At 64.9% G+C, this 115,343-nt stretch carries 103 protein-coding genes and 2 pseudogenes (2 of these 105 only partly in view); 51 read left to right on the top strand and 54 right to left on the bottom strand.

From position 1 onward, the window contains the following. Positions 1-800, top strand: the 3' portion of a protein-coding gene (locus ACX12F_RS28965; RefSeq protein WP_459367654.1) for an SPFH domain-containing protein. The gene continues 121 nt to the left of window position 1, outside the view; 800 of the gene's 921 nt are visible here — the last part of the coding sequence; its start codon lies off the left edge, out of view; it ends in the stop codon at positions 798-800. A gap of 71 nt (positions 801-871) precedes the next feature. Here ACX12F_RS28965 and ACX12F_RS28960 read toward each other — a convergent pair whose 3' ends face one another. From ACX12F_RS28960 to ACX12F_RS28945, 4 genes are all read right to left on the bottom strand, one after another. Beyond that, entirely contained in the window at positions 872-1,846 is a 975-nt protein-coding gene (locus ACX12F_RS28960) for an Abi-alpha family protein (protein ID WP_459367653.1), read from the bottom strand. Next, a complete protein-coding gene (locus tag ACX12F_RS28955; protein ID WP_459367652.1) occupies positions 1,843-3,195 on the bottom strand; it encodes a DUF445 domain-containing protein in 1,353 nt (450 codons plus the stop codon). Before ACX12F_RS28955 ends, ACX12F_RS28960 begins: the two co-directional genes overlap by 4 nt. 188 nt (positions 3,196-3,383) lie before the next feature. Next, complete coding sequence (locus ACX12F_RS28950) at positions 3,384-4,649, bottom strand: hypothetical protein (protein ID WP_459367651.1); 1,266 nt, start codon at positions 4,647-4,649, stop codon at positions 3,384-3,386. Between the two features lie 609 nt (positions 4,650-5,258). Then, positions 5,259-6,122 (bottom strand): arylamine N-acetyltransferase family protein, encoded by an 864-nt coding sequence (locus ACX12F_RS28945; RefSeq protein WP_459367650.1) that lies wholly within the window; start codon positions 6,120-6,122, stop codon positions 5,259-5,261. A 239-nt stretch (positions 6,123-6,361) separates the two neighbouring features. On the opposite strand from ACX12F_RS28945, the gene ACX12F_RS28940 reads away from it, so the two are divergent. Together ACX12F_RS28940 and ACX12F_RS28935 are read left to right on the top strand one after the other, a co-directional pair. Then, positions 6,362-6,766, top strand: a complete 405-nt coding sequence (locus ACX12F_RS28940; RefSeq protein WP_459367649.1) for a hypothetical protein — start codon at positions 6,362-6,364, stop codon at positions 6,764-6,766. A 138-nt stretch (positions 6,767-6,904) separates the two neighbouring features. Continuing rightward, entirely contained in the window at positions 6,905-7,417 is a 513-nt protein-coding gene (locus ACX12F_RS28935; protein ID WP_459367648.1) for a lipoprotein LppJ family protein, read from the top strand. Between the two features lie 158 nt (positions 7,418-7,575). On the opposite strand, the gene ACX12F_RS28930 is transcribed toward ACX12F_RS28935, so the two are convergent. Next, on the bottom strand, positions 7,576-8,817 hold the full coding sequence (locus ACX12F_RS28930; protein ID WP_459366463.1) for an IS256 family transposase: 1,242 nt from the start codon (positions 8,815-8,817) through the stop codon (positions 7,576-7,578). Between the two features lie 877 nt (positions 8,818-9,694). Between ACX12F_RS28930 and ACX12F_RS28925 the strand changes: the two genes are divergently transcribed. Next, entirely contained in the window at positions 9,695-10,219 is a 525-nt protein-coding gene (locus tag ACX12F_RS28925; RefSeq protein ID WP_459367647.1) for an LpqN/LpqT family lipoprotein, read from the top strand. Between the two features lie 51 nt (positions 10,220-10,270). Beyond that, positions 10,271-11,541, top strand: a protein-coding gene (locus tag ACX12F_RS28920; RefSeq protein WP_459367093.1) for an IS3 family transposase whose coding sequence is annotated in 2 segments (ribosomal slippage) — positions 10,271-10,544 and positions 10,544-11,541 — 1,272 coding nt in all. Because the reading frame shifts where the segments join, the coding sequence is not laid out codon by codon here. Between the two features lie 108 nt (positions 11,542-11,649). On the opposite strand, the gene ACX12F_RS28915 is transcribed toward ACX12F_RS28920, so the two are convergent. Together ACX12F_RS28915 and ACX12F_RS28910 are read right to left on the bottom strand one after the other, a co-directional pair. Beyond that, positions 11,650-12,711 carry an alpha/beta fold hydrolase gene (locus ACX12F_RS28915; protein WP_459367646.1) on the bottom strand — a complete coding sequence of 354 codons (1,062 nt, stop codon included), beginning with the start codon at positions 12,709-12,711 and terminating at the stop codon, positions 11,650-11,652. Continuing rightward, positions 12,708-14,339 (bottom strand): flavin-containing monooxygenase, encoded by a 1,632-nt coding sequence (locus ACX12F_RS28910; protein ID WP_459367645.1) that lies wholly within the window; start codon positions 14,337-14,339, stop codon positions 12,708-12,710. The genes ACX12F_RS28915 and ACX12F_RS28910 overlap by 4 nt, the downstream gene beginning before the upstream one ends. A gap of 255 nt (positions 14,340-14,594) precedes the next feature. Between ACX12F_RS28910 and ACX12F_RS28905 the strand changes: the two genes are divergently transcribed. Next, positions 14,595-15,476, top strand: a complete 882-nt coding sequence (locus tag ACX12F_RS28905) for a helix-turn-helix domain-containing protein (protein WP_459367644.1) — start codon at positions 14,595-14,597, stop codon at positions 15,474-15,476. Positions 15,477-15,822: 346 nt separating this feature from the next. On the opposite strand, the gene ACX12F_RS28900 is transcribed toward ACX12F_RS28905, so the two are convergent. Then, complete coding sequence (locus ACX12F_RS28900; protein ID WP_459367643.1) at positions 15,823-16,935, bottom strand: NDMA-dependent alcohol dehydrogenase; 1,113 nt, start codon at positions 16,933-16,935, stop codon at positions 15,823-15,825. Positions 16,936-17,280: 345 nt separating this feature from the next. Between ACX12F_RS28900 and ACX12F_RS28895 the strand changes: the two genes are divergently transcribed. Further along, the gene (locus tag ACX12F_RS28895) at positions 17,281-18,588 is read left to right on the top strand and encodes a lipase family protein (RefSeq protein WP_459370550.1); all 1,308 of its coding nucleotides are present in this window, start codon (positions 17,281-17,283) and stop codon (positions 18,586-18,588) included. 160 nt (positions 18,589-18,748) lie between these two features. On the opposite strand, the gene ACX12F_RS28890 is transcribed toward ACX12F_RS28895, so the two are convergent. Together ACX12F_RS28890 and ACX12F_RS28885 are read right to left on the bottom strand one after the other, a co-directional pair. Beyond that, on the bottom strand, positions 18,749-19,177 hold the full coding sequence (locus ACX12F_RS28890) for a pyridoxamine 5'-phosphate oxidase family protein (protein WP_459367642.1): 429 nt from the start codon (positions 19,175-19,177) through the stop codon (positions 18,749-18,751). 104 nt (positions 19,178-19,281) lie between these two features. Then, positions 19,282-19,788, bottom strand: a complete 507-nt coding sequence (locus ACX12F_RS28885) for a hypothetical protein (protein ID WP_459367641.1) — start codon at positions 19,786-19,788, stop codon at positions 19,282-19,284. A gap of 482 nt (positions 19,789-20,270) precedes the next feature. On the opposite strand from ACX12F_RS28885, the gene ACX12F_RS28880 reads away from it, so the two are divergent. Beyond that, entirely contained in the window at positions 20,271-20,621 is a 351-nt protein-coding gene (locus tag ACX12F_RS28880; RefSeq protein WP_459367640.1) for a hypothetical protein, read from the top strand. Positions 20,622-20,720: 99 nt separating this feature from the next. On the opposite strand, the gene ACX12F_RS28875 is transcribed toward ACX12F_RS28880, so the two are convergent. From ACX12F_RS28875 to ACX12F_RS28860, 4 genes are all read right to left on the bottom strand, one after another. Further along, entirely contained in the window at positions 20,721-23,618 is a 2,898-nt protein-coding gene (locus tag ACX12F_RS28875; RefSeq protein ID WP_459367639.1) for an MMPL/RND family transporter, read from the bottom strand. Next, on the bottom strand, positions 23,615-24,040 hold the full coding sequence (locus ACX12F_RS28870; RefSeq protein WP_459367638.1) for an MmpS family transport accessory protein: 426 nt from the start codon (positions 24,038-24,040) through the stop codon (positions 23,615-23,617). Before ACX12F_RS28870 ends, ACX12F_RS28875 begins: the two co-directional genes overlap by 4 nt. 240 nt (positions 24,041-24,280) lie before the next feature. After that, positions 24,281-24,733: a DUF5078 domain-containing protein gene (locus ACX12F_RS28865; protein ID WP_459367637.1), complete on the bottom strand. Its 453-nt coding sequence runs from the start codon at positions 24,731-24,733 to the stop codon at positions 24,281-24,283. Beyond that, a complete protein-coding gene (locus ACX12F_RS28860; RefSeq protein ID WP_459367636.1) occupies positions 24,730-25,101 on the bottom strand; it encodes a DUF732 domain-containing protein in 372 nt (123 codons plus the stop codon). Before ACX12F_RS28860 ends, ACX12F_RS28865 begins: the two co-directional genes overlap by 4 nt. Positions 25,102-25,233: 132 nt before the next feature. Between ACX12F_RS28860 and ACX12F_RS28855 the strand changes: the two genes are divergently transcribed. Together ACX12F_RS28855 and abc-f are read left to right on the top strand one after the other, a co-directional pair. Continuing rightward, complete coding sequence (locus ACX12F_RS28855) at positions 25,234-25,896, top strand: TetR/AcrR family transcriptional regulator (RefSeq protein ID WP_459370549.1); 663 nt, start codon at positions 25,234-25,236, stop codon at positions 25,894-25,896. Between the two features lie 44 nt (positions 25,897-25,940). Continuing rightward, complete coding sequence (abc-f, locus tag ACX12F_RS28850) at positions 25,941-27,587, top strand: ribosomal protection-like ABC-F family protein (RefSeq protein WP_459367635.1); 1,647 nt, start codon at positions 25,941-25,943, stop codon at positions 27,585-27,587. A gap of 246 nt (positions 27,588-27,833) precedes the next feature. On the opposite strand, the gene ACX12F_RS28845 is transcribed toward abc-f, so the two are convergent. Then, positions 27,834-29,099: a cytochrome P450 gene (locus tag ACX12F_RS28845; RefSeq protein WP_459367634.1), complete on the bottom strand. Its 1,266-nt coding sequence runs from the start codon at positions 29,097-29,099 to the stop codon at positions 27,834-27,836. A 299-nt stretch (positions 29,100-29,398) separates the two neighbouring features. Here ACX12F_RS28845 and ACX12F_RS28840 point away from each other — a divergent pair, with 299 nt between their 5' ends. Further along, positions 29,399-30,370, top strand: coding sequence for an IS481 family transposase (locus tag ACX12F_RS28840; RefSeq protein ID WP_459367633.1), 972 nt, complete (start codon positions 29,399-29,401; stop codon positions 30,368-30,370). An 87-nt stretch (positions 30,371-30,457) separates the two neighbouring features. On the opposite strand, the gene ACX12F_RS28835 is transcribed toward ACX12F_RS28840, so the two are convergent. Further along, entirely contained in the window at positions 30,458-31,255 is a 798-nt protein-coding gene (locus tag ACX12F_RS28835; protein WP_459367632.1) for a DUF1906 domain-containing protein, read from the bottom strand. A 177-nt stretch (positions 31,256-31,432) separates the two neighbouring features. Between ACX12F_RS28835 and ACX12F_RS28830 the strand changes: the two are divergent. After that, positions 31,433-31,567, top strand: a pseudogene (locus ACX12F_RS28830) (hypothetical protein); the annotation flags it as partial. A 139-nt stretch (positions 31,568-31,706) separates the two neighbouring features. Here ACX12F_RS28830 and kdpA read toward each other — a convergent pair. Then, complete coding sequence (kdpA, locus tag ACX12F_RS28825) at positions 31,707-33,368, bottom strand: potassium-transporting ATPase subunit KdpA (RefSeq protein WP_459367631.1); 1,662 nt, start codon at positions 33,366-33,368, stop codon at positions 31,707-31,709. 121 nt (positions 33,369-33,489) lie between these two features. Next, complete coding sequence (locus ACX12F_RS28820; RefSeq protein WP_459367630.1) at positions 33,490-34,767, bottom strand: DUF2254 domain-containing protein; 1,278 nt, start codon at positions 34,765-34,767, stop codon at positions 33,490-33,492. Between the two features lie 438 nt (positions 34,768-35,205). Here ACX12F_RS28820 and ACX12F_RS28815 point away from each other — a divergent pair, with 438 nt between their 5' ends. Beyond that, positions 35,206-35,685: a DUF6611 family protein gene (locus ACX12F_RS28815; RefSeq protein ID WP_459367629.1), complete on the top strand. Its 480-nt coding sequence runs from the start codon at positions 35,206-35,208 to the stop codon at positions 35,683-35,685. 420 nt (positions 35,686-36,105) lie between these two features. Here the strand turns inward: ACX12F_RS28815 and ACX12F_RS28810 are convergent, their stop codons facing one another. Next, positions 36,106-37,266, bottom strand: a complete 1,161-nt coding sequence (locus ACX12F_RS28810) for a fatty acid desaturase family protein (RefSeq protein WP_459367628.1) — start codon at positions 37,264-37,266, stop codon at positions 36,106-36,108. Positions 37,267-37,306: 40 nt separating this feature from the next. Then, entirely contained in the window at positions 37,307-38,398 is a 1,092-nt protein-coding gene (locus ACX12F_RS28805) for a ferredoxin reductase (protein ID WP_459367627.1), read from the bottom strand. Between the two features lie 85 nt (positions 38,399-38,483). Here ACX12F_RS28805 and ACX12F_RS28800 point away from each other — a divergent pair, with 85 nt between their 5' ends. After that, positions 38,484-39,719, top strand: a complete 1,236-nt coding sequence (locus tag ACX12F_RS28800) for a PucR family transcriptional regulator (protein WP_459367626.1) — start codon at positions 38,484-38,486, stop codon at positions 39,717-39,719. On the opposite strand, the gene ACX12F_RS28795 is transcribed toward ACX12F_RS28800, so the two are convergent. From ACX12F_RS28795 to ACX12F_RS28780, 4 genes are read right to left on the bottom strand one after another with little or no spacing between them, the layout of a single operon-like run. Continuing rightward, on the bottom strand, positions 39,720-40,202 hold the full coding sequence (locus ACX12F_RS28795) for a M15 family metallopeptidase (RefSeq protein ID WP_459367625.1): 483 nt from the start codon (positions 40,200-40,202) through the stop codon (positions 39,720-39,722). It abuts the gene before it with no gap. A gap of 10 nt (positions 40,203-40,212) precedes the next feature. After that, positions 40,213-41,448, bottom strand: a complete 1,236-nt coding sequence (speD, locus tag ACX12F_RS28790) for an adenosylmethionine decarboxylase (RefSeq protein ID WP_459367624.1) — start codon at positions 41,446-41,448, stop codon at positions 40,213-40,215. Beyond that, the gene (locus tag ACX12F_RS28785; protein WP_459367623.1) at positions 41,429-42,520 is read right to left on the bottom strand and encodes a type III PLP-dependent enzyme; all 1,092 of its coding nucleotides are present in this window, start codon (positions 42,518-42,520) and stop codon (positions 41,429-41,431) included. The genes speD and ACX12F_RS28785 overlap by 20 nt, the downstream gene beginning before the upstream one ends. Before the next feature lie 57 nt (positions 42,521-42,577). After that, positions 42,578-43,207, bottom strand: a complete 630-nt coding sequence (locus ACX12F_RS28780) for a DUF1345 domain-containing protein (protein ID WP_459367622.1) — start codon at positions 43,205-43,207, stop codon at positions 42,578-42,580. Positions 43,208-43,402: 195 nt separating this feature from the next. Here ACX12F_RS28780 and ACX12F_RS28775 point away from each other — a divergent pair, with 195 nt between their 5' ends. Next, on the top strand, positions 43,403-44,527 hold the full coding sequence (locus ACX12F_RS28775) for an acyl-CoA dehydrogenase family protein (protein WP_459370548.1): 1,125 nt from the start codon (positions 43,403-43,405) through the stop codon (positions 44,525-44,527). Continuing rightward, positions 44,524-45,648 carry a CaiB/BaiF CoA transferase family protein gene (locus ACX12F_RS28770; protein ID WP_459367621.1) on the top strand — a complete coding sequence of 375 codons (1,125 nt, stop codon included), beginning with the start codon at positions 44,524-44,526 and terminating at the stop codon, positions 45,646-45,648. The genes ACX12F_RS28775 and ACX12F_RS28770 overlap by 4 nt, the downstream gene beginning before the upstream one ends. Here ACX12F_RS28770 and ACX12F_RS28765 read toward each other — a convergent pair. Then, positions 45,645-46,655 carry an AraC family transcriptional regulator gene (locus ACX12F_RS28765; RefSeq protein ID WP_459367620.1) on the bottom strand — a complete coding sequence of 337 codons (1,011 nt, stop codon included), beginning with the start codon at positions 46,653-46,655 and terminating at the stop codon, positions 45,645-45,647. The two genes, ACX12F_RS28770 and ACX12F_RS28765, sit on opposite strands and share 4 nt — an antisense overlap. Positions 46,656-46,816: 161 nt before the next feature. Between ACX12F_RS28765 and ACX12F_RS28760 the strand changes: the two genes are divergently transcribed. The 8 genes from ACX12F_RS28760 to ACX12F_RS28725 are packed head-to-tail and all read left to right on the top strand — an operon-like array spanning position 46,817 to position 55,387. Further along, positions 46,817-47,671: a MaoC/PaaZ C-terminal domain-containing protein gene (locus ACX12F_RS28760; RefSeq protein ID WP_459367619.1), complete on the top strand. Its 855-nt coding sequence runs from the start codon at positions 46,817-46,819 to the stop codon at positions 47,669-47,671. Between the two features lie 13 nt (positions 47,672-47,684). Further along, the gene (locus ACX12F_RS28755; RefSeq protein WP_459367618.1) at positions 47,685-48,896 is read left to right on the top strand and encodes a lipid-transfer protein; all 1,212 of its coding nucleotides are present in this window, start codon (positions 47,685-47,687) and stop codon (positions 48,894-48,896) included. Between the two features lie 49 nt (positions 48,897-48,945). Next, on the top strand, positions 48,946-49,380 hold the full coding sequence (locus tag ACX12F_RS28750; protein ID WP_459367617.1) for a type II toxin-antitoxin system Rv0910 family toxin: 435 nt from the start codon (positions 48,946-48,948) through the stop codon (positions 49,378-49,380). A 31-nt stretch (positions 49,381-49,411) separates the two neighbouring features. Further along, a complete protein-coding gene (locus tag ACX12F_RS28745) occupies positions 49,412-50,332 on the top strand; it encodes an SDR family oxidoreductase (protein WP_459367616.1) in 921 nt (306 codons plus the stop codon). Positions 50,333-50,336: 4 nt separating this feature from the next. Further along, positions 50,337-51,197: an alpha/beta fold hydrolase gene (locus tag ACX12F_RS28740; protein ID WP_459367615.1), complete on the top strand. Its 861-nt coding sequence runs from the start codon at positions 50,337-50,339 to the stop codon at positions 51,195-51,197. A gap of 12 nt (positions 51,198-51,209) precedes the next feature. After that, positions 51,210-52,772 carry an aldehyde dehydrogenase family protein gene (locus ACX12F_RS28735; RefSeq protein WP_459367614.1) on the top strand — a complete coding sequence of 521 codons (1,563 nt, stop codon included), beginning with the start codon at positions 51,210-51,212 and terminating at the stop codon, positions 52,770-52,772. Beyond that, positions 52,773-53,609: an SDR family oxidoreductase gene (locus ACX12F_RS28730; RefSeq protein ID WP_459367613.1), complete on the top strand. Its 837-nt coding sequence runs from the start codon at positions 52,773-52,775 to the stop codon at positions 53,607-53,609. Between the two features lie 11 nt (positions 53,610-53,620). Then, the gene (locus ACX12F_RS28725; protein WP_459367612.1) at positions 53,621-55,387 is read left to right on the top strand and encodes an AMP-dependent synthetase/ligase; all 1,767 of its coding nucleotides are present in this window, start codon (positions 53,621-53,623) and stop codon (positions 55,385-55,387) included. A gap of 161 nt (positions 55,388-55,548) precedes the next feature. Here ACX12F_RS28725 and ACX12F_RS28720 read toward each other — a convergent pair whose 3' ends face one another. The 4 genes from ACX12F_RS28720 to ACX12F_RS28705 all read right to left on the bottom strand — a co-directional run bounded on the left by ACX12F_RS28720 (position 55,549) and on the right by ACX12F_RS28705 (position 59,990). Continuing rightward, the gene (locus ACX12F_RS28720; protein WP_459367611.1) at positions 55,549-56,367 is read right to left on the bottom strand and encodes an enoyl-CoA hydratase/isomerase family protein; all 819 of its coding nucleotides are present in this window, start codon (positions 56,365-56,367) and stop codon (positions 55,549-55,551) included. Beyond that, a complete protein-coding gene (locus ACX12F_RS28715) occupies positions 56,364-56,996 on the bottom strand; it encodes a TetR/AcrR family transcriptional regulator (protein WP_459367610.1) in 633 nt (210 codons plus the stop codon). Before ACX12F_RS28715 ends, ACX12F_RS28720 begins: the two co-directional genes overlap by 4 nt. An 89-nt stretch (positions 56,997-57,085) precedes the next feature. Continuing rightward, positions 57,086-58,444, bottom strand: coding sequence for a serine hydrolase domain-containing protein (locus tag ACX12F_RS28710; RefSeq protein ID WP_459370547.1), 1,359 nt, complete (start codon positions 58,442-58,444; stop codon positions 57,086-57,088). A gap of 160 nt (positions 58,445-58,604) precedes the next feature. Continuing rightward, on the bottom strand, positions 58,605-59,990 hold the full coding sequence (locus ACX12F_RS28705) for an amino acid permease (RefSeq protein ID WP_459367609.1): 1,386 nt from the start codon (positions 59,988-59,990) through the stop codon (positions 58,605-58,607). Between the two features lie 176 nt (positions 59,991-60,166). Here ACX12F_RS28705 and ACX12F_RS28700 point away from each other — a divergent pair, with 176 nt between their 5' ends. Beyond that, positions 60,167-60,652: a DinB family protein gene (locus tag ACX12F_RS28700; protein ID WP_459370546.1), complete on the top strand. Its 486-nt coding sequence runs from the start codon at positions 60,167-60,169 to the stop codon at positions 60,650-60,652. A 55-nt stretch (positions 60,653-60,707) separates the two neighbouring features. Here the strand turns inward: ACX12F_RS28700 and ACX12F_RS28695 are convergent, their stop codons facing one another. Next, complete coding sequence (locus ACX12F_RS28695) at positions 60,708-61,178, bottom strand: SRPBCC family protein (protein WP_459367608.1); 471 nt, start codon at positions 61,176-61,178, stop codon at positions 60,708-60,710. A gap of 98 nt (positions 61,179-61,276) precedes the next feature. Between ACX12F_RS28695 and ACX12F_RS28690 the strand changes: the two genes are divergently transcribed. After that, the gene (locus ACX12F_RS28690; protein ID WP_459367607.1) at positions 61,277-61,879 is read left to right on the top strand and encodes a TetR/AcrR family transcriptional regulator; all 603 of its coding nucleotides are present in this window, start codon (positions 61,277-61,279) and stop codon (positions 61,877-61,879) included. 126 nt (positions 61,880-62,005) lie between these two features. On the opposite strand, the gene ACX12F_RS28685 is transcribed toward ACX12F_RS28690, so the two are convergent. The 3 genes from ACX12F_RS28685 to ACX12F_RS28675 are packed head-to-tail and all read right to left on the bottom strand — an operon-like array spanning position 62,006 to position 64,552. After that, positions 62,006-63,370 carry an ABC1 kinase family protein gene (locus ACX12F_RS28685; protein ID WP_459367606.1) on the bottom strand — a complete coding sequence of 455 codons (1,365 nt, stop codon included), beginning with the start codon at positions 63,368-63,370 and terminating at the stop codon, positions 62,006-62,008. Positions 63,371-63,423: 53 nt separating this feature from the next. Then, the gene (locus ACX12F_RS28680; RefSeq protein WP_459367605.1) at positions 63,424-64,323 is read right to left on the bottom strand and encodes a hypothetical protein; all 900 of its coding nucleotides are present in this window, start codon (positions 64,321-64,323) and stop codon (positions 63,424-63,426) included. A 7-nt stretch (positions 64,324-64,330) separates the two neighbouring features. After that, positions 64,331-64,552, bottom strand: a complete 222-nt coding sequence (locus ACX12F_RS28675; RefSeq protein ID WP_459367604.1) for a hypothetical protein — start codon at positions 64,550-64,552, stop codon at positions 64,331-64,333. A 141-nt stretch (positions 64,553-64,693) separates the two neighbouring features. Here ACX12F_RS28675 and ACX12F_RS28670 point away from each other — a divergent pair, with 141 nt between their 5' ends. Then, positions 64,694-65,323: a TetR/AcrR family transcriptional regulator gene (locus ACX12F_RS28670; protein ID WP_459367603.1), complete on the top strand. Its 630-nt coding sequence runs from the start codon at positions 64,694-64,696 to the stop codon at positions 65,321-65,323. Here ACX12F_RS28670 and ACX12F_RS28665 read toward each other — a convergent pair. After that, the gene (locus ACX12F_RS28665; protein WP_459367602.1) at positions 65,320-66,342 is read right to left on the bottom strand and encodes a fused (3R)-hydroxyacyl-ACP dehydratase subunits HadA/HadB; all 1,023 of its coding nucleotides are present in this window, start codon (positions 66,340-66,342) and stop codon (positions 65,320-65,322) included. The two genes, ACX12F_RS28670 and ACX12F_RS28665, sit on opposite strands and share 4 nt — an antisense overlap. Before the next feature lie 193 nt (positions 66,343-66,535). On the opposite strand from ACX12F_RS28665, the gene ACX12F_RS28660 reads away from it, so the two are divergent. After that, the gene (locus tag ACX12F_RS28660) at positions 66,536-67,423 is read left to right on the top strand and encodes an SCO6745 family protein (protein WP_459367601.1); all 888 of its coding nucleotides are present in this window, start codon (positions 66,536-66,538) and stop codon (positions 67,421-67,423) included. Here the strand turns inward: ACX12F_RS28660 and ACX12F_RS28655 are convergent. Continuing rightward, a pseudogene (locus ACX12F_RS28655) lies at positions 67,420-67,620 on the bottom strand (LLM class flavin-dependent oxidoreductase); the annotation flags it as partial. The gene ACX12F_RS28660 and the pseudogene ACX12F_RS28655 sit on opposite strands and share 4 nt — an antisense overlap. A 777-nt stretch (positions 67,621-68,397) precedes the next feature. Here ACX12F_RS28655 and ACX12F_RS28650 point away from each other — a divergent pair. From ACX12F_RS28650 to ACX12F_RS28615, 8 genes are all read left to right on the top strand, one after another. Beyond that, positions 68,398-69,147, top strand: a complete 750-nt coding sequence (locus tag ACX12F_RS28650; RefSeq protein WP_459367600.1) for an SDR family oxidoreductase — start codon at positions 68,398-68,400, stop codon at positions 69,145-69,147. Positions 69,148-69,169: 22 nt separating this feature from the next. After that, on the top strand, positions 69,170-70,081 hold the full coding sequence (locus ACX12F_RS28645; RefSeq protein ID WP_459367599.1) for an AraC family transcriptional regulator: 912 nt from the start codon (positions 69,170-69,172) through the stop codon (positions 70,079-70,081). Positions 70,082-70,749: 668 nt separating this feature from the next. Then, the gene (locus ACX12F_RS28640) at positions 70,750-71,400 is read left to right on the top strand and encodes a hypothetical protein (RefSeq protein WP_459367598.1); all 651 of its coding nucleotides are present in this window, start codon (positions 70,750-70,752) and stop codon (positions 71,398-71,400) included. Positions 71,401-71,457: 57 nt separating this feature from the next. Continuing rightward, the gene (locus tag ACX12F_RS28635) at positions 71,458-73,266 is read left to right on the top strand and encodes a peroxidase family protein (RefSeq protein ID WP_459367597.1); all 1,809 of its coding nucleotides are present in this window, start codon (positions 71,458-71,460) and stop codon (positions 73,264-73,266) included. Positions 73,267-73,272: 6 nt separating this feature from the next. Continuing rightward, positions 73,273-74,583, top strand: a complete 1,311-nt coding sequence (locus tag ACX12F_RS28630; RefSeq protein ID WP_459367596.1) for a cytochrome P450 — start codon at positions 73,273-73,275, stop codon at positions 74,581-74,583. A gap of 47 nt (positions 74,584-74,630) precedes the next feature. Further along, a complete protein-coding gene (locus tag ACX12F_RS28625; RefSeq protein ID WP_459367595.1) occupies positions 74,631-76,586 on the top strand; it encodes an acyl-CoA dehydrogenase family protein in 1,956 nt (651 codons plus the stop codon). 96 nt (positions 76,587-76,682) lie between these two features. Continuing rightward, the gene (locus ACX12F_RS28620) at positions 76,683-77,108 is read left to right on the top strand and encodes a DUF4189 domain-containing protein (RefSeq protein ID WP_459367594.1); all 426 of its coding nucleotides are present in this window, start codon (positions 76,683-76,685) and stop codon (positions 77,106-77,108) included. Between the two features lie 119 nt (positions 77,109-77,227). Beyond that, positions 77,228-78,268, top strand: coding sequence for a glycoside hydrolase family 6 protein (locus ACX12F_RS28615; RefSeq protein WP_459367593.1), 1,041 nt, complete (start codon positions 77,228-77,230; stop codon positions 78,266-78,268). A 33-nt stretch (positions 78,269-78,301) separates the two neighbouring features. Here the strand turns inward: ACX12F_RS28615 and ACX12F_RS28610 are convergent, their stop codons facing one another. From ACX12F_RS28610 to ACX12F_RS28600, 3 genes are all read right to left on the bottom strand, one after another. Then, positions 78,302-79,075, bottom strand: a complete 774-nt coding sequence (locus tag ACX12F_RS28610; protein ID WP_459367592.1) for an SDR family oxidoreductase — start codon at positions 79,073-79,075, stop codon at positions 78,302-78,304. A gap of 224 nt (positions 79,076-79,299) precedes the next feature. After that, the gene (locus ACX12F_RS28605; RefSeq protein ID WP_459367591.1) at positions 79,300-80,517 is read right to left on the bottom strand and encodes an FAD-binding oxidoreductase; all 1,218 of its coding nucleotides are present in this window, start codon (positions 80,515-80,517) and stop codon (positions 79,300-79,302) included. A 155-nt stretch (positions 80,518-80,672) separates the two neighbouring features. Then, the gene (locus ACX12F_RS28600) at positions 80,673-82,154 is read right to left on the bottom strand and encodes an APC family permease (protein WP_459367590.1); all 1,482 of its coding nucleotides are present in this window, start codon (positions 82,152-82,154) and stop codon (positions 80,673-80,675) included. A 214-nt stretch (positions 82,155-82,368) separates the two neighbouring features. Here ACX12F_RS28600 and ACX12F_RS28595 point away from each other — a divergent pair, with 214 nt between their 5' ends. Next, the gene (locus tag ACX12F_RS28595; RefSeq protein WP_459367589.1) at positions 82,369-83,166 is read left to right on the top strand and encodes a L,D-transpeptidase; all 798 of its coding nucleotides are present in this window, start codon (positions 82,369-82,371) and stop codon (positions 83,164-83,166) included. Positions 83,167-83,455: 289 nt separating this feature from the next. Here the strand turns inward: ACX12F_RS28595 and ACX12F_RS28590 are convergent, their stop codons facing one another. Both ACX12F_RS28590 and ACX12F_RS28585 read right to left on the bottom strand, forming a co-directional pair. Beyond that, a complete protein-coding gene (locus ACX12F_RS28590) occupies positions 83,456-83,884 on the bottom strand; it encodes a hypothetical protein (protein WP_459367588.1) in 429 nt (142 codons plus the stop codon). 319 nt (positions 83,885-84,203) lie between these two features. Further along, a complete protein-coding gene (locus ACX12F_RS28585) occupies positions 84,204-84,419 on the bottom strand; it encodes a three-helix bundle dimerization domain-containing protein (RefSeq protein ID WP_459367587.1) in 216 nt (71 codons plus the stop codon). Positions 84,420-84,600: 181 nt separating this feature from the next. Between ACX12F_RS28585 and ACX12F_RS28580 the strand changes: the two genes are divergently transcribed. Then, entirely contained in the window at positions 84,601-85,077 is a 477-nt protein-coding gene (locus ACX12F_RS28580; protein ID WP_459367586.1) for a nuclear transport factor 2 family protein, read from the top strand. On the opposite strand, the gene ACX12F_RS28575 is transcribed toward ACX12F_RS28580, so the two are convergent. After that, the gene (locus tag ACX12F_RS28575) at positions 85,078-85,680 is read right to left on the bottom strand and encodes a TetR/AcrR family transcriptional regulator (RefSeq protein ID WP_459367585.1); all 603 of its coding nucleotides are present in this window, start codon (positions 85,678-85,680) and stop codon (positions 85,078-85,080) included. A gap of 219 nt (positions 85,681-85,899) precedes the next feature. Between ACX12F_RS28575 and ACX12F_RS28570 the strand changes: the two genes are divergently transcribed. Both ACX12F_RS28570 and ACX12F_RS28565 read left to right on the top strand, forming a co-directional pair. Then, a complete protein-coding gene (locus ACX12F_RS28570; RefSeq protein ID WP_459367584.1) occupies positions 85,900-86,091 on the top strand; it encodes an SDR family oxidoreductase in 192 nt (63 codons plus the stop codon). Between the two features lie 182 nt (positions 86,092-86,273). Further along, positions 86,274-87,266 carry an alpha/beta fold hydrolase gene (locus ACX12F_RS28565; protein ID WP_459367583.1) on the top strand — a complete coding sequence of 331 codons (993 nt, stop codon included), beginning with the start codon at positions 86,274-86,276 and terminating at the stop codon, positions 87,264-87,266. 34 nt (positions 87,267-87,300) lie between these two features. Here ACX12F_RS28565 and ACX12F_RS28560 read toward each other — a convergent pair whose 3' ends face one another. Beyond that, the gene (locus ACX12F_RS28560; protein WP_459367582.1) at positions 87,301-88,440 is read right to left on the bottom strand and encodes an acyl-CoA dehydrogenase family protein; all 1,140 of its coding nucleotides are present in this window, start codon (positions 88,438-88,440) and stop codon (positions 87,301-87,303) included. Between the two features lie 93 nt (positions 88,441-88,533). On the opposite strand from ACX12F_RS28560, the gene ACX12F_RS28555 reads away from it, so the two are divergent. After that, positions 88,534-89,118, top strand: a complete 585-nt coding sequence (locus tag ACX12F_RS28555) for a TetR/AcrR family transcriptional regulator (protein ID WP_459367581.1) — start codon at positions 88,534-88,536, stop codon at positions 89,116-89,118. A gap of 92 nt (positions 89,119-89,210) precedes the next feature. Continuing rightward, positions 89,211-90,356 (top strand): cellulase family glycosylhydrolase, encoded by a 1,146-nt coding sequence (locus ACX12F_RS28550; protein WP_459367580.1) that lies wholly within the window; start codon positions 89,211-89,213, stop codon positions 90,354-90,356. Positions 90,357-90,361: 5 nt separating this feature from the next. On the opposite strand, the gene ACX12F_RS28545 is transcribed toward ACX12F_RS28550, so the two are convergent. The 4 genes from ACX12F_RS28545 to ACX12F_RS28530 all read right to left on the bottom strand — a co-directional run bounded on the left by ACX12F_RS28545 (position 90,362) and on the right by ACX12F_RS28530 (position 95,160). Then, on the bottom strand, positions 90,362-91,612 hold the full coding sequence (locus tag ACX12F_RS28545) for a DUF445 domain-containing protein (protein ID WP_459367579.1): 1,251 nt from the start codon (positions 91,610-91,612) through the stop codon (positions 90,362-90,364). A gap of 192 nt (positions 91,613-91,804) precedes the next feature. After that, positions 91,805-92,702, bottom strand: a protein-coding gene (locus tag ACX12F_RS28540; RefSeq protein WP_459366735.1) for an IS5 family transposase whose coding sequence is annotated in 2 segments (ribosomal slippage) — positions 91,805-92,357 and positions 92,356-92,702 — 900 coding nt in all. Because the reading frame shifts where the segments join, the coding sequence is not laid out codon by codon here. A 46-nt stretch (positions 92,703-92,748) separates the two neighbouring features. After that, complete coding sequence (locus tag ACX12F_RS28535; RefSeq protein WP_459367578.1) at positions 92,749-94,776, bottom strand: PecA family PE domain-processing aspartic protease; 2,028 nt, start codon at positions 94,774-94,776, stop codon at positions 92,749-92,751. 210 nt (positions 94,777-94,986) lie between these two features. Beyond that, the gene (locus ACX12F_RS28530) at positions 94,987-95,160 is read right to left on the bottom strand and encodes a hypothetical protein (RefSeq protein WP_459367577.1); all 174 of its coding nucleotides are present in this window, start codon (positions 95,158-95,160) and stop codon (positions 94,987-94,989) included. A gap of 239 nt (positions 95,161-95,399) precedes the next feature. Here ACX12F_RS28530 and ACX12F_RS28525 point away from each other — a divergent pair, with 239 nt between their 5' ends. Continuing rightward, positions 95,400-97,355, top strand: a complete 1,956-nt coding sequence (locus ACX12F_RS28525; RefSeq protein ID WP_459367576.1) for a hypothetical protein — start codon at positions 95,400-95,402, stop codon at positions 97,353-97,355. 236 nt (positions 97,356-97,591) lie between these two features. Here the strand turns inward: ACX12F_RS28525 and ACX12F_RS28520 are convergent, their stop codons facing one another. Then, a complete protein-coding gene (locus ACX12F_RS28520) occupies positions 97,592-98,629 on the bottom strand; it encodes an LLM class F420-dependent oxidoreductase (RefSeq protein WP_459367575.1) in 1,038 nt (345 codons plus the stop codon). Further along, positions 98,626-99,051 (bottom strand): nuclear transport factor 2 family protein, encoded by a 426-nt coding sequence (locus ACX12F_RS28515; RefSeq protein ID WP_459367574.1) that lies wholly within the window; start codon positions 99,049-99,051, stop codon positions 98,626-98,628. Before ACX12F_RS28515 ends, ACX12F_RS28520 begins: the two co-directional genes overlap by 4 nt. 110 nt (positions 99,052-99,161) lie before the next feature. On the opposite strand from ACX12F_RS28515, the gene ACX12F_RS28510 reads away from it, so the two are divergent. From ACX12F_RS28510 to ACX12F_RS28495, 4 genes are read left to right on the top strand one after another with little or no spacing between them, the layout of a single operon-like run. Further along, positions 99,162-99,722, top strand: coding sequence for a PadR family transcriptional regulator (locus ACX12F_RS28510; RefSeq protein WP_459367573.1), 561 nt, complete (start codon positions 99,162-99,164; stop codon positions 99,720-99,722). An 8-nt stretch (positions 99,723-99,730) separates the two neighbouring features. Continuing rightward, positions 99,731-100,489: a helix-turn-helix domain-containing protein gene (locus ACX12F_RS28505; RefSeq protein ID WP_459367572.1), complete on the top strand. Its 759-nt coding sequence runs from the start codon at positions 99,731-99,733 to the stop codon at positions 100,487-100,489. Between the two features lie 50 nt (positions 100,490-100,539). Further along, the gene (locus tag ACX12F_RS28500) at positions 100,540-101,115 is read left to right on the top strand and encodes a class I SAM-dependent methyltransferase (protein ID WP_459367571.1); all 576 of its coding nucleotides are present in this window, start codon (positions 100,540-100,542) and stop codon (positions 101,113-101,115) included. Positions 101,116-101,155: 40 nt separating this feature from the next. Beyond that, positions 101,156-102,367 carry a DUF7373 family lipoprotein gene (locus ACX12F_RS28495; protein ID WP_459367570.1) on the top strand — a complete coding sequence of 404 codons (1,212 nt, stop codon included), beginning with the start codon at positions 101,156-101,158 and terminating at the stop codon, positions 102,365-102,367. Here the strand turns inward: ACX12F_RS28495 and ACX12F_RS28490 are convergent. From ACX12F_RS28490 to ACX12F_RS28480, 3 genes are all read right to left on the bottom strand, one after another. Further along, the gene (locus ACX12F_RS28490) at positions 102,357-102,881 is read right to left on the bottom strand and encodes a hypothetical protein (RefSeq protein WP_459367569.1); all 525 of its coding nucleotides are present in this window, start codon (positions 102,879-102,881) and stop codon (positions 102,357-102,359) included. The genes ACX12F_RS28495 and ACX12F_RS28490 overlap by 11 nt on opposite strands. A gap of 65 nt (positions 102,882-102,946) precedes the next feature. Continuing rightward, a complete protein-coding gene (locus tag ACX12F_RS28485) occupies positions 102,947-104,536 on the bottom strand; it encodes an FAD-dependent monooxygenase (RefSeq protein ID WP_459367568.1) in 1,590 nt (529 codons plus the stop codon). Positions 104,537-104,616: 80 nt separating this feature from the next. Continuing rightward, entirely contained in the window at positions 104,617-105,228 is a 612-nt protein-coding gene (locus ACX12F_RS28480; RefSeq protein ID WP_459367567.1) for a TetR/AcrR family transcriptional regulator, read from the bottom strand. Positions 105,229-105,376: 148 nt separating this feature from the next. Between ACX12F_RS28480 and ACX12F_RS28475 the strand changes: the two genes are divergently transcribed. Then, complete coding sequence (locus tag ACX12F_RS28475; RefSeq protein WP_459367566.1) at positions 105,377-107,041, top strand: alpha-keto acid decarboxylase family protein; 1,665 nt, start codon at positions 105,377-105,379, stop codon at positions 107,039-107,041. On the opposite strand, the gene ACX12F_RS28470 is transcribed toward ACX12F_RS28475, so the two are convergent. Then, positions 107,034-107,795, bottom strand: a complete 762-nt coding sequence (locus ACX12F_RS28470) for an alpha/beta hydrolase family protein (protein ID WP_459367565.1) — start codon at positions 107,793-107,795, stop codon at positions 107,034-107,036. The genes ACX12F_RS28475 and ACX12F_RS28470 overlap by 8 nt on opposite strands. A 155-nt stretch (positions 107,796-107,950) precedes the next feature. On the opposite strand from ACX12F_RS28470, the gene ACX12F_RS28465 reads away from it, so the two are divergent. After that, positions 107,951-108,844 carry a mycobacterial-type methylenetetrahydrofolate reductase gene (locus ACX12F_RS28465; RefSeq protein ID WP_459367564.1) on the top strand — a complete coding sequence of 298 codons (894 nt, stop codon included), beginning with the start codon at positions 107,951-107,953 and terminating at the stop codon, positions 108,842-108,844. A 214-nt stretch (positions 108,845-109,058) separates the two neighbouring features. On the opposite strand, the gene ACX12F_RS28460 is transcribed toward ACX12F_RS28465, so the two are convergent. Then, positions 109,059-110,288 carry an acyl-CoA dehydrogenase family protein gene (locus tag ACX12F_RS28460; RefSeq protein WP_459367563.1) on the bottom strand — a complete coding sequence of 410 codons (1,230 nt, stop codon included), beginning with the start codon at positions 110,286-110,288 and terminating at the stop codon, positions 109,059-109,061. Between the two features lie 83 nt (positions 110,289-110,371). Between ACX12F_RS28460 and ACX12F_RS28455 the strand changes: the two genes are divergently transcribed. Together ACX12F_RS28455 and hrpA are read left to right on the top strand one after the other, a co-directional pair. Then, the gene (locus tag ACX12F_RS28455) at positions 110,372-110,974 is read left to right on the top strand and encodes a TetR/AcrR family transcriptional regulator (protein ID WP_459367562.1); all 603 of its coding nucleotides are present in this window, start codon (positions 110,372-110,374) and stop codon (positions 110,972-110,974) included. A gap of 19 nt (positions 110,975-110,993) precedes the next feature. Next, the gene (gene hrpA, locus ACX12F_RS28450) at positions 110,994-114,914 is read left to right on the top strand and encodes an ATP-dependent RNA helicase HrpA (RefSeq protein ID WP_459367561.1); all 3,921 of its coding nucleotides are present in this window, start codon (positions 110,994-110,996) and stop codon (positions 114,912-114,914) included. A 49-nt stretch (positions 114,915-114,963) separates the two neighbouring features. Here hrpA and ACX12F_RS28445 read toward each other — a convergent pair whose 3' ends face one another. Then, on the bottom strand, positions 114,964-115,343 hold the 3' portion of the coding sequence (locus ACX12F_RS28445; RefSeq protein WP_459367560.1) for a DUF1214 domain-containing protein. Its footprint extends 721 nt past the window's final position; only the last 380 of its 1,101 coding nucleotides appear in the window; the start codon falls outside the window, past its right edge — the gene reads right to left on this strand; its stop codon occupies positions 114,964-114,966.

Below are 115,343 nucleotides of genomic sequence, written 5' to 3'. Positions count from 1 at the left end.
GCGCGGTCCTGAGCGCGGTGGTTCTCGTCGGCGCGTGCTATGACCGGGTAGACACGCGCAATGTTGGCATCATCACCCAGTTCGGCAAGCCGGTCGGTGAGCATGGGGCAGGCATTGTTTGGCACGCGCCCTGGCAGGACGTCAGCGAGATGTCCGAGGCGATCCAGTTGCAGACCTTCGAGGGCTCCAGCTTCGGCGATCATGGCACCGCGGTGCAGGTTCGGCTGAAGAACAACTCGACCGCCTATGTGGACGAGAATTTGAACTGGCGTCTCCGAGAAGGGCGGGCTCCCAGGCTGTTTCAGGACTACGGCGGGTCGTCGACCGATGTGTTCGCCAATATTGCGAAGAACCTCGTCGACCGTCAGGCGCAGGTGGCGCTGTCGGAAGCCTTTGCCACGTTCGATCCGTCCCAGTCGATGCAGGCCGCTGACTTGCCGGCGATGGCCGCACAGGTGAAGGCGGACCTGCAGGCCAAGGTGGGACAGGACATCGAGATTCTGGATGTCCGTATTCCACGCATCTTCTATGACGACCAGACGCAGCAGCGGTTCGACAGCCACAATCAGAAGGTGCAGGAGACTGCGAACGCGGCTCAGGATGTGCTGACCGCTCAGCAGCAAGCCCTGGCCAACAACGCGCTGGCTCAGTCGGTCGGAAACCCCATGGTGATCGTCGGCAGGTGCGTCGACGAACAAGTCAAGGCCGGCAAGGACCCCGCGGGATGCTGGGGTCCGCTGGGTGGCGCCGGCAGCGGCGAGCACCAGCCGCTGGTCACGGTTCCGTTGCCCGGCCACTGAGAGGAACGGTAGGTCGGATAGTTGTCCCGGTCTCGCCGACGGTTAGTTGGCTCGGACATTGCTGACACCGCTCAGTCGATGACGTTCGGCGCCTGATGTTCGGGCAGGACGGCGACGTCTTCGTTCTCGGACACCAGGCAGGCGCGGCAGAAGTCGATGCCGAACGGCGTGAGGTGGATCGAGCGGCGGACGACCTTGTGTGCACGTACTGAGTGCATCGCGGCCAGCACGTCCGGTTGCGCCTCGACTACCTGGTATTCGAGCGGGTCGCGAAGTTGCTCCTGCGAGAACCAGATCAGTCCCAGCCGGAACAGATTGTTGAGGTAGGCGGGGACCTGATCCAGGTACCGCACCCCAGCCCGCGGGCCGATCATGTTGAGGCCCGGAGCCACCAGCCTCGAGGACACCACGCCGATGGGGCCACCCGTACGGATGTCGACAGCCGGCTGGGGTCCGCCGCGCAGGAGCAACAGCAGGATGCGGGCCTCATCGGGCGCCATCTCCTCGAGGATGCGGGCGTAGGCCGGGTGGCCGCGCTCGGTGTTCCACACGTCGCGCGAGCGGTTCAGCAGCGCCTGCCCCTGAGCGCGCAACGACTGCTCCATCTTGCGCTGGCGCTCTTCCTCTGCCTCCTGCCGATACGAAACTTCGTGCGTCGTCACAGTCTCGGTGAGCGAGGCACTGACCTCGACGACGGCCTGTGAGACCGAAACACCGTTGGAGACGGCCTTCGCCAGGTCGCCGAAAACCGCGCCGGCCTGGGCAACGCCGGATATCAGCTCGCGCGCGGTGTCGGCCGCCGATGCCGGGTCAGCGGCAATCTCAAGTGCGCGACGACCTGTTTTGAGCCCGGCAACGAGGGTCCATTCCGCGGTACGTACCCAGGCTGTGGCGGCCAGGCGAACCAGACCGGGCAGTGCTTCGCCGATGTCGGAGCCTGTGGGCAGCAGCGACGACGACGGTTCCGGTGGGGGAGAAAACGTGGCGCTGAACGGTCCCCACTGGGCTTGGCGCCGTCCGGAACGCCGATCTCGATCGTCACTCATGCGACACCAAGTCCCAAGAAGATCCCGTAGTGCAGGAAGCCACCGGCGGCGCCCATGATCGCGCCGTGAGCGTAGAGCATCCACTCATCTTCCCTGATGGCAGAACGCAGCATCTCGACGAAGTCCGATGGCGGAAGTTCTTTGGTGCGTTGCGCGATCAATGCGCGGATCTTTCCTGACTGTGCCCGCGAGAACTCTTCGTCCCGGAACGGGGTCAGCGTCCGGTCGACTGCCTCGGCGGCAAAGCCGGCCTTGATCGAGTCGTAAGCCTGGGCTCCGAGTGCCACCCGCGCGGCGCGCCTGATCGGCCCGGCGGCCCGGTCGATGGCCGGGCCCAGGGCGGTGGCCATCATCTGGCGGGTGCGGTCGCCGCTCGGGCCGTCGATCAGGAAGTCGCCGATGCGTTCCAACGTGATGACGTCGTCGGCGATGATCCCCGCGTACACCTCGGCGGCCTGCTCTTGCCGCTGCAGGAACAGCCCCTGGAACTTGATGCCGAAATAGCGGGTCGGCTCGGTCGGTTCGAAGATGAGCCACATGCCGAGCGCGTTGGTTATCCAGCCGACGATCACGCCGAGCGCCGGCAGCATCCACCACGTATGGAACCAGTGGTCGATGAACGCGACCGGAATGCCTAGCAAGAAGCCAAAGATGAAGCCGAAGTTCACCATCAGGTTGAGCTCGCGCTGGCCGATGTCCTTAAAGACCCGGATGACGAGGTCGGGGTTCTTCCGGAAGTGCTCGATCACCATGATCTTGGGGTCGAGCAACTGGTCGATGTGGATGCCGATCTCCGTGGTGATCGACTGCACGACCTCCGGTAATTGCGATTGGACCCGCGCGACGATCGCGCGTTTGCCGACGGCGGGGACGTTGCGCCAGAACTGTGGGTCGTTGGTGGTCATCACTTCATCGACGAGCTGCGGAATCTCGCCCCGGAAAAGCCTGACGATGTGCTCGGCGATCTTCTCGGGCTCGAGCTGCTGATAGAACTCCGCGGGCGTACCGAGCTTGGCAATGGCCTTGTCGGACGCGATCGAGCCCATCTTGGCCGCGCGCGCCGGGACGATGCCCTGCCAGCCGACGCCGCCCTGCAGTACGCCGGGGATCTCCTGCAGTTTGTGCGGCGCAAGCCGCGCGAGCTCCGCCATCCCCGGGATTTTGTACCCGTGAAAGTTGACCGGGTAGAACAGCATGATCAGGCCGGTCCAGTTGATGAGCCAGCCGATTACTGCGGTGAACAACGGGATGCTCAGGAATGCGAACCACTCCATTGGGGTGCGGATCTGGCTCAACGTCCAGTCACGATTGACCAGCCAACTCCAGAATTCGCTGAGCGTCGTCCTCACCGCCTTTCGTCGAGCAACGGTGATTCGCCGGCGAAGATGGCCGGTCACCTGTGCGAGTGCACATTAGCGGTTGAAGCGATACCTGACCGCGACTTGAGCCGTGCCGCACGAGGTGGGGGACTCTCTCGACGGCAGCGCTCGTCAGAACGCGAGGCATTGCGAGAACACGAGGCATTGCGCGGAGTCCGTCATGAGGCAGTCAGGACGGTTTCGTTCGGCGCTACCGACGTAGGTTCTGGCGCAGGTGCGCCGATCACGGTGCCGACGGCCGTCCCGTCTGCGGTGGTGATGGTGAGGGTGGTGCCGGGCACCAGGTTGTCGCCGGCGCTGGTGTTCCCGGCGAACCAATCGCCCAGCCACTGCGCGGACAATTGCCTGAGCGCCAGTGAGTTCTGGGTTAGTGGGAAACCGGCGACCAGGCGGACCAGGAATTCACTGACCGCGCTGCCACCGCCCATCGAATCGGTGTGCACGCCACCGGACAGCACGACACCGCCGAAATGGTCAGGCCGAGCCTGGGACAACGCCATGTCGACATTGCTGATGAAGTTCCACAGATTGGGTGGTGACCCGATTTCCCGGACCGGGATATAGCGGCCGCCTTGTTGCTGATAGGCGTTGAGTTTGTCCAGCGCACCCGACAGTTGGTCGCCGGTGGTGACGGCGTCCAACAACAACACACCGGCCAGGTCGCCTGCCGCGCCGTAGCTCACCAAGTAGCCCGCGGCGCCGGATACGAGTGCGCCGCCGGCGGAATGGCCGGCCAGCGCAAACTGTGCCGGCAGCGTCGCAGCTCCGGCGGGTAGGCCGTACTGCCTGTCATAGCCGGCTGCCATTGCACTGGACGTCAGCGCCGTGCGGTCGCCGACGAACAACTCGGCGATCGCCTGCTGCATACCTGCGCCGTTGACCCACAGCCCGCCGTCGGCGAACGGGTTGGATGTCAGCGTCGGAACTACGACGACGCTGTGGGTGTCCTCGGCCAGCGTTGCCGCGGTGTCGCTGTACATCGGGCCGATCGCGAAGAAACCGTGCTGCAGCAGGATCATCCGCTCGGGTGGGTCACCGGCCGGGAAGTACCAATCCGCCGGGACGACGACGCCTGCCGCGATCTCCAGTGTGGAACTGCGCACCGTGACCGAGCTCCCGGCGGGCACCGTAGGGGGACCTGTGAGCAGTCGTTCCAGTTGGGTGAACGCGCCGAAAATGAGGCCGGTGACGACACCGAGCAACGTCGGCGCGGGGGCTGGGGTGCTCGCCGCCACTGCGTGGGCCTGCGCGGTTGTCATGGAGCTGGAGGTGACCGGGACCGCGGCGAGTGTCGACTCCGGCTGCGCTACCGGCACGACAACTTTGGCGGTGCGTGGCAACCGAGCGTGCGCAGTATCGGATTTCGCGATGTTCGCGGACGTGGAGGCCGGCGCGTTCTCGGCGGGGGGCTCAACGGAGCGCACCTCAGCGAGCTTGGTGATGCGAGGCGTTCCTTCGACAGGCGATGGCGGCTTAGCTGTGTCCGGCAACTTGGCGGCGCGCGAGACCGTCAGCCTGCTGGACCGGGATGCCTCGGCCGATGATGGGGTCGCTTCAGAAGCGGCGGGAGCTGTCGATCGCTCATCCCGGACCGTCGGGCCTGCGTGCTTCGATCGTGACTTCGTGGCAGCGGGGACGGACGAGTTGTGAGAGTGCAGTTCGCGCCTGTCGTCCGCGCGGGCGGGGACATCCCGCTCGGGCTGAGCGCGAGTACTGATCGTGGAGGGTCGCGTACTGATCGCTGAGTGTTCGGACTCGTGTGCACCGGTCGTGCCCGACGGCTCTGAGTCAGCGACCGCCGGCCCCGGCGCGAAGACAATGAGGGCGATACCCGCGGTCAGCACCGTCATAGGCAATCTCAGAAGTCGCATCATCGCCTACCGGTGGTGAGTGTGGCTGAACGCAGGACGCGAACGGTAGTGCCGTCTTTCACGCTGTCTAACACACTCGGCACCTTCCCGAACCACGAATGAACCCAAGAGTGATTCGATGCCAGGACCCGTGCGGATGGGTCACCTCTACAGAGTCGGGTGCTAGAGGCGCGCGCGCATCCAGTCAACGAGGGCCGCACCGTCCTCGTCGGACAGTTCGGTGCTGAAGGTGTCGGCCAACAAGGCGGGCACATCGCCGATCTCGACCTCACGTGTGGAGCACGATCCGTCGGGATGCGTTGTGGTCCAGGCGGTGCCGTCAAGGACATGCTGGACGTCGGCGACGAATCGCTGGACGAACGGACGGGTGGTGAAGGGCGATCTCGGCGAGGTCGACACATAATGGTTGCCTACGGCGAAGTCGACGGGGTACTGCGGATCGAGCGTAAAGACGTGCCTGTCGAGCCATGTGACTTCGCCACCCACGCTCGACCGTTGCCACAACGTCCACACATCCGGGTGCAGTACCTCGGTGTCGGCGCCGAGCGGTGCACGGGACAGTCGCAACTGCCACCCGTCTTGGTCGACCTCGTTACCGGCGGTGAGCTCGATCGGTTCGAGTGGGCCGCGGCCGAATCCGACATCGCACAGCCGGCGCTGATCGTCGTCGAATTCGACGACGATCAATGAGTGCGTTCGCGGCCGCATTGACTCCGCGCCGAGGGTGACGCGCCCAGCGAGCGCGGTGAACCGGAACCCCAGTCGCTCCAGTGCCGCCGCGAACACCGTCACGTGCTCGTAGCAGTAGCCACCGCGCTTGTGCCGAATCAGCTTGTTCTGCAAGCTATCCAGATCGAGGACGATCGGCCGGCCGAGCATGATCTCGAGATTCTCGAAGGGAATCGACGTGGTGTGGGCGCGGTGCAGTGCCGCCAGGGCCTGGGCGGTCGGGACTCGCTCGCCATCGAAGCCGATGCGCGTCAGGTAAGCGTCAAGGTCGAGTTCGTCGCCATGCCAAGTGGTCACAGCCCCACGATAGCCAGAGACCTACTGAGCTCAGCCAGGGTGCGCAACGAAGCCAAGGACGTTGTCGGGCAGTTGAAACCGCGTCCGGCTCAGGCCGGCCCGTCTACGTAGCTGTCGACGCCTGATCATTGCCGTCGCGCGGCTGAAACTGGTGTCGGGGAGTGTCTTCTGTGGCTTGTAGCCTGCACTTATCCGGTGTGTTGCAACATCAAGCGGTTGACTGGCATCTGGGGGAAAGCATGGCGAGACGATCATCGGCGGCGAAGGCGTGGAACGATGCGCTGCGGCCGGCGTGCCGCGACCGGGGCATGAGGTTCGTCAGCGGTTCCGGGTTCGTGCTCGACGATGTCTACCTCACCGAACTGTTCCCGATGCGGGTGTTCCATCCGGACAACGACCCGAATAGGTTGCGGTTCAGCTGGACGGTCTACATCAAGCCGCTGGGCGTCGACGAAATCCTTTGGGAAGCTTTCATGCCCGACGTATCGATGGGTCCGCAGATGCGGATCAACCGCCGAGTCAATGGGGCGTTCAGGGTCCAGCCGCTGCGTATCACCCAAAGCGCACACGACGTTCTGGCGGCCGACCAACCGGACTGGGGCCCGGTACCTACCAAGGTGCCGGCTGCGCCGACGCAATGGTGATCGAGTTCTGCGAACCCGGTGGAGCCGAGATCGGTGCGGTATCGGTCCCGTCGAGGGATACCGGGTTGACGGCGGACTCATCGACCCGTACCAGCCACCGACTAGCGGTCACGGGCACCGCTGAAGGAGTTCGACCACATGAACCCCGCCCTACGTGCAGTGACCATTGCCGCGGCGACATCCCTACTGGGGGCATGTGACGCAGTGAATTCGCTTGCCAGTGGCGTGATCCATCAAATGACACCGGAACAGTCCAGGATTCAAGTCGTTGACGCCGCAACCGATGTCAGTCATCTCATCGCCAAACCCTTTAATTCCGCTATGTTTTGGCATTCATCGTGCAGCGACGGCGACAAAGGCCCGTTCCGTGGCGAAGTCAGAATCGCCTATCAACCGCCCGCGGATCCCCAAGCGGCGGCAGCGGAATTCGACGACATAACGCAGCGCCTCCAACGAGGTGGATGGACCGCGGACAGTGACTTCATAAGCCACTCAACGACGTTGAAAAAAGGTGCTGTCAACGCTCTCCTGTCACCGGCGGATGCCAGCGTCGCCGTCGTGGTGGTCGAACTCTATGGCGAATGCCGCGACACGACGACCACCAAAGCCACCAAAGGCGACATCGAGACCCTCTACTTCGCTGCCAACTAACACCATGCGGCGCACCGATCAGCCGAGGATCTAGTCGGCCACTAGTCCTGCAGTCGACCGTCAGCGGCAGACGCCAGCGCATCTAGCCGTCTCGCTGTGCTCTAGATCACCGTGAGGGGGACTGTCAGATAAACGGTGGATCTGATCCTGGCATTTGGTTAGTTGCCAGTCGGAGTGATCCGGCCGTTAAAGGTGATCGCGAACGCGTTCAGTGCGGGCTTCCACCTCATCGCCCATCGTGCCTTACCGCGGCCGGTGGGGTCTAGGGATCGGGTCACCAGGTAGAGGCACTTGAGCGCGGCCTGTTCGGTCGGGAAGTGCCCGCGGGCCCGAATCGCCCGCCGGTAGCGGGCATTGAGGGATTCGACCGCATTCGTCGAGCAGATGACGCGACGAATCTCGACGTCGTAGTCCAGGAACGGCACAAACTCACTCCAGGCGTTCTCCCACAGCGCCGTGATTGCCGGATACTGCGCACCCCACTTGGCGGTGAACTCGACGAACCGTTCCTTGGCCGCAGCCTCGGTTGCCGCGGTGTAGACCGGCCGGATGTCCTTGGCGATCTGATCCCAGTACTTACGCGACGCGTAACGAAAGGTGTTGCGCAGCAGATGAATCACGCACGTCTGCACCACCGCGCGGGACCACACCGTGTTGATCGCCTCCGGCAGCCCTTTGAGGCCGTCACAGACCACCATGCACACATCGGCGGTGCCGCGGTTCTTGATCTCTGTGAGTACCGCCAACCAGAATTTTGCACCCTCACCGCCATCGCCGGCCCACAGGCCCAGGATGTCGCGCTCACCGGTGCAGGTGACCCCGATCGCGACGTAGATGGGCCGGTTGGTGACCTGACCATCGCGGACCTTGACGAAGATCGCATCGATGAACACCACCGGATACACCGACTCCAGCGGCCGGTTGCACCACTCGGTCATCTCGCCGACCACCTTGTCGGTGATCCGCGAGATGGTGTCCTTGGATACCGTGGCTCCGTAGACGTCGGCGAAGTGGGCGGCAATCTCCCCAGTGGTCAATCCCTTTGCCGTCAGCGACAATACGATTTCATCGATCCCCGTCAGGCGCCGTTGACGTTTCTTCACGATCTGCGGCTCGAACGAGCTGTTGGTGTCCCGCGGCACGTCGATCTCGACCGGGCCGATCTCGGTGAACACCGTTTTGGTCCGGGTGCCGTTGCGGGAATTACCGCTGCCGCGGCCAGCCGGGTCATGCTTGTCATAGCCCAGGTGCTCGGCCATCTCGGCATCCAGTGCCGTTTCCAGCACGTTCTTGGTCAACTGGTTCAGCAGCCCATTCGGGCCGACCAGCTCGACGCCTTGTTCCTTCGCTTGTGCGAGCAGCTGCTCCGCTAGCTGCCGTTGATCCAGGTCAATCGCCATAGATTCGAGTGTTTCTGACATCGTCAGTCCTTCCCGCCAAGCTCACGCTCGGCGTGTCAGACCAAGATCAGATCCACCGTTGTTCGGACAGTCCCCCGTGAGGCGGCGTTCGGTTGGGCATCGGTTCATCGACTACATCCTGCAGAACAGTTCGCCGTCGTCCACAGCTGGCGGAGATGTGGCGGGTGAATGGTCCGGGATGGAGTTAGCGGTGGTCACTCTGTGTGGACTATTGATGATGGCCTGCATGGCGACAATGGCTCTCACGTTGATGTCCAAAAGATATGTACCAGCTGGTCTTTCCGGGATTGCGTCGGCCGGAAGTCTGGTGTTGCTGGTCTCGCCTCGGTATGGAATCTCCCTGAAAGTGGTTGTATGTGCCGCCGGCGTTGTTGTCGCGGTAGTGCTCATTGGCGCAGCCAATTATTGGGTCAAGAGCCGTGTAGTGGGCTGGTCGATGCCATTTTGGTCCAAGATCATTAGGTTTGAGGCACCTGAGAAGAAAAACTGAATATGGCAATGTGCGTACGCTCCATATCGGTTACTCATTTGGCGCCCCCGGCGTTAGTCTTAGCATCGCTCGACCAGGTAAACGTGCCGCAGCTCCCTCATTCGCAGCTGCCACGCCGCTGGGCAATAAGACTTTTGCGAGGATCATCCGGCCTATACGGCGCTTGCGGATGAGCCGCAATAATCACAATAAGTATTCAGTATTGAAATACAGCAATGGAAAGGGTGGCTGGTGAACAGCAGTGGCCGAATTTATGGGGTGCTGTGTGGCGTGGCGGTTGCCATGGCCGCGGTCGGGTGCACTTCGCACCAGCCATCGACAGCGGCGTCAAGTTCGGCGGCCTCGGCAACTGTCGTGCCGTCGTCGATGGCGATCGGCGCGGCGGGATGTACGGCTAGTGATGTCAGGCTGACTACTCTGGATGCTAAGGCGGCCGACGAGCCGACGTTGGCGCTTCCTGCACCCCCGGGGTGGGAGTACTCGGCATCGATGAATTCGCCGATGATCCGCGGACTCGTCGCCAACAAGGGGCTGCGGTCCAACGGTTTTACCCCGAACGCAGTGGTTACCTTGGAAGACCTGACCGGCAAGGTCGGCAACGCCCAGCAGGGCATCGATGCCGAGATCGCGGGCGCTGAGCAGAGCGGCATCACCATCGCGGGCCGCACACCGGGAACCGTGTGCGGACACCCGAGCACAACCATCACGTACACGCTGCACAGCCACTCGGCAACGGCGTTGATTGTCGCCGCGGCGGACGGGCAGAAGATGTGGGCTGCAACGCTAACTCTGCAGACGGCCGAACCAGACAACCCCGTGTACGTCGCTGACAAGCAGACCATCCTGAACAACTTTCAGTTCGTGCTGCCCAGCCAGTCGACCCCACACTGAATCGCCCCGAGTTTGATGCACACCTTCTTTCGAGGGAAGGTTGTCCGCATCATGCCGAAGAAGTACGACGAGGAGTTCAAGGCCCGGGCGGTGCGGCTGGTCACTGACCATGCCGAGGAGTACGAAACCCGCACGGCCTGCATCACCGCGGTCGCCAAGCGGTTGGGGGTGTCCTACGAATCGCTGCGCCGGTGGGTCAACCAGGCCGAGGTCGATACCGGGGTCCGCGATGGTGTCCCGTCCGATACCGCACGGGAGTTGCGGGAACTCAAACGTAAGAACCGTGAGCTTGAGGAAACCATCGAAATCCTCAAGGCGGCAACAAGTTTCTTCGCGCGGGAGAGCGACCCGCGACACCGCTGATTTGCGGGTTCATCGCCGAGCATCGCGCTCGGTTCGGGGTCGCTCCGATCTGCCGCGTGCTGTCCGAGCATGGCTGCCAGATCGCCCCGAGAACCTTCTACGCCTGGCTGGCCCGACCGCCGTCGGCGCGGGCCTTGTGGGACACCGTCATCACCGAGGTGTTGGCCGGCTACTACGAACCTGACGAGGCGGGCCGACGCAAGCCCGAGTCGTTGTATGGCGCGGTGAAGATGTGGGCGCACCTACAGCGCCAGGGCATCCCGGTGGCCCGCTGCACCGTCGAGCGCCTGATGAAGGCCAACGGCTGGCAGGGTGTGCGCCGGCGCAAGAAGGTCCGCACCACCATCGCCGATCCGGCGGCCGACCGCGCTCCGGATCTGGTGGACCGCCAATTCCGGGTGCCGGCCCCTAACATGCTGCTGGTGGCCGACTTCACTTATGTCCGGCTGGCCGGCGGGGTGTTCGTCTACACCGCGTTCGCCATCGACGCCTACGCCGGACGGATCGTTGGCTGGACTTGCTCAGCGAGCAAGGAAGACCGGTTCGTACGCCGGGCGATCCAGCACGCCGCCGAGCTACGGCGCCGTGAGGGTAACCCATTGACGGGCAATACAATTCACCATTCAGATGCGGGGTCGCAGTACACCTCGGTGCGGTTCGGGGAGACCTTGTCGCTATCGGGATTGGTGCCGTCGATCGGAACGGTCGGGGACGCCTTCGACAACGCCCTGGCCGAGACCACCATCGGCTTGTACAAGACCGAGGCCGTCCGCGACGACTCACCGCTGCGGCGTGGCCCCCTGCACCGCCTGACCGACGTCGAACTGCTCACCGCCGACTGGGTGCACTGGTACAACACCCATCGGCTCATGCACCGACTGGGCCGCATCCCACCGATCGAGTACGAGCAGATCTACTACGCTACGAAGACAGCCCAATCCGAGGCTGCACACCCATAACCAGGTGTGCACCAAACTCGGGGCGATTCACACTGATCTGTGAATGCCAATGGCCAGTTATGACACGCCTTTCCGTGGCGGCGGGTAATAACTGGCCATTGCGCAGGGTCAAGCCGGGGCGTCGAGCAGCTCAGCGAGGTGGCGATCGATCTGGGCCATATAAGTGGGCGCAAGACCGAACAGCCCGAGGTGCCCGCCGATGTCTTCGATCACCCGCAGTTCGCTGCCGGCGATCAGCTCTTGCTCGGGCTTGCAGTCTCGTACCGGGAACAGCTGATCCTCGTCGATCGGCATGACGAACGTCTTGGCGGTGATCCGCCCGAGCGCGGCAGCCAGATCGCCAGCGGTGTGGCGCGCCACGTCGCCGCGCTGCCATGCCCATGACTGCGTCAGCAGGTCGTTGGGATCCATTGCGGTGAAGTAGGGCTCCAGGAATCCGGCGAGAAACGCTTCCCTGGAATCGAATTCGAGTGCGCGCCAGATCTCCTGCTTCCAGAATTCGGTGGAGAACCCCACCACCGACCAGATGTGGGCCTGACGGGTCAACCCGTTCACGACGTCGGCATGGGAGCTGTACTCGCCGCCCGACCAGGCCGGATCGGATTGAAGGGCCTCCCTCATGATCTCGGCCAACAAGAAGTCACCCGGTGTGTTCTGCGCGGTCCCGGCGATCGCGGCGGCGCGCAGCACTTTTTTGGGAAAGCGCACCGCCCATTCATAGGTCTGCTGCGCGCCCATCGAACCGCCGACAACAAGCGCCAACCGGTCGATCCCGAAGCGCTGCCGTAACAACCGTTCCTGGGCGACGACGTTGTCGCCGATACGGACTGGTGGAAACTTCGACATGGCGATATCGGCGTTCACGCCGGAGGCGTTGTGCGGCGACGTGGACAACCCCGACCCGATCTGGTTCACGCAGATGATGAAGTACTTCTCGGGATTGAGGGCGTGGTCGGGCCCGATGTAGGTGTCGCGCCAGATTTGGTGTGTACCGGAGTACCAGGTCGTGATCAGGATGGCGTTGTCCTTGGCGTCATTCAAGGTTCCGAACGTCGCGACGGCCAACTGGCAGTCGGGGATGGCGCCTCCTTCCTCGAGTTCGAGCTCGCCGACGCTGATCAGTTCGTAATCGCCGTGAAATTCGTGGCTGTAGAACGGGTTCTCGATCATGCGAGGGCCTGCACTTTCTTGCTCTCGAATTGGAAGCCGCGGAAGCCGTCTTCGGCGATCTCGTCGCAGATCGCGCGGTAGGGGCCCACGAAGTCCAGGCTGGGCATGAAGATTCGGGGTTTGCCGGGGACGTTGGCGCCGGTGTACCAGGTGGCCGCCTGCGGGAACAGGGTCTGCTCGGCGAGTTCCTGATTGTGCTGAACCCATTCGCTTTCGGCCTCGACCGTGGGCTCGATGGTTGCGGCCTCGATCTCGTCCATGTGGGCGATGATGCGGGAGATGTACTCGACGTGCTGTTCGATCGATACCGGCATGTTCGACAACACCGACGGGCTCTGCGGCCCGGTGATGGTGAACAGATTTGGGTAGTCCGCGCTCATCAACCCCAGATATGTTCGCGGGCCCGCGGCCCACTTGTCGCGGAGCAGTTCACCAGATCGGCCGCGGATATCAATCCGGTTCAGCGCACCGGTCATCGCGTCGAAGCCGGTCGCGAAGACGATGGCATCCAACTCGTACTCGGTGCCATCAGCGAGCGCCAAACCCTTCGGGGTCAGGCGAGCGATCGCGTTTGACTTCACATCGACCAGGTGGACGTGGGGCAGATTGAAGGTCTCGTAGTAGCCGCTGTCGAGTGGATTGCGTTTGCAGCCATAGGCATACCCCTTGGGGACGAGCAGTTCGGCCGTCTCGGGGTTGTTGACCCGCTCGCGGATCTTTCGGTCGAGAAAGTCGCGGATCTTGACGTTGGCTTCCTCGGTGTAGAACTGGTCTTCGAATCCGCCCAGCCAGATTCCGAAACCGCCTGCCTCCCAGCGAGGTTGCAGCTCCGCATCGACTTCCTCTTGCGTGCAGTCCTCGGCGTTGCGGTCCAGGAAGTCCAATTCGAAGCCGAAGTTGGATTTGCGGACCCGTTCCCAGATGCCTTCGTAGTCAGCCTTGCGTGCCTCGCGCACTTCAGTCGAGACCGCTTGATTCTTGGCCGGCACGATATAGCTGGCCGTGCGTTGGAACACCGTGAGGTCGGTGGCTTCCTGGGCGATCAGCGGTGTCGACTGGATCCCGCTGGCCCCGTTGCCGATGACGGCGACCCGCTTGCCGGTGAAGTCGACTTTCTCGTGCGGCCACTTGCCGGTGTCGTACATCTCGCCCTCGAACAGATCCATGCCGGGGAACTTCGGATCGTTCCATGCCGACAAGCAGCCGGTCCCCGCGATCACGAAACGCGCGGTAACCGAATCACCACCGGCGGTCGTCACTGTCCAGGTCTCGGTGTTCTCGTCGTACGTCGCCGTGGTGATGCGGGTGTTGAACTGGATGTCGCGCAGCAGGTCGAACCGTTCCGCTACGTGTTCGAGATAGCTCAGAATCTCGTGTTGCTCCGGATAGCGCTCACTCCATTCCCATTCCATCCACAGGTCTTTGTCGAAGGAGTAGCAGTAGATGTAACTCTCCGAGTCGCAACGCGCGCCGGGGTATCGGTTCCAGTACCAGGTTCCTCCGACTCCGGCGCCGGCCTCGAACACCCGGGCCGACAGGCCCATCTGGTCGCGCAGTCGGTGCAGCATGTACATACCGGAGAACCCGGCGCCGATGACGACGGCGTCGTAGTCGGTTGCAGCGTTCATGTTTGGTTCCTCTCTCAGTGTTCACCGGACCTGGGTTAGCCGGTCCGTGTCCCTGGGCGGCAACGATGGCAGCGCGGTGGCGGATGGAGCTTGAACATCCGAGCCGAGGGCTGGAACAGATGTGCGCGATGAGCCGGCAATGGAATGCGTGTGCTCAGGAGTTGGACGATCCTGCTCGATCTGAATGTGAGCTGGGACACGCAGCGCATACTCGACGTAGCGTCCGGTGCCAGTTTGTTTCGAGAGAGGAGTCCGATGCCTGCAGGTCTGATCGTTCCGGATCAGCTTCCGACGTGGGTGCCCGGACAGTTGACCGTGCACAATCCGGACGGTTGGCAGGGGCTGTCGGTGCGGGGTTACCGGTACCGCAGCTCGGACGTCGAAGTGCCGCCGATACGCGATTTCATGGTGGTGGCTTACCACCGGGGCACCACCGGGATGCGGCGCCGTGTCGATGGGGAATGGATCAACGAGACCTTGCGGCCGGGCGATGTGTCGCTTTTGACCCGTGCGGCGGCCTCCCATTGGCTGTGGTCCAGCGATATCGAGGTCGTGCACGTCTACCTCACGCGCGACGAACTGGCCACCACCTGCCGGCAGATGTACGACCGAGACATCGACGACGTGCAACTGCGCGACGAGGTTCGCGCCGATGACCCAGCTGTGTTCCGCACCGTTATCGCCATCGCCACCGAAGCCGCCCGCGGTGGCACCGGCAGTCGGCTCCTGGTCGAGTCACTGTCGACTCAGCTGTGCGTGCATATCCTGCGCAGCCATGCCGATGTGGTGTTTCGTGATACCGGCGGCGGCGACGGTCTGAGCTTCGCGCAGCAGCGCACCGTGTACGACTATGTCGAAGCTCATCTCGGCGAACCCATCACCCTCGATGGTCTCGCTGCAGCGGTGTCGCTGAGCCGGTTCCATTTTGCCCGCCGATTCCGTCAGTCCACCGGAACCAGCCCGCACGACTTCGTCCTGCGCCAGCGTGTCGAACGTGCCAAGATGCTGGTCACTCGAACGAGCGCACCGCTGCTGGACATCGCCACCCGCTGTGGATTCTCCGATCAGAGCCACATGACGCGCGTGTTCAACAGGTACGTCGGCATGACTCCGGGTCAGTACCGTAACCACCGATAGCCCGATCGGTGAGATCGGCTGAACCTTGCCGAAGCCGAAATCGACTCCGGCAGCAGCGAAATCGGCCCAATCGGCCACCGCCTCCTGCCCGGCATCGTAGTTAGGCGCGGCACGCGTGTTCCGTGCTGGCCCAAAGGATTCGGGAAACGACGAGGTGTGGCGGGCGAGAGTCGTCGGGACTGCCGCATAGCGTTCGGTCGTGACAGACCATGCCGGGGTGCCTACGTGCGAAGGCCACGTGGACACCCCGGCAGTGGGTAAGAACGCCTGGGCCCGTTGGGGCGCGCGCCAAAAGACCAGGCACATGTGCGGTGTTTGCAGCGTGACCCGCGACGTTCGTGCGGTGTCAGTTGTTATGCACGATGATGCCGCGGATGTTCTTGCCATCGCGGAGGTCTTGGTAGCCCTGGTTGACTTCCTCCAGGGTGTAGCGGCGGGTGATGAGTTCGTCGAGTTTGAGTTGCCCCGCATCGTAGAGACGCAGCAGTCGGACGATGTCGTATTGCGGATTGGCTGAGCCGAAAAGACTTCCCTTGATTGTCTTTTCGTACAGCGTCATCTCGAGACCCGAGACGTGCACTGTGAGTTTGGCGGGGTCTGCCATCCCGGTGATCACCACGACGCCGCCCTTGCCGACCGCGGCGAAGGCGGCGCTGACCACGTCCTCGTCGACGGTACCGACGGTGATCAGTGCCTGATCGGCACCCTGGCCCCACGTGAGTTCGGTGATCTTGGCCGCAGCCTCCTCGGCTGAGCTGAATGCATGCGTCGCACCGAGTTTGGCCGCCATATCGCGTTTGAAAGCGACGGGGTCCACGACGACCACGTACTTTGCCCCGGCGTGCACCGCGCCCTGCACCGCGTTGATGCCGATCCCGCCAATGCCGTAGATGACCACAGTGTCGCCGGCGCGCACGCCGCCCGAGTAGTTTGCCGTGCCCCAACCTGTGGGCACCCCGCAGCCGACGAGCACCGCGGTCTCGAGCGGCAGCCATTCGTCGATCTTGACCACTGAGTGCTGCGAGATGGTGGCCCGCTCGGCGAACGTGCCCAGCATGCACATCGCGCCGAAATCTGTTCCGCCGGAATGAAAGCGGAAGGTGCCGTCGGGAAGGCATCCATCTAAGATGGTGGCGCCCATGTCGCACAGGTTTTGTCGACCTGTCGCGCAGTACCGGCACGTCCCACAGTTGGGGATGAAACTGCACACTACGTGGTCGCCCGGCTTGACCTTGGTGACGCCCGGCCCCACCTCTTCGACGATTCCGGATCCTTCGTGGCCGCCGACAATCGGATACCGCGGCGGCAGATCGCCGTCGGTAAGGTGCAGATCCGAATGACACAGTCCCGCCGCCGTGTACTTGATCAGCACCTCGCCGGGGCCGGGGCCGTCCAGCTCCAATTCCATGATCTCGAACGGCTTGCCCGCTTCCAGTAGCACCGCTGCCCTGGTCTTCATGATCTGCCCTCCATGCTGGTCGGTTCGATAGGTATGGACGATGGTTGCCGCCGTCGGGGCACCATGGCTTGGACTCGCGGGCGAACCTCTTGGACGATCGTGCGGTGCTGCTCCCAGGCCCGCATGAGCCACCCGGCCGAGCACGCCTGTTCAAACTGCTGAGCCGAATGTTCAAGATTCCCGGCCGATTCACTGTGAGAGTCGCCACACGACTCGGTGGCTCAGGTCCACCCGGGTCGGTCGGTCTGCGCAATGCACCGGCACGGACCCCGTGCAGCGGGGATGAGGAGAGGTCGATTCGACGTGAGTTATGTGCAGCGGTCAGGCGCGCCGCGCTCGGTCCTGATGAAGTTGGCGGCACTGTCTGCCGCTGTCGCGTTGGCGGCCATTGGGGGTGTGGCGTGGTCGCCGGTCACGCGTGCCGACGATCGGCTGTACGAGCAGTTCTACACGCCGCCGGAGCCGCTGCCGGCGGGTAAGCCAGGGGATCTGATCCGGACCGAGGATTCTCCGCTGAGGCTGGAGCCGTCAGGTCAGTTGGGCGCCTACGTCGGCACGGGTACCCGAATCATGTACCGCAGCACCGACGCCCAGGGCAGTCCGGTGGCGGTGACGGGAACTTACATCGAACCCACAGTGCCCTGGCCGGGCAAGGGACCGCGCCCCCTGTTGGCGTATGCGACGGGTCCGTATGGGGTGGGGGAGCAGTGTGCGCCATCGCGATTGTTGAATCAGGGGATTCACTTCTCGCAGGGCTTCGACCTCATGTTCAACATGGAGGAGGGTTTCTGGGCAACCTTGCTTGCGCGCGGCTTTGCGTTGGTCATCACCGACGGAGTCGGCATGGGCGTGCACGGTCCGCAGTCGCCGCAGTGGCTGAACCGGGTTGCGGCCGGCACGGCGCTGCTCGACGCCGCTCGTGCTGCCAGAAAGCTCCCTGGCACGTCGCTGGATCCGCGTGGGCCAGTCGCATTTTGGGGATATGCGTCGGGTGGCCAGGCGTCGTTGTCGGCGGCAGAGCAGGCAGCCACGTACGCGCCGGAACTGAAGATCGCCGGGACACTCGCCGACGCACCCGTCACTGACATCGCCGAAACGATCTCCGGGATCGACGGGAACTTCTTCGCCGTGCTGGCGGGTTATCTGTTGCGCGGAATCATCGCCGCGTACCCACAAACCGAGCAATCGATTCGAGACGTGTTGACGCCGCGCGGTTTACAGATGCTCGACTGGTCCGGGCACACCTGCCTATTGCAGGGCGGGGTCGACTATGCGTTCCGGCATCTTGACTTTTGGTTCAACACCGACTTGAACGCGCTGGTTTCCAACGATCCGTTCAAGAGCCTGCTGGCGGCGCAGCGGGTGGGGAACATCAAACCGACCGGGCCAATCTATATCGCACACAACCGGTTTGATCCGCTGGTGCCCTACCACGCGGCCCGTCAAACTGCGGCTGACTGGTGCGCCAAAGGCGCCGACGTGCAGTTCTGGACCAACGAACAACCGCCGCTGTTCAACAAGCTCGACATCAACAACCTACTGCCGCTCTATGTCGACGGCGAACGCAACATGAGCTGGCTGGCAGATCGGTTCAATGACGTCCCTACTTCACCCAACTGCGCGGAAGTCCAGGGAGAATCTGCGCGGACGTGAGCACGTTCAAGGACTTTGGAGCCCAGTGCGGATCAACGGGAAGAACGGACCAGTGGCACCGAATTGGAGGAATCGGGGGTGTACTCAACGATGGCTGGGCTCCTGTCGGTTCAACGGACCCACGCGGCGGCAACGCGGCGGGCGAAGCCGCCGAGTTTCACTATTCCCCGTCGGAGTAGTCGGCGCTGATCCAGCGGTCAGGACGCACGGTGAACAGTACGGTGGCCATGTCGCGCATCCCTTCGACGAACGCCCGCCCGCTCTCTTCGCCGAGATAGCGAATGGCGATGGCTTCGCGCACCTCCAGTGGTGCCGGGCTGGTCGTCTCCACGACGGTCCCCTCGACGATCACGTACTGGTAGGGCGGGTCTTCGCGCTGGACGACCAGTGTCACTGCACCGGCTCGCTCGATCAGCCGGGCCTTGCGTGAGGCCGCGCCCGTGTTGATCCGGATGAGCCCGTCGGGGGCGTAGTCGTACCAAATCGGCACGCTCGCCGGTGGCCTGCCCTGATCTGCCGAGGCGGATAAGACTCCAACGTGCTTGTCTGCGAGGAAATTCTGCCGCTGCTCTACCGTGAAGGGCTTCATGCTGTCAGCCAACACGGCAAGCCGCGAGCGTATTCCGGAGCGTCTCCGATCAGCTCACGGACGTTGATTGCACTGGCGCCGGAACCCGGCGCGCTGTGCGCTCATCACCGTGTCGAGGCCGCGAAACCAGCTCCGCGCGAGTCTGTTTCAGCCTTCGCGGCTGCTGTCGTCTTCGACGGAGAAGCTTGGCGCGTGCCGGCGGCCGCCTCCCGCTGCAGTCGGCGCTCGTCCCGGGCGATGCGCCGGTTGAGAATCCGTCGGTCGCGATCGGTGACCGTGCGATTCAGCCGGGTCAGCAGGTCCAACTGCAGCCAGCTCAGCCCGTCCAGGTCGCCGTCGGCGTCGTGACTGGCCAGGACGATGGAGCCACGCAGCAGCGGCACGGTTCGGGCGGTGAAAGTGGTTGTGGCCAATAGGAGCTCGGTCGCGGCGCGGTTGACCCGGCGCTGGCATCGGCGCGCCGTAGGGGCGAACCATAAGTCGAATTGGCGATCAGCGCTGGTCAGGCATTGAAGTCGCTGATTCTGAATCAGTTGAGCGATGTCGGCCGGTGTGTAGGCGCGGGTTTCATAGACGGTGCCGCTGGTGCTGAAGTGCAAGACAGTGTTCATAGAGATAACCCATTCGGCTCTTTCTTCGTATGGACTTTTCTGTCGACAGTCGCACCCATACTGGGGTGCTGTTATCAACGGTACCCATGTGACAATTGAGACAAACATTGATAACGCCCGTCGGGGGCAAGATATGCCCACCAATGTCGTGCGCCCCAAGAATTCGCCAAGGCGATCACCGCATCCTTGATGCCGACATGATCGCTCGACGAAGGACAGTCATGGACCTATCGATGGCGAAGCTGACGCTGATTTCGGCAGCAGTGGTGACTTTCGCAGTAGCTGGATGCTCGACGAGTGCCCAGCAGGCGACATCGGCCGGCCAGACGACGACCACAGCGCATCCGAAGTCGACCACCACGGCGAGCGCGCCAACCAGCCACACTGCGGCTACAGCGCCGAGTCGCCCGACAACACCAACAAGTGCGGTACTGACACGGCGACCGTGCGACCTGCTCACCCCAAACGTCGCCAGGAAATACGTGGGCGACGACGCCCAAAGGCGGTTCGCCTACGACGGCCGCCCGCCGGTGCCCGTCGGCGACGGTGCCTGCTATTACACGGGCGCCACCCGAGAAATCGAGGTGTCGATTCACCCGAGGCCGACCGACCCCACTGCGCCGATCAACCATTTCCACGTCATCAGCCCGGAAAAACGAGTGGACGCCCTAGGCTTCGATGCCTACTGGTTCGGCCCCGGCGAGAGCATCGTGGCGGTGAAAATTGGACTGGTGGTCTCCGTGAAGGTCGCAAATATCAAGGGTGACTGGTCAGACCAGGATCGCGCCGACGAAATCGAACTCGCGAACCTGGTCATTCCGCACGTCGGCTGAACACCCACCCTGGGCGCGCGACCTAGCGAACGAACCCACACAGCGCAAACCACGACCTATCACTTCGCCCGGCCGAGGACTTCCGGCGCTACGCCCGACTCAGACTGAAGTCAGCTTGGACTCGCTTCGGATCGGCTTCGGCCAGGGCTGCGGAATCGGGCGCTGACGCACGCGCTGCGGCCACCAGAACCAGCGTCCGAGCAGGCTGGCGATCGACGGCGTCATCAGTGACCGCACCACCAGCGTGTCGAACAGCAGACCCAGACCGATGGTCGTACCGACCTGGCCGATGATGATCAGCTTGCTCACCGACATGGACATCATGGTGAAGGCGAACACCAGGCCAGCCGAGGTGACCACCGAACCGGTGCCCACCATGGCGCGGATGATGCCGGTGTTCAGCCCGGCGCGAATCTCCTCCTTGATGCGGGACACCAGCAGCAGGTTGTAGTCCGCGCCCACCGCCAGCAGCACGATGACCGACATCGGTAACACCATCCAGTGCAACGGAATCCCCACAATGTGCTGCCAGAGCAGTACCGAGAGACCGAACGCCGAGGCCAGGCTGAGGACCACAGTGCCGACGATGACTGCCGATGCGACGACTGCACGGGTGAGGACCAACATGATGATGAAGATCAGGATCAACGCCGCGGCCGCGACGATCATCAGGTCGTAATCTGCACCGATCTGCATGTCGTTGTACATGGCTGCGCTACCACCGAGGTAGATCGAGGCACCCTCGAGCGGCGTGCCCTTGATCGCGTCGGCCGCCGCGACCTTGAGCGGTTCGATACGCGAGGTGCCTTCCTGCGTCAATGGGTTGCCCTGGTGAATGATGGTGAACCGCACCGCATGGCCGTCGGGCGACATGAACAGCTTGAGGCCACGCTGGAAATCTGCAGTCTCGAAGGCTTCCGGCGGGAGGTAGAACGAATCGTCGTTCTTGGCCGCGTCGAACGCCTCGCTCATCGCGGTGCCGGTCTTCTGCATCGCGATGGTCTGATCCTGCTGGGCCTTCTGCATCTGGTACTGGTTCAGCAGCACCTGCTTCTGATGCTTCATCGACGCGATCTGCTTGGGCATCGTCGCGACCATCTTGGGCATGAGGTCGGCCATGCGCTGCATGTCGGGAACGATGGCCTGGAAGTCATCGGACATCAAGCTGATGCCGTCGATGCTCTCGAAGACCGACCGCATGGACCAGCACACCGGGATGTCGAAGCAGTGCGGCTCCCAGTAGAAGTAGTTGCGCATGGGCCGGAAGAAATCATCGAAGTCCGACAGGTGATCTCGAGTGTCACCCATGTCATCCGAAGTGGTCTTCATCTTGTCGGCCATCCGCTGCGACACCGCTGCCAGATCCTTCTGGACGCTCATCATCTCGGTCATGGCGTCGATGCTGTTCTGCAGATCGTCGGCCTGAGAGAGCAGATTGTTCAGATTGGTCTGCGTGTAATCGTTGTTCATAAGCTGCGTGGAGCCGCTCTGTCCGACGGTGTACGGGATCGTCGAGTGCTTGATCGGGTCACCGTCAGGTCGGGTGATGGTCTGCACCTGGGCGATTCCGTGCACGTTCTTCAGCGCCTTGGCGATCTTGTCGATCACCAGGAAGTCCGCCGGGTTCCGCAGATCGTGATCGGACTCGACCATCATCAGGTCCGGATTCATCTTGGCCTGCGAAAAGTGCCGGAACGCAGCGTCATAGCCGACGTTGGCGGGGATGTCCTTCGGCAGGTAGATCCGGTCGTCGTAGATGGTGTGATAGCCCGGTAACGCGATCAGACCGACCAGTGCCGCCACCACGGCGCCGACCAGGATGGCGCCGGGCCAGCGCACCGTCGCGGTGCCGACCCGATGCCAGCCGGCGGTTCTCGTGTTCATTCGGGGCTCGAGGACCCGGCGGAAGCGGGTTGCGACCGAGATCACTGAGGGCCCGAGGGTCAGCGCCATCGCGACCACCATCACCATGCCGATGGCCAGCGGGAAGCCCATGGTCTGGAAGTACGGCAACCGGGTGAAGTGCAGGCACAGGGTGGCGCCGGCAATGGTCAGGCCGGAGGCCAGCACCACGTGCGCGGTGCCGTGAAACATGGTGTAGTAGGCCGATTCTCGGTCTTCTCCGGCCCGCCGGGCTTCCTGATAACGACCGATCAGGAAAATGACGTAGTCCGTCGCCGCGGCGATCGCCAGCGTCACCAGCAGGTTGGTGGCGAAGGTGGTCAGCCCGAAAACGTTGTGGTAGCCCAGGAATGCCACCAGACCGCGCGCCCCGGAGAGTTCGAGCACGACCATCACCAACACGAGCAAGGTCGCGATGACGGACCGGTAGACCAAAAGCAGCATGACCGCAATGACGCCGAAGGTGACCAGTTCGATCAGCTCCATGCTCTTGTCGCCGACGACGTTCTGGTCAGTACTGGTCGCCGCGGGACCGGTCACATAAGCCTTCACCCCTGGCGGAGCAGGGCTTTCGGTGGCGATGTGGCGCACCGCGGCGACCGATTCGTTGGCCAGCGTCTCCCCTTGATCACCGGCGATGTAGACCTGGACATAGGCCGCCTTGCCGTCGCGGCTCTGGGCGCCCTTGGCGGTCAGCGTGTCGCCCCAGAAGTCCTGCACATGCTGGACGTGGGTGGTGTCGGCGCGGAGGTCAGCGACCATCTTGTCGTAGAACGCGTGCGCGTCGGCTCCCAGCGGATTGTCGCCTTCGAGCACGATCATCACAGAACTGCTGGTGCTGTATTCGTCGAACACCTTGCCGACGCGTTTGGTGGCGATCATCGACGGTGCGTCGTTGGGGCTCATGGACACGGCGCGCAGCTTGCCGACTTCCTCGAGTTGCGGGACAACGGTGTTCAGTGCGGCGATGACCCCGATCCATGCCAGGATGATCAGCACGGCGAACCGGCGGAGGAACCGCGGTATCCCCTTGTGCCCCTTGTCTTTTACCACCGGGATGGCGTCGGTCTGGGCCTCGTCGGCCGGCGCGCTCATGCGGCCTTCACAAAGCAGAAGGTTTCGGCGTTCATACCGGTGGCGGTCCTCTCTTCTTTGACCACGTCATCGACACTGACCCGGCAGCTGATGCTGTTGCCGTCGCTCTGGGCCAGAATGTTGGGCTGCACCGAGGGCAGCGTGGTCGACAGCGTCAACGTCCACGGCAACGAAACCCCTGCGGCGCGCTGGGGCTTGCCCTCGAGGTCCATGTAGTTGACGACGGCCGAGCTACCCGTGCCGAAAATCTCGTACTTCACGAATTTCGGGTTGAAATCCTCGGCGTTGTCCGAGCTCTTCTCGGTGATCACAACAGGATTCGAGCCGAATACCTGACGCACGTTCGACACGATCACCACACCGGCGGCGACCGCGACGATCACCAATAGCGGTAGCCATGCCCGCCGAAACACTCTTGTCATCGCTGCCTTCTTCAGAAATTGCCGACCGCGCGGTCGTCGGGCATGCGGAGACGCACCACCATTGGTGGGCCCCGCACATCTAGCTAGGTAACCTAACGGAAAAAGTGGATAGAGTCCATCCATTTAAGTGTCGTCTTCGTTACAACCCGAGGAATGCCCACTGCATTCCTGCCGAGTCGGTGCAAATGTGAACGGCGCCGAAAAATCCCTGTTCAGCAGAGAACTTCAGGCGCGCATCACTCAGCTGTTGGAGGCGAAGTCCCAGACCTGCATATTGCCGGCGGGGTAGTTCACGCACACGTCGGTGGCCTTGGCGACCACGCCCTTGTTGTTGAAGAACACCTTGGCCCAGTTGCCCCAGTGGGTTGCCACCTGCTCGTAGTAGACGTTGGTGGCGGTGTCTTCGGAGTACTGCCGGCGGGCGGCCGGGTCCAGGGCGAAGAACCAGTGGATGCGGTCCTGCGCCATCTGCTGGATGTCGGCGGGACGGTTGTTCCGGTCGATCATGTAGCGCTGGTAGTACACCGGACTGGTATCACGTACGGCCTGCAGGTACTGCTCGGCATTGCAGGTGGTGGTGATGATCCGGTGCGGGATCGGGTAGTCGTCTGTCGCATCGGCGGCGGCAGTACTTGCCGGCGCCAGGGCTGCCGCCGCAAGGCCGAAAGCCACGGCCAGCGTTCGAAGCGTCATGCGCGGACTGCTGTTTGCGACTGATGAGCGGCGTCTTCGAGCACTGAGCGCTTGTCGGGGCAATAGAAATCTATTGCGGCGCCGAGGAACTGCCAGTTCTGCTGGGTGGCGTTCTGTCGCGCCAAGTTGGTCGCGACGAACTTGGCCGACTGATACGCGTCGTGGTCGACGTTGTTGTTCAACCGCTGGCAGGTGATCTTGCCCAGCCAGGCGTTGTAGTCCTTCGGGCCATAGATCCCGTAGGCGTGCAACTGATTCGCGAAGTCGGTATCGGGATCGGCTTGCGCGGGGCCCGAATTGAACACTGCTGCAACGATTCCGATACCGGCGGCGGCCAATGCGAGTCCGGCCCGGTGATGTCGCGTCATGCAGCGCGCCCTTCTGTCACGGATCGCCGCAATCGTCGGCCGATCGCAGTCGTCCGCTATGAAGCTATTGGGGTAAGTGGATTGAGTCAATCCACTTACCCCAATAGTGTCTCGGATTACACTGCGTGGGTGATGACCCGCCCGACCACAGATCGACCGTTGCGCAAGGACGCCGTGCGCAATCGTCAGCGAGTGATCGACGCGGCCCGCGATCTGTTCGCGACACGAGGCCTGAGCGCGACGCTCAATGAGGTGGCGCACCACGGTGGGATCGGCGTAGGCACCGTGTATCGCAGGTTCCCGACCAAAGACGAGTTGTTCGAGGCCATCTTCGAGGACGCGATCGACGAGATCGCCGCGGTGGCCGACACGGCATTGGAGTTCGACGATTCCTGGCGGGGATTCGCCTGGTTCGTGGAGCAGATGTGCCAGCAGACGGCCACCGATCGAGGCCTCCGAGAGATCCTGTACGGCCAGGACGGTTGCGGTTGCGGCAATCGGGTGGACGCGGCACGTACCCGCCTGGTCCCGAAGATCGCGAAACTTGTTGAGCGCGCCCAAAAAGACGGTTATTTGCGACCTGGCATCTCCGACAGCGACATGCCGATCCTGGGCCTCTTGGCGGGCACCGTGAGCGAATTCGCCGGGCACGTCGACGCCGACCTGTGGCGACGGTACGTGGCGATCTTCCTCGACGGGCTGCGCAATCGCGATGGGCAGGACGCCCTGCCGGTCGAGGCCCTCGATGAGGACCAGGCCGCGATCGCCATGACCACGTCGCCGCCGGCGTCCTGAGTCCACGTCGTGGCGGCGTGCCGCGGCAATGCGACGATTGAGCCATGACCGCGACGCTCGTCACAACCAATCTGGCCGGCGGATTTGCCCACCGCACGCTCTTTGAACGGCTCGACGTGACGGTCGCACCCGGCGATGTGATCGGCGTGGTCGGGTCCAACGGTGCCGGCAAGAGCACGCTGCTGCGAATTCTGGCGGGAGAACTCGCACCGCTCGAGGGGTCGGTCAGCCTCGCGCCGGCCGACGCATTCGTCGGGTGGTTGCCACAGGAGCACGAGCGGGTGCCGGGGGAGACCGTCGCCGCGTACGTCGCGCGCCGCACGGGATGCGCCGCCGCGACGCAGGCGATGGACGCCGCGGCAGAGGCCCTGGCAGACCCGAACGCAGACGCCGACTGCTACGCCGCGGCACTCGATCATTGGCTGGCAACCGGCGCGGCGGATCTCGACGAACGGTTGCCGGCAGTGCTTGCCGACCTGGGGCTCGATTCCGATGCGGTGCGGCCGGAATCGACTTTGATGACGGCGTTGTCGGGTGGCCAGGCAGCGCGAGTGGGGCTGGCGGCGCTGATGCTGTCCCGTTTCGACATCGTCCTGCTCGATGAGCCGACCAACGATCTGGACCTGGACGGGCTGGCCCGGCTGGAAGAGATCGTCGGTAACCTCCGCGGTGGTGTCGTGCTGGTCAGCCACGATCGAGAGTTCCTGGCTCGCACGGTAACCCGCGTGCTCGAACTCGATCTGGCGCAGAACAGGACGACCGTCTACGGCGGCGGGTACGAGAGTTATCTCGACGAACGTGATGTTGAGCGTCGGCACCGTCGTGAGCAGTACGACGAGTTCGCCGAGAAGAAGGCCGATCTGGTGGCGCGCGCCCGCACACAGCGCGAGTGGTCGAGTCAGGGTGTGCGCAACGCGATGCGCAAGGCCCCCGACAACGACAAGAACCGGCGTAGCGCACAAACCGAGTCAAGCGAGAAACAAGCGCAGAAGGTCCGGCAGATGGAGAGCCGGATCGCCCGCCTGGAGGAAGTCGAGGAGCCCCGGAAGGAATGGACGCTCCAGTTCACCATCGGGTCCGCGCCGCGATCGAGTTCGGTCGTCGCGACGCTGGATAACGCCGTTGTGAGGCAAGGGAATTTCGTTGTCGGACCGGTGTCGCTGCAGGTTGACGCCGGCGAGCGCATCGGTATCACCGGACCCAACGGGGCAGGAAAGTCGACCCTGCTGCGGCTGCTGCTTGGCCGGCAGCAGCCCGATGAGGGGCGGGCGAGTCTGGGCGCCAATGTCGCGATCGGTGAAATCGACCAGGCGCGTGCAGATTTCACCGGTAGCAGCCGACTCGTCGATCGCTTCGAGCAATACGTGCCGTCATGGACCACCGCGGATGTGCGCACCCTGCTCGCGAAGTTCGGGTTACGCGCCGACCATGTGGAACGCACGGTCGACGAGCTGTCGCCCGGGGAGCGCACCCGCGCGGGCCTCGCGTTGCTGCAGGCACGTGGGACGAACGTGCTGGTTCTCGATGAGCCGACCAACCATCTCGACCTGCCGGCCATCGAGCAGCTTGAGCAGGCGCTCGAGACCTACGACGGAGCGCTGTTACTGGTGTCGCATGACCGCAGGATGTTGCAGAACGTCCGGTTGGACCGCTCGTGGCTGGTCGAGGGCGGGCGCGTCGCAGAATTGTAGGCGCGGCACATCAGATGCTGGATTCGGTTGTCCCGCATCGGTTCAATCTGTTTTTCAACGGTAAACGACGGCCACGTGGGCATGCCGTCAGGTTGCATAAGCCGGCAGCGACCGCCGCGCCGACGTATTCGTCTGTCACGAAGTGGGAGTGGACGTCAACCAGTTCAGGGCCGTTTGAGTTAGCGCTATTTCTCCTTGGTCGACGCCTGGCATCGGACTACGGACTCACCCGTAGACGCTATTGCGTCACAATTCATTTCGGCTGGGAATTAGCGCGACGGGTAGCCGTTCAAGCCGGCGGATGACATTGTTGACCGCCCACTTCGGCTCTCCGCGCGTTTCGAAGCGTTCGACCCGTTCCAGTAGTGCGGTGAGCAGGGCAGCGGTCTCCAGCCGGGCGAGGCCCTGGCCCGCGCAGGCGTGTGCGCCGTTGCCGAAGCCGATGTGACGTCCGGCATCGCGGCGGATGTCGAAAACTTCCGGGCTCTGCCATTCTCGTTCGTCACGGTTGGCTGAGGCGTACATGACGAGCAAGCGTGTGCCGGCGGGCAGGGGCGTCCCTGCGACCTCGGTGTCGCGGGCCACTTCGCGGGTGAAGGCCCGTAACGGTGATTCGAAACGAATCACCTCATTGATCGCATTCGGCAGCAATGTTGGGTCCGCCCGCAGAAGATCCCATTGATCGGGGTGAGTGGCGAACAGGTGGATCGCGTTGGAGATGGCACTGATCGTCGTATCCAAGGACGGAGCGATGTAGTCGATCATCAGCGGCGGTACGTCCTCGAGTGACAACGCGCCTTCGTCGACCGCGGTCAGCAGTTCGTCAGCCATGCTGCCCGGAATCACGTTTCGATCGCGGACGACAGCGTGAGTGAACCGCAGCATGTGCGTGCTGCGCCGCACCGCGCGCATCGCATGTCGGTTCAGGGGACCGAGGATATCGAAAGTAGCTGCGGCCCAGGGAATAAGGTGCTCACGCTGATCTCGTGGCCAGCCCACCAAATCTGGGACCACGGCCAGCGGCAGTGCTGTCGCGAGGTCTGCGACAGCGTCGACTCGTCCCTTGGCCAGTGCGACGTCGACGATGCGGCGCGCAGTGTCTTCAACGGTGGTGCTGAGGTCGCGCAGTGCCCGGGGCATCAGTCGGTGGGCGACGAGCTTTCGCCGCCGCTCGTGGTCGGCGCCGTCGCTGTTGAGCGTTGTGCCTCGGGAGAGCCGATTGGCGAGTGCGTTGGCTGCGACGCCGTGGCCGGACAGGTATAGGTCGTCGGCACGCAGGGTGGCTTTGCATTCGGCGTAGCGCGGGAGTGCGACCAGCCGGTGCCGGGGGAGCCGCACGACCGGTCCGAGGTCTCGCATGCGGCGGTAGTGCGGATACGGATCAAGGATGGCCGACGTGCGGTAGACGTCGGAACGGTACGACGGAATGTTCGCGAATCGTTGCACCTGCGGACCGTCCTTGTGGTCGAAGTCGATGCCCGCCCGACGGTGCGGGGCAGGCGGAACCGACATGATGTGACGAAATCGTCACATGCGAGCATATCCTCAGTCAAGGAAGGTGCTGGAAACCGGAACGTCGGCAGTGAACACAGAAATTGGCGCCGCGCTCCCGAAGTGAGAAGCGGCTTCATCGAAGCCCACCGCAATTACTGGCGGCCGGTTGCTCGATATCTTCATGAAGGGTCTTTCGGCATCGCACGCAGGCAGCTAGATGTCGTGACCCAAGAGGTTGTTGACGGCGTGCCTGCTTGAAATGGGGAGGACCTCCTGACGGAGTGGATGTGTCTGGCATTCACCCGTAGGAGGTCCTCGTGTCTCACGCTAACGCCCGTACCAATCTGTTCGCTCGTCGCCTGATCGTTGAGCGTGTCGCCGCTGGTTGGCCACCGGCGCATGTGGCCGAGCAACTCGGTATTTCACGGTCGACGGTGTACAAGTGGCTGCGCCGATATGCCGAAGGCGGTGAGGCGGCGTTGGCCGACCGCTCATCACGCCCGAATCACATGCCCCGGCGCACCAGCGCCCAGGTCGAGAAGAAGGTGCTGGCCGCCCGGGCCCGCCGCAAGCGTGGTGCGGTGGTGCTCGCCGCCGAACTGAATCTGAATCCGTCGACGATCGGACGGATTCTCGCGCGCCATCAGGTGCCGCATCTGTCGGCGATCGATCCGATCACCGGCACGTCGGTGCGCACCTCGCGGCGCCAACCGAACCGCTATGAACACCGCACCCCTGGGGCCATGGTCCATGTCGATGTCAAAAAGCTCGGCCGAATCCCCCGTGGTGGGGGTTGGCGGTTGCACGGACGCGACGCCAAAGTGTCAATTGCCAACCGGCACAAGAAAACCAAGATCGGCTACGACTACATCCACACCGCTATCGATGACCGCACCCGGCTGGCCTACAGCGAAGTGCACACCGATGAAAAAGACCTGACCTGCGCAGCGTTTTTGCACCGAGCCTTGCTCTGGTTCGCCGGCCACGGCGTGCGCACGAGGCGACTGCTGACCGACAACGCCTTGGTCTACCGCCGCGGCACCAACTGGGGCTGGGTGTGCTCCGCGTGGCAGCTCAAACGCCGCTTCATTAAACCCGGCTGCCCCTGGACCAACGGCAAAGCCGAACGCTTCAACCGGACCCTGCTCACCGAATGGGCCTACGCCCGCCCATGGACCTCCAACAGCCAACGCACACACGGCCTTGACCGATTCCTCGACCACTACAACACTCAACGAGGCCACTCCGCCCTCAGCGGAAAACCACCCATCAGCCGGCTCGCCGCCTGACAACAACGTGTCAGGTCACGACAGCTAGATGCGCGCGATGGCACGCCGAGAATGAGTCCCGCTGACCACCACAGAAGTACCCGCAATTTATGGATGCAGGTTCCACTGCCCGACGTCCGACGCCAGGGCGTCGCTGACGTCGACTTCGAGCCCGCCGACCACGGGCCCTGGGTTCGACGCGGTGCTGACGATCCGCTGGTACATCACGGCGGCGGGATCGATCTTGCCGCCGGACCAGGATCGGGTCTGCCAGGCCCACACTTTGCCGGGCGTGGTCGAGCGGCCGATGACGCCGTCGGCGGCGGCCCACTGGCAGGTGTTGATGCCGCCGTAGACGCCGGTGCGCTGCGCGCCCAACACCGAGTTGATGCCCCGAAACCACGGCAGCGCAACGTTGTTCCACGTTTCGCGGTTGATGTCGTCGTCGACGGAGAAGAAGATCGGCGCGCTCTGTCCGCCACCCGCTGCGCTGTGCAACTGCCAGGCGGTCTTGGCGTCAGCGACGCCGCCCGCGTATCCGCGCGTGAAGTCCGACGGCACGGTCCCACCGGGCTTGCCGTATTGGTAGTTGCTGACGATCGCGAGTCCCGCCGCGGCCAGTGACTTGGCGTAGGGCAGGGTGATGGGCTTGGCGCCCATGGTCGAGCCGGGGCGTGACATCGAGACGTAGTTGACGACGCCCGCGTGGCCCGCGGCCCGGATGTCTTGTGCCGGAATCTGCTTCATGGCGAAGTCGATCAGCGTGGGAGCGGCGGCAGACGCCGTCGGCATGCCAAGACCCGCGGCGCTCAGCCCGGCCAGTGCTGACGCCGCGCCGGCATAGCGCAGCGCATCACGCCGCGACAGCGGGCGCCGAAGGCCGGTGGTCTCCGGGAAGTCCTGCATTGCGAGATGTTAACAATGCGACAGATGTGAAAGCTGTGGCCGTTGTCAGCTGAATTCAGATCGTGACCGGACCGTATCCATCCTCGGCGTGAAGGCCCGTTCGATTCAGAGTGACGCTAACGATGTCCACGGCCTTCCTCCTCGCGAAGACTGGACTGCGGATCAACAAAAAAGTGGATGTATCAGGGCCGCAGTGTCCGCGCATCGCAGGTGGAGCTGACGGTGGAGCCGCCCACCACCTCCCGCGATGTGCTGGCTCAGGTGACGAAGGGTCATGCGCCTGACGGACTGATCGAGTCGTTCGAGGCCGTCGATGGCTGGGTGCTTGCGGTGCAATGGCATCCGGAGACACCGGGTGTACCACGGAGGCGGTTCAGTGGGCGCCCTTTCTGGAATCGGCACAGGCGATCGATGCGACTGCAACGCCCGACCGCCGCGCACCGACAGCCAGCTAAGAAATTCGTTCGGCGATGGGGCCCAACGCGAGTGCCGGTAGGTACTCCAGCCCGACCACGATCAGGGCGGCACCGATCATCAGCCCGACGAACGACGGTTCGTGAGTGCGCAGAGTGCCGTCGGTGACCACCCCGGAACGCTGACCGGCGAAGCTGGCAGCCAGGGAGATCACCAAAATCATCGGCACGTACCGGCCGATGATCATCGCCACGGCCAGTCCGATGTTGAATCCTGTTGTGTTACCGCTGAATCCGCCGAACGCGCTGCCGTTACCCGCGACGCAACTGGTGAACGCGTACAGCACTTCGGATAGCCCGTGCGGGCCGGAGTTGGTCGCGGCCCTGGCACCGGCCGGCAGCGCCATGGCGATCGCGACGCCGGTCAATACCGCCACCGGCGGGGTGAGCACCGCCAGGCTGACCAACTTCATCTCCCGGGCGCTGACCCGCTTGCCCAGATATTCCGGTGTTCGGCCGATCATCAGACCACCGAGGAACACGGCGAGCAGCGCGATGACAACCAGACCGTACAGTCCGCTGCCGGTACCGCCAGGGCTGATCTCGCCCAGCATCATATTGGCCATCAGTACCCCACCGCCGACACTGGTGAAACTGTCGTACGACGAGTTCGCCGCGCCGTCTGCGGTAGCGGTGGCAACTTGGCCGAACTGCGCGCTTCCGGGTATCCCGAACCGAATCTCCTTGCCTTCCAATGCCGCACCGGTCGCGCTCGTGACGGTGCCGTGCGGCATCGTTTCCGACATCCCGACGGCGGCCGTGCCCAAGCCGAACAGGACGACGACCACGGCCAGCAACGCCCAGCCTTGACGCCGGTCGCCGATCATGACGCCATAGGTGCGGACCAGCGATACCGGGATGACGGCCATGGTCACGATCTCGATGACGTTGGTCAGCGGTGTCGGGTTCTCGAACGGGTGCGCACTGTTGGCGTTGAAGGCACCACCGCCGTCGCCGGACATCAGTTTGATGGACTCCCACGACGCGATCGGCGCTGTCGGCAAGGTCTGTGATCCGCCGGCCAGGGTGCCGATCGACTGCGCGGCGCCGAAAGTCTCCAGCACGCCGAGCGCGGTGAGCACGACCGCGATGAGAACCGCCATAGGGATGAGGATTCGGATGATGCCGCGGACCAAGTCCACCCAGAAGTTGCCGAGTTCGGTGGTCTGCCGACGCACGATGCCGCGAATCAGCGCGATGGCCACAGCCATGCCGACAGCTGAGCTGGCGAACGCCTGCACACCCAGGCCAACGGTGAGGCCGAAGTGACCGAGAGTCGACTCGCCCGCGTAGTTCTGCCAACTGGTGTTGGTGACGAAGCTGACTGCAGTGTTCAGCGCGAGCAGCGGGGTCATTCCCTGTGCACCCCAGGGCGCGGACAGCTGGGTCTGCAGCATCAGTAGACCGAACAGGACGGTCACGCTGACCGCCGAAAACGCGAGCACCGAAGCCGCATACCAGACCCAATGCTGCTCGCGATCCGGCTGCGCGCCAGCTATTCGATAGATCAATCGCTCAGCGCACCAGTGCTTTTCGCTGGAGTAGACGGATGCCATGTAGTTGCCCAACGGCACGTGCAGCACTGCCAGGATCGCAACGATGGTGGCGAGCTGCAGCCACGCCGTCATGCCCCAATGCATCGTTACTGCCCCTCCTGCGTCAGCCTGCGGCGTGCCATCCGCCGCGAGGGCCGACGTTAGACCCGAATTTGAGCAATGCGACCTGGCCTTGACGCGATCTGAACACCCGCTGTGGCGTTTGTTACGGCGACGGTGTGATGACCAGTGCGATGACCGCGTGATAGGCGCGCGTCACGTCGGCCCGATCATCGGCATCGACCACTGACCTTGCACTGGCCCGCTGAATCCGCTCGGCCTCACGTATCAAGATCGTGCGCCGGCCTCGGTCCGGGGTCTGCTCGGCGACCTTCACCAGCGAGTCCAATTGCCGGATCATCACGGCTGGCATGCCGTCGGCAGCCTGGCGGATCTTTTCGTAGGCCCGCTCCACCAGCCGTTCGAAATCAGCTTGATAGGCGATCACCCGGATATGTCCGGAGGCATCGCGGCGGATCCGTTGTGGACGCCACGAGGTCGCAATCCGGCATAGGCAGTCGCCGATCCAGTCAACGCACGTCAGCGCGGTGAACGTGTCATTGACCGCCGGTGACAACGCCCTCAGTGCGATCTCGACCAACTGGTCGAATCCAAACGAGACATCCTGGGTCAAGGTGCGGTACGGGCCGGTGACGTGGCCGCGCAACAGATTTTGCTCAACGAAATGCGCCGCCTCGGCCGGCCACACGCGGGCCACCACCTGACCTGCAACTATGAAATGACCTGGGCGATAAGGTAATTGGATCACCGCATCGGCCGAAGTCGCCACCTTCAGCAAGGTCTCATGCCGAATCACCTGCAGATACCCGCTGTGGGTGGTGTGGATGTCGGCACCTGAGGTGAGCAACTGCGCGATGAGTTCGTCACAGGACGGCCCGCGCGCCGCGCCGATCCCAAACAGTCGGCCGTTTTCCTGTGCCGAAATCTCGTCGGCAAGCGTGCCGGCGATCTTGGCGATCACGATAGACAACTGGATCATCGAGGCGATGTGGTTCAGGAAGTAAACCAGCACGCCGACGTCGAGCAGGGTCAGCACCAGCGCGACGGTGACGGACAGGTGGGGCACGAAGTCGCCACGCGATCCACCGCCGATCGATACCAACGTAATCACGGCATAGCAGAACGTAGCGACAAAGGCTCCCAGTGTCACCTGAGTGCCCAAGTCCCGCACGAAGTTTCGGAGCATCCGTGGACCGAATTGGGTAGAGGCCAAGGTCAGCACCACGATGGTGATCGAGAAGACGATGCCCACCACGGTGATCACGGCGGCAGCGACGGTGGTCAATACCAGGCGCGCTGCATCGGCGGTACCGCTGAGCACCCAGGAGGGCAGCGTCAACCGACCGGCATAGGCGGCGCGGTCGATTCCGTAGGTGCCGATGAACAACGCCAGAACGGTGGCGGTCAGGGCAACCGGCGCCACCCATAAGTTGGTGCGCAGCGCCTCCTTTCGCCAATCTGATGCCAGGTATGCATGACCCGGCATCAGGGCTGTCGCCTGAGCACCATGGCTGCGATCCAACACCGTTGGCCCGCTCGGAGGGAGGCTTGTCGGCGTCAACGAATCGTAAAGATTCCGCGGCGTCTACCACGAGGCCGCCTTGAGACGTCAATACCGTGTCCTGACGGCCAGTTGCTGGACTGGTCCGAACGTTGACGCGACATGATTTGTGACAGTGGCGACCGCCAGGATGTGTACGGATTCCGTAAGCAACGCGTCCGCGACTCCGGCGAGCGAGTAAACCGGATACTCATGGAGAACCCGTACTGCGGGGACGGTGGTGATCGCTGGCCCCAGCCGCTGCCTGGTTGGGCGCCCGCCGCCAGGGGTTGGTGGACACGCCTGGTGGACGGTGATTTTATGTGGGGTTCGTTGAGCGTCTCACCCAGCCGCTACGGCGTCACACGCTATTTGTTGGTGCTGTACCCACCTGGCATCGACAGTGTCGAGCGCCGATGGTTGCGCGCGTGGCGGGCATGGCCGACGTGGGGTGCCGTCCTGTGGCTGTTTTGCCTGATTCTGCTGGGCGCCGAGGCATCCTGGGTGCAGTTCGCCATCACGACCATGGTGTGGCTGGGAGTTGGGGCCGCGCTCTTCGTCCGAGTCGCACGGTCGCACGCTCAGATCCGGACATGCTGCGTCACGCGGTTCGCGGGCCGACCAGACGAACAGCTCGAAGCGGAGTACGCCGAGCTGAAAGTACTGGTGGGCATGCTTCTGTCCGCAGACCGCTGGCGTGATCAGGGCCGATTGTCGGTAAGCGCTCACGAAGCCATCTGGTGGCAGGTCTACGACCGGCTGGGCGCAACCCGATTCGCCATCGAACACCATTGTCCCTGAACAGTTTTGACTACATCTGACAGACGGCAGTTTCAGTTCATATCGAGAGGATTTGCAACGGTCATGGTTGTACACAACCAGCGGGTGGCGACGACTTCGCGCGTGACTGCGTGGGTTACTTTGTCTTGCAAGGGATGTCGGCGGCTATGGGCCCGACGAAACCTGACGGCCCAAGAACGGGCGAACGTGTTCGTTTCCTACTCGCCACCCGCACTGATCACCGCTTCGCTGGGCGGGCACATCGGTTGAGGTGCGGCAGCCGGCCCGCGACGTGCCCGTCATGACTACTCCGCCAGAATGGAGCGATGGACGCCCAAGCGCAGGCTGAGAAAGCTCGCCAGTTCGCGAACTTGCATCAGCCCAGACACTCATTCATGACGTGAATAGCTCTTGGTGACAACAGGATTCGCCAGTGAACTGCTACGCGGCTGTCGTCGACAATTCCGACGTGGCCTTCGGTGCCCGGGTCAGCCCGAGGCGCGGCAAGCGCATCGTCGCGAATCGGTTGGGCAGGGAGAGCCGGAACACCTTTTTCCACGCTGACGCAACCTGTTTCGGCAGCGAGCCACTGACATACGTCAGTTCGTAGCGCTTGAACAGTGCCTCGACCTGCGGTGCTATCTCCTGATAGCGATTGCTGGGCAGGTCGGGAAACAGATGGTGCTCGATCTGGAAGGACAGGTTGCCGGTCATGAAATGCATCCAGCGTCCACCGGAGACGTTGGCCGAGCCGAGCATCTGCCGCAGGTACCACTGACCGCGGGTCTCGCCGTCGATCGACGTCTTCTCGTACGTCTGGACACCTTCAGGGAAGTGGCCGCACATGATGACCGAGTGGGTCCACAGATTGCGGATGAGGTTGGCGGTCAGATTCGCGGTGAGCGTGGTGAGTGCCGAGGGACCGGACAGAAGTGGGTGCAGGACATAGTCTTTCAGTGCCTGGCGCCCAGTCTTGGCGAGCACTTCCTTGCCCTGACGGCGGAACTCCTCCTTGTCCGTCTTGCCTTTGAGGTAGCGGCCGATCTGCAGGTCGTAGGCAGCGATGCCGTATTGGAAGAAGCAGGCGTTGACGAAGTTGGTCAGGGGCTGCATCAGGTAGAAGGGCGTCCACCGCTGGTCTTCGTCGACGCGCATGATGCCGTAGCCGAGGTCCTGGTCCTTGCCGAGCACGTTGGTGTACGTGTGGTGCAGCTCGTTGTGGGAGTGCTTCCACATCTCGGCGGGCGACGCGTGGTCCCATTCCCAGGTCGTCGAGTGGATCTTCGGGTCGCGCATCCAGTCCCACTGGCCGTGCATCACGTTGTGGCCGATTTCCATGTTGTCGATGATTTTCGACACAGCGAGTCCGGCGGTGCCGGCGATCCATGCCGGTGGGAACAGCGAGAACAGCAGCACGGCGCGGCTGGTCAGTTCGAGCTTGCGCTGGCCGGCGATGACTTTGCGGATGTAGGCGGCGTCTTGTTCGCCGCGGTTGGCGATGACGTTGGCGCGGATCGCGTCGAGTTCGATACCGATGTTCTCGATGTCGGCCTCGGTGAGGTGCGCGACGGGGTTGTTGAGTTTGCGTTGCAGGGCAGTCATGGCGTAACTCCTTGTGCGAAGAGCGGATTGGTCAGATGACTCATATGTCTAGGGCACAGGCGCCCGCGGCTGCGCTGATGCAGGTTTGGATCACGACGCCGTCGCCTTCGACGGCGGTGGTGAGGTCGCCCGTGCGCACGTCGCGCACGGCCCCTCGGCGGAGCGGGACGACGCAGCCGAAGCACACGCCCATCCGGCAGCCCGAGGGCATCAGGACGCCGGCGGCCTCTCCGGTGTCGAGTAGCGTCTGATCGCCGGCAGCCTCGGTGGTCGTGCCGCTCTTGGTGAACGTCACGGTGCCGCCGTCGCCGGTGGTGAGGACCTCGGCGCGGAAGCGCTCGCTGTGCAACCGGTCGGCCACGCCGTGCTCGGTCCAGTGCTGTTCCAGCGCATCGAGTAGTCCGGCAGGTCCGCACGCCCAGGTCTGGCGGCCGGCGAGGTCGCCGACCAGTTCCCGCAGCCGCGTCATGTCGAGCCGACCGTCAGTGGCGGTGTGGACCTCGATGAGCCGGATCCGGCCGCGCGCGGCCAGTTGGCGCAGCTCGCCGGCGAAGATCATGTCGTCAGCAGTGGGCGCGCAGTGCACGACCACGGCATCGGCGTCCGCCCTGTCGGCGAGGTTGCGCAAGATGCCCATGATCGGGGTGATGCCGCTGCCGGCGGCGACGAATAGCAGCTTGTCGGGTACCGAGGCGGGAAGGACGAAGTCGCCGGCGGCCTGGTCGAGGTGCACAAGCGTGCCGACGGTTGCACGATGCACCAGGTACTTGCTGACGACCCCATCTGCGATGGCTTTCACGGTGATCGCGATGTGCCCGTCGGGGCGATCGGTATGTGAGGTCAGCGAGTAGGTGCGCCATTGGCGTACCCCGTCGACGTCGATGCCGATGCGGACGTACTGGCCGGGGATGTGTGATTGCCAGCCGTTGCCGGGCTTGATCGTCACGGTGACGCAGTCGCGTGTCTCGGGAAGTACCGCGGTGATCCGGCCCCGCAGTGGGGCTCCGGAACGCAGTGGTGCGACGAGGTCGAGGTAGTCGCCGGGCAGCAGTGGGGTGGTGATCCGCTCGGCCAGCTCGAGCACACGCCGGCGCAGTCCCGCAGCGGTCGGGCGAACTGATGTCGTGGTCATGCTCCTAGCTTCCCTGAGTGATACGTACAAAGTCCTATGCTGAGGGGGTGAGGTATCCGCATTGTTTTGTTCGTAAAGAACAGTTTTGACAGATCCTGCTGCCCGGTTCAGTGGTCTGGACCTCGACGAGGAGATAGTCCGGGCCCTGGAACGGGTGTTGCCACAAATGGCTGAGCGGACCGTCGCGGCAGTCACGGCCGAGGTGCCGAGCTACACCGACGCGTTCAGCGGTCCCATGGGACAGACCATCGAGAACGCCGTGCAGGTGGCGCTGGGCGCCTTCCTGCGTTTGACCACCCGGTCCCACGGCACCGAGGCGGGGCCCAGACTGTCTCCGGCGCTTGACGGTGCCTACGACCTGGGTCGGGGAGAGGCCCGCACCGGCCGTTCGATCGACGCACTGCTTTCGGCCTACCGGGTCGGAGCGCGGGTGGCGTGGCGAGAGCTCTCGGACACCGCGGTCGCGGCGGGACTCTCGGCGGCGACCACGGCGAGGTTCGCCGAAATGGTGTTCGCGTTCATCGACGAACTGTCGGCGGCCAGCGTGTCAGGCCACGCCGATGAGCTCGCTGCCGCAGGCCGGGTCCGGCAACGCCACCTCGATCGGCTCGCCGCGGAATTGCTGGCGGGCGCCCCATTGAACCAGTTGCTCGCCAGTGCGGAGCAGGCCGACTGGAAGCCGCCGAAGACTCTGAGCGCCGTGTTGCTGCCCGAGGCTGATACCCGCAAGCTGTCGGTCTTGTTCGCCCAGGAAACCCTCCACGCCAGTCTTGACGGGTCTGAGGCGGACGCCGGTGAATCGCTGGCAGTGGTGCTCGTGCCCGATGCCGACGGCCAGCAGCGTCAGCGGGTGCTCGATGCGATGGCCGGGAACGCGGCAGTCGTCGGACCCTCGCGGCAATGGTGGACGGTGAAATCCTCCTACCTGCGCGCGTTGCGCACACGTGCCTTGGTGGCCGATGGCCCCGGCGTCGTCGATACCGAAGAGCACCTCGTCGACCTGGTGCTCAGTGCCGACCATGACGCCGTGGACGATCTACGTCGTCGCGTGTTGGCGCCGCTTGCCGGCCTGCGTTCCAGCACGGCCGAACGGCTCGCGGAAACGCTGCGGGCCTGGGTCCTGCACCTCGGTCGCCGGGACGCCGTCGCCGAGTCGCTGTTCGTCCACCCGCAGACCGTGCGTTACCGGATGACCCAGCTGCGCGACTTCTACGGTGACCGCCTGGATGATCCAGAGGCGGTATTGGAAATCACTGTCGCACTTGGCCTTACCCGCTCGTCGGCGCCAGTGGCCACCACGACGCCGGCACCTGCCGGCTGATCAGCTGGCAGCGTTGGGAAGCAACGGAGGGCAGTCCCCGTGGGCGTCGGTGGCCAACTCGAAGTGCCAGAGTTCGTTGGCGTAGATCTGACACAGACCGAACCGTGCACCGTTGGCGATCAGCCACGTGTCGGCGCTCTTGCCGCCGATATCGACGGCCTGGCCGCTGACGTGCTTGGACTGCTGTGGCGTCTGAACGTATTGCCGCGCAGCGTTGTAACTGCCGTAGGTTTGGATCGCGTCATCAAGTAGTTGCTGCTGGAACTCCGGAGAGCGCCAGCCGGAGGTGATCGTCATGGGGATCCCCTCAGCGGCTGCCGCGGTGGCCGCGTGCTGGATGGCTGCCAACAAGGCGGGATCAAGCCGGCCGACTGTGGGGTCAGATAGGTCGAAGGGGCTCGCCGCATCGGCGGACGCGGTTGCCACCGGTCCGAGCAGTGTGAGCGCACCTGCCATGGCGATGGCTGTACCGACGAGTCGCATGGCGCCGACTCTAGTCGGCGTACTCCGATGCGCCGGCTCCCAGGCCGATCCGATTCGGCCGCAATGACATCGGCGGAGTCGTCGCTGCTGCGAGCGCTGCCGCATCGATCGTCTGACATGGGTACGGCAGTGTCTCCAGCCGCGCCGTCATCATAGCCAGCGGATCCTCGAGCACCTCGGCGGTCCCTGACAGGAACGCCCACTCGTGTTCATCGCTGCCGAAATAGACCACGGTGCTGAAGGTTTCGCCGAAGCGCTCCCACGACCGGATCAGCGTCTCGTTGCGCCAGAGTGTGGGGCAGCCCGCCTGGCCGACGACGACGGCGCCGATGTCACCACACAGCTTCATGAAGTCCGCGCCGTAGAGACGGTTGTGCTGGGCGGGTTCGGTTCGCTCGTCGGGCAGGTCGATGACGACGACGTCGTAGCGGGGGCCGGTGTGGTTGGCGACGAACTCGTATCCGTCGGTGTAGTGCACCCTGATGGCGCCGAGTCCGGCTTCGGCCTTTGCCAATTCATGGGGCGTGTAGCCGTAGGGCAGATGTTCGGCGCAGAGCCGGACGGCCGCGCGGTCGATGTCGACGTGGTCGACGTGGGTGGCCCCGGCGGCTACGGCCAGCTGGCTGGCCACGCCCTCGCCGGAGCCGATGATCAGCACCCGATCGATCGTCTCGGTCAGCAGCATCGCGGGCACCATCAGCGCCTCGTGATAGACGAGCTGACTGAATTCGGTGCTCTGGCGGTCCGAGTCGCTGAACAGCGAGATGCCCTGCTCCGTGCGGCCGATCACCAGATGCTGAAACTCGGTATGGACGTCGCACAGCACGTCGGTCAGCTGCCAGGTGCGGGTGATGCCGGGTGCCATCGGCTCGACGATCTGTTTGCCTGCTCCGCGAAACACGGTGTGGACGTGGGCATCTGCCGCACCCACGGCCTGTCGCAACAGCCGGACGGCCTCCTCGGCATCGGCAGACTCACCGCAGGTGAAGACGTCGACGAACATCGCGCCGCGCTCGGGGTAGCTGTGGATCGACGCGTGCGACTCGGCCAGCAACGCCAGCACCGTCACGCCGTACGGCTCGAAGCGCTTGTCCACCATGTCGCACACGGTGGCTCCGGCGCGCTCGACGGCGTTACGCAGCAGGTGGCGCAACCGCACGCGGTCATTGGCCAGCTCGGGATCGACACCCGTGAATTCGGCCAGTACGTGACAGCCCGCGAAGCTGCTACCCGGTTGTGACTGCATCAGTGACCTCCACGAACTCCGTTGTCAAGCATGCAAATCCATTGAACGACGATGAGTAGCTCGTCGTATAGGCACCGGCCGAATCAATCTCGACCAGATCGCCCTCGCGCAGCGTCACCGGCAGCGGATACCGCCGGTACAGCACGTCGTCGCCGTCGCACGTCGGACCGGCGACGACAGCGTCATCAACGGGGTCGCCGTCGCGAACCGTGCGCAGCCGGTATCGGATGTATTCGTTCTCGGTTTCCGCCAGCCCGCCGTAGCGGCCGATGTCCAGGTACACCCAGCGACGGCCGTCGGTGCCGGTCCGCACCGAAACGACTTCGCAGGAGAGCGTCCCGGCCGAGCCGACGACCGCGCGGCCCGGTTCGATGACGATGTGGGGGAGCGTCGGGAAGTGCTGCCCGAGTGCGTCGGCGATGGCGTCGCCGACGACCCCGACGCCGGGTACGCGCGCATCGTACGAGACCGGGATGCCGCCGCCCAGGTTGAGTGTCGTCAGGCCGGGCACGGCCTCGAAAATGTGACGTGCGCATCGGATGCCGATCTCCCACGCTTTCGGGTCGAGCTGCTGCGAGCCGACGTGGAACGCTACGCCGTCCGCGTGCAACTCGAGCTGCCGGGCCTGCGTCAACAACTCGATCGCATCCTCGGGCGCGCACCCGAACTTGTGCCCGAACGGTGTCACCGACGACGGGAACGTCGGTGCGATGCGGCACTCGACGCTCGACCCCGGCGCATTCTCGGCGATGGCCCGCAGCCCGGCCGCGGTGTCGAAGGTGAACCGGCAGACACCCCGCGCAAACGCATACGCGATCTCGGCGGGCTTCCTGAGCGGGTTCCCGAACGTCATCAGGGCGCCGTCGATGCCTGCCGCCGCACACAGGTCGATTTCGCCCACGGACGCGACGTCAAAACTGCAATCAAGGCCGGCCAGCAGCCGCAGAATGGGTTCGGCCGGGTTGGCCTTCACGGCGTACCGAATCTCGGCCGTGGGCAGCGCGGCTCGGAGGCCGAGCACGTTGTTGCGTACTGTCTCGAGATCGATGGTCAGATACGGCCGACTGGGCACAGGCGGCAGACTACTCAACTGATTCGGCCGCCGCTGGCCAAAGCAGCAGCATGACAATCACCCGACCAGGTTGATGACGAGATTGATCGTGCACGCGATGATGACGGTGCCGTAGATGTAACTGAACAGGCAATGCCGGAGAACTTCTGCCCGGATCTGCGAGGTCGTCACGTTGGTATCGGACACCTGGTAGGTCATCCCGAGGTTGAACGAGAAGTAGTAGAAGTCGCTGTACTGCGGATCGAAACCGGGGTTGTTGAAGTCGATCCCACCGGGGTCGCCGTCGTAGTACAGCCGGGCGTAGCGCGCCGTGTACATGGTGTGGAGCGAGGCCCAGGCAGCGAGTATCGCCGCCAGCGACAGACCCGCGTACGAAGCCTTGTCGGCATCGTTGGCGGACCACAGCAGTATTCCGATGGCGGTCAGGCTCGCGGTCAGGATGAGGAGCAGCACGATGTCGCCGACTTCATCGTCGACATCGGCCTCGCCCGCGTGTGCCCTCGTCCGTTCGGGATTCATGCGCCACAGCACTGCAAGCGCCCAGATCACGTAGCCGGCCGCGGTGGTGATCACGACCGCGAGGAGTCCCACCGGCCAGCGATCTGTCAGCACGCCGATCGCGGCGCCGACAATGAGCCCGGCGATCAAGCTGATCCAGAATCTGTTGGCGCCCGAGAGTGTGGTCACTCGTACATTCTCGACCGCCGTGGTGATCTCGGAGGTCTTCTGGCATCCCTATGGCGGATTCGTTGCGGCCGCGAGCAGTTCGGTCACTGAGGTGGTCGGTTGAGTCATGGGCACCGCCGGTCGGTCGCCGTAGCGTTCCGTGCAACCGACTGTGAACGAAGGAGTTCTGCTGTGGCGTTGCATCGCTCATCCTGGATGGACAAGGACCTTGACGCGCTTGCCGATCTGGCGCGCCGGTTCTTCGAGAAGGAGTGCGCTCCGAACGAGGAGCGTTGGGGTCAGCAGCAGCAGGTCGATCGCGATGTCTGGCTCAAGGCGGGCGAACTTGGCCTGCTGTGTTTGAGTATCCCCGAGGAGTACGGCGGCGGTGGCGGTACGTTCGCACACGAGGCCGTTGTCGCGATCGAGCAGATTCGTTCGATGGCACCGAGTTTCGGCGGGGTGCTGCACAGCGCGATCATCGCGCACTACCTCAGCTCCTACGGCACTGAGGAGCAAAAGACGGCGTGGCTGCCGAAGATGGCCTCGGGTGAGGTGGTCAGCGCAATCGCGATGACCGAGCCGGGCACCGGCTCGGATCTGCAGTCGATCAAGACCAAGGCGGTCAAGGATGGCGACGACTATGTGATCAGCGGTGCGAAGACATTCATCTCGAACGGCCAGACCGCGGATCTTGTCGTGGTGGCCGCGAAGACGAACCCGGAAGGCCGTGGAGCGGACAGTGTTTCGCTGATCTTGGTCGAGGCCGACCGTGACGGTTTCCGCCGCGGACGCAATCTGGAGAAGATCGGCCAGCACGGCCAGGACACCTGTGAGCTGTTCTTCGACGACGTCCGGGTCCCGCAGGCCAACCTGCTGGGCGGTGTCGAAGGCCTCGGCTTCATTCAGTTGATGCAACAGCTCCCGCAGGAGCGATTGGTGCTGGCGGTGATCGCGGCGGCATCGATCGAGAAGACCGTCGACGTGACGCTCACCTACACCAAGGAACGCGAGGCATTCGGGCGCCCGATCTTCAAGTTCCAGAACACGCAGTTCGTGCTCGCCGAAAGCGACACCGTCAAATCTGTCGCCTGGAGCTTCCTGGACGAGTGCCTGGTCAAGCACCTCGCCGGCGAATTGGATGTGCCGACGGCCGCGAAGGCCAAATGGTGGCTGACCGAACAACAGTGCCGGGTCGCCGACGAATGCCTGCAGCTGTTCGGTGGCTACGGCTACATGCAGGAGTATCCGATCTCGAAGTTGTACGCCGACGCGCGCATCCAGAAGGTGTACGGCGGCACCAACGAGATCATGAAGACGATCATTGCGAAGTCGCTGTGACGGGGCCACTTTCGGGCATCAAGGTCGTCGAGATCGCCAGCCTGGCGCCGGCGCCGTTCGGCTGCATGGTGCTGGCGGACCTCGGCGCCGACGTGTTACGCGTCGAGCGAGCCGGCGCCCCGGGTGACGGACTCACGCCACCGGATGGTCCGCTCGACCGCGGCAAGCGCAACGTCAAGCTGAATCTGAAGGACGGCGACGATCTGCGAACACTGTTCGCACTGGTCGAGAAGGCCGACGTCTTCGTCGAGGGGTTCCGTCCGGGTGTCGCCGAACGACTGGGTATCGGGCCCGCAGATCTCGAAAAGCACAATCCGCGCCTGATTTACGGCCGGATGACCGGCTGGGGTCAGCAGGGTCCGCTATCCAGCACCGCGGGCCATGACATCAACTACATCGCCCTGACCGGCACCCTCGATCTGATCGGCCGCCCCGGTGAGCGCCCGGTGCCGCCCGGCAACATCATCGGCGACTTCGCCGGTGGTGGGATGCTGCTGGCCATGGGCATCCTGGCCGCGCTGTACGAACGCGAACGGTCTGGCACGGGCCAGGTCATCGACGCCGCCATGGTCGACGGTGCGGCCCTGTACACAGCATTCGCGCACGGAATGCATGCTGCCGGGCTGTGGAATCAGCCCCGCGGTGAGAACGCACTCGACGGTGGCGCGCCGTTCTACGACACCTACGAATGCGCCGACGGCCGGTACGTCGCCGTCGGCTGCGTCGAATTCCCTTTCTACATGCAGCTTTTGGCGGCACTCGGCATCGACGATCCCGAACTGCCGTTTCAGCTGGATCCGACGGGCTGGCCGCAGCTCAAAGAGGTCATCGGAGCCAGGTTCAAAGAGCGCACCCGCGACGAGTGGGCTGCCCTGTTTGCCGACTCTGATGCGTGCGTGACCCCGGTGCTCAGCCCCTGGGAGGCGCACGAGCATGTGCACAACCAGACTCGCGACGCCTTCATCGAGGTCAACGGGGTCCGCCAGCCGGCCCCGGCGCCGAGGTTCAGCCGTACCCCGGCCGCACACCCGGAACCTCCGACAGCGGATCAATCGACGGTACGAAAGCTGTTGTCCGACTGGATGGTTCCCGACAGCCATATCGAGCGACTGCTCGGTTAGCTCTGGTAGGACCCGGGCGGGCTGCCGGTCCACCGGCGGAACGCCCGGGAGAAGGCGCTCGGTTCGGAGAATCCGAGCCGACGGGACAGCGCGGCGACGGTCTCGTCGCCGCGCACCAGGCTCGCGATCGCCGCATCGCGCAGGATCTGCTCCTTGATTTCACGTGGCGACGTGTCCTCCTCACGGAGCTTGCGCCGCAGCGTTTGCGGACTCATCGCCAGTTCTGCGGCGACCTCCTCAGCGCTCAGCCAGTCGCCGGACAAGCCCCGTTCCAGCAGGCGCCGTACCTGGTTGGTGGTCGACGTCGTGTGGCTGCGGTAGGCCAGCACACTGGCCGGTGCGCCGCGCAGAAAACTATCCAGCGATGCGTCGTCGCGGACGATCGGCGCGGACAGACTGGCGCTGTCGAACACGAGCGCCGTCTGTGCTGCCGAAAACACCACGGGCGCACCGAAGATCAAGTCGTAGTCGTCGACCTCCGAACGTGCGGCATACGGGACTTCGACCTGTCGCAGGGGTATGCGTCTGCCAACGGCCCATCCCATGAACCGGTGGGTCATGGCCAACAGGGTGTCGATCAGCAGGTCGACCGGCCGCTGGATCGCCGTGATGTCGATCGACAGCCTGGCAGCGTCACCGTCGACTGTGATCGTGACGGGCGGAATTCCCGGTATCGCGCGATTGACGTCTTCGAACCGTCGCAGGGCCGCACCCAGATCCGGCGCACTGACCAAGGCAAAACACAGCAGCCGAAAGGTGCCGCGTGGCACCGGACCCAGCCCGAGCCCGAGCAGCTCGTCGTCGGTTTCGCGCCACAGCCAGCGAAAGAGCACGCTTGCCTGCTCGGTGGTGACGCGGGAGCGGCCTTCGGCAAGCAGCATCGGTGAGATACCCGCTGAACCCAACATGCCCTCGATATCCCAGCCCCAGTGCATCGCGAGACCCACAAACGCCTGCACCCGCTGAATCGGGATGGTGTAGGCGGTGGTCGGGTCGGCGGGAGGCACGTGCCGAAGCTACTCCGGACGGGAGCGCGAAGGAATGAGGGGAGCGCCCGCGTCGCCACGAGCGGTTCGGTCAAGAACCCGAGAAGTTCGGTCATCGTCGGCTGGGCCGCACGACCGTAGCGTCGAAAACCAGATTGCCCGACGACGCGCAAGGAGCGTGCATGGCTGCCAACGAAGGTTTCCACCTCGACCGTCTCGATCAGTGGGGCGGCGAGCAGGAATTCAAGGTCGAGCGACTTCAGACCGTCGCCTACGCGAAAGCGACCAACGACCCGATCGCCGCACATCTGGACGGCACCTACGCGCCGCCGGTATTCGCGGTCGTCCCGGTCACCGCGATCATGGCCGACGCGACGATGAGTGTGGTGCCGGACGACTTGATGCTGCGGATCCTGCACGGCGAGCACGACTTCCGCTTCCACCGTCCGATCGTGCCGGGTGAGGTCCTCACCGTTCGCGCGAAACCGATCGGTATCGAGGGCAAAGAGTCCGGTGTCGTCGTCACGACCTTGCTCGAAACCCGGGACTCCGATGGGGAACTGGTGAACGAGCAGTACTTCATCGGCTTCTTCCGTGGCGGTCGATTCGATGGCGCCGTCGGCGAGAAGAGCCCGGAGCACACCTTCGACGCGGCGCTGCGCGACAGCGAACCGGCGTTCACCTCTGTGCAGACATTCGACGAGGATCAGACGTTCCGCTACAGCGATCCCGCCGGCGACCCGATGCCGATCCACTTGGACGACGACTTCGCCAAGGCCATGGGTTTGCCGGGCATCATCATCCACGGTCTGTGCACCATCGCCTTCACCTCCCATGCGCTGCTCTCGCAAGTCAGCCCGGAGGACCCCGCCCGGTTGAAGCGGCTCGCGGTCCGGCTCAGCAAGCCCGCGTTGCCGAAGGAAACCATCACCACGACGTTCTGGAACACCGGCGCGGGTACCTACGCGTTCGAAACCGCCGGCGACGAGAAGGCCGGCAAGTTCGTGATCACCGACGGCCTCGCCGAAATCTCCTAGGAAGGTAAAAGGTATGAGTAACAGGGTATTTGTGGTCGGCGTCGGCATGACCAAGTTCGAGAAGCCGGGGCGCCGCGAAGGCTGGGACTACCCGGCGATGGCCGAAGAGTCCGGCACGAAAGCTCTCGAAGATGCCGGTATCGCATTCGATCTGATCGAGCAGGCGTACGCGGGCTACTGCTACGGCGAGTCGTGCTCGGGTCACCGTGCGGTGTACAGCCTGGGCCTGACCGGGATCCCCGTGTTCAACGTCAACAGCAACTGCTCGACCGGATCGAGTGCGCTGTTCCTTGCCGCACAAGCGATTCGCGGTGGGCTCGCGGACTGCACGCTGGCCATCGGGTTCGAGAAGATGCAACCGGGCTCGCTCGGTTCGACCTACGACGACCGCGAGCAGCCGATGCAGAAGCACATGGAGGCGATGGCCGAACTGCAGGAGTTCGCCTTCCCGGTCGCGCCGTGGATGTTCGGCGCGGCCGGCGTCGAGCACAACCAGAAGTACGGCTCGACCCCGGAGCACTTCGCGCGGATCGCGGTCAAGAACCACGCCCACTCCGTGCACAACCCGTACTCGCAGTTTCAGGACGTGTACACCGAGCAGGAGATCATCGACGCGAAGATGATCTACGCCCCGGGTCAGCTCACCCGTCCGATGTGCTCGCCGACCTCCGATGGTTCGGGTGCGGCGATCGTCGTCAGTGAGGCATTCGTCGAGAAGCACGACTTGGCTTCTCAAGCAGTGGAAATCGTCGGGCAGGCCCTCGTCACGGATACCCCGGGGACGTTCGAGAGCAAGAGCATGGCGACCCTCGTCGGTGCCGATATGAGTCGCACCGCGGCGAACCGTGTCTACGAACAGGCCCAGATCACGCCCGACGACATCGATGTGATCGAGCTGCACGATTGCTTCGCCCCGAACGAATTGCTCACCTACGAGGCACTGGGTCTGGCGGCCGAGGGTGAGGGACACAAGCTCGTCGACAACGGCGACACCACCTATGGCGGTCGTTGGGTCGTGAACCCGTCGGGTGGACTGATCTCCAAGGGTCACCCTTTGGGTGCCACTGGTCTGGCGCAATGCGCCGAACTCACCTGGCAGCTGCGCGGTACCGCCGACAAGCGTCAGGTCGAGGGCGCTGCCCGTAGATCGGGTGTCGCGCTGCAGCACAACATCGGTCTGGGCGGATCGGTCGTCGTCACCGCCTACAAATCAGCTGACCGCTGATTCCTGTTATCCGGCAACATATTCCGCACAAGAAATGGAGTAGTTAGAAATGGCAAACGCTAAAGGTTCCCTGGAAATCGCCGCACCGCAGGAGAAGGTGTGGGCGATCCTGTCCGACCCCGCGCGGTTCGAAGAGTGGCTGACCCTGCACACCAAGTGGAAGACAGCGCCGCCGGCGACGCTCTCGCAGGGCGCGACCATGAGTGAGGTGCTCACCATCATGGGTATGGCCAACACCATCGACTTCACCGTCGACGAATACGACGCCCCGAACACCACGACATTCTCCGGAACCGGCATGGCTGGCGCGAAGATCAGCTTCAGCCTGCAGGTCGAACCGAAGGGTGCGGACGCTTCCATCGTGACCGTCGCCGCCGAGTTCATCAGCCAGATGATGGTCGGCGCCATCGGTGGTGCCATCGAGCGCGCTTCCAACAAGGAAATCGCGGCCTCGCTGGAGAAGCTCGCCGTCCTGGCCGTCTGATCCAATCACCAACTTTCAGAAGGAAACTCACATGGGTTCACAGTTGAACTCCCCGTCGCTTCGCTCGCCCCGAATGGAGAACCGCGTCGCCCTCGTCACCGGTTCCGGTCGCGGTATCGGCCGTGAGCACGCGCTGCTGCTCGCCAAGCTGGGCGCGAGCGTCGTCGTCAACGACCTCGGCGGCTCGAACGAGGGCGCCGGTGCCGACGCCGGCCCCGCCCAGGAAGTGGCGAACGAAATCGTCGCCGCCGGTGGCAAAGCCGTCGCCAACACCGACAACATCGCCACCTGGGACGGCGCGAAAAGCCTTGTCGACCAAGCGATCGCCGAGTTCGGCGGCCTCGATATCGTCGTGAACAACGCCGGCATCCTGCGGGACGGCTTCGTCGCGTCGATGGATGAGGCGCAGTGGGACAGCGTGATCGCCGTGCACCTCAAGGGCCACTTCGCGGTGCTGCGGCACGCGGCGGGCTACTGGAAAGAGCAGGCCAAGGCCGGCAACCCGGTCAACGCCGCGGTGATCAACACCGCGTCGGCGTCGGGGACCTTCATGCCCAATGCCGGCCAGTCCAACTACGGGGCGGCCAAGGCGGGTATCGCGGCGATCACCGAGGTCGCGGCGATGGAGCTCGAGCGCTACGGGGTGCGGGTGAATGCGATCGCGCCGGTCGCCCGGACCCGCTTGACGCTGGCCACCCCCGGCATGAATGCGATGTTCCTCGAAGAGATTCCTGAGGGCGAATTCGATGCCTTCAGCCCCGCCAATATCGCTCCGGTGGTCGCCTATCTGGCCGACGAGAAGTGCCCGCTCACCGGGAAGGTCCTGGCGGTGCAGGGCGGCGCCATCACCCTGCTCAAGGGCTGGACATCGGTGGAGACCGTCGAGGTCGACGGGCCGTGGGTGCTCGATGAGCTGCCCAACCAGCTGGATAAATGGTCAGAGCAGGCTTGATCGCGTGATCAACGAACGACGGACGGTCCACAACGGGGTGGGCACGCGAGAGTTGTTCGTCGAGGGGGATGGCCCAACCGTTGTGCTGTTGCACGGGTTCGGCCATCCCGCCGACGCGTGGCGGCTGGTGCTCGATCGGTTCTCCCAAGCCGGCCAGTCGGCGGTTGCCGTCGATCTGCCCGGTTTCGGCGCCGCCGACCCGGCCGAGCCCGGCGCGTGGCTGCCTCAGGGCGACCGGTTCGTCGCCGAGGTGATCGGCGCGCACAGTCAGCAGGCTCCGGCGGTGCTGGCCGGCAATTCCCTCGGCGCGTACCTCGCCGTCCGCGCGGCCGCGTCACCGCTGCGTCTTCCGATCGGCGGCATCGTGCCGACGGCGACGCCGGGCTTCGGCTGGACGCCGTTGGTCCGTGCGGCTTTCCTCGGCGACGGGCGAGCGCTTACCTGGGTGGCGGGTGTCAGCGCGCCCAGGTGGGTCCGTGAATGCGGGGCCGACACGCTCATCGGTCACTTTCTCTATGGCGATCGAACCTTGCACGATCCGGAGTTGGTGCGCATTCTCAGCGGGCAGGTACACAGCCGCCGCGGCGCCCGGGAACTGCTCGAACGGGCCATATCGATGAAATGTGCAGTCGATGCCGAACCTGCGGTCGTCGGTGTCTCTTGTCCGGCTGTTTTTGTGCACGGACGCCGGGATCGGATCGTCGCGTTCGCCTCGAGTGAGGGTTGGCACCGGGCGACCCCAGGCAGCCGGTTGGTCGTGCTGGACAGGGCGGGCCACTGCCCGCAGCTGGACGCTCCCGACGAGATCGTCGCTCTAGTAAGTGAATTGGTCACGGCAACGCGCCGTGATTGCCGCCCCGCGTGAACGGACACCGAGATGGACAGTCGTAATAGCCAGACTTCGACGGCAACAGAATCGGCTGGACTGCCGGTGATTGCCGTGCACAATCCCGCCGACGGCCGGGTCGTCGGCAGCGTCCCGGACGAATCAGCGGCATCGGTGGCCGCCACTGCGCGCGCACTGCGCGAGGCGCAGCCCGAATGGGAAGCGTTGGGGCCGAAGGGTCGTGCGCGCTGGCTCTTCGAGCTGCAGGCGTGGTTGCTCGACAACTCGGCGCGCATCGCCGATGTCCTGCAGACAGAGACCGGTAAGCCGCGAGCCGACGCGGAGTTCGAAGTACCGGCATGGGTGGATTTGATCAACTACTTCGCCCGCACTGCCGGCAAGTATCTGGTTGACGAGCGACCCAACCCGCACAGTCCCATCGGCTGGACCAAGAAGCTCACCACGGTGTTCCGGCCCTATCCGGTGGTCGGCATCATCACGCCGTGGAACTTTCCGCTTGCCATGCCGGGCCTGGATGTTCCACCAGCGTTGATGGCCGGCGCCGCGGTGCTGCTGAAACCGTCGGAGGTGACCCCACTCAGCGCGATGGAGCTCGCACGCGGGTGGGCCGAGATCGGCGCGCCGAAGGTGTTCGCGGTGACGACCGGCCGCGGCGAGACCGGTGCGGCGGTGGTCGACGCGGTCGACTTTGTCCAGTTCACCGGCTCGACGCGAACCGGAAAAGCCGTGGCACGGCAATGCGTCGAACAGCTCAAGCCGTACAGCCTCGAGTTGGGCGGTAAGGACCCGGCGCTGGTCCTTGCCGATGCCGATGTCGACCGTGCTGCCCACGGCATTGCGTGGGGTGCGTTGTTCAACGCCGGCCAGACCTGTGTGTCGGTCGAGCGCGTCTACGTCGAGGCACCGGTCTACGACGAGTTCGTCACGAAGCTCACCGAGTGGGTCGGGCGGCTGCGTCAAGGTCAGGACGGCAGGGACTTCCGGTTCGAAATCGGCCCGATGGCCAACGCCACCCAGCTCGACATCGTGCGGCGACATGTCGACGAGGCAACCGCCGCCGGTGCGCGGGCGACGATCGGCGGCAAGCCGACCGGTGTCGGCACCTTTTTCGAGCCGACCGTGCTGGTCGACGTCGACCACACGATGGCGTGCATCCAGGAAGAGACATTCGGTCCGACCATTCCGGTGATCAAGGTCGCCGACGAGGACGAAGCGATCCGGCTCGCGAACGACTCCCGCTACGGGCTGTCGGCATCGGTCTGGACCCGCGACAAGGCCCGCGGACATGCGGTGGCCCGCCGGCTCGATGCCGGTGCCGTCAACATCAACGATGTCATCGCGAACCTGTTCAGTTTTGCTTTGCCGATGGGCGGCTGGAAGCAGTCCGGTGTCGGGTCGCGCTGGGGTGGTGCCGCCGGGGTCCGTAAGTACTGCCGGCAGACCGCTGTCACCGAGCCGCGGTTGCCGACGGTGATCGACGAACCCATGTGGTTCCCGTACTCGAAGACGCGCATCCGGCTCGTCTACGGCGCTCTTCGTGCTTTCGGCGCGCAGGGCCTGCAACGTATTGGTCTCACCAAAGGAGAAGGCTAGATGTCAGATCATTCGGATGTTGTGCGCGGCAAGGTGATAGCGATTACCGGCGGCGCTCGCGGTATCGGCCTCGCGACCGCCTCGATGTTGCGTGGTCTCGGTGCGAAGGTCGCGATCGGCGACGTCGACGAGGTGACAGTCAAGCAGTCCGGTGCCGACATCGATGTGTTCGCAAGCAAATTGGACGTGACCGACCTCGCATCGTTCACGACGTTTCTCGATGACGTCGAACGTGAACTCGGTCCGCTCGACGTGCTGATCAACAACGCCGGCATCATGCCGGTCGGCCTTCTTGCCGACGAGCCGGATGCGGTGACCCGCCGGATGCTCGACATCAATGTCTACGGCGTCATCATCGGCACAAAACTCGCTGCGCAGCGCATGATTCCGCGCGGTTCGGGGCACGTGATCAACGTCGCCTCGCTCGCCGGCGAGACCTACACTCCCGGACTGGCCACCTACTGTGCCAGCAAGTCCGCGGTGCTCTCGTTCACCGATGCCGTCCGTCTGGAGAACCGCAAGACCGGTGTCCAGTTCTCCGCCGTGCTCCCGTCGGTCGTCAACACCGAACTCACTTCGGGCACGACCGGTATTCGCGGCATCAAGAACGCCGAACCGTCCGACATCGCGAACGCGATCGTCGGTCTCATCATCAAGCCGCGTCCGAAGGTCCGCGTGACCCGACTGGCCGGTGTGTTGATCGGTGCCCAGAAGTACCTGCCGCGCATCGTCGGCGAGGAGCTGAACCGGTTGTTCGGTGGCGAGCACATCTTCACCGACAAGGTCGACAACAGTGCGCGCAAGGCCTACGAGGACCGCGCTCGCGGTCAAGCGTGAAAGCGGATCCGATGACATCACGAACGTTGGTCGAGGCATTCCAGTCCGTTGCCGCACGCCGGCCCGATGCCATTGCGATCCGTAGCGCCGACGGCGCCACCACCCTCACCTGGCGGCAGTACGCCGAGCGGGTGCGCGCCATCGCGACCGGTCTCGCGGCGCTCGGCGTTGTGCCGGGTGACACGGTCGCGCTGATGCTGACCAACCGGCCGGAGTTCCACGTGTGTGACACCGCGGTGTTGCATACCGGTGCGACGCCGTTTTCGGTGTACAACACCAATCCCGCGGATGTGCTCGCGTACCAGTTCGAGAATGCGGGCAACCGCGTTGTGGTCTGTGAGAAACAGTTTCTGCCAACGGTTCTCGAAGCGATCGGCCAGGGTGGCAAGGTCGAGCAGGTGATCTGTGTCGATGGCGAAGCCGACGGTGTAATCAGTCTGGCCGCGCTCGAGTCGACGCCGGCCGCCGACTTCGATTTCGACGCCACCTGGCGAGCCGTGCAACCGACGGATCTGCTGACCATCGTCTACACCTCGGGCACCACCGGCCCGCCGAAAGGCGTCGAGCTCACCCACCTCAATTTCATCGAGAGCGCCCGCATAGCAGACGCTTTCGGCGGTATCGACTCGTCAGATCGCGTGATTTCCTACCTGCCGGATGCCCACGCCGCCAACCGGTGGTTCGCCCACTACATGAACCTGTTGCACGGCGTCCCGGTCACTACGGTGCCCGATGTCAAACAGGTGATCGCCGCGTTGACCGACGTACACCCGACCGCATTCCTCGGGGTCCCCCGGATCTGGGTGAAGCTCAAGGCGGCGCTGGAGCAGCGGATCGCCGATGAACCCAACGCGGTGAAGCAGAATCTGGCGCGCTGGGCCTTCGCGACTGGACAGGCCAAGGCTCGCGCCGACTCGGCCGGGCGCCCGCTCGGCATCGTCGGCGCGATCCACTACCAACTGGCCGACCGGCTGGTGCTGTCGAAAGTCCGTGCGCAACTGGGCATGGACGAGGTGCGGATCGCCGTCACCGGTGCGGCACCCATCTCACCCGAAGTGCACGAATTCATCCTCGGACTGGGCGTGCCGCTGTGCGAGGGCTGGGGCATGTCCGAATGCACAGCAGCGGTGACGGTGGGCCTTCCGGGGCGCATCAAGATCGGCACCGTCGGGCTGCCCGTGCCGGGCGCCGAACTGCGCATCGCCGATGATGGCGAAGTGTTGGTGCGCGGCCCGATGGTGATGCGTGGTTACCGCAAGGCTCCTGAAAAGACCGGCGAGGCAATCGATTCCGAGGGGTGGTTGCACACCGGCGATATCGGATCGGTCGACGCTGAAGGCTTCCTTTCGATCGTGGATCGCAAGAAGGAACTGATCATCAACGCGGCCGGGAAGAACATGTCCCCGACGAATATCGAGAACATGGTGGTGGCCAGCTGTGCGTTGGTCGGGTCGGTAGCCGCCATCGGTGATGCGCGTCCTTACAACACCGCGCTGATCTGTCTTGATCCTGAGGTAGCCGCCGCTCACGCCGACAAGCACGGCTTGCCGGACCGATCGGTCGAGGCACTCGCCACCAACGATGTGATCCGGCAGTTGATCGCTGCGGGCGTCGACGCCGCGAACGCCAAATTGTCTCGGGTGGAACAGATCAAGAAGTTCACCATCGTGTCCGATACGTGGGAGCCCGGCGGCGAATACCTGACACCGACGGCCAAGCTCAAGCGCAAGCCGATCGCGGCCGGCTATCGCGACGTGATCGAGCAGATGTATTCGTAAGTCGGCGTCGTTGGTGAAATGAAGCTCGACCAGCGTGCGTCCTAAAAAAACTTCGGTCGGCCCAGAACGTGTCTGTTCCTGGGCCGACCGAAGTTTTTTAGGCATTGAGCCGAGCGGATCCGCCGGTTCGTCCGACGGTGTCCGCTTGACCGGCCTGTGGGTCAGGTGTTCGTGAACGTCGGTGTGCGGCGCTGCAATGTTGCTGCGACGCCTTCACCGACGTCGCTGGTGAGTGAGCACAGGATTTGGGCGCGGGCCTCTGTGTTCAGGTGTTGGCGGAGTTCGCCGATGCCGATGGCGCTGTTGAGCAGATCCTTGGTTTGGCTGACGCCGAATGGGGAGTTGGTGGCGATCCGGGTGGCGAGTTCGATGGCGGCGGCCACATCGGTTCCTTCGTCCACGACGCGTGAGACGAGCCCTAGGCGGTGGGCCTCTTCGGCGTCGAATGACGTAGCGGTGTAGAGGATTTCGGCGGCGTTGGAGAATCCGATGAGGCGCGGTAGCCACCACGAGGCGCCGAGATCGCCACCTGAGAACCCGAGGCGGGTGAAGACCGGGTTGAAGCGGGCGGTGGTGTCGGCAATCCGGATGTCCGTCATCGCGGCGAGGGCGAGGCCGGCGCCCACGGCGTGGCCGTGGACGGCCGCAATGACCGGTTGTGGGATTTCGCGGAGTGTCACAAACGTCTCGGCGGCGCGGGTGAGGGCATGGTGACGGCTTTGGACGGGCCCTCTGTTGCCGCCGGGGTCGAGTCCCGTGATCAAGTCCAGCCCGGCGCAGAACGCGCGGCCGGCGCCGGTGAGCACGACGGCGCGGCAGTGCTCGTCGTCAGCCAGTTGATGCAGTGTCTGCAGTAGCGATCTGCTCAGGTCGTCGGTGAGAGCGTTGAGCTTTTCGGGACGATTCAGCGTCACGACGGTCACCGGGCCATGTTTTTCGACCAGCACCGGATCGGTGCTTTGAGCGGTGGCGGTGGTCATCGGGTCGTCCTGTCGTCGGTGTGGATGTGGTAATCGGTGAGCAGAAATGCCCGGGTGGCCCGCCAGCGGCGGTCGACGGTGGCCTCGAGTCCGGGTAGGCGCCGCATCGCCAGACCGCGCGCGGCGGCGAGCGACAGGTCGAGCAGGGTGCGCCCGGTGTCGTCGCCGAGCAGGGCCGGCAGCATTTCGGCGGCGATCTGGCCGAGTTGGCGGTCCAGGGTCCGTCCGAGGTCTTCGACCGGCCCTCGCAGGTCGGCGTCGGTGCGGGCCGCCGACCACAATTCGGTCGCGGCCTGGAATGCGGGGCCGGTATGGATCGTCCACACGTGGTCGAGCAGCGCGGCGAAGCGGTCACGTTCGTCGGGGTGATCGCGGACCTGATCACGCGCCTGCGTGGCCAGCCGGGTTGCCAGGTGTCCGACGGCCTCGACGATCAGCTCGGCGCGACCGTGGAAGTAGTGCTGCTGGGCGCCCTGTGAAACGCCGGCGCGTTCGGCGACCTTGCGCGTGGTCAGCGCCGCATAGCCGTCCTCGATCAGGCAGGTAACCGCGGCGTCGAGCAGTGCCAGCCGGGTCGTTTCGCGTCGTTCGGCATGGGTCCGCCGAGTTGTCGGCTGCGTCGCGTGCATGCCGCACAACCTAACATATATTGTTCAGTCGACTGAACAATAAATTATGGAGCTGTATGCGCGGGTGGCGATGGGCAAACATGACCGTGTCAGTTCCCGTAGAGCCGCAACGCTCGCGCGGCCTCTGTGGCGATATCGCCGCTCAGCCGCGCGATCGGTGGCCCGCCGCGCTGGTGTATCACGTTCGACAGCACCGCCACGTAGGTGTCGGATCCAGGGTCGATCCAGAGGCTGACCCCGGTGAAGCCGGTATGACCGAAGCTGCCGACGGGGAAGACCATGCCGCGCGGCCGGGAGTGTTCGGTGTCGATATCCCAGCCGAAGCTGCGCAGCGACTGTCCCGCGATGGCTGGATAGTTCGGGGCCAGCAGCGGATCCGTTGTGTTGGGGTGCCTTTCGATGGCATCTCGGGCCGCCACATTCGCCACCGGCACCTGGGCGGGGTTGTGTCCAGGTTGCTGCGGCGTCGCCATCAACTCTGCGGTGGTCTGTGCCAGCGGGAACGGACTCGGACGCCCGGCGAGCCGGTCGAGCAGGGCCTGCGCGTACCGGCCGATGTCATCGACCGTCGAGAACACCCCCGCGCTGCCTCCGGTGCCGCCCATGCGCCTGGCGGTCGGGTCATGCACGGTGCCGCGGATCAAGTGGTCGAAGTCGGGATTGATGCCCGGGGTGTCATCGTCGTGTGCCGTCGGTGCCACCCGCGTCAGCAGACTGGTGCTCCAGGTTCCCGGCGGGCATGGCCCTGACGGCACGCCGTCGAAAACGATTGCCGTACCGCGAACGTGGTGGGGACCGCAGGCCTTGGTGGCAGGGAGGTATCGGGTATCGGAAAGCCCCAGCGGTGCAAAGACGTTGTCCTGCACATAGTTGTCCAACGACTGACCGGTGATCTTCTCGACCAGTGCACCCAGAATGATGAAGTTGAGGTCGGAGTAGTGAAACCCGTCGCCGGGTGGAAACTCCAACGGCGCCGTGAGCGCACGACGAATACCCTCCGCTTTGTCGGCGCTCGTCAGTCCCCAGGGCCCTTGATGACTCAGATCGCCACCGGTGCCGGAGGTGTGCGTGAACATCATGCGTACCGTCACCTGGGCGCGCCGCGGGTCATTGGCGGCATTGAATTCCGGAAAGTACGTCTGGATGGGTTCGTCGACCTGCACCAGGCCCTTCTCATACAGCTGCAGGAAAGCCACGGTCGTCGCGAGGCTCTTCGACAGCGACGCGAGATCGAAAATGGTGTCATCGGTCATCGGCTCGGCCGGCGCGGGCAAACCGTCCAACCCCGGTTCGTCGCCGAGTCTGCGGGCACCGTAGGCCTGCCGGAAGACGACGTTGCCACCATGCCCGATCTGAATCACCGCGCCGGGCAGCCGATGTGCCGCAAGCGCGTCATTCACCAGACGGGAGACGGCGGCGAAGGGCCCCGCGGGAACGACGCTCGGCACCGCAGTGGCGGCCGCAGACGTCGTGGCGGGAGCCTGAGCGGACGGGGGCGTGGCGGTCGGCGAAGTGCCAATTGCAGGCGGCGCAGGGCGTCCACACGCCGCGAGGGCCAGCACGACAGCGGATACCCGTGCGACGCGCGACCCCTTCACCGGTTCGACGTTAGCGGGTGACCCTGTTGAGCAGGAACCCGACGGCGAGCAGCCCGCAGAACCACACGGGCAGCGCGATGGCCCCCGAGTGCGAAGACGGGTCTAGTGTCATCAACAGGTAGATCAAGGCGAAGTACGCCAGGCACAGGTAGTTCGTGATCGGAGACAGCGGTGTCTTGAAGACACCGGCTCCCTCGCGGGCACGGAAGCGCAGGTGGCTCAGCGCGATGATGCTCCAGGTGATCAGCTCGGCACCCACCACGACGGGAATGAGGATCGCGAGCGCCTTGCCGGGCAGCGCGACATTCAGAATCACCGCAACGGCAACGAATCCGGAATTGATCAGGAGGGCACGCACCGGTACGCCGCGCTCGTTGGTGTGGGCGAGAAACCGTGGTGCCTGACCGCTGGCGGCGAGGTCGGACAGGACACGCGCGTTGCTGTAGGTCATGACGTTTGCCACGGACAGTGCCGCGGTCAGCACGACGATATTGAGCAGTGTTGCGGCTCCACCGATTCCGAGACCGACGAGCATCAGCACGAAGGGACTGCCGTCCGTGCCCACTTTGTCCCAGGGCCAGATGATCAGCATGACGCCGATGGCGCCCACGTAGAAGACCAGGATGCGCAGCAGGACCTGATTGATGGCGCGGGGGATGTTGCGGGCCGGTTCTTCGACCTCGCCGGCGGCGGTGCCCAGTGACTCGATGCCGCCGAACGAGAAGGTGATCGCGACCAGCGAGATCATGAACGCGCCGAGTCCCTTCGGCGCGAAACCGCCATGCGCCCAGAGGTTTTCCATGCCATGCACGTTGTAGTCGCCGGCGCCGAAGATGATGGCGATACCGAGCCCGATCATGGCGAGGACGGCCGTCACCTTGATCAGCGTGAAGTAGAACTCGAATTCGCCAAAAGCCTTGACGTTGATCATGTTCGCGCCGGTGATCAGTACCAGACACACCGCGGTGGTGATCCAGTGCGGCATGCCCGGGAACCAGAACGCCATGAACTCCGAGGCGGCCGTCAACTCCACCATGCAGACGACGATGCACACGTACCACCAGTTCCAGCCGGCGATGAATCCCGCTGGCTTGCCGAGGTATTCGCGCGCGTACGCCGACCACGACCCAGGGACCGGATGAGCCACGGCCATCTCACCGAGCATCCGCATCACCCCATACAGCACGATGCCGGCGATCGTGTATCCGACGAGAACGATCGGCCCTGCGGTTTGGACCGAGGTACCGGAGACCAGGAACAGGCCGGTACCGATTGCAGATCCCAGCGAGATCATCTGCAGGTGCCGGTTCTTCAGCTTGCGGTGCATCCCCGAATCGAGTGTGCCGTCCGCGGTCTGGGCCGGGGGTCCTTCCGCGCGACGGGTGCTCGGAGCCATCGGGTCGCCTTCCGTCTGTTGGTGATCGCGTGGTGTGTGGAGCTCGGCCGCGGTCACGTTGATGCGTCGAGGCTATCCCGTGCTGCTCGGGGGACCGCTCCGAATCACCGCACCCGCACCTAGTGCCACACTGGTCCCGTGACGACTCCTGACCCGATCGAGCCTGGACGTGGGTACTGTCCCGCGCGTGCCCGGCATGCGGCTTCGACGCGTCGTCCATCCAGCCCACCGACGTCGCGGACCGGATTCGCGACGATGCCGCTGACTGGGTGCACCGCTTGGCAGGGTCCGATGTCCGCACCCGACCAGAACCTGGCGTGTGGTCGACGCTCGAGTACGGGTGTCATATCCGTGACGTGCACCGAATCTTCGACCACCGCGTCCGATTGATGCTGACCGAGGACGATCCGCAGTTCCCGAACTGGGACCAGGACGAAACCGCGATCGCCGACGACTATGCGTCGCAAGATCCCGCCGTGGTCGCCACCGAGCTGTTCGGCGCCGCGAACGACGTCGCCGCCAGGTATGCCAATGTCCCGGCGGACGCGTGGAGCCGGCGCGGATTACGCAGTAACGGAAGCGAATTCACCATCGCGACCATTTCGGTCTACCACCTGCACGACATCGTCCACCACGCGAACGACGTCACCCGAAGAGGCTGACCGTGCACGCGATGAGCACGGTGCCGTAGGTGTAGCTGACGACGCAGTGCCCCGACTACTCTTCCGCAGCTGTCTTGATCGCCTGGAGGGTTTGACGCATCCCGTCGCGCATCGATTGGGTGAAGGCGTCTTGCCCGCCCAAGTAGGCGTCGATGACCTTGACCGTCCCGTCCGGGCTGCCGTCGGGGCTTTCGCGCCGCTGGGTGAGCTTGGTTCCGCCCGGCGTGGGCGCGAGGCGCAGGGACCAGATGGCCCAGTTCTCCTGGATTCGGAACGCGATCTCGCGGCCGCTGTCCAACCGCACCACGGTTCCGTGCGTCGTCCATTGAAAAGTGCCGTTGCTGTTGAGGTTGGTGAACTCGACACCATTGACGACATGCTCGGCGCCGCCTCGGAGTCGGGTGGATTCGACCTGTGGGCTCCACTCAGCCATGCGGCGGACGTCGCTGACCAGTGACCAAACCGCGGTCGGCGGTGCGGCGATGTCGATGCTGTCCTCGAGCACCGGTTGTGGATTCGCAGTCATGTGGCCCCAATCTCAGAGATAAACGTCCGAACGGTCGTGTATCTGGACGATAGTGTTTGATGTGCTTATGCGTCCAGTCGGACGTATAAAATGTCGAGGTGGCAACCGATAGTCAGGCCGATGGACGACGCGTCCGCGGCGACGCGACGCGCCGGAAGGTCGCTCACGAGGCGGCCATGATCGCGACGACGCATGGGCTCGACTCGATCACGGTGGGGGCGTTGGCCACGGCGACCGGGGTGAGCAAGAGCGGCATCCTCACGGTGTTCGGAAATCGCGAGGCGATTCAGGTCGCTGCGGTGGCCGAGGCGCGGAACATCTACCGTGAAACGTTGCTCGCGAATGTGTTTGACGCCGCCGCGGGCGCACCGCGACTACGCGCGCTCATTGATTCCTGGGTCGACAACCTGCGTGCCGGAGTATTCCGAGGCGGGTGCTTCATGGCCGCGACCACGGCAGAGTACGGACGCCGGGACGGTCCGGTCGCGGACGAGGTCCGCAAGCTCAAGCGTGGCTGGTTGGCGCTCCTGGAAACCGAGCTCACCGCAGCGGGCTCACCGAGCCCCGCCCTCGACGCTTTCGCGATCGACGCATTTCTGACCGCCGGCAACACCCGTCGGGAACTGTTCGCTGACGATGGCGAGCTGGCGCGCGCCCGGGAGCTCGCGTTGGGCGTCGTCGATCGATCGCCCGTGAGCTAGCGCGGATAGGCCCCGTGGCTGGAGAGTTCGGCCATCATGTGCGGCTGGATCGACGGTGCGGTGCGCTCAGGCGAACGTGCCGCGGCCGAGGCGTTGGCTGCCGAAAGCGTTGTCGCAGGCTGATTTTCAGCGCGTGGCTCGCCAGCGTGCTATCTCACGGCCGACCTCGGTGGCGGCGGGGCGATCGAAGAACCACTCCTGGCCGATCCGGTACCAGTTGTTGGTGCTCTGCAGATGTCCGAGGGTGCCGAAAGTGAGGAAGTCGGCGCGCCGGGAGAAGGCGTGCTCGGGCGGCAGCATCTGCTGCTTCATTCCGGCGAATTCTGTCTGGCGCGGGTCGATGGCCGAGACGACGGCGCCCGTCGCCAGCTCGGGGGTGATGGTGATGTCCTCATCGACCATGTGCCACTCGCTGGCGGCCCAGATGTATTCGAGGCAATCCCGTGCTGCCACACCGGATTCGGCGTCGATGATGCCGCGGCCCAGCATCAGCTGGTAGAGGTCGTCGGCACGGCCTTCGACAGCTGCGTGGAAGCAGGCCAGTTCGAACGCCACGTTGGCGGGGTCCATCCGGTTGTAAAGGCCGAAGTCGACGAATCCAACACGGCCATCGGGTGTCAGCATGATGTTGCCGGGGTGCGGATCACCGCAGAACTCGTGGTTGGTGAACAGCGACCCGATGTAGAACCGGTAGATCAATTCCCCGATGTGATTGCGGTCGGCGGTGGGCAACGTCCGCATGTGGTCGAAGCCGGCGGCATCGAGGTATTCGGTGACCAGCACCCGCGGTGTGCAGAACTGGGTCACGCTGTCGGGGACGACGACGAACGGGTGTCCGCGGTACTGCTCGGCCACGAAGTGCTGAGTGTCGGCCTCCCGCAGGTAATCCAATTCGCTCTCGAAACCCCTGGTTAGCTCGTCGAGCATCGCGGTATTCGCCGACGGCCATACCCGCCAGAGTTTCATCAGCAGCGCGAGGTTCCGCATGTCGGCCTGGATCGCCCGGTCCACTCCGGGGTACTGGACTTTCACCGCGACGTCCCGGCTGTCGCGCAGACGGGCTCGGTACACCTGGCCGATTGATGCTGCCGCCGTGGGGCTTTCGTCAAAATCGGAGAAGACGGCCGACAGCGGACCGAGGTCGGCTTCCATTACCTCCCGCATGGCGCTGAACGGCGCCTGGGGTGCCTGGTCGCGCAGTGCGGCAAGCTTCTGGCGGAACTGCTCGCGATGGGACTCGGGCACCAGGTCGAGTTCGATCACCGACAGCATCTGGCCGAGCTTCATCGCTGCGCCCTTCATGGAGCCCAACACCGTCACGAGATTCTCGGCCATCTCGATGGTGGCGCGCTCGGCGAGCAATTCTTTTGCGCGTTCCGAGCGGCCCACCATCGACAGCCGGGTGCGACCGCCGCGCACAGCCTGTTTGGCGGCCAGAGCACCCAGCATTCCGCCCCGGGCCAGCCGCCCTTCAGGCAGTCGGCGCGCCATGCCGCCCGCCGCTGAGTTGGTGCACCCGCTCGTTCACCATGTCGTCGATGCTGTCACGCAGGAGTCTCGTTCGCCCAGGATTCGGCGGCGCGGGCCAGTCGGTGCCAGGCCTCCAGGCTTGTCAGGCGGGCAAGAGCGGCGTCGTCCAGCGTCGCTGAAACCTCAAGTGTTTCAACAACAACACCTTCAGCCACGGCGACGTCGAGGACGTAGGTGACCCTCTCGAGGTCGGGATGACCGAGTAACTCGGTGACGGCGGGCCTTGCGAGTTCAGGGTCGATCCGGTTCAGCAGCGATAGCAGCGCGGCCAGCACCTCGGGCTTCGCGGCGGCGATGGCCGCCCGGGCCATGCGCAGCGAGCGATCCGGTCCGGCCGCCCGCATGATGTCGTTCATGACCTTGGTGTCCGCCACCAGGACGCCGGTCAGGATGATGCCTTCGTCGTCATCGATGGCCTTCTCGAAGGCCACGATGTGCTCGTCGGTGGCGAATTCGACGAATCGTGACGCGGTCAGGTAATCGCCGCGCCGCAGCAGCTCCTTCGCGGCCGGGATCAGCAGCTTGGCCGGCAGCCGCGGCGCGAAGTGCGGGATCACCCGCGGATCGACGTACGGTGCGGCATCGGCGAGGTAATTGGGCTTCAGGCCCGACAGCACGCCGACGGCGCGATCGCTGTGGGCCAGGCCCACAGCGCCGCCGACACGTCCCGCAATTTCGGGAGGTACCGCCCGCTGCGCGACAGTGACCACCAAGGCGTTGGGGACCAGCGGCGCCAGCTTGCTCACCCGGGCGAAAGCTTCGGCCTGCTCGTCGAACAGCGCGTCGGAGAGGGCGCCGCGGAGCGCCTTCAGGTCGTCAGCGCTGAGGCGCGCCAGGCTGGACAGGCGTGCGGTGTCGGTCTGCAACAGATCTGCGAGGAGCGACAACTGTGCGCGGGTCAGGATGTCGGACATCGGATCATCACTTCCCGAACAGAATCTTGCGGGCCGCCGGCCGGATCAGCCGGGGCAGAACCTTGAGCCCATCGTCGAGCGAGCGGTCGAGACCGTGCTGATGGGCCACCCGTGCCTTCCTCAGCAGGGCGAGCAACAGTGCTGATTCCTCGGGCGTCAGCTTCTCCAGCACATCCCGCGGCTCCCTGAGCTCGTCGAGCAGCGGATTGTCGGCACCGGCAGCGGCCATTTCCATCCTAAATAATTAGCACATTGGGATTGTAATGCTATCTGAATGTGGGCTCCGAATCGAAAAAGTGCCTCTCAGCTGGCTCGTTATCTGGATAGCGATAGTATCGAGACCTGTTGCACGGAGGATGCGGAGGACGCGGTGGCTGCTCGGAAGGTGCTGACTCGCGCGGAGAGTCAGGCGCAGACGCGGCAGGAATTGCTGGACGCCGCGGAGAAGCTGTTCTATGCCAACGGGTACCACGCCACGTCTCTGGCAGCCATCGCGGCGGAAGCGGGCCGCACCATCGGCGCGGTGTACAGCAACTTCGAAGGCAAAGAAGCGCTGTGCCTCGAGGTCATCCGTAATCGCTCCATGACCGAACTCAATCAACTGCTCGGGCCGCTCGTGGCGGCCGGTGTTTCCGCCGACGACCGCCTCGCGGCCCTCGCGAGTTGGTGGGCACGCATCGGCGCCGAACCCAACCTGGTCGTGCTCACTGCCGAGTATGTGACCAGTACCTTCCATGACCCTGCGCAGCTCGCCAAGGCTCGCGAGGCGCTGGAGCGATTCAAGGAATCGACGCGCGTGCTGCTGGAAGATGCTGTGCCCGAGGGGGTTCCGGCTGACCATCCGTTGATGGATGATGCCATCGAGATCGCTGTGGCGACTGGTGCCGGTCTCGCCATGGCGCAGGCACTGGGGACCATCGACGCTGAGCGTGGCGCCGCCCTGATGGTGGCCAACTTGCGGTTGTGGTTCGACGCGTTGGCGGGCGGCAAGTCTGACTAACGGAAGCGGACGTCCATGGTGGCGAGGCCGAAGATCTTCTTGCCACCCGACTTCGCCCCGATGATCACGATACCGGTGCGGGTCTGCGGGTCCAGCGACTTGACCTTGCCGCTGAACTCGATGGCGCAGCCCTCGGCTGCGGGGACGACGGCCGGCGCGGACAGTCGCACTGTGTAGCGGGTGGTGGCACCGGGGTCGCCCGTCCACGTGGACGCGAATCCGGCGCCGAGGCCCATGGTGAGCATGCCGTGGGCGATCACATCGGGCAGACCCGCCAGCTGGGCAAGATTCTTGTCCCAGTGAATCGGGTTGGCGTCGCCCGCGACGCCGGCATAGTTCACCAGGTCGCCGAGGGACAGGCGCAGGTCGCCCGCGGGAAGCTCGTCGCCGACGGCCACGTCGTCGAACGACGGCGTCCCGGGCGTGCGAGCGGCATCGGTGGCGATCCGGACGTCACTGTCGGGGCGCACCGTCCGGCGGTACTCCTCTTCACCGATATCGAGGATGTTCATGTCGTGCATCATGACCTTCTGCACCTCGGCCTTGACGTCGCCGTCGATGTCCTCGGCCGTCACCCCGACGACGGTGGTGTGCAGGGTGTGGACCCGCTCGCCCTTGGTGTCGGTGAAGGTGTTGGTCACGGTGATGAAGTCGCGGCCCGCGGTCCGGCGCACCGCCGTCAGCTCGACGTCGATGACGAACTCGTCACCCGCCACGATCGGTCGGTGCTGCTCGAAGACTTCCTCGGTCTGCAGGTAGGTGTCGTAACCGACGACGATCGACTCGAACATCCGGCGGTTGCATTTCATGCCGGGGGTCGAGGTGAAGGTGATGGGCGCGATGACATCCGCGTAGCCGAGTGCGTTGGCGGCAGCGACGTCCCAGTGCGCAGGGTGGTAGTCCTGCACGGCGCGCGCGTACTCGCGAAGCTTCTCCCGGCCGACCAGATAGGTGCCTTCCATCTGGTAGTGGTGGCCGATCCGCGCTTCGAGCGGCGACGCTTCTGCTGCTGTCGTCATTACTGTGCCCAACTTTTCTATCGGCATGTTCGCTGAAGCCGACCAAAGCACCCTACGCGGAGAGGCGGCGGCAACACACGTCGATCCGCGTTCTACCTGCGCCGAGCGCGCAGATATGTGCCCAAAACCACCTCATTCAGCGGCCGCCTGTGGCTGTTCGCGGGCGAAAACAGGGCCGTGCTTGACTGGCAGCATGGCCCGCACACCTAATTTGGCCCGCCGGTTCTTCGAGCGATTCGAACCCGTGCACGCCATCACCTACTTCGCGCCCGAGTCGCGCGCCGCCGCGCAGGACCTGGGTTATCGCAGCTTCTGGAGTGGCTACTTCGTCACGCGGTCGGCGCCCCTGGGTCCGGTGCCTCCGCGCGTCGTCGAGGCGATCTTCTACAACTTCGCCTCACACCGGGTGGCCAAGTCACTGGCCGGCGTGTGGGACATCGCCACCCCGGAACAGGCACTCGCGGCCCGGCAGGCCGGTGCTGTCGCTGCCTTGAACCGGTACGGCCTCACTGCCGACGAGAACCTGCGCATGGCCGCTGACTTGCTGGGCCGGGTCGCACGTGGCGCAGCCGTCGACGGCCGGCCGCTGTTCGCCGCCCTGTCGGCGGTGCCCTGGCCCGACGAGCCGGTGGCTGCGCTGTGGCACGCGGCAACTCTGCTGCGGGAACAACGCGGCGACGCCCATGTGGCCGCTCTCGTGGCGGCCGGCATCACCGGTCGCGAATCCAATGTGCTGCACGTCGCGGCAGGCCGGACCACCAAGGAGAAGGTCGTCTCCACCCGCGATTACGACGACACGGAGTGGTCGGCGGTGACGGCGCAGTTGGCCGAGCGGGGCCTGCTGACCGCCGATGGTTCGCTGACCGCTGATGGACGAGCCCTCAAAGATGACATCGAGTTCCGCACCGATGCCGCCGCCCTCCCCACGCTCGATGTGCTCAGCGACGCCGAGGTCGAGACCCTGTTCCAGGCGCTCACGCCGCTCGCCCGGATGGTGGTCGCAGGCGGCGACCTACCGGCGATCACCCCGATGGCGCTGCAGCACAGCGATCTCGACACTGCCGGCGCGAACCTCGGCTAAGCAGCCAGGGCGCCGCGCTTGCGCAGCAGCGGCAACACCCCTTCGGCGAACCAGTAGGCCTCCTCGAGGTGCGGGTAGCCCGAGAGGATGAACTCGTCGAATCCGAGATCGTGATACTCGGAGATCAAGGCGGCCACCTCTTCATGGCTACCGACCAGCGCGGTGCCGGCGCCGCCGAGGATCAGACCTTCGGCTGCACGGATTCCGGATATGCGTAGTGCTTCGGCGAGCTGACCGTTTCCGATCAGCCCGATACTGGCTTCCGCGATGGTCTGGGGCGCCGGCAGGATTTCGGGATCGATGAAGCCCCAGGCGCTGCCGGCCTGCCACAGAACGAGTACAGCCAGCGGCGACAGCCAGCGGATGATCTCCCAGCGCCGCGCGTCGACGCGGCTTCGCCAGGAGACGGACTGCGCCGCAGCAGGTTCGGTACCGGGGGCCACCTGCGCGACAGCGGCCACCGTGGCCTTGAGGGTGGTCATCACGCTCCTCACGTCGACGGCAATCGGACAGGCGGGTATGCCATTGCACCGAACGTAGGAGGCCGCAGACAGGGCGTGAAGATTTACCGTCGCCCTGATTCCACGGGAACGGGGGGCCTCCCGGCGGTGGTGCCGTCGGTTGAGCACGCTGGCTATCTCGAAGGCGCGATCGAATCGGGTGGAGGGTCGCGGAGGAGATTGTCGCGGCGTTGGCGTGAGTGATGCGATGGGTTGGTGTGCCCGCCAGTCGGTGTTCTACCGAATGTGTAGGTATCGGCCGATATTTCACGAATCCACATCCAAAAGCTGCACATTCGGCGTAGCACCCGGGAGCGAATGTCTAGACCTCACGCCGTACGGTCACTGCGTGTCGAGGCCTTTCACCGCTGGGCAGTTGACCAGGCAGGCCGGATCCAGAGCCAAGACGATCGCGCATGAATCTCAGACGAAAACGCATTGATCGTCGCGTCTAGCGTGTCTATGTTTTGACCTATGAAGACAGTGTTGATCACGGGTTGTTCGTCGGGCTACGGGCTGGAGATCGCGCGCCACTTCCACGCGCAGGGCTGGAGCGTCGTCGCGACCATGAGAACCCCGCGGCCCGAACTGTTGCCGGACTCGGACCGCATCCGGGTGCTGGCCCTCGACGTGACGGACTCGCAGAGCATCGCCGATGCTATCGCGGCGGTCGGCCAGATCGATGCGCTGGTGAACAACGCCGGCGTCGGGGTAGTGGGAGCGTTCGAGGCCACGCCGATGGCGACGACTCGGGAGGTGTTCGAAACCAACACCTTTGGTGTCATTGCGATGACGCAGGCGGTTATTCCGCAGTTCCGCGAGCGGCGGTCCGGCGTCATCGTGAACGTGACCTCCAGTACGACATTGGCCCCGATGCCGCTGGCCGCGGTGTACACCGCGAGCAAGGCGGCGATCGAGGGCTTCACTGGCTCGCTGGCACTGGAGCTCGAATTCTTCGGTGTGGCAGCCAAACTCGTCGAACCAGGCTACGGGCCGGGTACCAACTTCACCGCCAATGGCGCTTCCCGGATGGATGGCTTGCTGCCGCCGGAGTACCAGGATTTCTGGGCACCGGTCATGGCCGCATTCGGGGATATCGACGTGTTCACGACGGCGTCCGACGTCGCCGAGGTTGTCTACGCGGCCGCGACCGATACGTCGGGCCAACTCCGGTTCGCGGCGGGCCCGGACGCGCTAGCCCTGGTCGCTGCGCAGGCCCATTGAGTGTCGCGAGTACCGTGTCGAAATGGCAACGGACCCGCTTGATTTCACCATCGCAGTGTTGCAGCCACGCGCGGTGCGATCGAAGATCGTGGCGGGTGGCGGGCAATGGAGCATCCGCAAGCCGAGGTACGCCGATCCGTCTTTCTCTCTGATCCTCGACGGGACGTGCTGGTTCATCCCGGAGGGCGGCGACGCCATCGAGCTGCGCGCGGGCGATTTCCTGCTCCTGCCGGAGACACCGAGTTTTGTGCTGGCCAGCGATCCGGACCTGGCGCCGACGGACACGCCGCTCGACGCCGACTGTGATGTCGCCTACGGTGACGGTGCGCCGACGATGTGGATGCTGGGCGGATACTTCCAATTCGACCGGGCGAACGCCGCGCTGATCGTGCAGCTGTTGCCGTCCGCGATCCTGATTCGCCGGGACGATCCAGGCGCGGCCCGGCTCGGTCGCATGGTGGAACTGATCGCCGAAGAGGCCGGAGACCGAAACCGGTGCCGGGACCTCATCTTGGAGCGCCTGGTGGAGGTGCTGCTCATCGAGGCGTGGCGATTCGAGACTGAACACGGTGCCGTCGAGCGGGGATTGCTTGGGGGACTGGCAGATCCGGCGCTGGCCTGGGTCCTGCAGGCGATACACGCTGACCTGGCCGAGCAATGGACCGTCGAGAAGCTTGCGCGCACCGCGGGGATGTCCCGGGCCGTCTTCGCCGAGCGGTTCTCCCGCACGGTCGGGATGCCGCCCATGCAGTACCTGACGGAGTGGCGGGTCGTTCGGGCCAAGGAACTGCTACTGGGTGAGCGGCCCACATTGTCAGCTGTGGCAGGACAGGTCGGTTACGGCTCGGCGAGCGCCTTCAGTGCAGCTTTTGCCCGGGTGGTGGGGTGTTCACCGGCCGAGTTCGCTCGGCGGGCAAACCGCGATGGCAGGTAGCGCCACACTGCATCGAAAAAGCTTCAGAGCCGGTGCATTTCGCGCTCCATCGCAGCGTCACCGAGCAACCCGACCAGTGAGGGCGGGTAGTACTCATGTTGTCGCGATCTTCGTTGGACCCGGGTTCGGGACCACGAGGCCTCAGCAATGAATCGTGCGATCCAGCCCCGCAGCTGATGCCCGAGAGCTGGGACGTGTGCCTGTGTCATGTCATCGACGCTACGAATACACACGGCTGCAGGCATCGCGCCGCGGACTGATCTTTGTCTCCGCCTACGGTAGGACCCGGCATTCCATCGTAGTTGGATGCCGCCAGCCCGCGACTGGCCAGTTATGGCATTGGGCGAGCTCGCGCATGCTCGCCCTGGCGAAGCCCAATTTGGCAAGCCCACTGGTGGCTTGGGCGGCCAGCGCCTGACGGCGCGCAGCGAACTCTTGCGCGCGCACCCGTCAGTCGGCCTGCAACGCGGCTCGAAGTGGTATTCACAGGGCTCCAGTGGCAGGTGAGGTGCCGGTGAACTGGCGGGAAATCCTGAATATATCCCTCTGATCAGGCACTTCTGCCCTCGGCGGCAAAGTTTGGGCGATCGTCTTGAAATACCCCCGAAGAGTGGCGCAGATCACTATCATGCTCCGCGGGTGCTCTAATTTCAACGGAAATGGTGCCGATGAGCGAACAGGGAACCACCGCGGATTCTGCAGCGGACGACAGACTGGAGTCGTTGCGAAAATCGGTGGGGGAGGGGCAATCGGGGGCGATTGACGCGGCGTGGAGTTGGATCGTCGAGCTGTCGACGCTGGCCGACAACGACGCCGACTCGGCCGAGGCGAAGCTGGGCGAGCTCTTCCGGCTGGGTACCCCACCACTCGATCTGGACGGCCCTACCGAGGGCATCTTGGTCATGACGACGACGAATCCCGCCCTCGACACGGTGACTCGAGCCGTCACCGCGCTCTGGATGCCGTGGCAGGGCAAACGCTTCGACTCCGACAGCGGCACCGGCGACAATCGGTTGACCCGCAGCACCGGTCTCGTCGGCAAATTGTTGTGGCCGCTGTACTCCATGCGTGACGCTGAATCCGGCAAACTCGCTTTCGATTTCGCCACGTATGTCGAAGCCGGCAAGGACGACCCCGACCGCCAGGTGATGGTCATCGATTACGCCAACGTGGAATCCAATCCGCGCCTGGTGATCCGCAGCATCCGCGACGAGCTGGTGGAGCTGGTCCACGGCGTCTACCTCGGCAAGATTCTGTTCAACACCGTGGCCGACCGGTACAGCAAGATTGGATATTTCGCGCTGCGCACGCCTCGCTGACGGACCTCAGATCATTCGACGACCACCTGCAAACCTCGAAAAAGAAATGGCGACAACATGATTCCGTCCCAGTGGCACGAATACCCCTCGCTCCTGCTGCAGCTGAACGCGCTGTCGAAGACCCGCGACGAGCTGCGCGAGCACAACTTGTACGAGGCGTACGGCATGCGGCCGTCCACTGACCTGGGCCAGCCCACCGACGAGGTGCGCCGCGCTCGTCAGCCCGACGGCACCTGGAACGACCTCGAAGACCCGCACATGGGGGCCAAGGGCACCGGTTTCGGCCGCAACGTGCCGCTGTCCATGACCGTCACTGACGTCAAGCGTCTCCTCAAGCCGGACCCGCGCGTGATCAGCCGCAGGCTGATGGCCCGTGACGACTTCAAGCCCGCCGGCATCATCAACGCCCTCGCCGCCGCGTGGCTGCAGTTCGAGAACCACAACTGGTTCTTCCACGGCGACGGCGTCCCGGACAAGACCATCGACATCCCGCTGAGCGCGGATGACCAGTTCCCCGAAAATCCGATGAAGATCCGGTGCACCATCCCGTTGCGCGGCGAGATCGCCGATGGCTGTCCCGCACCAGTTTTCGCCAACGCGGAGACCCACTGGTGGGACGGCTCCCAGGTGTACGGCAGCGGCAAGGAACGCCAGGCCGAGATCCGAACCTTCGTCGACGGCAAGGTCAAGGTCGACCCGAGCGGCCGTCTGCCGGAGAGCGACATCCCAGGCATCGACCTCACCGGGATGAAAGAGAACTACTGGGTCGGCACCGGCCTGCTGCACACCATGTTCGCGCGTGAGCACAACGCTGTGTGCGACGCACTGAAGAAGGCCTACCCCAGCTTCGACGACCAGCGCCTCTTCGAACTCGGCGTGCTCGTGGTGTCGGCGCTGATCGCCAAGATTCACACCGTCGAGTGGACGCCCTGCGTGCTGCGTCACCCGGCGCTGCAGATCGGCATGAACGCGAACTGGTATGGCGCCCTTGGTGAAACGTTCCGCGACAGGATCGGCCGGATCGGCGACAGTGAAGCCCTCTCGGGCGTCGTCGGATCGTCGGCCGACCACCATGGCGTAGCCTTCTCGCTCACCGAGGAGTTCGTCTCCGTCTACCGGATGCACCCGCTGATCCCGGATGACTGGAACTTCTTCTCGCTGGAGTCCGGTGAGCATCTGGTCAAGGCAGACTTCACCCAGCTGCAGGGCAGCTACACCCGGGGCTTCATGGACAAGATCCAGATGGGCGACATGTGGTACTCGTTCGGTCTGGCCAGCGCCGGCGCGGTGTGCCTGCACAACTACCCGAACGCGCTGCGCAACCTCACCCGCGTCGACGGCCAGGTCACCGACCTCGCAACCCTCGACATCGTGCGTGACCGCGAACGAGGTGTGCCGCGGTACAACGACTTCCGTGAAGCGCTGCGGATGCCGCGCCGTAAGACCGTCGACGACATCACCCCGAACAAGCAGTGGGCCCGGGAGATCAACGAGGTCTACAACGGTGACGTCGACGCCGTCGATCTCCAGATCGGCATGCAGGCCGAGCAGCCGCCGAAGGGATTCGGGTTCTCGGACACCGCTTTCCGCATCTTCATCCTGATGGCCTCACGCCGGCTCAAGAGCGACCGCTTCTTCACCAACGACTTCAAGCCCGAGGTGTACACCCAGGTCGGATTCGATTGGGTCAACACCAACACCATGAAGGACGTCATGTTGCGGCACTACCCGGAACTGGAGCCGGTGATCGGCGACGTCGAGCGGGTGTTCGCGCCATGGCCGAAGCTGGGTGCACCGGTGCCAGGGAAGAAGAACCCGGTGGTGCAACTGGCCGACTCCGTCCGTGCTTACCTGCCCTGGGGCTGACGAACCATGGCCGAGGACTTTCCGCACGCATCCATCGTCGAAGGCGTTCGGTTCACCGCTCAGATCGGGGTGCCGAATGTCCTTCTGGGACTGTTCAACAAGAGAGAACTCCCCACTCGTATCGCATCCGGTTTGAGTTCGGACTACTTGGGGTACCAGCTCGTCGAAGGCATGGTCCGCAGTTACGGCCCCAGTCCGTTCTACGTGCGGGTCGTCGCCGACGAGGCATTGCTGGTGCATCACCCCGACGACCTGGAGTTCGTGTTGAGCGGATCACCCGACCCGTTCGCCTCCGACCCGAAGCCCAAGCGGGATGGCATGGCGGCGTTCCAGCCCGACGCACTGACCATCTCCCGCGGTCAGCCGTGGGAGGACCGGCGCCGGTTCGCCGAAGCCGTTCTGGACACCGGGCACCCGGTGCACCGATTGGCGCAGGCGTTCGTCGAGAAGGTGGTGCGCACGGTGGAGGGCCTCGGTTCCGGGGCACTGCGGTGGTCGGACTGGAACGCCGCATTCCAGCGGTTGACGCGGTGTGTGGTCTTCGGTGACAAAGCCGCCGACGATACTCGGCTCACCTCACAGCTCGGCGAACTGATGTCCGCCGGCAATGGGATGCCCGGCGAGCCCGCGGCCGGCTATCCGGAATTCGTCTCCCACATCGAGTCCTACCTGACCGATCCCGAGCCGGGCAGTCTGGCCGCGCTCATCGCGGAAACTGCCCCGCCGGAGACCGCGAGCCCCGCGAGCCAGGTCATCCACTGGCTGTTCGCGATGGGGGATACCCTGGCGGCCAACGCATTCCGGACGCTCGCGGTGCTCTCCACGCACGCGGAGAACCTGAATGAGGTCCGGGCGGAGATGGCCTCCGCCGACATCAATTCGGGGCAGGGCATCGCCTCGCTGAAGTACCTCGGCGGGTGCCTGCTCGACACCATGCGGTTGTGGCCGACCACGGGATTGTTCGGACGGGTCGCGACGCGGGATATCGAATTCCCCAGTGGCGCAGTGCTGCCCGAAGGCAAGCAGGTCCTCATCTACAACGTGTTCAACCACCGAAACCGCGACCGGATCCCCTACGCCGACCGGTTCTCACCGGGCGAGTGGGTCAGCGGGGATGCCGGAAGCGACTGGTCGTACAACTTCTTCAGCCACGGCCCGCAGGGTTGTCCGGGCGCCGGACTGTCGGTGTTCCTGGGGCAGTCCTTCCTGGCGCACGTGTTCAACGGATCCACTCCGGTGCTGCGCGGCGCTACGCTGAACCCGCAGAAGTCACTGCCGCACAGTATTGATCTGTACGGAATCAGCATCGAACGCTAGATGGACCATTCGGTCGTCAACGCGACCGTGCGATGGAGGGGGCCCTTGTGACGACGACCGCCGAACATCTCCGCTACGTCCTCGATGGACGTTGGCGCGAGGTGAAAGACCGTATTCGGCAAGAACTTTCCATCGAACTGTTCAAGCCGCACTACACCCCCGACACCGTGATGGCCCGTGCCAAGGTCACCGAGCAGATGAAGTACATGGCGTCGCGCGGCGCCGCCGAGGACGCCTTCGCGAAGGGCCACGGCGGCACCGGCGATGCGGGCGCAACCATCGCCCGCATCGAGATGCTTGCCATGAGTGATCTGTCGCTGATGGTCAAGGCCGGGGTGCAGTGGGGTCTGTTCGGTGGCGCGATCGACAATCTGGGCACGGAACGTCATCACGAGGCGTACGTGCGCAAGGCCATCGACTTGGATCTCGTCGGCTGCTTCGCCATGACGGAGACCGGGCACGGCAGTGACGTGCAGTCCCTGGAGACGACCGCAACCTACGATCCGGCCACCGGGGAATTCGTCATCGATTCACCGACCCGCACCTCGCGCAAGGACTACATCGGCGGTGCGGCCGAATCGGCCGAGGTGGCAGCGGTTTTCGCGCAGCTGATCACCAAGGGCGAGAGTCATGGCGTGCACTGCTTCGTGGTGCCGCTGCGCGACGAGTACGGCAACGACCTGCCCGGCATCCGCACTTCGGACTGCCACTACAAGGGCGGGTTACCCGGTGTGGACAACGGCCGCATTCAGTTCGACCACGTGCGGATCCCGCGGGAGAACCTGCTCAACCGCTACGGCGACGTCGCCGAGGACGGGACGTACTCGTCCCCGATCGACAGCCCCAACCGGCGGTTCTTCACCATGCTGGGCACGCTGATCCGTGGTCGGGTGACGGTCGGCGGGAGCGCCGCGGCGGCCGCGCGCGTCGCATTGGACATCGCGACCCGGTATGCGCTGCAGCGCAGGCAGTTCGAGGCGCCGTCAGGGGCAGGAGCGAAGCGACCGGGGGGTACGACACAGACCGACGAGGAAGTCCTCGTCATGGACTACCTGGTGCATCAGCGTCGGCTGCTGCCGTTGATCGCGAAGTCCTATGCGCTGCAGTTCGCGCAGAACGAGTTGGTGTCGGACCTGCATGATCTGACCGCGGTTGCCGAACCCGACGGTGAGGTGCAACGTGAACTGGAGGCGCGGGCCGCGGGCCTGAAGGCCGCCGCGACGTGGCACGCCACCAAGGCCATCCAGGAGTGTCGCGAAGCCTGCGGTGGTGCCGGGTATCTGGCGGAGAACCGGTTGATCGAGCTGAAAGCTGATACGGACGTGTTCACCACCTTCGAAGGCGACAACCACGTCCTGACGCAGTTGGTGGCCAAGCATCTGCTCACCGAGTACGCCGACGACATCAAAGGGATGAGCGCATTCGAGTGGGTGCGGTTCGCCACGAGCACGGCCCGGGAGCGCGTCCGCAGGAGCGCCGGCACCGAGACCATCCTGCAGAGTCTCCTCGACGGTCGGCAGGACAACGAGGAAGAGGGCAGTCTCTTCAACCGCGGCACCCAGGCCAAAATGTTCGAGGACCGGGCCGACTACCTGCTGTCGACGGTGGCCCGACGCTTGCAGGCGAACTCCAAGGAGATGAGCCCGTTCGAGGCGTTCAACTCCGTGCAGGACCACGTGCTGCACGCGGCGTCGGCGCACATCGACCGCATCGTGTTCGAGTCCTTCGCCGCCGGCATCGACGCGTGCACGGATCCTGAGACCCGAGAGCTCTTCGGCCTCGTGTGCGATCTGTATGCGCTGTCGGTGATCGAAGAGGACAAGGCCTGGTACATCGAGCACCGCTTCCTGTCCATGGACCGGGCCAAGGCCGTCACCGCCGGGATCAACGACCGCTGCCGCAAGCTCCGGCCGTACGCCGAGGTGCTGGTCGACGGGTTCGGGATTCCCGAGCAGCTGCGCTACGCCGAGATGCTGCATCCGGAGCGCATCCCGGAGATCTAGAAAGTCGTCCTGAAAAGTGTCCGGATGGCGATGGCTGATTGCTCCTAGCTGGTGAACGGCGCCCACGGGGGGCTCCGACCAGCCAAGGAGAACGCCATGACCGCTGTATCCGTCCGCCGCCGCTCAGCCGCTGCTGCCGCCCTGCTTGCCGCCGGAGCCATCGCCGGCGCGCTCGGCTCGGCCGGCCCGGCGAGCGCCGGTGTCAACAGGTACCTCGCCATCGCGTTCTCGCCGGCGACGGGCCAGTGGGGCTACACCCAGAGCCTGTTGGACGCGAACCAGGCCAAGTACGACGCCGTCGGGTACTGCCTCAACAAGGGCGGCACCGACTGCCGCATCGTGGTGTGGGGCGACAACGAATGCGCGGCGCTCGCGACGAGTCCCAACCCGTTCAACCACAGCCTCCTGTGGGGCACCGGCGTCGCTCAGACCCAGCAAGAGGCCGAGACGAAGGCGCGGCTGTCCACCTCGTTCGGCGGCACCGTCGTCCTGTCCTTCTGCTCGCTCGGCACAGAGCACTGACGGGCGGTCACTCTGCGGAGGCCTCGGGCGGCATCGGCACATAGCCACATTGATCACTCGCACACCAACTTTGGCCCCCGATTGGCGCTTATTGACTTGGTCGCACTATTTTTTCTGAGGTGATCTCCTCAGCTGTTGGCGTCATTGCCCGCTGGACTGCTCCCTTGCTCGCCGTGGCCGCCGTCGCGACCTTTGGCCTTTCCCTCGACGCGGCGCCGCGCGGCGTCACCGTGCCGTCGCTGCGCGACGGTGGCCCCGCGATCCGCCTGGTCGACGACAGCAACCCGCTGGCCGGCCGGCCCTTCTACGCCGATCCGATCTCGAAGGCCAGGGCTGCCGCCGCCCAGTCCGACCCACCCAGCCCCGAGCTGACCACCATCGCCAACACGCCGCAGGCCTACTGGCTGGACCAGGCGTTCCCGGCCTCCACCGTCGGCAGCACGGTCGCGGGGCTGGCCGGCGCGGCGAACGCCGCGGGCGCCACTCCCGTGCTCGTGCTGTATGGCATCCCGCACCGCGACTGCGGCAGCTACGCCGCAGGCGGATTCGGGTCGGCCGACAGCTACCGGGCGTGGATCGACAGCGTCGCGGCGGGCCTGGGTGGCTCGCCGGCGGCGATCATCGTCGAGCCCGACGCACTCGCGATGGCCGACTGCCTGTCCGGCGGCCAGCGTCAGGAGCGCTTCGACCTGATCCGCTACGCCGTCGACACGCTGACCCGCGATCCGGCCGCAGCGGTCTACATCGACGCCGGGCACTCGCGCTGGGTGAGCGCCGAGACCATGGCGTCGCGACTGAACGATGTCGGTGTCGCCAAGGCACGGGGCTTCAGCCTCAACACGACGAACTACTTCACCACCGGTGAGGAGATCGGCTACGGCGAGGCGATCTCCGGCCTCACCAATGGTGCGCACTACGTCATCGACACTTCGCGCAACGGCGCCGGCCCGGCCGAGGGCGACCCGATGTACTGGTGCAACCCCGATGGCCGCGCACTGGGTGCTGCACCCACCACCGACACCGCCGGCGCGCACGCCGACGCGTACCTCTGGGTCAAGCGGGTCGGTGAGTCCGACGGGTCGTGCGGCCGCGGGGAGCCCGGTGCGGGCACCTTCGTGAAGTCGTTCGCCATCGATCTGGCTCGCAACGCGGCGCACTGATTCCGCTCGCCAATTGGCTGGTCGCCTCCTGAGTTATTGGCCCATCACGTATTTGACGGTGGGGCCGGTCGTCCAGCCGCCGTCGACCGCGATCTCGGCGCCGGTGACGTACGAGGCCGCACGCGACAGCAGGTAAGTGACCGCACCGGCGATCTCGTCGGCCTCGCCCACGCGACCCATCGGTGTGTTGGGGTAGTTGCCCTCGCCCAGCTGGATGCCGACCTGCGCCGTCATCGGCGTGTAGGTCATGCCGGGATGCACCGAGTTGACCCGGATGCGGTCGGTGCCCAGTTCGACGGCAGCGATCTTGCTCAGACCGCGGACCGCCCATTTGGAGGCGCCATATCCGGCGGTCAGGGCCAGGCCCATCAGGCCGGCGGCCGAGGAGATGTTGACGATGGAGCCGCCACCGGCCGCGCGCATCGGCGCGATCACGGCCTGTATGCCGTTGAAGACACCGACCAGGTTGACGTCGAGCACGGCGCGGAAGTGCTCCAGCGGCTCGTGCTCGATGAACTGTCCGGTGGAGATGCCGGCGTTGTTGACTAGGCCGGTGATCTTGCTGAACTCCGCGACCGTCAGCGCGACCGCCGCATCCCACTGAGCGCGATCGGTGACGTCGAGATGCGTGTAGCGCGCCGCGTTCCCGAGCTCGGTCGCCAGTTGCCGCCCCTCGTCGTCGAGGACGTCGGCGATCACGACCTTGCCGCCGCCGGCCACGATGTGCCGCGCCATCGACGCGCCGAGACCGCGTGAGCCACCGGTGACGACCGCCACCACATCCGACAAGCTATCCGAATCTGCCATCGCAGCAATTCCTTTCGACGCCTCACAGCGCGGGTCCGCCCGCGTGAGCAGGCAATCACATCTATTCGTCACCGGCGGGCGAGCTCCCACCCCGTGGGACAGCGGCATGTGCTCTTCCTCTGGCGGCGGGTGCACTCTTCGTCGGGGTGTGCTCCACCCAGCCGGAGGCGGCGACCAGCCCGCCGAGTTGCGCCGAGGCGCCTTCGAGATTTTCCGACGGGGGTCTAAGTCAACGGTGTAACGCTCTGCTCGAACTGAAACACATTCTCCGGGTCGTATTTGGCTTTGACGGTGTACAGCCGGTCGACGTTGGATCCCCAATATAAATGCTGCCAGTCGGGCATACCGGCGTTGGGGACATTGGGATAGGCGCCATTTGTATAGGGCCGCAATGCTTCACCGAACTCGGCGATCCACTGCAGGCAGGTCTCGGTCAGTGGATCGTCTGATGCTGGGGTGCCGCCGCGGGTGCCCCATCCCGCTCCGGGTTCGGCGTAGAACAGTGCCGAACGATGGGCGTAAGCGGCGCCGCCGCGCGGCTCGCTGGTAGTGACCGCTCCGCGTAGTGCATTGGTGAAGTAGTTGCACGCCGGCGTGGGAGCAACTGACATGTAAGTATCGATGATCTGTACCGCTTCCGGCGGAAATGGGTCAGTCATGAACTGGGAGAGGAACTTCCAGTTCGCAGGCTCCTCATGCAGCGGTATCTGGAAGCTCGCGAAGATATCGGGCCACGCCGAATCTGCCGCGTCGACTTGGGGTGTGCCGATGGACAGGATCGGCGCCAACATCTCCAGCGCTTCGACCTTCGATCCGGACGCGAGGACGCTGACCATGGCAATCTCGTCGCGACGGATCTCCAATTGACTCGTGAGGCGATGGTCCAGGAACGGCGCACACTCCTGCCAGGACTCGAACACTCTGGCCAGGTGGTCGAGTCCGGACCATCGCGCCACGAGGTAAATCACCTGTGGCAGTGGATGAATCGAATACGTCATCGAGGTGACGACGCCGAAGTTTCCGTTACCGGCGCCACGTAGCGCCCACAGGAGATCAGGGTGGTTCGTTTCGTCGGCGACGATGACGTCGGCTCCGCCATCCCGGGTGGCGACGACGATCTCAGCTGCGCGGAGGTTGTCGCAGGCCATGCCGAAGGCGCGGGTCAGCAACCCGAACCCACCGCCGAGCGTTGCGCCGACCAACCCGACAGTGCCCTCGGTGCCGGTCGGCGCCGCGAAGCCCACCCGCCCGAGTGCCGCCACCGCTTCGGATTGGTTCAGACCCGCGCCGACTGTCGCGGTATGTGTTTCGGTGTCGATCGACGCGGACTTCATCTCGCTGACATCGATGACCAGTCCGTCGTCGACGGTGGACCACCCTTCGAGACAGTGCCGCCCGCTCCGCAAGCGGACGGGTACGTCGTGCTGTCGTGCCCAGGTCAATGCGTTGACGACATCTGTTGTATGCCTGGCAAATACGATGGCCGCCGGTCGATTCGTGTAGAGCAGGTTGAACCCGGCCCTTGCGGTGGCGTAGTCCTCATCGTCCGGGCAGACGACTCGCCCGGTGAGTGTTCCAGGGCGAGATGACAGACGACTCATCGGCCGGCCGATGGCGCGGCGAATTCGTCGATGCCGGGTTCGGTGTCGAGGACCTCGCGATTGAACACCAGCATCTTGGCGAAGTATGCGACGCCGGCGGCGATGAGGCCGAGCACGATGATGCTCGGCACGCGTGCCATGGAGGGTGTCACGAGCACGAAGATCGCGACGATGACCCAGACCAATGCGATGCTTGCTACGGGCAACTCGAAGCGGCCGAGGCTGAACCCACCTTCTTTGTTCTCCAATCGTTTTCGCACCGCGAGATACAGCACGACAATGGCGCCGTAGATCAGCGCCGGCAGGAGCGTCGACGCGATGATCAGCTGGATGAGCGCTGACCCGTGCAGTGTTGCCATCAACACGATGCCGACCGCGAGGATCAACAGCGTTGCCGCTATCGGAGTCTGGGTTCGTGGGTTGACCCGCTGGATCATTCGGTGGCCGGGGAACCGAGCGTCGCGCGCCATGGCGAAGGCCTGCCGCGAGCACGCGGCCATCACCACCATGCCGGCGCCGAACATGGCCAACACGATGCCGGCCAACAAGATTCGCTCGGCGGTAGGCCCCAGTTGTTCCCGGATGATCAGCGCGACCGGCGAACCGCTATGGCTCACGGCGTCGACGTCCTTGATCGCGATGGTCAGCGCGATCAGAAACACCAGGCCCGCCGCACCAGCCGCGACCACCGAGGCCACGATGGCGCGCGGGACGCTGCGGAACGGGTCTTTGGCTTCTTCTGCCAGGTTGGCGGCGGAGTCGAATCCGACCAGCGTGGTGAGGCCCATGATCATGCCGGCCATCAGCCCGCCGCCGATGGCGTAATAGTCGCCGGCGCCTGCTGTGATCCCGCGGGTGGTCAGGTTGCCGACGTGGCCGCTGCCCGTGACCGCCATGACGATCCCGAGGATCAGTACCAGGATGAGGACAATGCCCAGCTCCAAGCCGACTGCGCCGGAGGTGATCAGACCGAGCAAGCGCGTTGACGCGATGACCACTGCCGCCTGGATGATCAGCACCGCGATGGTTATCAGGCGCGCCGTGTCCTCGTTTTCGCCCATACCCAGCAGCGGCATCAGGGCCTGGCTGGCCAAGGCGTTGTCGACAGCCACCGCGGCGGTCGCGAGGTACCAGAACGTCAGCCAGCCGAACAGCCAGCCCACTTTGGGACTGGCCAGCCGTGACGCCCACTGATAGGAGGATCCGCTGAGCGCGATGCGGGCCGCGAACTGTGCGACAACGAGAGCGACGAGGGTCTGCCCGATTGCGGCGATGATCCACAGCCAGATGCCGACCGGTCCCGTGGTCCGCAACAGATCGTCGTACGTGCCGAAGATGCCCACCGCCACCGAGATGAAGGCGAACGACACGGCGAAGACCTGAAAGCCGCCGAGGGTTCGCTTCAGCTCAGGTGTGTAACCACAGTCCACGCACTCGGCGTCCGCAGTGTCTGGAAGTGCGACGCGGTCTGTTGTCATGGCACTGCCCTCCGGTAGCTACTACCCGTAATTGTCGCTCACGTCAATGGTGAATGTCGGAGATCTCGCATGTTGATCGGCGCCGTGATGTTCGGTAGCCAATCCGTGACGAATCTTTGACCGAAATATTGACGCGCCGTACGGATTTCGCCGTTCCCCGGCCCATACCATGACGGTGTTCAACCATGCGGCCAGCGACAAAGGGGTCGGATATATGCGGGTGTTAGTACACGGCGTCCTTGCTGTGGTCGTGGTCGCCACGACCACCACTGGCGGCGCGCTAGGCATTGAGACGGCAGGCATCCGATTGCCGTTGGGCTCGATCATCGAGTCGACGCAGCCGACGCAGGGCCTTCCGGTCGGCGTCGCACATCCCGTCGTGGTGACCTTCAAGCACCCGATCACCAACCGCGCCGCCGCCGAGATGGCCTTGGACGTGACGTCGACACCTGCGATGTCCGGGAAGTTCGAATGGCTGGATAACAAAGTGGTGCAATGGGTTCCGGATGGATTCTGGCCCGCGCACAGCACCATCAAGCTGACCGTCGGTGGTCAGCCGATGGCCTTCACCACGGGTCCGGCCGTCATCGGGACCGCCCACGTGGCGGACCACACCTTCACTGTGACGATCGACGGTCAGACGCCACCGGATATGCCGGCGCCACATCATCTTCCGCACCTCGGCGAGTCGGGCGTTCTGCTCGCGACCATGGGCCGGCCGGAGTATGAGACACCGGTTGGCAAGTACACCGTGTTGGCGAAAGACCGCAATGTGCTTATGGATTCGAGCAGCGTTGGCATTCCCGTCGATCAGCCGGACGGGTACATGACGGAGGTCGAGTTCGCAGTACGGATCAGCCAACGCGGACTGTTCGTGCATTCGGCGCCGTGGGCCGTCGAGTCGATGGGCTTTGAGAACGTCAGCCACGGTTGTATTGGTTTGGCGCCCGCGGCAGCCGAGTGGTACTTCAACACCGTCAACATCGGCGACCCGGTCATCGTGGAGCCTTAGCCTTAGACCTTGCGTCGCAGGACAATTCGTCCCTGCCCATCCGTTGACCCTGCGTCTACGGCGGTCGTTACTCGCAGGATTTGGCCCTCAGTGCAGGGTCAATGGGCTGGCGGGCGTCTGGGTGGTTGAGGCTGTGTCTGTGGTGGCCGTTACTCGCAGGATTTCGCCCTCAGTGCAGGGTCAATGGGTGGAGAGCCCTCAGTGCAGGGTCAACGCCGCCAGACGCATGAAGCACCCGAGCCGCGTGGGCTCGGGTGCTTCAGTGAAAGCGGTTGTGCAGCTGGATGGTTCAGTTCTGCGGGCCCGGCTGGGTCGGCAGGTTGGGGGTCGGACCGCCGGCGTCGACGGGTCGCAGGGTCCGAGCTTCCTTGCCCTCCGTGATACCGCCCATGTCCATCGGGATCGCAGCGGGCGCCGCGGCAATCGGGATGGGTGCGCCGATGGGTAGGCCCGCGGGGATGGGCGGGACGATCGGGGGCACCGCAGCCGGCACGGGCGGGACGACGGCGGGAACCGGCGGGACCGCGGCCGGGACGACCGGCGCGGCGGCCAGGGGGCCGATGATGCCCGAGGACTCGACGGCAGGGGCGGCGCAGGGTACGGCCCCGGCAGCGGCAGCCGCGGCGGGTGCCCCAGCTGCAGGTGCCGCGGCTCCCGCGTCGCATGAATATCCGCCAGTCTTCAGTGGGACTGCCGCGGCGCTGGGGCTCACGGCCACGGCGGTCGCGCACACCCCAGCGCTGGCAACTATTTTCACAGCGATTCGACCAAAGCTGATCATCACCGGCGTCTCCTTGAATGTGCCCTTAAATTACAGCGCCGAAAATTTGCGCAGCTGAACCGTAGGGCACCGCGAGAGGCTGGGTCTAGACATGTTTTCAATCGGATGCGTGCTCGACATGGGACTGAGCCGCGACCGTGACCGCACCGTTTCAATCACCTCAAAGTCCTCACAGAAAGGTCTCGAGGGGCAATCGGGCGGTGCTGGAACCCGTTGCGAGGCTAGCAAACTCGACGACGCGCCGCGCGAAGCCGGGCTAGCGGGTGGCGTCTGCGGCCAATAGCCTGGCCAACTCCTCCTCGGCGCGACGTTCCACGAGGAGCGGGACGAAGTCCCGAATCGTGCTGTCGGCGAACTGGTCGCGCGCGCCCGCGATGACGGTTGTCACCCGAGCCGGGGGCAGGTCCGCAAACTTGGCCGCCAGGCGGCTCTCGATCTCGGTGAATACCTGCTCTTCGGTCTTGGCGGACATGCCGTCGATCCTTCTCGGCGGCGTTGACGGCTGTCAACGCAGACGGGGTGACGTGTAGGCGAACTAACAATTACGGGCGCCGTGTGAGGCGGCGGAAATGCCGGAGGCCCTCCTAGGGTTGTGAACGACGGCGGGCCCGGCAGTCCCGTCGGGCCGTACCCCATTGACGAGAGGCTCGCCCATGTCCGGCACCCCGGAGTCCCGACCGCCGTTCCCGCCGTTCGATGAAGTGACGGCACTGACGAAGGTGCAAGCGGCCGAGGATGCGTGGAACACCCGCAATCCTGAATTGGTGGCCACGGCGTATACCCCGGACTCGGTATGGCGTAACCGCGACACCTTTGTGACGGGCCGCGAAGCCATTGTGGATTTCCTGACGGCCAAGTGGGAGCGCGAGCTCGACTATGTGCTCCGCAAGAGCCTGTGGGGCTTCCGCGGGAACCGGATGGCCGTCCGATTCCAGTACGAATGGCACGACCACGGCGGGCAGTGGTGGCGCAGCTACGGCAACGAGCTGTGGGAGTTCGACGACAACGGGCTCATGCGGCGCCGCGAAGCCAGCATCAATGATCTGCAGATCGCCGAATCGGAGCGGCGCTGGTTCGGCGTGCGTCCGGATTCGGAACGCGGCCCGGGGCACGATATTCCGCTCCAATAGCTAGCGCTGCCGCAGTGCGCTGATGCGCTCATCCAGAGCGGCCTCGAGATAGGTGAGGTCGCCGGTGGCGAGCATGATCCCGACTCCGCCCTGGATGCCGGCCAGCAGCGCGGCAGCCGCACGCTCGGGGTCGACGGCACGAGCAATCTTGTCCTGCTGCTGCATCGCGGCGATTCCTTCGGCGATGGCGCTGCGCCAAGAGCCGATCAGCTCGGTGGTGACCGCCTGCGCGCCGGTACTGGTGCGGCCGATCTCGGACATCAGTACGGCAATCGGACAGTTCTGGCCTTGCCGGCGGTACCGCTCGATCACCACGTCCCGCCAGCGCTGCCAGGCCGCCCATGAGGTGAGCGAGCTCAGATGGGGCTGCTGGTCATCGAGCACTCGCTGTGATTCGAGAGTTGCGACGGCAAGCAGCAGCTGATCTTTCCCGTGTGGAAAGTAATGGAATATCTGGCTTTTCGACGTACGGGTCCGTGCCATGACGTCGTCGATGGTGGTCTGTGCGACACCGCGCTGCCGGATTTCGGCTGCGGCGCCATCGATGATCCGGGCCCGGGTGGCCTGCCCCTTGGACGTCAGTTTTTGGACTTGCAGGTCCATTTTGTCCGGTGAAGCATGTGGACTCATGAGTCCAGAAGATACGCGACTGGCCGGCCGCGCAGCGCTGGTCACGGGTTCCACCGGAGGCCTCGGTGTGGCGATCGCCCGCAGGCTGGCCGACGAAGGCGCGCATGTCTGGTCAGCGGCAGGAATACCCAGCGCGGCAATGAACTGGTTGCCGCGATCCGGGCGGCCGGTGGCGGGGCGCAATTCGGGTTCTTGCCGAGCGCGCCGACCGAGCGGCAACAGGAATTCGTTGACCACGTCCAGCCGGTGCTCAACCGGCTGCCGTCCCGGCGGATGAGCACGCCGGAGGAGGTGGCTGCCTCGGTGGCGTTCCTGGCCAGTGATGACGCCGCCAACATTCACGGTGTCGTCCTCAGCGTGGATGGCGGTTGGGCGGCGGTCTGATGCCGTGGACTTCTCATCTCTAAAACAGATGCATGCTATCGATATCTATCGTTGGACACGATGTGGATCAGCCGGTGAGATAGGTGTCGTGCGCCGCGGTGGTGAATCGTGGGCACCGTATTGAGACGCCCTGAGAGGAACGACGATCCGTGAAAGGCTTCAGCAGAAGGCAGTTCGGCTTGATGGCGACAGCAGCGGTCGGTGCGGCGTCGTTGACGGCGTGCGGGTCGTCATCCGCGCCGCCGCCGGTCGCCAAGACGACGCCTCCGCCCGCTCCGGAACACAACCTGAATGCGGTCAAGCAGATTCGCGCCGGCGATCTCAACGTCGGTTACGTCGAAGCGGGACCGGCGGACGGTCCACCGGTCATCCTTTTGCACGGCTGGCCGTACGACATCCACAGCTACGCAGACGTTTCCGCGCTGCTGGCCGACCAGGGCTTCCGGGTGATCGTGTCGTATCTCCGCGGCTTCGGCTCGACCCGGTTCCTGGCCGACACCACGGTCCGGAACGGTCAGCAAGCCGCGCTGGCAGCGGACGTGGTGGCCCTGATGGACGCGCTGAACATCCCGCGGGCAATCCTGGGCGGCTTCGACTGGGGTGGGCGCACGGCCAATGCTGTTGCGGCACTGTGGCCGCAGCGGGTAGCGGGTCTGGTTGCGGTGAGTGGGTACATCCTGGTCAACCTGGCGGCCAACCTGCAGCCGTTGGATCCGAACGCAGAGCTGGGTTGGTGGTACCAGTACTACTTCGCCACGCCGCGCGGTGAGCTCGGCTACCGGCAGAACACCAAGGCGTTCAATCGGCTGATCTGGTCGCAGGCGTCGCCGCGGTGGCACTTCACCGATGCGGCATACGGACTGAGCGCAGCCGCGTTTGACAATCCCGACCACGTCGCCATCGTGATCCACAACTACCGATGGCGTCTGAGCCTCGCGGCGGGTGAAAGTCGTTACGACGCAGATGAACAACGTTTGCAGGGCAGACCGCTGATACATGTGCCCACCATCACGATCGCCAGTGACTTCGATGGTCGGGCGAAAGACGGCGCCGGATATCGCTCGATGTACACCGCGGCGTACGAGCACCGCATACTCGACGGCATCGGCCACAATGTGCCGCAGGAGGCGCCGGCGCAGTTCACGAATGCCGTCATCGACGTCAGCCGGATGTAGCCGTCGAGCGTGAAGGTCGTGAGGCGGTCGGTGCCTACGTCGCCAGGCTCCGGCTGATCACCAGTCGCTGAATCTGGTTGGTGCCCTCGAAGATCTGCATGATCTTGGCTTCCCGCATGAAGCGCTCCACGCGGTAGTCGCGGGTATAGCCGGCACCACCCAGCACCTGGACCGCATCGGTGGTCACCTTCATGGCGGCATCGGTGGCGACCAGTTTGGCCACCGAGGCGTTGCGCGAGTACGGCAGTCCGGCATCGCGCCGGCGCGCGGCATCCAGGTAGGTGGCCCGGGCCGAGTCGACGGCGGCGGCCATGTCGGCGAGTAGGAAGCCCAGCCCTTGGTGGTCGATGATCTTGCGGCCGAAGGTCGTTCGCTCCTGGGCGTAGGCCACCGCCTGATCCAGCGCGGACTGAGCCAGGCCGACCGCTACGGCGGCGACACCGAGCCGGCCGGCGTCGAGCGCGCTGAAGGCGATCGGCAGGCCCTGTCCTTCGGCGCCGATACGACGCTCGGTGGGCAGGAAAACGCCGTCGTAGTGCGCCGATGTGGTGGGCACCGCGTGCAGGCCCATTTTCTCCTCGGGCCGGCCGAAGCTGAGTCCCTCGATGCCCTTCGGCACCAGGAAGCATGAAATCCCTTGCGAACCTTCGCCGGTGCGCGCGAATAGGGTGTAGAAGTCGGCGCGTCCACCGTGCGTGATCCACGCCTTCGAGCCGGTGATGCGGTACCCGTCGTCGGACGGAACGGCTTTGCACGCCAGTGCGGCGGCGTCGGAGCCGGCCTGTGGTTCGGACAGGCTGTAGGCGCCGACCACGTTGCCGCTCAACATCTCTGGCAGCCAGCGCTGCCGCTGCTCGTCGGTGCCGAACGTCATCAGCGGGTGGCACGACAAACTGTGCACGCTGACCGCGATGGCGACCGATGCCCACCGGGCGGCGAGTTCCTCGAGGACCTGGAGATACACCTCGTAGGGTTGGCCGCCGCCGCCCCACTCCTCGGGGTACGGCAGGCTCAGTAGCCCCGCCTCGCCCAGGGTGGGGAACACCCCGTCCGGGTACGTCTCGTCCTTCTCGTGCTTGTCGACGATCGGGTCCAGCACCTTGTCCGCGATATCGCGGGTCAGGTCGATGAGCGCGTGGGCTTCGTCGTTGGGCAAGAGGCGATCAACAGGCACCGGGTACTCCACTAATACGTCGGACAGTACTGAATTACCTAACACAGTACTGTTTCAGTAGTTCTGAGTAAAGGCCCGCAGTACTATGCCGATGTGAGCGCGCGCCCGTCCCCGGCATTCGGCACCCGCCGTCGCACCGAACTGTTCGACGCCCTGATCACGTTGTTCCTCGACGAGGGATTCGCGCACCTCACGCTCGATGACATCGCCGGCCGACTGCGGTGCTCGAAGTCGACGCTGTACACCCTCGCCGGCAGCAAGGAGCAGCTGGTCCGCGCCGCGACGGTGCAGTTCTTTCGTCAGGCCACCGACGAGGTGGAGCAGCTCGTAGCCGGCGTCGATGGCGCCCGAGCCCGGATCACCGCGTACCTGTCGGCAGTGGGGACGGTGCTGGACGCGGCGTCGGACCAGTTCATGGCAGACCTGGACGCCTTCACCCCGGCCCGCAGCGTCTACGAGAAGAACACGCAGATCGCGGCTCGTCGGGTGCAGGAGATGATCGCCGAAGGCGTCGAAAGCGGCGAATTCCGTGATGTCCATGCAGCATTCGCCGCCGATATGGTGTCGACCATGATGGTGCGGATCCAGCAGCGCCGGGTGCGTGAGAGTACCGGACTCGACGACGCGAGTGCATATCGCGAGCTCGCGGCGATTCTCACGGCGGGCATCAATGCCTGACCCAGCCGCCTGACGTCACCACCCGACATCGTGTTTGTTGCAACTCGATAAGCACGACCCAATAGCCCGATCAAGATCAGTAGCCTCGTGCGGTGGACCGCAGAACCGCTCTCAAGGTGCCGCTGCTGCTGGCAGCGGGTTCTGCCATGGCCGGATTTTCCGGGTCGGCCCCGGCGTCTGCCGCCGGCACGCGCTGGACGCCCGAACGCGCCAACAGTTGGTACCAGGGGCAGGGCTGGCTGGTCGGCGGTAATTACATCACGTCCACTGCGGTCAACCAGCTGGAGATGTTCCAGTCGGGTACCTACGACCCCGGTCGCATCAACGCCGAACTCGGTGCCGCTCGCTGGTTCGGCTTCAACACCGTGCGCGTCTTCCTACACGATCTGCTGTGGGCGCAGGACCCACAGGGCTTCTCACAGCGCCTGACACAGTTCGTCGGCATCGCGTCGAACCATGGCATCAAGCCGCTGTTCGTCTTCTTCGACTCGTGCTGGGACCCGCATCCCAAGCTCGGCGTGCAGCGGGCGCCGACGCCGGGTGTGCACAACTCGGGCTGGGTGCAGAGCCCTGGCGCGGACCGGCTCGGTGACTCGAAGTACCGGGCCGTCCTACAGAACTACGTCACCGGGGTGCTGAATCTGTTCCGCAATGACAACCGCATCGTCGGCTGGGACCTGTGGAACGAGCCGGACAACCCGGCCAACGTCTATCGCAAGGTCGAGCGCGGCGACAAGATGCAACTCGTCGCCGACCTGCTACCGCAGGTGTTCGCCTGGGCGCGAGCTGTCGACCCGGTGCAGCCATTGACAAGCGGTGTCTGGCAGGGCAATTGGGCCAACCCGGCGCAGCGCAGCGCCATCGCGTCGATCCAGCTGGACAACTCGGACATCATCTCGTTCCACAGCTATGCCAAGCCGGCGGACTTCTCGGCCCGGATCGACGAGCTCGCACCGCTGGGCCGGCCCATCCTGTGCACCGAGTACCTGGCCCGGGACCAGGGCAGCACCGTCGAGGGTATTTTGCCGATTGCCAAGCAGCGCAACGTCGGTGCCTACAGTTGGGGCCTGGTGGCGGGAAAGACCCAGACGTACTTCCCCTGGGATTCCTGGGACCACCCCTACCCATCGGAGCCGAAGACCTGGTTCAGCGATCTGCTCTACCCGAACGGCCGGGCCTTCCGTGACACTGAGGTGCTGACCGTCCGGAAGCTGACCGGCACGACCGGCCAGACCTAGTGCGATCAGTGCGCCAGCAGGAGGATCAGTTGCGCCTGCAGCTCACCGAAGAGGAAACCGAGCGTGGCACCGAGCACGACGACGATCCACTCGTCATCCTTGAATGCCGGGCGTAGCAGGTTCTCGAACGAGAGCGAATCCAGCAGCATCATCTTGGTGACCATGACGTTCTCCAGATCGAGGCGGTCCCGCATGTATCCCTCGATGTAGGTGGACGTTTCGGGCAGCTTCTCGATGATCGAATCGGTGATCTGCTTCTTCATGTCCACGTACTGGCGGCCGCCGACGGACCTGATGATCTTGCCCGTGAAGCCCATCTGGGCGTCGATGGTCTGGCTGATCTCGGTGGAGATCATGTCGAAGAACCGGTCCGACGACGGACCGTTCAGCATGCTCTCCATGATGGCCTGGGGCGTGAATATCTCCCGGGCCATCAGCGCCGCATAGCCCTCGACGACTTGGGCGCGCTCGCGCTGGAAGACGCCCTGCCACTTGATGCCCAGGAAGACGTTCTTCCGCTCGAGCGGCCGGAAGATCATCTGCAGCGCAACGTAGTCCGTGAGACCACCGGTCAGTAGGCCGAACAGCGGCAGCGACCAGTGCCAGTTGGTGATGCCGAAGACGACGGCCTGGACCAGGCCGATCAGGAAGCCGAAGAGCAGGCCGGACATGATCAGGAACTTGAACGCCGGCTTGCCGATGTCCTGGAACACCGTGTTGAGCGTGACCTTGTCGCGCACCAGGTTGGTGACGACCATGTGTTTGATGTCGAAGATCTGGTCGACCTGGCCGCGGAGCTTGTCGAACATCGCGGCCATTGCCACCGGGATGCGCTTCTCGACGTTCTTGACGACGACGTCCTTGATCTGGTCCGGCGTGGCGCGCCAGATCTGCGACTGGAACGACATCATGATGGTGTCGACCATTTCCGCAGAGGTCTGACGGAGCGGTTCGGCGAGCTCTTTGACCAGTTCGTTCGGGTCGATCTTGTCGAACATCTCCTCAGGTTTGAGAATCTCCGAGGTCAGCGAATCCACGGCTACCGCAGCCATTTTCGGTGCGCGCTTGGGAATCTGGCCCTGCCAGCCGAGGTAGGGCGGGATGCCCTTGAACTCGACGGGGTAGAACATCATCTTCAGGGCCATGATCTTGGTGATCCAGCCGACGAACGCCGCGCCCAACGGGATGGTGATGTAGACCCACCAGGGGTAGGCGAACGCATTCGCCAAGAGATGCTCCACCTGGCTGTCTCCCATCAGTCGCGTCCGGTGAATGGCTGGACTACGTTAACCGGCGACCTGTGGGTGAAGACTAATGGGCAGGTCAAATCCGCAACGAGGGATCGCGTATTTTGCTCAGTTGACCAAACGGCGGCACGAGTCGTCCACAATGCGACCGTTATTCACGCATGACAACGGCCGCGAGTGGACTACCGAGCGATGGCGCTACTAGGGCGTGTCTGACAAATGGGGTAGCCACAGGGTGACCGCTCTCAGGACTGCTGCGGCGCGGTAGACGATGGCGAGCTTGTCGTAGCGGGTGGCCAGTCCGCGCCATTGCTTGACGTCATTGAAGTTGCGTTCAACGACGTTGCGGCCCTTGTAATCTTGGGCGTCGAAGGCCGGGGGCCGGCCGCCACGGCAGCCCCGTCGTTTCCGGTTGGCGACCTGATCGGAAGGTTCCGGGATCACCGCGCCGATCCGGCGTCGCCGCAGCAAGGTCCGGGTGGCTCGACTCGAATAGGCCTTGTCTGCGCGGACGCGATCGGGGCGGGTGCGGGGCCGTCCGCCGCCGGGGCGGTCGACTCGCAGATGGGCGAGCAAATGCTCGAACACCGGGCCATCGTGGGATTGACCGGCGCCCACGAGCACCACCAACGGCCGCCCGCGACCGTCGACCAGATGGTGAATCTTGCTGGTTAACCCACCGCGGGAGCGGCCAATACCGTGGTCAGGCGGCTCGATCGCCAGATTCGTGTAATTCGACCCAGCCCCCTGTGTCACGGGTGAGGTTCGTGGCGTGCTGATGCGCGCGAGCGATCGTGGAATCGACCGCCACCGCCCAATCGATCATCCCGGCCTCATCAGCGGCCGCCAGCAACCGGGCCAACACCGCATCCCAGGTACCGTCGGCGCTCATCCGCCGGTGCCACGTCCAGATCGACTGCCACGGACCGAACACCTGCGGCACGTCACGCCAGGCAATGCCACACCGGTACCGGTAGATGATGCCCTCAACCATCGACCGAGCATCCTGGAAAGGTCTGCCCCGCTTACCCGTTCGAACCGGAAGCAGATCCTCGATCAACGACCACTGGGCATCGGAGAGCAATTGGAACCGCGACATTCCTCAAGTCTCAGGCACCACACCTGAAACTTTTGTCAGACACGCCCTAGTCGAAGACCGTCGTGCCGTTTGCTGTGTCGTACCCGATGTAGATCGAGTTCGTCTGGAACGGCTGTGCCCCGGTGTTCATCAGTGATGCGTTGTAGGCATCGGTGGTGGCCACCGGTGAGTTCGTCGACGTCGTCTTGTAGGTGTAGAGCAGGTTGCCGCTGCTGTCGTACACCGCGATGACGGTGCCGTCGGGCAGGCCGGAACCGGCGATGGTCGACGGCAGGGTGCCGGTGACACCGCCCGAGTCGATGAGCAGGTTGATCGGGGTGTTCGTCCCGTTCACGGTGACCGAACCGATGACGTTCGGCGAGCCCGACGTCGTGACCCGGGCAGGCAGCGGGTTGGGGCCGAACTGCAGTGTTCCGGCGCGTTCGTCGATGTAGATGCCGTTCTTCAGGTCGCCCGGCAGCGCGGTGGTCACCAGGCTCGGCCCCGGTCCGACCGCGTTGGTCCCGATACCGAGGACGCCGACGACACCATTGGCCGACAGGAAGTCGTTGAAGGCCGTCTGCTGCGTCGGGTCGGTGATGATGTCGACGGTGGTGGGCGCGGTGACGATGCCGTTCCCGAAGTCGACCGGGGTGTTGTACTCGCTGTAGTTGTAGGTCAAACCGCCGCTGTAGGCGCCGGTGCCGCTGCCGACGGCGTTGCCGAGGCCCGTCGCCCCGACGTTGTTGGCGCCGATGACCAGGCCCGACGAGCCGGTATCGACCAAGACCGGCACCTTCTGACCGCCGTTCACCGAGATGTAGACGATGGGCTCGGTGCCCGCGTACATGGTCAGCGGCACCGACCCGTAGACCCGGCCGTTGATGGCGGCCTGGGAAATCAGGGATTTGACGGCCGCATCGCTGGTCCCGGAGTTCGCGGCGCCCAGTGCCCCCACGGCATAGCCGGGCAGCGCCTCATTCCAGTTCAGGGCGGCGAGGGCGAAGCCGCCCAGCCAGCTGTTGGCGTTGCTTTGGTAGAAGGACATCGCGCCGGGATTGCCATTGAGGTACGAGCTCAGCTCCCAGCTGGCGATAGACAGCTGGAACTGCGTGCCGGCGGCCGCGAAGCCCGCCCACCAGTTGCCTTTGCCCCAGGTGTCGGCGTTCAGTTGCGCCTGCGCGGCCGAGATTTCCTGCAGCGCGGTCTGTACGTACTGCGTCGTCGTCTCGGTCTGGCCCGGCTGCCAGGTTTGGGTGGGGGCCGGCGTGAGTGACGATGCGGGAGTGGGTGTTCCGGGCGTGGCGAGCAGCCCCTTCAGGGTCTGGCTGGTGCCGACGGCCGCGGCGGCGAGGGTCTGTTCGGTGCCCTGGGCGGCGGCGCCCAGAGCCTGACCGATGGCCGCGAACACGGACAGGATTCCCGACACACTGGTGGTCTTGGTGGGCGTCGATGTAATGAGACTTGTGGCCTGCGTCGTCGTGCTGGTGGTAGACGATGTGGGCGATTCGGAGGCCGCGGTGGTTACTGTCTGGGCGGCTGTAGCGATGGCCGGAGCGGTCGGTGACGAAGAGGAAGTCGATGTCGCTGATGACGTTGATGACGTCGACGTTGTCGGCGCGGGAGTCGACGCCGCGACCGGTGCAGGCTTCCCGACAGGTGACGAGGTCGCAGGAACCGAGGCGGCCACCGGCTTGATGGCTGCCGCCGGCTTGGCCGGGGCGGCATCGTCCTTGGCCGCTGTGTCTTGATGCTTCTGCTTGTTGGTCACCGATTGCGTTGTGCCGGAGGACTTCGTCTTCGGCTTGGTGTCGGTGTCGCTCGCCGTGGTATCGGTGTCGGCCGACTTCTTGCCTGCCTTACCGGTGGGCGATGACCCTTTCGCGTCCGAGCCGGCCGCGGCGCTGTTCGTGTCCTTGTTGCTGGTCGAATCCTTGTGGGTGGTCGAATCCTTGTGGGTGGGCGAGGCATTGGTGTGCGTCGAGGAGTCCGAATCGGCCGACGGTGCGGCGCTCGCCACGGCCGCTCCACCGAGCAGTGCCGCGCTCACTCCGAAGACCGCTACTCCGCTGCCCAGCCAAGTCGATACTGCCAATGTCCGACGCTCCGGACGACGGTGTTTGCCAGCCATTTCGGTTCCTCCAACGTCTCGCCGCACGGTCGTTCGACCCCGGCAAATCAAACCACTGTTGCCGAATTAGCGCACGGGAGCCTGTCGGCTCGAGGTAGAAGCGCAGTACTGGTAGGAAATTAGCAGTGACGAGTTGGTGGCGGGGCGACTTAGAGGTCGAAAACCGTCGATCCGTTAGTTGATGTAGATTCCGGGACGCTGGTGCTCGCGATTGGCGACGGCAGGGTTGCCGGTGGCACCGCCGACGTCGATCAGCACGTCGATGACTGCTGTCGAACCGGTGTGCGTGCAGCAAATCATTAGCCCGGGCCGGGCGTGGTAGCTCTGCGTGGCAAAGTATTTTGCCACGATCGTCGATACTGTGAGGCGGATCTGCGGCGGGACAAGACGCCGGTAGGGGCCGTCTCCTCGCCTCGAAGTACTCGGTGGATGAGGTGGTTCCGGCAAATCCACCACGGACTAACATCTCCGGACGTAAATTCAGTGGCAAGGCGCTGTGCGCTGCCTGTGTCGGGGTCCGAAGGGGGCAAGTAGTGGCTGGCTGCATCGGCAGACTCTGGCGTGGCGCAGCGCGCCGGGTATCGACCGTGTTGATTCCGCTGGCGGTGGTGTGCGCATACGCGGCGCAGTTGGTGCAGCCGGTCTCGCACACCGCCGTGACGCCTACGGCCGAGATCGTCTCGGCCCCGTCGACCATCGGTATCGCCGACTCGAGTCTGTACGGAATGTCGCAGCAAGACATCGACACCACCCTGGATGTGTTGCAGTCCATGGGCGTTCAGGACATCCGCGTCTACATCCCGTGGATCTACACGCAGCCGCTGCCGAACCAGTACAACTGGGCGCCCATCGACGCGATCATGGATGCGGCGAAGGCCCGCAATATGGGCGTGCTCGCGATGGTCAACAGCACGCCGGTGTGGGCCGGTATCGACGGGAACTTCCCGGGCGCAAAGACACCCGACCCGACTGCCTACGCGAACTTCATGACCCAGGTCGCGACGCGCTACGGCAAGACCATCTCGGCCTACGAAGTGTGGAACGAGGTCAACTGCGTCTGCTTCTACGACCCGATCTCGCCGTCGAGCTACGCCGACCTGCTGAAGGCCGCCTACCCGGCTATCAAAGCGGCCGACCCGTCGGCGACAGTCATCGCGGCCGGGCTCGGCAGCGTCTTCACCGTCAACGGAATCACCATGAATCCGGTGGATTACGTCAACGCGATGTACGCCGCCGGCGCCCAGGGCTACTTCGACGCGCTGGCCTTCCACCCGTATCAGGAGACGTTGAAGTTCTCCGACGGTGAGGGCGTGCCACTCTCGCCGTTCACGCAGATTCAGAAGATCTACGACCTCATGGTGGCGAACGGCGACGCCGCCAAAAAGATCTGGATCACCGAGTACGGCGTGCCGACCAATAACGTCAGCGAACAGACACAAGCCGACTTCATCAAGAACCTCATCGACACCTGGCAGACGATGTCCTTCGGTGGGCCGCTGTTCATCTATACGACTCGTGACGGCCAGCCCGGCAGTGGCTATTTCGGCATCTTCGACGCCAACTGGGTACCGAAGGAAGCGGCATTCGTCATCGAGGAGGAAATCCTGCGGCTGCACGGCGTCGGAGGTGTCGAGGGCATCGCAGAGCGAATACTCGCTGCCGTGCGGCTGGCGGTGGGGGCCGTCGTGGACGTGATCGCCAACGTCGGGCAAGCAGTGGTGAAGGTGGTGGATGCCGCGTGGACTGCTTTGGTCAACGTCGCCAAGGCGGTGACGCAAGCAGTGGTGAACACCGTCAAGTGGGTGACCAACGCCGTTGTGCAAGGCGTGAAATGGGTAGCCAACACGGCGGTCGACATCACGAAGGCCGTGGTCGCCGGTATCTCGAATGTGATTCAGAAGATCGGCGACATCATCCGGCCGCCGGCAGGGGCTGCGGCGGTGAGCCCGACGGCTGCACTGAAGGCGGTAGCCGCGATGAAAGAGGTTGCGGCGGGAGCGGACTCGCCGAAGACGGCCGCGGTGGCCAAGTCGGAAAACCCGGTCGGTGTGGCCGGTCTGAAGATGGCGCCCGGCAAGGGGGCCGACGTCAAGGACACGGCCGCTCAGGACGCGGTGACGCAGGCGACGAAGGAACCGGCCAAGGAGCAGTCGAAGGAAACTGCGACAGAGCCCGAGGCGAAGTCCACGGACGCGAAGAACCCGGCGAGCACTGCGCCTGAGGCGAAGACGCCGGACACCAAGGACACTGTGAAGGCGGTGTCTGAAGGCAAAAAGCCCGCAAATCAAAAGGATTCGCCCGAGCCGCCGAAGGGCCCTTCGGCGTCCGACACGCCGAAGGCTGACAAGGGCGCCAAGCCCGGGCAGCACAAGACCGACGACGTCAAGGCATCGAACAACACGACATCGGACGATGCCGCGCAGGGCAAGGCGCCCAAGCCGGAGTCCGAGCCGAAGCCGAAGCCGAAGGCGAAGCCCAACACGGCGGCCAGTGCGACCGCGGACAGCTCGTCCGCCTCGGGAACCAAGTCCGGCCAGAACTGAATCCGGCCGGCCCATGTCGGCAAACATCGTCACGCGGTAACCACGCACTTACGGGTGGGTTTGGCTCAACGCGTGCGGTCGGCTGTACCCACCTGATCAGCCGGCCGGAACTCTCTGCTCACCATGTCGCGCCCGGAGCTGTCAGCCGAGGCTGACAATGTCAGCGTGCGTTGACGGGTCCAGGCCGCACAGGTCGCAGGGGAGACGACACGCGGTCCAATGACGTCGCATCGGATCTACACCAGGTCGCGTAGTTCCTCGACGAGCTTGACGCGGTCGGCGGTCGTCGCGCCCATGGGCACCACGTTGAGTACGGTCACCCCGGCCTCGCGGAAGGCGGCCACCCGTTCCTTCACGAACTCCCGGCTACCGATCAGCGAAATGTCCCGAACCAGCTCGTCGGGAACGACTTTCGCCGCACCATCCTTGTCGCCGGCCAGGTACAGCTCCTGAATCCGGTCGGCTTCGGCGCCGTAGCCGTACTTGGTCGCCACGTTGTGATAGAAGTTCTTGCCCTTGGCACCCATGCCGCCGATGTAGAGCGCGATGTGGGGCTTGATGAATTCGCGCATGCCCTCGACGTTGTCGCCGATGGCGAGCGCCGGGCCGGCGTAGATGTCCATGGGCGGCAGCGAGGCGTCCCGCTTGGCGTACCCGGCCTCCAGGGCGTCGCCCCAGACGTCCTTGGCCCGCTCCGGCATATAGAAGATGGGCTGCCAGCCCTCGGCGATCTCCGCGGCCAATTCCACATTCTTCGGCCCGAGCGCGGCCAGCAACACCGGAATCCGTTCGCGTACAGGGTGATTGATGAGCTTGAGCGACTTGCCCAGCCCCGTGCCCTGGCCCTCGGGCAGCGGGATGGTGTAGTGCTTACCCTGGTATGCGAGTCGCTCACGGCGCCACACCTGGCGGCAGATTTCGACGACCTCGCGCGTACGCCCGATCGGGTTGTCATAGGGCACGCCGTGGAAGCCCTCGATCACCTGCGGGCCCGACGCGCCGAGGCCCAGGATGTACCGGCCTTCGGACACGTAGTCGAGGCCGGCGGCGGTCATAGCCGTCAGGGTCGGGGTGCGCGTGTAGAGCTGCAGGATGCCCGAGGCCAGTTCCACCCGCTCGGTGGCGGCGGCCAGATAGCCGAGTGCGCTGACGGCGTCGAAGGAGTACGCCTCCGGGACGAAAACGACGTCCAGGCCGGCCTTTTCGAGGTCGGCGACCTCGGCCACGACCTCCTTGAAGCCGCCGGCGTAGTTGATGCCCAGGCCGATCTTCATGCTGACTGTTCCTTTGCGGCGAGAGCTGCGAGGGCTTCGGCTGCCTCCGCTTGGATCTGGGGGAACTGGGCGCCCATCGCCTCGGAGAGCGCCATGGCGCCGGACAGCGGCCGGATCATCACCATGAAATCGTCGATCAGGCCCTCGTCGTTGACGTGGATGAAGTCGCACCCGTTGACCGTCTTGCCGGCCACGGTCGCCTCGAAAACCAATGCGTAGCTGTTGGTTTCGGGATCGTTGATCTCACGGATGTAGCGGAAGTCCTCGAAGACCCGCAGCACGCCGCGCAGGATCGCGGCGGTGATGGGCTTGCCGGGATAGGGCTTGAAGGCGACGGGGCTGGTGAACACCACGTCGTCGGCCAAACAGGCGGCCATGGCCTCGGCGTCGGCGGCCTCGACGGCCTTGCGGAATGCCTGCATCGCATACCTCGCATAGTCAATTTGTTGATTAGGTATCGGTGACGCTAGCCGGACAAGCTTGGCATGTCTATATGTGACTAATCACTTTGTTGACTACTACACTCTCCTGCATGGCTCTGCGCGACGCCGTCTTGGCGGCCCTGCTCGACAGCGAGGCCTCGGGATATGACCTGGCCAAGGGCTTTGACGCGTCCGTCGCCAACTTTTGGATGGCCACTCCGCAGCAGCTGTACCGGGAACTCGACCGCCTCGCGGCCGACGGTCTGATCGAGGCCCGCATCGTCGAACAGGAGCGCCGACCCAACAAGCGACTGTTCACCCTGACCGAAGCCGGGCGGGCCGCGGTGCACGCCTTCACCGAAGCGACGCCGAAGCCCTTGGCCATGCGTGACGACTTGCTGGTCCAGGTGTCCACCGTGGACAGCGGTAACGCCGCTGCGGTGTGCGCGGGCCTGCGAGACCGAATCCAGTGGTCGACCAATCAACTCGAACTCTATGAGCGCATTCGCAACCGGATCCTGGGCGGCCGCAGCGAGGTGGCGTTCCTGGCCGACGCGGATCGGATCGGCCCCTATCTGACGTTGATGCGCGGCATCTCATTCGAGCAGGAGAACCTGCGGTGGGCGCAAGAGGCGCTGGAGGCGATCGAGCGCCGGCAGTCCCGGCGCTAGCATGGGGTATGCCCGTCTGGGAGATAGGTCAGGCGCAGGCCATGGTGGTCGGCACCTTCGGCGACCTGGAGATTCATCGTCATCCCGCGGTGCAGGTCGGTGTCGGGATGACGGGTCCGCTGACGGTCCGAACGGACGGCGCTGCGCCCCGCAGCGGGCACGTCGTCGTCATCGCCAGCGGTGCCGGCCACGCCGTCCGGGCCGATCCAGACGATGTGATGCTGGCGCTCTATCTGGCGCCGCATACCTGGCCCGGGGTGGCGCTGCACGCCCTGAGCCAGAGCGAGTCTGATGACGGTATCTGGATGCCGGCCGGTGGTCACGTACTGGCGCGGGCGGTGGCGGACGCTTTCGCCGCGGACCCCGAAATGGCCGCCGCAGCACTGATCGATCGCCTCTGCGGTGACCCCGAGGAGCAACCGGTGCTGCACCCGCAACTCAGGCAGGCGATGGATCTGATCTACAGCGGCACAACCGATTCCGTGGATCTGACAGCAGTCGCGCGCGAGGTGGCGGTGTCTCCCGACTATCTCGGCCGCCTGTGCCGGCAGCAGACCGGGGTGTCCTTCTCAGCCGCCACTCGCTGGGTCCGGCTGCTCTCCGGGCTGAAGCATCTCGCCGACGGTGAGCACGTCACCGATGCTGCGCACCTGGCCGGATTCGCCGACGGCTCGCATGCCAACCGGGTGTGCCGCGAGATGACTGGAGCCCCGCCGTCGGAGATCGCCCGAGCGTTGCGGAATTCGACGGATCCGTCCAAGTCGTGACGCCGCGAGCGACTCCATACTCGAGGGACACCACGAGGAGGAGGCCGCAAATGCCGGTGATGTCCAGAGTCGAGCGCGCCTTCTGCTGCGGCGCCATGTGGCGAACCACCACCCGCGCCGTGCTCGACATGCTGCCCACCGATCGGCTGGGGGATCAGCTTCTCGAAATCGGTTCCGGCAGTGGCGCAATCGCTGAGGGGCTGTCGAACGCGCGTCCCGGGCTGGCGATCACCGCGACCGACCTGGACCCGGTGATGGTCGACGCCGCTGCGCGGCGGTTGAAGGAGCGCCCGCAGGTCACGGTGCAGAGTGCCGACGCGACCCGCCTGCCGTTCGACGACGACACGTTCGATTCGGTGGTCAGTTGCCTGATGCTGCACCACGTCATCGAGTGGGAAGCCGCGGTCGCCGAGATCGCCCGGGTGCTGAGGCCCGGTGGCGTGTTCGTCGGCTATGACCTGACCAGGACACCGGTTGCCACGGCGGTCCACCGGTTGGACCGGTCGCCGTTCCGCCTGGTGAATCCCGATGAGCTGGCTGCCGAGGGGCGGCGCAACGGGCTCCGTATCGATACCGGTACCACGACGTTTGGTCACCTGATGCGGTTCAGTGCCACGCGCACGTGACGGTGGGTAGGTTGGTCTGCAGTCGGCAGGGGAGGAACGCATGCGGGGTCTGGTCAACTGCGGAGCGGTGGTGGCGGTGGCGGTGCTGGCCGCGGGCTGCGGCGGCGGCTCAACGCAGTCCGGCCCGGCGACGTCGTCGGCGAAGCCGGCGACCTCCACGGCACCCCCTCCGCCGGCGATCGTCGCTCCGGCGCAGTTGAAACCGGGCGCCTACCCGACCAAGGCGCATGAGCCCTACGGCGCTGCGGGTACCCCAGCAATCGGCGCGAGAGTCGAGTCGCAGCAGTTGGCCGGTTACGTGGTGGGACCGTGGGCGGTCGACAGCACGCTCACCGATCCTTATCTGTCAACGTATTTCGTGATCGACGAGCCCGGCGGGTTGGCCCAGTTCGGACCCGAAAGCATCGCGACCGCCGCCGGCAGGCACAACTTCATCGATGGGTTCGCGTCGGCTCGGGAGTCTGCGACCAAGGCCGTCCTGATCAATGGCGTGCTGCGTTTCGCCTCGCCGGCCGATGCCGGCGCCGCCGCCGGTGAGATGAATGCGGCGGCCCTCCAGCTCAAGATTCGCGGTGCGGAACCGAAAACCGTTGCAATTCCTGACCATCCGGATGCGCTGGCGTCGACGTACGATATGGATTCCCGCGGTGCGAAGTTGACCACCGTGCGGTCGTTCACCACGCACGGTCCCTATGTCCTGATCCAGCTGGCCCAATCGACAGCAGGTCCTGATCCCGCCATCGCGTTGGTGGCCAAGACCATAGGCGCGCAGATCGGTGCGATCGATCCGTTCAAACCGGCTGCCGACCTGGCGTCGGTGCCGGTCGATCCGACGGGACTCCTGGCGTTGACGTTGCTGACCGATTCGCCACGAAACTCCCAGAACGCCGTCTACTCCGGTACCGGGGCCTTGCACTTCCAGAGCAACCCGATCTCCTCGGCCAGAGTGTTCCAGGACAACGGTGTGACGGGTTTCGCGCGTGGGAAGACCAGCGTGTATCAGGCGAAGGACCCGGCATCAGCGGTCAACGTGGCGAACGCCTTCGGTAAAGAGGTTTCGGTCGACGGCACCGAGACCGCCGATCCGGTGCCCGGGCTGACACTCAGCCGGTGCATCTTGTTGGCCAACCCCAAGCAGTTCTATTGTGTCGCGCCCGCCGGCAACTACGCCATCGAGGCTCGCGGTGCCGAACTGAAGGACGCCCACGAACAGGTTGCCGCCCAGTACATCCTGTTGACGGCTAGGCCCTAGCCGACCCGTCCAGCGATCGGCCGGTGGCCGACTGCAGCAGGCAGATGACGGTGCTGGGCAGTGGGGTGTGTCCCGTGCGGTCCATGTTCGAGTCGATCAGATAGGTGGACGTGTACCGGCTGCTCTGACCGGTGTACTGCGCGAGGCCTGCCGCGCACCGCTGGTCGGCGACACCGGCAACGGCGTCGTTGACCGCAACATTGGCGCGGAGGAAGACCTCGGCGATATGAGGTGCGGCGCAGTCCACCAGCGTCACCTCGACGACGCTCGGGTCGGTGGGCGGGGGCGTGTTCAGGCAGTCGCCGACCTGCAGGTCGACCCACTTGGCCTGCCGTGCATTCGGTTTGATCGGCACGATGGGCACCGGCGACGGTGGCGGGGCCACGGTGGTGGTCTCCGCAGGCGCTGCGGTGGGTGTGCTCGACGCCGGTGTCGCTGACGTGTTCGAACTACAGGCCGCCAGCAGCGACGCTGCCGCGACCTGCCACACCAGCCGACGTGGGCGAACGGTCATGGTGCTCATGATAAAGCTTCGGGGTGGCAATCACCTTGATGTTCAACGTGATTGCCGCCCCGGGATCAGCTGCCGCCGGCAAGATCACCCTGTCCGCCGGCCAGGACGGTCTGCAACACCCGGGACAGTTCGGCCGCCGGGTCAGGCGGCAGGGCCTCGGCACGCCATGCGATGAAGGCGTCCGGCCTGACGAGCAGCGCACCCGAGGGTTGCAGGCCGGTCGCGGCGAGCCACGCAGCCCGGTCGTCAGCTGAAATAGCTTGTACGACAACAGTGTCCGGGGCGGCCTTGGCCCACGTGCCGCTGCTGTCCGTGGTCAACAGCGTGAATCCGGTGCCGACGAGATCCAGCGTGGAGACGCGTCCGCACTGCAGCCAGACGTGCGGAACCCGGGTGCCCGCCTGCCCGCGCAACTCGGTGACGAGGGCCGGGGATGCGCCGGCCGGGGCGGTGTCGGAGACGACGGCCGCGGACTGGTACTGGTAGCCCACCAGCAGGGCGAACATCGGTTGCTCTTCGTCGGTTTCCAGGCGGGGATAGGAGCCGATGTCGAGAAGATCGAGGATCGGTCCGGTCAAGGATTGCCGGCTGCTGAAGGCCCCGACGGGATGGCGCTCGTCGTGATAGGTGGCGAGCAGTTCGGGACCGGCCTGGCCGTGTAGTACCGCAGCCAGTTTCCAAGCCAGGTTGTCGGCGCTCTGGACCGCGACGTTGGCCCCACCGGCCCGGAAGGGCGGCATCGCGTGGGCAGCGTCGCCGACGAAGAACGTGCGCCCGCACGCGAACGAGTCGGCAACCCGTTGGTACGGCTGCCAGGGTGTGATGTCGATGATCTCGATGTCGATCGGCTCTCCGACCGCCGCCAGAATCAGGTCCCGGCAGCGTTGTTCGGTGAACTCGGCGGCCGACTGCCCGCGGTGTGGGAAGTAGGTGGTGATGAAGACGCACAGGTCGCCGTCCGCGGGCACGAAGATGCCGTCCACGTGAGCGTTTTTCACTTGGACGCTGGCGCCGTCACCGAGGTGTGGGACGAATCGTTGCCACGGGCCCCGGAAGTAGACGAACACCACGTAGATGGGCAGAGCATCGCGGCCGGAGGTACTGATGCCGAGGACGTCGCGAAGGTGGCTGTGCACACCGTCAGCGGCGACGAGGTAGTCACTGCGAATCGAGGTCGTCGCCCCGGAGTCGATGTCGCGCACCACCGAACTGACGCCGGTTGCGTCTTGGTCGACTGCTGCCAACTCGGTTCCGTACCGCACCTCGCCCCGATGATTCCTGATGTGGCGCACAAGGATTGGTTCCAGCCGACTCTGTGGGCAGTACTGGATGACAGGTTCGGGGCTCAGTCCGTCCAGCCCTGCGAAGATGGCGGCGATATCGATGGCAGGCAGCTCCTCGGCGCTGTTCAGCGCCGGTTTGACCACCATGTCGGGCGTAGCGGCGCCGACGGCGTGCACCTCATCGGCCAAGCCGAGCCCACGCAACACCTCCAAGGTGCGAAAACTCAGGTTCCGCGCTTTCGGATAGCGGAAGACTTCCCGCCGTTTCTCGATGACCAGGGATTCGACGCCGTGTTTGGCCAGCAGCGCGGCGGTGGCCAGTCCAGCCGCCCCGGCGCCGACGATCAGTGCGGGCGTGTGTTGGGTTGCCATCCGACCTCCCCACGTTGAATGGAACTAGTCAGTTCCATTCAACAGTGACACGACGGGCCATTGTGCGCAAGCCCCGATTGTCAGGCCGGCGAAGCGGTGGCCAGGGGCAACACCACGTCGTCCAACGCGCGGCGCACGTAGATGCGGTCGATGGGACGCCCGGAGATCATTCGCAGAATGTTGAGGCCGAGGACCGCATCAGGCAGCAGCGTCAGGTCCCTGGCGGCTGAGATCTCGCCGCGGGCCACTGCGCGGTCCAGGACCGATCGCAGTACCTGGCGCGGCACGCTGAGCACCAGATCGTCGAGAGCCGCCGACAGGGCAGGGTCGTGCATCGCCGCCGTCGCCACGCCGACCACCACGCGAAACATGTTGATTTCCTCGACGTTGTAGTCCGGAACTGCTGCCACCAGCGCGTCCAGGTCGCCGCGCAACGTGCCGGTATCGGGAGCCGGTGCCGGGCCGAGCGAGCGGCGCCAGTGTGCGATGGCCTGCGCGACCACCTCGCCCTTCGACGACCAGCGCCGGTAGATCGCCGCCTTGCCGACTCCGGCGCGGGCCGCGACATCATCCATCGTCATCCGGTCGTAGCCCAATTCGGTGACGACTGCCAGTGTCGCGTCGAGGATGGTGCCCTTGAGCGCCGGATTCCAGCGCCCGGCGGCACGCTTGGGCGTTCGACTGGCCGGCATGGGTGCTCCTCACATGTGTGGAACCAGCTGGTTCCGCAACTGTAGAGCGCCTCGACCGCTGTGTCAGTGATCTCTCAAGGCCCTGTCGGGCCGACATCGGCGGCCATCGCCGATACCATCGCCATACCAGCGACCCCAGGAGGCCGGCATGCCCGAATACACCGTCGGTGACTACCTGCTGGACCGGCTGGCTGAACTCGGTGTCACCGAGATTTTCGGTGTACCAGGTGATTTCAACCTGGAGTTGCTCGACCATGTGATCGCGCACCGGGATGTCCGGTGGGTCGGCAGTGCCAACGAACTCAATGCCGGCTACGCCGCAGACGGCTACGGCCGGCTGCGGGGCATGGCGGCGCTCATCACCACGTTCGGCGTCGGTGAGCTGTCGGCGGCCAACGCGATCGCAGGCAGCTACGCCGAGCACGTCCCGGTGGTACACGTCGTCGGCACCCCGTCCATCGATGTCCAAGGCTCCCGCCGGGTGATCCACCACTCGCTCGGTGACGGCGACTTCGACCACTTCCTCCGCATCGCCCGCGAAATCACCTGCGCGCAAGCCAAACTCCTGCCGGCCACCGCTACCCGGGAGATCGACCGGGTGCTGTCCGAGGTGCACGAGCGCAAGTTGCCCGGGTACCTGATGCTGGCCACGGACGTCGCCCGGTTCCCGGTCGAACCTCCGACCGGGCCACTGCCGCGATACACCAGCGGCACCAGCCCGCGAGCCCTGTCGCTGTTCACCGCGGCTGCTGCCCGCCTCATCGGCGACCACCAACTGACCGTGCTGGCCGACCTGCTGGTGCACCGGCTCGAAGCCGTCCCGCAACTCGAGGCGCTGCTGGCGGCCGACGTCGTCCCACACGCCACCCTCATGTGGGGCAAGAGCCTGGTCGACGAGTCCGCACCGGAATTCCTCGGGATCTACGCGGGCACCTCCAGCCAGGAGTCGGTCCGCCGGGCCATCGAAGACGCGCCGGTGCTGGTCACCGCCGGCGTGCAATTCACCGACATGGTCAGCGCCTCGTTCACGCAGCAGATCGATCCCGCCCGGACCATCGACATCGGGCCCAACCAGAGCACCGTCGCCGGCGAAGTCTTTGCGCCACTAGACATGTCGGCGGCACTCGAGGCGATCACCGGCATCCTGCAGTCGCGGCCCACCCGGTCACCGGCGGTGTCCCCGCCCATGCCCGACGCGCCTGATCCCGAGCTCGTGCCGGACCAGTTGCTCACCCAGAAAGCGTTGTGGGACAGGGTCTGCGGCGCGCTCACCCCGGGCAACGTCGTCTTGGCCGAGCAGGGCACGTCGTACTACGGCATGGCCCGGCACCGGCTGCCCAGCGGAGTGGCGTTCATCGGTCAGCCGCTGTGGGCGTCCATCGGCTACACGCTGCCGGCCGCGCTCGGTGCGGGATTGGCGGCGCGAGACCGTCGTCCCGTGTTGCTGATCGGCGACGGTGCCGCGCAGTTGACCATCCAGGAACTCGGCCAGTTCGGCCGCGAGGGGGTGCCCGCGGTGGTGATCCTCGTGAACAACGACGGCTACACCGTCGAACGGGCGATCCACGGTCCCACCGCGCCCTACAACGACATCGTGAGCTGGCGCTGGCGCGATATCCCGGCGGCGTTCGGCGTACGAAACCCGTTGTCCCATCGGGTGACAACCTGCGGCGAGCTGGACGCCGCGTTGGCCGATGCCGCAGCGCATCCCGACGATCTCGTCTTCATCGAAGCCGTGGTGACCGCAGAGGATGTGCCGCCGCTGCTGGAGGAATTGGCCGCGGCGATCGCCAAAGCGAACGAAACTACTTAGGGCCCACGTAGGCGTCGGCCCAGGCACCGATGATGCGCCCCGCCCGCTTGGCCTGCCCGGGCCCGGTGAGCAGGTGTTCGGTGCCCTCCAACGACACGAAGCTGCGCGGGTGGCGGGCGGTCCGGAAGATCTCGCTCGCATTCTCGATGCCCACCGTGTTGTCGGTGGGTGAGTGCATGATGAGCAGCGGCAGGTGTAGTTCCTTGATCTTGGCGTGCAGCTTGGCCGCGCGGACGTCCTCCACGAAGTCGCGCTTGAGGGTCAGCTCGCGCCCGCCGACCATCCACTGCGCGCTGCCGTTCGCCAGCACGCAGTCGAGGATGTCGTCGTACTGCTTTTCCACATGCGACGGATCGATGGGGGCTCCGACGGTGACGACCGCCCGGACGCCGGGCGCCTGCCGTGCCCCCGCCAGGACCGAGGCCCCGCCGAACGAGTGGCCCACCAACAACGCCGACGGCGTGCCGCGCTCGGTCATGAACTTGCACGCCTCGATGACGTCATTGGTCTTGTGAGTGAAGGAGCCGTCGCCCCAGTGGCCCTCGGAGTCGCCCAGGCCGATGGCGTCGAAGCGGAGCATCCCGATGCCGTCGGCTGCCAGCTGCTTGCAGATGCGCGCCGCGGCGGGGGAGTCCTTGCCGAGGGTGAAGCCGTGCGAGAACACGCCCCAACCGCGCGGGGTGCCTTCAGGGAGGTCGATGATGCCGGCGAGCATGGGGCCGGTAGAACTCTGGAACTTGACGCGTTCAGCCACGCGAAGGGTTTACCACGTGTAGCAAGCCGGACGTGGCCGATTCTTTGCTGGTGGCCATCGGTAAGGTGGAGGTTTCACGGGAAACACGACCTACGGGTCGTAGCGGTCAGTGACGCCTGCGCCCCGTATGTAGCCCTGAGATCCGGAGCAGAGTCGTGACCCTGAACACCATCGCCTTCGAACTGGTTCCGCCCAATATTGAGCGTGGCCCTCAGTTTGCGGTCGACGAGGCGCACAAGGTGCTGCTCACCGCTGCGGCCGTCGGCCTCGAGGGCCGCATCCGGCACGTCATGATCCCCGGGATGATCGAGGAGGACGGCGACCGTCCCATCGAGATGAAGCCGAAGATGGATGTCCTGGACTTCTGGCAGTTGATGAAGCCCGAGCTGCCGGGCATGCGCGGACTGTGCACCCAGGTGACGTCGTTCCTCGACGCGAACGCCCTGTCGAAGCGGCTCAAGGTTCTGCAGGACGCAGAATTCGACGGCATCGCTTTCGTCGGGGTCCCGCGCACCATGAGCGATGGCGAGGGCGCCGGCGTGGCCCCGACCGACGCGTTGACGATCTACCGCGACCAGGTCCCCAACCGCGGCGTCATCCTGATCCCGACCCGTGACGGCGAGCACGGGCGCTTCAACTTCAAGTGCGACAAGGGCGCCACCTACGGCATGACCCAGCTGCTCTACTCCGATGCGATCGTGGGCTTCCTGAAGGAGTTCGCCGCGACCACCGAGCATCGCCCCGAGATCCTGCTGTCGTTCGGCTTCGTGCCGAAGATGGAGTCGAAGGTCGGCCTGATCAATTGGCTGATCCAGGACGCCGGGAATCCGTTGGTCGCTGCCGAGCAGGAGTTCGTGACGCGGCTGGCCGGCGAGGAGCCGGCGGCCAAGCGTGCGCTGATGCTCGACCTGTACAAGCGCGTCGTCGACGGCGTCGGTGAACTCGGCTTTCCACTGAGCATCCACCTGGAAGCCGCGTACGGGGTGTCCAAGCCGGCGTTCGAGACCTTTGCCGAGATGCTGGCTTACTGGGCGCCGGATCAGGGCTAGCCTCCTGCGCCGAAACCGCGTTCCGGCAGGTCTCGTCTCGAACTTTCCCTGCTGGAACGCCATTTCGGCGGGATTCACCGCGTTCCGCCCGTACCTCCGAACAATCGGCCGGCATCGGCGGCTGTCAGTCCGCCAGGCATGGTGGGCACGCGGACTTCTGCGTGTCGTGCAGGGCCTCGAATGCCGCCTCGCCCGCGCGGCGCTGGAGTGACCGCTACCCCGTGATGTCGCGGCCGATCAGGTGGCGGGCGATGACCCACTGCAGGACCTCGTTTGCGCCCTCGAAAATCTCCAGGATTTTGGCGTCGCGGTAGATCTCCTCGAGCCGGTAGCTCTCGCCGGTCGCCGATACGCGCCGGGCGAACCCATAGCCGCCATGGATTTGAAGGGCGTCGCGGGCGAGATCGTTGGCCAGGCGGGTGGCGTAGGACTTCGCCATCGACGCTTCCGGCTCGCCAGACCGATCGCCGCGGTCGAGGCGGACGGCCGCCTTCTGGTACATCGAGCGGGCGGCTTCGAGCTCGGTGGCCCGCTCGGCCAACTTGTACTGCCAGTACTGCATCTCGCCGAGCTTGCGGCCGAACAGTTCTCGGCTCCGAAGTCGGGCGACCGCCAGGTCGAGGGCGATCTGCGCGACACCGACACCGGCCGCCGCGATGCCGAGGCGTCCCGCGGCCAATGACGCCAATGCAGTGGCCAGGCCCCGGCCGGGCTCGCCGAGCGCGTGGTCTGCCGGTACCGCAACGTTGTCGAAAACGATGTCGGCGGTGATCTGGCCGCGGTGGCCCATCTTCAAGTCCGGTTCACCCACGTGGACACCGGCGCTGTGCATGTCGACCAGCAGCATGGTCGCGTTGCCGGTGTCACCGTCGCGGCACAGGACGCAAACCCAATCGGCCACAGTCGAATTGGTGATCCAGCGTTTGCGTCCGTTGACGCTGAATCCAGTTGGCGTTCGAGTGGCGACGGTTTTCAGCGCAGTCGGTGTCAGATCGCTCGATGCGTCGGGTTCGGTTGTCGCGAAGGCGAAGACGGCGTCGCCGCTGATGAGGCCAGGCAGCACCTGTTCGCGGATGTGGGGCTGGGCGAATGAGAGCGCACGGGCATTGAGGATGCACTGACCGTCGTACACGCCGGCCAAACTTGAGCTCTCGTAGGCGATCTCCTCGGTGACGATGCACGTCGCCAGCATCGGGTGCTGCAGGCCCGCGCCGAACGGCTGCTCGAACGGCACCGCGAAACAACCGGCGCCGGCAAGGCCCTTGAACGCGCTCCAGGGGAACGAATCGACGGACTCCTCACGCTGCGCGATCTCGCGCGCCACCGGCGCCAGGTGCGTCGCAACGGCGTCGCGCGCCATCGCGCGGACGTGCTGCACGTCGTCGGGCAGGAAGACGTCGTGCCACATGCGATCGGCGGACCTGGTTATGGATTCGGTGTCCATGCGCATCCTCCTGCGAGTTGTTGCGGCAGAGCGTAGGCAAATCCGGCTAAACTAGTCAACCCTGACTAGTTTATGATGCGATGATGACGCAACCACGACGTGCGCAACGCCGCGGCATCGCGGTGCAGGAGCGCATCCTGGACGCCGCCGTCCGTGCGCTGGTCGAGCACGGCTACGCTGGCACCTCTACGTTGCGCATCCAGGAGATGGCCGAGGTCAGCCGGGGCAGCCTGTTGCACCAATTCCCTTCGCGGGACGCGCTACTCGTGGCAGCCGTCCAGCACCTTGCCGAAGCGCGATTCAACGAAATGAGTACGCGGACGGCGTGGCCCGACGATCCGCACGAGCGCATTCGCGCGGCCGTGACGTCGATGTGGTCGACCTACCAGCAGGACTACTTCTGGGCGGCGACGGAGTTGTGGCTGGCCGCACGGCACAACCCCGAACTTCGGGCCAGCCTCGAGCAGCAGGAACGCGTCCTCTACAAGCAGGTGCGCACGGTGACCGACGCCATGTTCGGCGCGCCGCTCAACCAACATCCGGACTACGCCCGCGTGCGGGAAACGCTCAACACCAGCATGCGTGGCGTCGCACTGACCTACGCGTTCGATCGTCGGAATGCGGCGCGGGACCCGCATCTCCAGGACTGGGTCACCCTCGCAGCCAAGGTGCTGGTGGGCGAGTAGACCGCCTATCCTGGGACCAGTGTCCGACCAACAGCAGCGCGAACTGCGTGATCGTCTGGATGGTCTGACCATCCGAGACGCCGCGCGGCTGGGCCGTCGGCTGAAGAACCTCCGCGGCGACAACCCGGAGAAGATCGCCGAACAGATCGCGGCGGCCGAAGGTGTCATCGCGAGCCGTCTCGCGGCCGTGCCCACCATCATCTATCCCGATCTGCCGGTGACCGACCGCCGCGCCGAGATCGCCCAGGCCATCACGGACAACCAAGTGGTGATCGTCGCCGGCGAGACCGGGTCCGGGAAGACGACGCAGCTGCCCAAGATCTGCCTGGAACTCGGCCGCGGTATCCGTGGCACCATCGGCCACACCCAGCCACGGCGCCTGGCGGCGCGGACGGTGGCCCAGCGCATCGCCGACGAAACGGGCACCGCGCTGGGCGGTGCCATCGGCTACACCGTGCGGTTCACCGACCAAGCCAGCGACTCGACCCTGGTCAAACTGATGACCGACGGCATTCTGCTCGCCGAGATTCAGCGGGACCGCCGGCTGCTCCGGTACGACACCCTGATCCTCGACGAGGCGCACGAACGCAGCCTCAACATCGATTTCCTGCTCGGATACCTGCGCGAGCTACTGCCGCGGCGCCCAGACCTGAAGGTCATCGTGACGTCGGCGACCATCGAGCCGGAGCGGTTCGCGAAGCACTTCGGCCGAGTCGAGCATGGGCGCAGTTTTGACGCTCCGATCGTCGAGGTGTCGGGCCGCACCTATCCGGTTGAAATCCGGTACCGGCCTTTGGAAGTCCCCGTCGTGGCGGACGACGCGGACGATCCCGACGACCCGGACCACGAAATCGTGCGCACCGAGACGCGAGACCAGACCGAGGCGATCGTCGACGCGGTGCGCGAACTGGAATCCGAACCGGCCGGCGACGTGCTGGTGTTCCTGTCCGGCGAACGCGAAATCCGCGACACCGCAGAGGCATTGCGTGACGCGCTTTCCGGCGACACGTTCCCGACGGAGATCCTGCCGCTGTACGCCCGGCTGCCCACCGCCGACCAACAGAAGGTCTTCAACGCCAAACCTGGCGGCCCACGCCGGATTGTGCTGGCAACCAACGTCGCCGAGACATCCCTGACCGTGCCCGGCATCCGTTACGTGGTCGACCCGGGCACCGCGCGCATCTCGCGGTACAGCCGGCGCACCAAGGTGCAGCGGCTACCGATCGAACCGATCTCGCAGGCGTCGGCGGCGCAGCGGTCCGGCCGGTCGGGCCGTACCGCGCCCGGTGTGTGTATCAGGTTGTACTCGGAAGAGGACTTCGCGGCGCGGCCGCGCTACACCGATCCGGAAATCCTGCGCACCAACCTCGGCGCCGTCATCCTGCAGATGGCGGCTCTGGGACTCGGCGACATCGAGGCGTTCCCGTTCCTGGACCCGCCCGAGGCGCGCAGCATCCGAGACGGCATCCAATTGCTCCAGGAATTGGGCGCTTTCGATGCCAAGGGCGCCATCACCGACGTCGGACGTCGGTTGGCCCGGCTGCCGTTGGACCCGCGCGTAGGCCGGATGATCCTGCAGGCCGACACCGAAGGCTGCGTGCGCGAGGTCCTGATCCTGGCTGCCGCGCTGTCGATCCCCGATCCGCGGGAGCGGCCGTCGGACCGGGAAGAGGCGGCCCGGCAGAAGCACGCGCGATTCGCCGACGAGCATTCGGACTTCGTGTCCTACCTGAACCTGTGGAACTACCTGCGTGAGCAGCGGAACCAGTTGTCCGGCAGTGCCTTCCGCCGGATGTGCCGCGACGAGTTCCTGCACTATCTCCGGATTCGGGAATGGCAGGACCTGGTTGGCCAATTGCGCAGCATCGCCGCGGATCTCGGCATCCGGGAGTCGGGCGACGACGCCGATGCGCTGCGTGTCCACACCGCACTGGCCGCGGGTCTGCTGTCGCACATCGGCTTGCGCGAGGGCGAGACGCGTGATTACCAGGGCGCCCGGAACTCGAGGTTCGTGCTGGCGCCGGGTTCGGTCCTGACCAAGAAGCCGCCGCGGTGGATCGTCGTCGCCGATCTGGTGGAGACCAGCCGGTTGTTCGGCCGCATCGCCGCCCGCATCGAACCCGAGACCGTCGAGCGGGTCGCCGGAGATCTGTTGCAGCGCACCTTCAGTGAGCCGCACTGGGATGCCCGCCGCGGCGCCGTCATGGCGTTCGAACGGGTGACGCTCTATGGCCTGCCGCTGGTGCCACGCCGCCGGGTCGGGTACGCACAGGTTGACCCCGTGGTCGCGCGTGAGCTGTTCATCCGGCACGCATTGGTCGAGGGCGACTGGCAGACCCGGCACCACTTCTTCCGGGACAACACCCGACTGCGGGCCGAACTGGAAGAGCTGGAAGAGCGCGCGCGGCGCCGTGACCTGCTCGCCGGTGACGACGAGGTCTACGCCTTCTACGACCAGCGGGTACCCGAAAGTGCGGTGTCGGCACGGCATTTCGACGCCTGGTGGAAAAAGCAGCGGCACATGACGCCGGACCTGCTGACCATGACGCGCGACGACCTGCTGCGCACGGACACCGACACTGATCAGCCCGATACTTGGCAGACCGGTGACCTGTCCCTGCCGTTGAGCTACCGGTTCGAGCCCGGCGCCGCCGATGACGGTGTGACGGTGCATGTTCCGGTCGAGGTGCTGGCCAGGCTCGGTGGCGACGGATTCGCGTGGCAGGTACCCGCGCTGCGCGAGGAGTTGCTCACTGCGCTGATCAAGTCCCTGCCCAAGGATCTGCGGCGTAATTTCGTGCCCGCACCCGATACGGCGCGGGCGGTGCTGCCGGATCTCAATCCCGGAGACGGGTCGCTGCTGCAGGAACTGCAGCGTGAACTACGCAGGCGCAGCGGCATTCTCGTGCCGATCGATGCCTTCGACCTGAGCAAGGTTCCGGACCACCTGCGGGTCACCTTTGCGATCGAGAAAGACGGGGCCGAGGTGGCGCGCGGCAAGGACCTGGGCGCGCTGCACGATCGCCTGGCCGGCTCCGTACGCCAGGCGGTCGCCGGAGCGGTCGCGGGTGATCTGCAGCGCACCGCCCTGTCGGCCTGGCCCGATGACCTCGCCGAGCTGCCCCGCACCGTGGAGAGCTCGTCCGGTGGTCACACCGTGCGCGGATTCCCGGCGTTCGTGGATACCGGTGCAGCGGTGGATATCCGGGTGTTCCCGACAGTGGCGGAGCAGGCCGCGGCCATGGGGCCGGGCCTGCGGCGATTGCTGCGGCTCGCTGCGCCGTCACCGGTCAAGGCTGCCGAGCGCGGGCTCAATCCCCGGGCGCGCCTCGCGCTGTCGACCAATCCGGACGGCAGCCTGGCGGCGCTGCTCGAAGACTGCGCCGACGCCGCGGTGCGGGTGCTGGCGCCCAAGCCTGTGTGGACCGCTGCTGAATTCGGGTCATTGCGGGACGCCGTCGCGGCCAAGCTGGTACCGACGACACTCGACGTGGTCGGCCGCGTCGAGCGCGTGCTGACCGCGGCACATGCGGCACAGGTTGCGTTGCCCGACAAGCCTTCTGCGCTCCAGGCCGATGCGGTCGCGGACATTCGCACGCAGCTGGGCCGCCTGCTGCCTGTCGGGTTCGTCGCGATGACGGGGGTGACCCACCTGGCCGACCTGACCCGATACCTGACCGCGGTCGGCCGACGTTTGGAGCGACTGCCCCAAGCACCTGCCGCCGACCGTGAACGGATGGACCGCGTCCACGCGGTCCAAGACGCGTACGACGAACTGCGGCAGGCGCTTTCACCGCTGCGCTGCCAAGGTGAAGACGTCCGGGACATCGCCCGGCAGATCGAGGAGCTGCGCGTCAGCCTCTGGGCCCAGCAGCTGGGTACCCCGCGGCCGGTCAGCGAGCAACGAATCTACCGGGCCATCGACGCCATCATCCCGTGATTTGTGCACGAAAAAGTACTGTGAGCGTACCTTTTCGTGCGCAAGTCGCTCAGGACGCAGTGGTGGGGGCGTCGGCGATCTTCACCAGCTGGACTTCGGGACGGTCCGGTACCTGATCCGTCAGGAACCAGCGGAACGCCAGGTTGCCCTGCGGATAGTCCAGGGTGGTAAGCGAATTCGGGTGCGCGGTGGTACCCCGAGACAGCACGACGGTGACGGTGCCGTCCGAGTTGGGCACCGCACTGTAGCCGTTGAGTGAGCTGCGGGCGTCGCTGGCGCCCGGCGTGGCCATGAACTGGTTCCACACCACCAGGTTCCAGAAGCGACAGGCCGGCGGACGGTGCGTGATGACCAGAGCTTCGTCGTCGGCCAGGACGAAGCTGCCATAGGAATAGCATGCGTCGCGTGCCGACCAGCCGAAGTTGGCGT

Source organism: Mycolicibacterium sp. HS_4_1, assembly GCF_054515875.1.
Note: the sequence above shows the minus strand (reverse complement) of the source record. Positions and strands in the feature narration are given on the sequence as shown.

Excerpts from the sequence above, each read along its gene's own strand:
- ACX12F_RS28960 (WP_459367653.1), bottom strand. The coding sequence starts at position 1,846 with ATGAGTGACGATCGAGATCGGCGTTCCGGACGGCGCCAAGCCCAGTGG.
- ACX12F_RS28940 (WP_459367649.1), top strand. The coding sequence starts at position 6,362 with ATGGCGAGACGATCATCGGCGGCGAAGGCGTGGAACGATGCGCTGCGG.
- ACX12F_RS28935 (WP_459367648.1), top strand. The coding sequence starts at position 6,905 with ATGAACCCCGCCCTACGTGCAGTGACCATTGCCGCGGCGACATCCCTA.
- ACX12F_RS28930 (WP_459366463.1), bottom strand. The coding sequence starts at position 8,817 with ATGGCGATTGACCTGGATCAACGGCAGCTAGCGGAGCAGCTGCTCGCA.
- ACX12F_RS28925 (WP_459367647.1), top strand. The coding sequence starts at position 9,695 with ATGGCGATCGGCGCGGCGGGATGTACGGCTAGTGATGTCAGGCTGACT.
- ACX12F_RS28915 (WP_459367646.1), bottom strand. The coding sequence starts at position 12,711 with ATGATCGAGAACCCGTTCTACAGCCACGAATTTCACGGCGATTACGAA.
- ACX12F_RS28910 (WP_459367645.1), bottom strand. The coding sequence starts at position 14,339 with ATGAACGCTGCAACCGACTACGACGCCGTCGTCATCGGCGCCGGGTTC.
- ACX12F_RS28905 (WP_459367644.1), top strand. The coding sequence starts at position 14,595 with ATGCCTGCAGGTCTGATCGTTCCGGATCAGCTTCCGACGTGGGTGCCC.
- ACX12F_RS28900 (WP_459367643.1), bottom strand. The coding sequence starts at position 16,935 with ATGAAGACCAGGGCAGCGGTGCTACTGGAAGCGGGCAAGCCGTTCGAG.
- ACX12F_RS28895 (WP_459370550.1), top strand. The coding sequence starts at position 17,281 with ATGAAGTTGGCGGCACTGTCTGCCGCTGTCGCGTTGGCGGCCATTGGG.
- ACX12F_RS28890 (WP_459367642.1), bottom strand. The coding sequence starts at position 19,177 with ATGAAGCCCTTCACGGTAGAGCAGCGGCAGAATTTCCTCGCAGACAAG.
- ACX12F_RS28885 (WP_459367641.1), bottom strand. The coding sequence starts at position 19,788 with ATGAACACTGTCTTGCACTTCAGCACCAGCGGCACCGTCTATGAAACC.
- ACX12F_RS28875 (WP_459367639.1), bottom strand. The coding sequence starts at position 23,618 with ATGAGCGCGCCGGCCGACGAGGCCCAGACCGACGCCATCCCGGTGGTA.
- ACX12F_RS28870 (WP_459367638.1), bottom strand. The coding sequence starts at position 24,040 with ATGACAAGAGTGTTTCGGCGGGCATGGCTACCGCTATTGGTGATCGTC.
- ACX12F_RS28865 (WP_459367637.1), bottom strand. The coding sequence starts at position 24,733 with ATGACGCTTCGAACGCTGGCCGTGGCTTTCGGCCTTGCGGCGGCAGCC.
- ACX12F_RS28860 (WP_459367636.1), bottom strand. The coding sequence starts at position 25,101 with ATGACGCGACATCACCGGGCCGGACTCGCATTGGCCGCCGCCGGTATC.
- ACX12F_RS28855 (WP_459370549.1), top strand. The coding sequence starts at position 25,234 with ATGACCCGCCCGACCACAGATCGACCGTTGCGCAAGGACGCCGTGCGC.
- abc-f (WP_459367635.1), top strand. The coding sequence starts at position 25,941 with ATGACCGCGACGCTCGTCACAACCAATCTGGCCGGCGGATTTGCCCAC.
- ACX12F_RS28845 (WP_459367634.1), bottom strand. The coding sequence starts at position 29,099 with ATGTCGGTTCCGCCTGCCCCGCACCGTCGGGCGGGCATCGACTTCGAC.
- ACX12F_RS28835 (WP_459367632.1), bottom strand. The coding sequence starts at position 31,255 with ATGCAGGACTTCCCGGAGACCACCGGCCTTCGGCGCCCGCTGTCGCGG.
- kdpA (WP_459367631.1), bottom strand. The coding sequence starts at position 33,368 with ATGCATTGGGGCATGACGGCGTGGCTGCAGCTCGCCACCATCGTTGCG.
- ACX12F_RS28815 (WP_459367629.1), top strand. The coding sequence starts at position 35,206 with ATGTGGGGTTCGTTGAGCGTCTCACCCAGCCGCTACGGCGTCACACGC.
- ACX12F_RS28810 (WP_459367628.1), bottom strand. The coding sequence starts at position 37,266 with ATGACTGCCCTGCAACGCAAACTCAACAACCCCGTCGCGCACCTCACC.
- ACX12F_RS28805 (WP_459367627.1), bottom strand. The coding sequence starts at position 38,398 with ATGACCACGACATCAGTTCGCCCGACCGCTGCGGGACTGCGCCGGCGT.
- ACX12F_RS28795 (WP_459367625.1), bottom strand. The coding sequence starts at position 40,202 with ATGCGACTCGTCGGTACAGCCATCGCCATGGCAGGTGCGCTCACACTG.
- speD (WP_459367624.1), bottom strand. The coding sequence starts at position 41,448 with ATGCAGTCACAACCGGGTAGCAGCTTCGCGGGCTGTCACGTACTGGCC.
- ACX12F_RS28775 (WP_459370548.1), top strand. The coding sequence starts at position 43,403 with ATGGACAAGGACCTTGACGCGCTTGCCGATCTGGCGCGCCGGTTCTTC.
- ACX12F_RS28760 (WP_459367619.1), top strand. The coding sequence starts at position 46,817 with ATGGCTGCCAACGAAGGTTTCCACCTCGACCGTCTCGATCAGTGGGGC.
- ACX12F_RS28755 (WP_459367618.1), top strand. The coding sequence starts at position 47,685 with ATGAGTAACAGGGTATTTGTGGTCGGCGTCGGCATGACCAAGTTCGAG.
- ACX12F_RS28750 (WP_459367617.1), top strand. The coding sequence starts at position 48,946 with ATGGCAAACGCTAAAGGTTCCCTGGAAATCGCCGCACCGCAGGAGAAG.
- ACX12F_RS28745 (WP_459367616.1), top strand. The coding sequence starts at position 49,412 with ATGGGTTCACAGTTGAACTCCCCGTCGCTTCGCTCGCCCCGAATGGAG.
- ACX12F_RS28735 (WP_459367614.1), top strand. The coding sequence starts at position 51,210 with ATGGACAGTCGTAATAGCCAGACTTCGACGGCAACAGAATCGGCTGGA.
- ACX12F_RS28730 (WP_459367613.1), top strand. The coding sequence starts at position 52,773 with ATGTCAGATCATTCGGATGTTGTGCGCGGCAAGGTGATAGCGATTACC.
- ACX12F_RS28725 (WP_459367612.1), top strand. The coding sequence starts at position 53,621 with ATGACATCACGAACGTTGGTCGAGGCATTCCAGTCCGTTGCCGCACGC.
- ACX12F_RS28720 (WP_459367611.1), bottom strand. The coding sequence starts at position 56,367 with ATGACCACCGCCACCGCTCAAAGCACCGATCCGGTGCTGGTCGAAAAA.
- ACX12F_RS28715 (WP_459367610.1), bottom strand. The coding sequence starts at position 56,996 with ATGCACGCGACGCAGCCGACAACTCGGCGGACCCATGCCGAACGACGC.
- ACX12F_RS28705 (WP_459367609.1), bottom strand. The coding sequence starts at position 59,990 with ATGGCTCCGAGCACCCGTCGCGCGGAAGGACCCCCGGCCCAGACCGCG.
- ACX12F_RS28695 (WP_459367608.1), bottom strand. The coding sequence starts at position 61,178 with ATGACTGCGAATCCACAACCGGTGCTCGAGGACAGCATCGACATCGCC.
- ACX12F_RS28685 (WP_459367606.1), bottom strand. The coding sequence starts at position 63,370 with ATGGCGCGCCGACTGCCTGAAGGGCGGCTGGCCCGGGGCGGAATGCTG.
- ACX12F_RS28680 (WP_459367605.1), bottom strand. The coding sequence starts at position 64,323 with ATGTCCGACATCCTGACCCGCGCACAGTTGTCGCTCCTCGCAGATCTG.
- ACX12F_RS28675 (WP_459367604.1), bottom strand. The coding sequence starts at position 64,552 with ATGGCCGCTGCCGGTGCCGACAATCCGCTGCTCGACGAGCTCAGGGAG.
- ACX12F_RS28665 (WP_459367602.1), bottom strand. The coding sequence starts at position 66,342 with ATGACGACAGCAGCAGAAGCGTCGCCGCTCGAAGCGCGGATCGGCCAC.
- ACX12F_RS28660 (WP_459367601.1), top strand. The coding sequence starts at position 66,536 with ATGGCCCGCACACCTAATTTGGCCCGCCGGTTCTTCGAGCGATTCGAA.
- ACX12F_RS28650 (WP_459367600.1), top strand. The coding sequence starts at position 68,398 with ATGAAGACAGTGTTGATCACGGGTTGTTCGTCGGGCTACGGGCTGGAG.
- ACX12F_RS28645 (WP_459367599.1), top strand. The coding sequence starts at position 69,170 with ATGGCAACGGACCCGCTTGATTTCACCATCGCAGTGTTGCAGCCACGC.
- ACX12F_RS28640 (WP_459367598.1), top strand. The coding sequence starts at position 70,750 with ATGAGCGAACAGGGAACCACCGCGGATTCTGCAGCGGACGACAGACTG.
- ACX12F_RS28635 (WP_459367597.1), top strand. The coding sequence starts at position 71,458 with ATGATTCCGTCCCAGTGGCACGAATACCCCTCGCTCCTGCTGCAGCTG.
- ACX12F_RS28630 (WP_459367596.1), top strand. The coding sequence starts at position 73,273 with ATGGCCGAGGACTTTCCGCACGCATCCATCGTCGAAGGCGTTCGGTTC.
- ACX12F_RS28620 (WP_459367594.1), top strand. The coding sequence starts at position 76,683 with ATGACCGCTGTATCCGTCCGCCGCCGCTCAGCCGCTGCTGCCGCCCTG.
- ACX12F_RS28610 (WP_459367592.1), bottom strand. The coding sequence starts at position 79,075 with ATGGCAGATTCGGATAGCTTGTCGGATGTGGTGGCGGTCGTCACCGGT.
- ACX12F_RS28600 (WP_459367590.1), bottom strand. The coding sequence starts at position 82,154 with ATGACAACAGACCGCGTCGCACTTCCAGACACTGCGGACGCCGAGTGC.
- ACX12F_RS28595 (WP_459367589.1), top strand. The coding sequence starts at position 82,369 with ATGCGGGTGTTAGTACACGGCGTCCTTGCTGTGGTCGTGGTCGCCACG.
- ACX12F_RS28585 (WP_459367587.1), bottom strand. The coding sequence starts at position 84,419 with ATGTCCGCCAAGACCGAAGAGCAGGTATTCACCGAGATCGAGAGCCGC.
- ACX12F_RS28580 (WP_459367586.1), top strand. The coding sequence starts at position 84,601 with ATGTCCGGCACCCCGGAGTCCCGACCGCCGTTCCCGCCGTTCGATGAA.
- ACX12F_RS28575 (WP_459367585.1), bottom strand. The coding sequence starts at position 85,680 with ATGGACCTGCAAGTCCAAAAACTGACGTCCAAGGGGCAGGCCACCCGG.
- ACX12F_RS28565 (WP_459367583.1), top strand. The coding sequence starts at position 86,274 with ATGGCGACAGCAGCGGTCGGTGCGGCGTCGTTGACGGCGTGCGGGTCG.
- ACX12F_RS28545 (WP_459367579.1), bottom strand. The coding sequence starts at position 91,612 with ATGGGAGACAGCCAGGTGGAGCATCTCTTGGCGAATGCGTTCGCCTAC.
- ACX12F_RS28520 (WP_459367575.1), bottom strand. The coding sequence starts at position 98,629 with ATGAAGATCGGCCTGGGCATCAACTACGCCGGCGGCTTCAAGGAGGTC.
- ACX12F_RS28515 (WP_459367574.1), bottom strand. The coding sequence starts at position 99,051 with ATGCAGGCATTCCGCAAGGCCGTCGAGGCCGCCGACGCCGAGGCCATG.
- ACX12F_RS28510 (WP_459367573.1), top strand. The coding sequence starts at position 99,162 with ATGGCTCTGCGCGACGCCGTCTTGGCGGCCCTGCTCGACAGCGAGGCC.
- ACX12F_RS28505 (WP_459367572.1), top strand. The coding sequence starts at position 99,731 with ATGCCCGTCTGGGAGATAGGTCAGGCGCAGGCCATGGTGGTCGGCACC.
- ACX12F_RS28500 (WP_459367571.1), top strand. The coding sequence starts at position 100,540 with ATGCCGGTGATGTCCAGAGTCGAGCGCGCCTTCTGCTGCGGCGCCATG.
- ACX12F_RS28495 (WP_459367570.1), top strand. The coding sequence starts at position 101,156 with ATGCGGGGTCTGGTCAACTGCGGAGCGGTGGTGGCGGTGGCGGTGCTG.
- ACX12F_RS28490 (WP_459367569.1), bottom strand. The coding sequence starts at position 102,881 with ATGACCGTTCGCCCACGTCGGCTGGTGTGGCAGGTCGCGGCAGCGTCG.
- ACX12F_RS28485 (WP_459367568.1), bottom strand. The coding sequence starts at position 104,536 with ATGGCAACCCAACACACGCCCGCACTGATCGTCGGCGCCGGGGCGGCT.
- ACX12F_RS28480 (WP_459367567.1), bottom strand. The coding sequence starts at position 105,228 with ATGCCGGCCAGTCGAACGCCCAAGCGTGCCGCCGGGCGCTGGAATCCG.
- ACX12F_RS28475 (WP_459367566.1), top strand. The coding sequence starts at position 105,377 with ATGCCCGAATACACCGTCGGTGACTACCTGCTGGACCGGCTGGCTGAA.
- ACX12F_RS28460 (WP_459367563.1), bottom strand. The coding sequence starts at position 110,288 with ATGGACACCGAATCCATAACCAGGTCCGCCGATCGCATGTGGCACGAC.
- ACX12F_RS28455 (WP_459367562.1), top strand. The coding sequence starts at position 110,372 with ATGACGCAACCACGACGTGCGCAACGCCGCGGCATCGCGGTGCAGGAG.